Raw genomic sequence first — 110,757 nt, forward strand, 5'->3', positions numbered from 1 at the left:
TTATCGAAAGGATGGCGGCTGCAGCCATGGCGTAGGTCTTGGTATAAGCGAGTGGCGAGAAGAGCCTACCTTCCTGATTTTCCAAAACGAAGACAGGCAGAAAACTAACCGTGATGATCGCCAGAGAATAAAACAGGGCTGGTCCCACCTCAGAAGCGCACTCTTGCACAATCCGCCATCTGTTCTCTGCTGTGAGCTTTTCCTTTTCCAACCGCCTGTGCATCGCCTCGATCATCACAATCGATGCGTCGACCATCGCACCAATAGCGATGGCTATGCCGCCGAGCGACATGATGTTTGCGTTTACTCCTTGCGCCTTCATCAGAATAAATGCGGCAAAGATTCCCAGCGGGAGCGACAGAAGAATCACGAGGGATGACCGCAGATGAAGTAGAAAAGCCGCGCACACAAGAACAACGACGATGAATTCCTGCGTCAGTTTCTTCTGGAGGTTATCGATAGCGCGCTCGATCACACCAGATCGGTCGTAGGTCGTTATGATTTCGACCCCTTCCGGCAGGTTTGAGCGCAACTCTTCTATGCGCGCTTCCACCGCTTTGATCGTCGCCAACGCGTTCCCACCCCATCGCAGGATGACCACTCCGCCAACCGCGTCTCCTTGCCCGTCGAGCTCTCCGACACCACGGCGCATTTCAGGCCCCAGGCGGATTTCAGCGACGTCTCCAAGCGTCAGAGCGGCGCCGCGCTCGTTGACCATCAATGGCGCGCTTGCAAGGTCTGACAATTCATCGATGTAGCCCGATGACCTGACCATGAATTCGGCTTCACCCATCTCAATGACGCTGCCGCCCGTCTCGCGGTTGGCCGCCTGAATAGCCGTCCTCAATTGTGCAAGTGTTATGTCATAGGCACGTAGTTTGTTTGGGTCGACGACGACCTGGTACTGTTTGACCATTCCGCCGATGGTGGCGACTTCTGAGACGCCTTCCACGGCTTGTAATTCGTATTTCAGAAACCAATCCTGCAGAGTCCTGAGCTGAGCCAGATCATGATTTCCGGTTCTGTCAACCAGCGCATACTGATAAATCCACCCGACCCCAGTCGCATCTGGGCCAAGTTGTGGTGACACGCCTTCAGGCAAGCTGCCGGTAATCTGGCCCAAATATTCGAGCACACGCGACCGAGCCCAGTAGAGGTCCGTCCCGTCCTCAAAGACGACATATACAAAGCTGTCTCCAAAGAACGAGAACCCGCGAACGTCTTTTGCACCGGGTACGGCCAATAGGGCTGTCGCAAGTGGATATGTGATTTGGTTTTCGACAACTTGAGGCGCTTGCCCGGGATATGGCGTGCGAACAATTACCTGGACATCCGAAAGATCTGGGATTGCATCAACCGGCGTCTCACGAATGGCCCAAATACCCGCAACTCCTATCATGAATGCGAGGGCCAAGATGACGAACCTGTTGGCGAGCGAAGAACGAATGATGGCCGTGATCACTGCGTAACACTCCCATCAAGCGCGACCTCTAACAGCGTCATCGAAAAGTCGGGATTGCGGCGAAGGATCAAAGAAACATCAATCCCTACAGGCAAGTTAGAAACCTCAATCCCCTCCGCAACCGGGAAATCCATGGTCATGCCCGGCATGCCGATCTCAGTCATCGGACCGTGTGTTACGTTCGCAGTACGCGCGTTCGGGTCGATACTGTTAATCCGGCCAGAAACCTGAAGCGGCGGCGCAATAGGCGTTGCCGCGGCCAAGATCATTGTCATGCCATCTGCACGCGCGAAAGTCAGAGTCATTTCAGAACCGACTTCGAGCATGTTTGGGTCCAATGTTGGCTCTATTGGGAAATCCATTGTCATGCCCGGCATCCCAATCTCAGTCATCAGCCCGTGAGTGATGGTTGCAGTTCCTGCCTCAGCATTAACGAGGTTGATCGTGCCGGTGACTACAATCGGTGGAGCAGAAGGCGTGATGGTTTCTTCGGGTTCAACTGAATCCGTCGGCGGCGAGCCCTGTTCGCGAACTGCCACAATCGAGAACATCCCCCCTTCTCCCTCTGCCAGATCAAACTCAATTGGCATGTCGATTGGCACGGTAGTGAGATCTACTCCCACAACAGGCAAATCCATTGTCATGGCGGGCCAACCGAGCTCGGGGATCGGTCCGTGCTCAAGCGTCAATTTGCCGTCTGAAGTGACGGCGCGCGCGATTCCGGCTCCAGTTCCGGCAATACCATCGTCTGGTGCAAGCTCCATCAGGCTCAGAAGCCCATCCGCACCCCGCGCGATCACGAAAGCAACCGCGTCGCCAGCATTCAAACGGTCGAGCGAAACACCAGACCTCACCGGAAACTGCGAAGTCATTGCGGGCCAATCAAGGCTTTCGAGAACGTCGTGACGAACAGTAGCCATACGATTTTGGGCATCGAGTGAAACCAGGGTACCTGCCCCGCGTGCTGGTTCGGTGTCCGTTGGTGTCATACGCGTGAAGCCGGCGCTCAAAGCACTTTCACTGTCGATTAGAAACTGTGCGGATGCGACAACTTCCTCGCCGGGTTCAAGCCCTTGTAGAACTTCTGTTCGTCCCCCCTCGCCGAAACTGTCTCGAAGACCTGTAGTCACCAGTCTCGGGCGAAAGGTACCATCGCCTGTTTTCAAGATGACGCGTTCCGCCGAACCAGTACGAATTAGCGCCTCTGATGGAACAGTGAGAACATTCCGGCTTTCATCCGGTATAAGGCTAACACTGCCAAACATGCCCGGCCGCAGCACGCCGTCGGTGTTATCGAAACTCAGTCTGACGGGAAGAGTTCGGGTTTGCGGATCAAGCTCAGGGTAAACATAGTCGATTTCGCCTTCGAAGGTGCGACCGGGTAGGTGCTCGAACCTTGCTATTGCGCGCATGTCTTCCGACAAACGTGCAATATCTCGTTCGAAAACATCGACGATCAGCCATACTTCGGAAAGATCGGTGACCGAAAACGCAAGCGTGCCTGGCTGCAGGTACATTCCATCGGCGGCGTTCAGCGCTATGACAACACCGTTTTGAGGCGCCTCAATTTCCACATTTCGAACCAACTCACCGCCCGCCTCGATCTCTGCAACCTGACGTGCGGACATACCGTGGCTGATCAACTTGTTGCGCGCCGCGTCCAAAATACGCGGGTCACCAGCTTCGACTGCGCGTACAAGATCGCCGGTTGCAGCTGCGATCAGCGGTGAAAAGAGTTCGAATAGAACTTGCCCCTTCTCAACGCGATCACCGACCGCGCGAACTTTCAGTTGCTCAATCCAACCTTCAACGCGTGTATGAACGTGATTGGTCAGGTGCTCGTCAAAGCCGACGAAACCCACCGTCTCGATACGAGGCTCGATATCCGTCATGCGTGCAACCGCGGTTCGCACGCCAATTGCGTTGATTTCTGCAGCGCTCAGGGTGACTTCTTCAGGGTCGCCGGTAGGTTCCTGCCCAGAATAAACCGGGATCAAGTCCATACCCATCGGCGATTTTCCAGGTCCAGGCTGCCGAAAATTCGGATCCATCGGAGCTACCCAATAAAGGACCTCTGGTTCGTTCGACTGGCCCTGATCAATTGGATTCAGGTACAGTCTTTCAAGAATGACACCTCCACCCAGGCCAAACGCCAAGGCAAGTACTGATAGTGCCGCATATCTTCCACGCATAATAATCTCCTGACGGTCGCAGTGCACGCTCGAACCGAAACAACATGAAAACCCGCGCTTGCGGGCCTGTGGATGTTAGGAGATTTGTGGAGGGCGATCGGGCGTCAGGGGCTCCTGAGACAGGCGGGTGTCCGAATCCATGTTTCGGTTTTGCTGCCCAAAAGCTGTAGCCAACACAGCAACACTCACTTGGGTTGGATACTCACCAACGCAGCAGATGCCGGAATGACATTCTCCGCTGTGATTTACGTGGCTATCCGTGTGGATTTGGCCAGTCGTCGGATGCAAACCGCTATGGTCGTGTTTGAAGTCTGATGACTTTGCAGCCATTGAAACGCCGTGAGGCTCAGAGGTGCTACTGTTTTTGACGTCAGTGCTCGCGACCACAACAGTGCCGACGAATGTCATCGCCAAGCAGACGCATGTCAGAAACGTCATTCGCAACACTGAGAAAAACTTCCACTCCATCCCGTGCAGTTAGGACGAACGTAACGTGTGTTCAAGCCAGTCGGAGAAAAAAACAGGTGAGTTGGTGCGCTGCATCGAAATGAAGCTGATTCCCGCGAATACACGTAACAAACTGCCAAAATTGGAGGCAGTTCATACGATGAGCGCATCTAAGTTTGGCCGAGGTTCTTCAGGATCGGGCAGTCAGGGCGGTGGTCGCCAGCACATTCGTCGATCAGATGAGACAGTGTAGCATGCATGGCCTTCAGGTCCGCGATCTTGGCATCTATCTCTTTTAGGTTCTGTTTGGCGATATCCTTCACGTCCGCGCTTGCGCGTTCTTTGTCCTCGTACAACGCCAGTAGTGAACGGCAATCCTCAATGGTAAAGCCCAAGGAACGGGCCCGCCCGATGAAGGCCAGTTTGTGCAATTCCTTTTCATCGAAATGACGATACCCATTCAGGCTGCGCCTGGGTTTGATGAATCCGATATCCTCGTAATAGCGGATGGTTTTGGCAGGCAAACCCGAACGTTCTGCTACATCTCCGATATTCACAGCGGTTCTCCTATTCTATTCAGCAGGCGCTGAACGCAGCGTCTGCTCGGTGTTCTGCGAGATCTGTTCTCGCCCAACTTTGATCGGCTTAACCCAGCGCAACCGCAGCGCGTTGGTCAGTACAAATACACTGGACAGAGCCATGGCACCTGCAGCCAGAACCGGCGACAGCAACGGGCCGCCAAACGGATAGAGCACCCCCGCTGCAACCGGTATGAGCAGCGTGTTATAGCTGAATGCCCAGAACAGGTTTTGGCGGATGTTGCGCATGGTGCGCTGACTAATATCGAAGGCGTTGACCACGCCTGTCAGGTCGCCTGACATCAGAACGACGTCAGCCGCCTCGATGGCGATGTCAGTGCCTGTCCCGATCGCTATTCCTACGTCAGCCGCCGCCAGAGCGGGGGCATCATTGATGCCATCACCCACAAAGGCCAGTTTTCCGCCATTTGAGCGCAGATCTTGCAACGCGGATACTTTACCCTCGGGCAGAACCTCGGCCACGACATGATCGATGCCAAGCTGCGCCGCGATGGATTTGGCTGTAGCGGTATTGTCGCCGGTAATCATCGCTACTTTCAGCCCCAGTCCGTGCAAAGCTTCAATTGCGTCTGGCGTGGTGGTCTTGATTGGGTCCGCCACAGCGATTACGGCCGCGATAACCCCGTCTACGGCAGCATAAAGTGGAGTCTTTCCGTTGATTGCCAGTTCAGCGCCCCGATCAGACAGCGCGCCCATTTCAACCCCTTCGCGACTCATCAGGCGGTCGGCCCCGATCAAGATTGTATGGCCTTCGACTGAAGCGCTTACCCCGTAACCGGTGAGCGACGTGAAGTCTTCTGGCTTCGAAAGCTCCAGACCACGGGTTTCAGCCGCGCGCACGATGGCCGTGGCGATCGGATGTTCGGATGTGACCTCAACGGCAGCCACAAGGCGCAGAACCTCATCCTCGGCCAATCCTTCGGCCACAATAAGGTCGGTCAGCTCCGGGCGCCCTTCGGTCAAGGTCCCTGTCTTGTCTACCGCAACAACAGTGGTTTCCTGCAGCATTTGCAAGGCGTCGCCCTTTCGGAAAAGGACACCCATCTCGGCCGCGCGGCCGGTGCCGACCATGATTGAGGTGGGTGTGGCCAACCCCATGGCGCAGGGGCAAGCAATGATCAGTACCGCAACCCCGGCTACCAACGCCAGGCTGAGCGCGGGATCGGGTCCGAACAACATCCAAACCAGCACAGTCACAACGGCCACAGCGATCACTACCGGCACGAACCACAGCGTGATGCGATCGACCAGGCCTTGAATCGGAAGCTTGGCCCCTTGGGCTTGTTCGACCATTTGAATGATCTGGGCCAACATAGTGTCTGCGCCGATCTTTTCAGCCCGGTACGTCAATGCGCCCGCGCCATTGACTGTTCCGCCGACCACAGTTGCGCCCTCGGTCTTTTCGGCAGGAACCGGCTCGCCGGTGATCATGCTTTCATCGACATATGACGCGCCGGTCACTACGGCACCATCCACCGCGATTTTTTCGCCCGGTCGAACGTGCACAATATCCCCTACATCGATCTGCTCGATCGGTAGCTCGACAACCGATCCGTCGCGCTCAACTCGCGCTGTTTTTGCCTGCAGACCGACCAATTTTCGGATCGCTTCACCAGTTCGCCCCTTGGCGCGCGCCTCGAGGAACCGCCCCAGCAATATGAGAACCACGATCACCGCTGCGGCCTCGTAGTAGACGTTTGCGGTGCCGGCGGGAAGAACACCCGGCGCAAAGGTGGAAACAAGCGAGAACCCATAGGCCGCCGAAGTGCCCAGGGCCACCAGAGAGTTCATGTCCGGCGCGCCTTTGAACAAGGAAGGGAATCCCTTGGTGTAGAACTGCAAACCAGGGCCAAAAAGAACGATCGTGGTCAGAAGGAATTGCAGGTAATAGCTGTTCTGGATGCCGATCGTGCTCGCTATCAGGTGGTGCATGCCCGGAATTACATGCGAGCCCATTTCAAGGATAAAGACCGGCAAAGCGAGCAAGGCGGCAAAGCTTGTTCGCCGGGCCAATTGGCGAATCTCTTTGGCTTTGCGGTCTTGTGGTTCGGTCTGCGTCGCGGATCGCAGACTCGCCGGATAGCCAGCAGTTGCCGCAAGCGCCGCGATGGCTTCGGGTGTTGTGACTCCCTCAGCATAACGTACAGTTGCACTTTCGGTTGCCAGATTGACCGACGCGGACAAGACGCCATCATCTGCTTGCAATGCCCGTTCAACGCGCCCCACGCACGATGCGCAGGACATGTTCTGAATATCCAGCGTTACCTCTTCCGTCCGTGCCGGATATCCGGCGCTGTTTAACGCATCAGCAATGGCCGCTTTATCGGCTGGATCATGGAAATCGACCTGAACGCTTTCGCTGGCGAGATTAACCGAAGCGGCATCTACCCCTGGCACATCTTTCAACGCGCGCTCGACGCGCCCTACGCAAGAAGCACAGCTCATACCCTGAACTTGAAACCGTGCATGTGAAATTTCAGTCATATTGTCACCACAAATGTTCTGCTGACGGGCAACATAAGGGTTCCAGCAAGTGGAAGGTCAAGGGATGGGGTTGACTTTCTTTTCCACTAATTTTGGCGATCCAATTTTCACGACTTGACCTTCCTGTGCTGGAATACTTTAGCCGGGACAACGGAAAACAGGAGCAAACATCTATGACGACCCTAAATATCCCGGACATGAGCTGCGGGCACTGCAAGTCAGCTATCGAAAAAGCCGTTGCCACGGTGGATTCCTCCGCACAGTTGGACTTTGACATGGAAAACCGCAGGGTACGTGTCTTAAGCGCCAATCCACTTGATCATATCCTTGCTGCTCTGAAGTCCGAGGGATACGAAGCCACGGTCGCATGAGAAACTTAGGGGCGCACATTCTGTCGCCGCCTTGGTTTTATCTTGCGTCTCTGACTGCCTCGATTAGCCGGGTCATTTCATCTTCGGCGATCAGCCCCGGGGCAAGCGCATCTCCAATCACAAACGAGGGGGTGCCACTAAAGCCAAGCTGTCGGGCCAATTCCATGGACACCTGAATATGCGCGTCGACTTCCGGCGCCTCCATGTCTGCGCGCAATTGATCCTCGTCCAGGCCAAGTTCCCGAACAACTTTCAGGACACTGGCCTCAGTGGCACGACCGTTCAGAGCCATAAGTGCCCAATGAAATTCTTCATATTTTCCCTGATTACGTGAGGCAAGCGCGGCGCGTGCCGCGAAGTCGGAACCTTCTCCGAGTATGGGCCATTCTCGATAAACAACTCGTACATCGGAATCGCCTGCGATTACGTTTTTCACGACCGGGGCAGCGCGTTTGCAATATGGGCAGTTATAGTCAAAAAACTCGACCACGGTTACATCGCCTTCCGGGTTTCCGATGACAGGCGCATTCGGATCCTGTTCCAGCAATTCACGCTGATTTTCCAGGACGTTTCCAATGGCTTCGGCTTTTGCCTGATTCTCGCGCTGTTGAAGCAGTTGAATCGCCTGCATGATAATCTCAGGGTTTTCCAAAATGGCTTCCAGAGCCAGCCGTTTCACATCGGAGTCAGACAGCTCTTCGGCGCGTGCCATAGGAACGCCAATCGACATGGCGATGGCGATTAAGCCGGCAAGTATTCGTTTCACATCAGTTTCCTTCCGTTTGTTCTGCCTCGGTGCGCTGCATTTGCAGCTTGCGTTCCCGATCCGGCCAACTTCCCTTGATGAAGGCGAGGATGTCCCAGATTTCCTGATCCGACAGAGTGTCACCGAAACCCGGCATGCCGCTTTTGACGTCAGCGACACCCATCTGTTTTAGCGTTTGGTCCCCGCCAAGCTTTGTATAATCGAACAACAACTTGTCGCTGTGATGCCAAGTGTGCCCTGTTCGGTCATGCGGGGGTGCCAGTAGTACGCCATCTGCACCGGGTGTTTGCCAATCCGGCTGACCCTCCAAATCTGCCCCGTGGCATGACGCGCAGTTTTCGGCGTACAAAACTGCACCACGTGCCGAATCCGCCGATGAACTGTTCTGCGCACGCCCACCCAGGCCCCAGCCAGCGACCGCGACAATGATCACCACAGCAGCCAGTGACACCCATTTCGCCGCGCTCTTATTCATCACGCCACGCTCAGCCAGGTCTTCATACCAGCGGCCTGATGCGACAGCATGTGGCAATGAAACAGCCAGTCCCCCGGATTATCCGCAACGAACGCAATCTCCCGCGTTTCTATCCGGTCAACCAGGATTGTGTCCCGCAGCGGCCCCAGGCTGCCGTTCGGCAGAACTTCCTGGAAGTGCGTCCCGTGCAAGTGCATAGCGTGCGGAAAGACGGTGTCGTTCTGCATCTGAATCCGGACTATGTCGCCACGCGTAACGGCAGCAAGCGGGTTTTCAGGTAACCCGGCGACACCGTTGAATGTCCAGATCTGCCCTTCCTGAACCAATTCATTGGCGCTCATGACTTGGCCGTTAAAAGTGCCTTGACGCAGTCCGCCCATCGCCCCGCCTTCCATCACCAATGGAACTGTCAAAGCGTCAGAAACATCTTCGAGAAAAGAAGCAGGGTTGGGTGGCAGGGCTGCGATCACACCGCGGTTAGCAGATGTGCCGCTTCCCGAAACCGGGATCTCAGCGATGACAAACGATTCATCGCGTTCGTGAAGAGTTATTTGAACGGCTTCGTTCGATTCCGCTGTTACATCAACAATTAAGTCTGCTCGCTGTGCAGGCCCGAAAACAAGGGTTTCAAAATCCTCTGGCTGCGCTACCGGCATGCCATCATAAGCGACCAGTTTCCCGTTTGCGCCACCTACTGAGACATACATGATCCGATCAGTTGCCACGTTGACCATTCGAAGTCGCAAACGCTGGTTTGTCAGAACTTCTGTCATGGGCGATATGTTTGCGTGAACGTAGTTTCCCATTCGGCCTGCATGCGTCCAGTCATGCATCGCGCCGAAATCATCGACGATTTGGGCGTCCTGACCCAACCTCCAGTCATCCAGCAGGATCGTAAGGTCATGATCCGTGTCCGGCGGGTCCGTTTCGTCGACGATGAACGCGCCGTAAAGGCCCCTGGCCACTTGTTCCGTTGACTGGTTATGAGAGTGGTACCAGAAGGTTCCTGCATCCTTCAGAGGCAAGTCATACTGAAATTCGCCGCTTGTTGGTACAGCCTCCTGTGTAAGACCCGGCACCCCGTCCATATTGTTTGGAACCCGCAGTCCATGCCAATGGATTGCCGTAGGCTGAGGCAGTGAGTTCAGGAGCGTCCGGCGAACCGTTTCGCCCTGCCGGGCACGAATTTCGGGGCCCGGAACACCGCCATCATATCCCCATATCTCAGTTTCAGGATAGCTGTCGGGGGCAACACGTGCCAATCCTGAACGCGCCTCGATTATTCGGGGGGCGGTCGCCGCCCTCCCGATAGTCGGCATTGCGATTAGTGCCGACGTGCCTGCAACGAATTGCCTGCGATTAAGCTTCATGAAGACTTCCTTCCAAAGAATACTTGATCTCTCACTGGATTATCCCCCCTCGTGCACATCCAGCAGATAGGTCGCCATTGCCTTCCGGTCATCGTCTGTCAGAAAACTGGTGCCATAGTTTACAACCTCTCCCATGGCCCCGCCGAAGACATCGCCATCAGGCATGACGCCGGTGCGCAAGGCGTAAGCCAGATCATCAACCGTCCAACCACGCATTTGCAGGGTCTCAAAGTCGATAGCCGGTGCCTTGTCACCGCCCGGCAGAGAGTCACTTCCTTTGAAGTGTTCCGTGTCCGAATTTCTTGCGCCAGCCAGGTTCCTCCCGGTGTGGCAGGCCGCACAATGCGTGGCACCTTCGACCAGTAGCCGACCCCGGTTCCACACTTCGTCATTGCCCGGCACGGGATCAGTGCGGGGTGGTTCCAGAAAAGCCGCGCGCCACAGCTTCAGGCCCCATCTCTGATTGAAGGGGAACGCCATTTCCTGCTCTTTTGACGGTTCCGCTACCGGTGCAACCGTTTGCCAGGCGGCCCAGAGATCGGCGATATCCTGATCCGTGAAATTGGCATAGAACGGATAAGGAAAGGCCGGGTAGTAGGGTTGTCCGCCGGGTGACACGCCTTGACGCACAGCGCGAGCAAACTCCTCGATTGTCCAGTCACCGATCCCGTGGTCAGGATCTGTGGTCAGGTTCGGCGAAAAGAGCGTGCCGAACGGGGTATCCAACTCCACCCCACCGGCCAAGGGCGCGCCCCCTTTGGCAAAATCTGTGTGGCAAGCGATACAGCCACTTGCCCTTGCCAGATAAGCCCCGCGGTTAACGTCACCCTGAATGTCGAGAGCTTGTAAGGGCTGGCCAATTGGCCAAGCCATCACGGCAACAAGTCCCGCTGACGCCGTTACGGCGGCAGCAAGGCCCAATCGGAATATCGGTCTCATGACGCATTCCTATTCCGACCGAAATTGCGTGTGACATGCCGAGCATGTCTGGCTCAGCATCATGAACACACCATCTGCCGGCATTTCAGAAAGTTGTGCCTGGTTTGAACTGCCGCCCATCATTCCGGCACCCATCATGGATGCGCCGCCCATCATGCCCGAACCATGGCCCGACCCGGACATCATCAACCCGTTGTCCGCCGCAAGCGCAAGGCCTTCAGAGTAGGTTTCCAACTGTCTGGCTAACTCTGCAAATGAACCCCAATCCTGCCAGATCTCCGATTTGGCCTCCGAGGGTTTGCCATCAGATCCCTCTGGAAACAGCTTTGTCATGCTCTCGCCAGCGTGACGCCCGATTTTCTTGGCCTCGCTTCGTACCGTTTGCGCATTGTAGGGCGTTTTCCCCTGCATCATCGGCGTAAGGATCTTCATGCTGTCCTTCATCGCGGACATACCATCCATGCGTTCTTTGACGATGCCGGTTGCGCCACCATGCGCCAGGGCGGCGGCTGCGAACAGAGAAACCAGGGCAACGCCTGTGGTCATTTTTAGAATGTTCATTGTTTTGTCCTTGTCGTCTGCTTCGACGCGCCCAGGTTGAGCGCAATTCGACTGGTCAGATCAGGACACGCGGCGGCGGTGGGTCAAACGCCGCGATACCGAGAACCCGGTATTGGGCTCGAGGGATCGAGTATCTTTGTTCAGTATCTTGGGGGCCAGGCGGTGGTGGACCCATCGAAAATAGACCAACAGCGTTGCAAATCGTTCCGCCATGACAATGTCCGGGATGACCCTGCTTGACATGCTCAACGTCCGCAGAGTCCGATTGGTCAATCACGTGCTGTGAACCACTGCCATGTGCATGAGCAGAATCGGCCGTCACAAGCAGCCCGCCAATGGCCAGCACCATTGACAGTATGATGTAACGAATTGCACTGCCCATTCGGCTCGTCACCTTCAGAAAATCCCGTTTTCCTGCTGCAACTCTCTTATGTACGCCACGATGCCTTTCACATCCGCACGGGTCAAGCCATCGACCGGCGGCATATTGCCGAACTTCCAATGGTGTGCCCGAACTCCATTCTGGACTGCCACATAAAATGACTCGTCCGAATGGTGGCTTGGTTCATAGATTTTATGCACCAAAGGTGGTGCAAGGCCTTCCAGACCCGTTGCATTCGCGCCATGGCACGCCGAGCATTTGGCGTCGAATGCCACTTTGCCGACGGCCGCAAATTCGCTTAGCTGGTCCGGCAGATTGACGTTTTCAATTGGGTCTCCTGGCTCCAGTGCTGACGTATCGGGCGGCGTCATCGAGTGACCTGTTGGTTGCTGATTTAAGTTGTAGACGAACGCGGCGGCGCCTGCGACCACTACTCCGCCTATCAAGAGTGTAAGTTTATCCATCTCTGTTCTTCACATGATTGTCAGTTCTTAGGTTCAACGCGCGCAAAAAAAGTCGGCCTGACCAAGGTCAGATCAGTTTTACCTGAGTGCCCACAGTGGCCAGTTCGAACAATTCCGCAATCTGCTCGTTGTATAAACCAATGCAGCCGTTGGAGGATCTTCTCCCGATCTTGCGCGTGTCGTTGGTGCCGTGGATGCGGTAGTATTGCCAGCTCAAATAGAGCGCATGTGTCCCCAGAGGGTTCTCAGGACCCGGGCCTACATAGTCAGGCCATGCTGGATTGCGCTGTTTCATTGCCGGCGTTGGTCGCCAAGATGGCCCTTCGACCTTGCGAATAACTGTGGTGTAGCCCAGCCTTGTAAGGTCTTCCGTGAGCGGTACGCTGGTTGGATACATCCGATAGACGCTTTCGTCTTCTGACCAATATTGCAGGACCTTGGACTGTGTATCGGACAGGATTACCCCGTTTTTCAAGGTATCAAAGTGGTCCTGCCATTTAGCAACGCGGAATGAGGAAACATTGCGGCGCGTCCCCTCAGTTGCCGTTGATTGGGCCCAAACGGCCGGTGCTGGAAAAAGCGTCGTCGCAGCAAACGCGGCAATCACTCCACGTCGCGTAACAACCTTTCCTTCTTTGCTCCGTTTCATGCCTGCCATCCCAAAGTTTATTCTTTTTTTCCGACTCAAATAACTCGTATGCCCGGTTCCTGCGCTGGAAGGTCAACACGCAAATGACATTTCATATGGGATGCCTCGTCTGAATTGTTGTTGCCGTCGGCGCAGGAATATTTCCTTAGAAGGCGGACCCAAATCATCAAGTCATTGTGGAAAAGCAATTTTTCTTGGACGTAATTCCAGGCTGCTTTAAGCAAAACCTGACTTTCTTGAATCAACCGAGCACAAAAAAGCAACGCTAACAATTGCTTAGTTCTTGGTGAATTGATGTGATCACCCGTCGATGCGAGGGTATCAGGTACTACAAATGACAAACACAGTGGACTAAACACCATGTGCTTCAAGAAAGCTTTCCAAGCACTGGCCGCACTTATGCTCGTCGGCGCCTGCACCGAAACAACGTCGATATCTGCAGAAAGCGAGCCCGGAACGCTTTCCCGAGTTCCTGACGCCGTTGCCCAGATCGCTGCTCCGGGCCAGGACCTGAACGCCGTTAAAATCATGCCTGAGGACGGTTGCTATTGGTATCGCTACGTGGGGCCGGTTGAAACAACCTACCTGCCACTCAGGACTATTGAAGGGCGCCCAATCTGTACGCGCGCCTGACAAGCGCCTATCAGCTGGTCGCGGTCAGAAGGCGCTCGGGAGGGTAGAGATGAGCCGTGGACCCTGGCCTGACACGATCATAAAGCCCGATGATATGTGGCATCGCCATCCTTACGCAGCCAGAACTTGCGCGACCTCCGATAGATCTTGGATAAGGCGTTCCGTGAATTCGCAGGTATGTGTCGCGACCACCTTCGAACAGATAAAACGCCCTTGATCCCAATGGGTTTGTCGGCCCACCGGGCACACCATCTGCGAATTGCGCATATTCATCAGGGTCGCGTTCAATCATTTCGGCTGTAGGAGTCCAACGCGGCCATTTGGCCTTTCGCTTGATTGTGTAGACACCGGGCTCGTAAAGATTGCCTCGGGCAATGGCTACGCCGTAACGCATTGCTGTGCCACCGTCTTCGATGAAATACAGATATCGTGCCACCGCGTCGACATGAATGTCACCCGGAATAAGTGGTCGATTGGTTTGCACACGCTGAGGCAGGAAACGTGGGTGTAACCCCCAGGGATTGGATGTTGCGGGATCAAAATTGGCTGGCGTTACTTGCGCATCCCACTCCGACCATTGCGAGGCCGCCGCCGACGTCACTCCAAAAACCGGCTGAGAGAAAATGGCGAGCGAACTTGCAACAAAATGTCGTCTGGTCAGCATTTATAGCGCTCCTGTTGCCTGGTTGGTGTCTGGAGTTAGTACCCAGGGGATTAGACAATCCGCGACGGGGGAAGATTTGTCCATTCAATTATTCGTTCGATACCGCTTCGACCCACCCGCGAGTTTTCAAGGCATAAAGTAACCTAGGCAGCTTCGTGTTTAACCTGAAACTTCACCAAGCGTCGGGACGACAATGCCTGCTGTTCATACCCCTAAAATCTTCCCTGTTCCGGCCGTGTCTATGCACCAAGTAAGGCCCAAGCAAATGCTGGACTGGTTTGACAGCGTCAAATTCGCTTCGCGCCAAAACAGCTTGACCTTCCATCGTGGGAAGGCGTTAGCAGAGGTCTCCAATCCGAATTTTGGAGTTGAATGTGAAAGAAAATCAGATTGCAGACGCGCCGCAGGCGTCAACACCGGTTAGCGGCGGCAAGATCCTGAAATGGGGCATGATGGTATGTTGCATTGCCATGATAACGCCGATCGTTCTCTACTTCATCGCCGGCGGGACGGTTGGCGGGCTTTCTGAATCCTTGGGTCTTTTCGCACCGTTGATCCTGTGCCTCGGAGCCCATTTCTTTATGCACAAGGCGATGGGAAAATCCTGTCATTCGAACAAATCTGAATCGGAAAGACCAAAGGCAACAGACGCCGCGGTCGGACCGAACCCAGTACACCGGCAATAATCTTCAATCATGAAGCTTTGGTGCTCAAGGTTGGCCGCCATGTCGCTGGCCGCTCTTTCGCTGGCGGCTTGCGCACCACGCCCTAAACTATGCCCGCTGCAACCGCCGCAGCCTGAATACGCCCTGCCCCAAGGTTGCCGGGTTCAATGGGAGGGCGCGGATGGCGGGGCCTATTTCATCTGCGAAGACGGGCGCGAAGGTTTCGTGAGCTGATCGTGGGGATGTGACATTCCGGCTCGTTGACCCTCCAGCGCTGGAATCTGGCAGAGACGGGTGCAAAACAACCGATGGCAACGCGCAATGGCAAGAACACTCCTAAATTTATGTATTATGATCTTGGGGTTAATCTTTGGCCAGACTTCCGCCGGGACAAGCCTTGCAGCTACATCCCAAGCGTATGAATCAGAGCCCCTGATCGCACACATAATTACCGCGCAGGACGGGATCGCGCCTGACGTCAAGACGATCACTGCAGGACTGCATCTGAAACTGGGCGAAGATTGGAAAACCTACTGGAAATCGCCTGGTGAGGTGGGAATTCCGCCCAAGATCACTTGGAACGGCTCGCAAAACGTCAGCGACGTACAGTTTCACTGGCCCGCGCCGATCCGTTTTCGCGCCTTCGGGATCGAGAATTTCGGGTACAAGGACGAAGTGGTCTTTCCGCTGACCGTCACACTCGAGAACCCCGGAGCGCCAGTTGACTTGAAGGCCGCTGTGACAACGCTGATCTGTTCCGATATCTGTGTGCCGGTCGAGTTTTCGCTGGACTTGTCGCTGACTCAGGGAACGGGTCGGGATCAGGACTCGGCCCGGCTTATAAATGCCTTTCTGTCGCGGGTGCCAACCACGGGAAACACAAGCGGAATGAAGTCCGACGCTGCGACTCTGGATACCGAGTCCGAGATGCTGACGCTGAATTTCACCAGCGACCTGCCCTTTGATGCGCCTGATGTCTTTCCCGACATGGGACGTGATACCGCGTTTGGTGCACCCGACATCCGGCTCGCTGGCGACAGGCGTCAGCTATGGGTGCAATTCCCGGTCCTCGCTCTGGCACAGGCCCCCCCCTCCTTGTCCGTCACGGTTACCGACACCAACCGCGTGGCCGAGTTTTCGCCCCGTACCGACGCTCCCCCTACCCCGCCACCATATGAGATCGCGGCCGCCGAAACTTCAGCCAGCGCGCTGGTCTGGATCATTTTGCTGGCGGTGGGCGGCGGGTTGATTCTGAATGTCATGCCCTGCGTACTGCCAGTGCTTTCGATCAAGCTTTCCTCGGCGGTAAAGGCTCGCGACCGCTCTGCGGCTCAGATTCGCGCCGGGTTCCTGGCTTCGGCAGCCGGAATCCTGACATTCATGTGGCTGTTGGCGGCTATCACCATTGCGGCGCGGTCGCTGGGCTATTCCGTCGGCTGGGGCATCCAGTTCCAGAATCCGCTTTTCCTTGCGGTGATGATCGTGGTGCTGGCGGTTTTTGCAGCCAGCCTCGCGGGCCTGTTCGAGATCACGCTGCCGCAGTCGCTGAACACCCGGCTGGCCCATGTCGAAAAGGGCCGCGTGTCGCTGGTCGGGGATTTCCTGACCGGAACTTTTTCAGCAGTTCTGGCGACGCCCTGCTCGGCCCCCTTCCTCGGCACGGCGGTGGCCTTTGCCTTGACCGGCCGACCGGTGGATATCGTGGCGATCTTCACCGCAATGGGGGTTGGGCTGGCCATTCCTTACTTGCTGGTTGCAGTACACCCGAAACTCACCGCCGCTCTGCCTAAACCGGGGCGTTGGATGGTGGGATTAAAATGGGCCCTGTCGGCGGCACTGCTGACCACGATCGGCTGGTTGGTCTGGGTGATGGTCGGGGTGGCCGGAGACACTGCTGCAACTGCTACCGTGCTGGCTGCAACTGTGCTGGTCCTGTTGATCTGGAAAAGTACGATGATGCCACCCGTTCTGCGCTGGACAGCCCTGTTGCTGACGCTGACCGCAGCGTTTGCTGCACCGGTTGTGATTGCCGGCAAAGACCGGTCCAAGCTGCTTGAGCCAGCCGGAGAGATCCCATGGATTACCTTCAGCCGCTCCGAAATCGCCCGCCTTGTTTCGCGCGGCGAGGTGGTTTTCGTCGATGTCACAGCCGATTGGTGTTTGACCTGCAAGGCCAACAAAGCGCTGGTTCTGGAACGCGGCGAGGTTCTGGCAACACTGCAATCGGACAAAGCAATTCCGATGCAGGCCGACTGGACCCGCCCCGACGATGTGATCGCCCGGTTCCTTGAGGACAATGGCCGGTTCGGGATCCCCTTCAACATCGTCTACGGCCCGTCGGCCCCCGAAGGCATCGCCCTGCCAGAGATCTTGACCACGAACGCCATTCTCGGCGCGATGGAACAGGCCGCGCCGATTGCGGGCGGAGCTGTGGAAAGCGGATCCTGACCCCGGAGTTCACATATCCCGGATGCGATTGCTCTGCTGCGCCAAACGCATGGTCTCGTGCTCTTCCATATCCAGTAGTGCTTGAAGGAGTTCGCGTGCCTCGGGTATCTCGGCACGCCCTTGCAAATACCGATATAAATCGATCACCTGATTGTGAAGATCGAAGACCGCTTCGCAGATCTCATCGACGCTCATCTGTGCGAACGGTCTGTCGCAGGTGCGATGTGGGTCGATCGGCTCATGGCCCAAATAGTCATATACCCACGTGTTGAGCGCTTTGGGATCGGCTCGTTTCACGAAGCCATCGATGATTTTCTCCAAAGCAGCCTCATGGTCGGCGAGGTAGGTAAGCAACATCCTGACCAGTTCCTGCTCGGACTGTGTCGAACAGTGGGCCAAACATTCAGCGAGCCAATGATGCATTTCCCGCGTCCAGACAATTAGATCAGAAAACGTTTCAACTTTCATGGTCTCAACCTCCTAAAGATCGGCATGCGAAAGCCTAAACCGGCATTTTCCAGATGCTCACTGGGCATCGAAGCGCAAAGTCGGCGCCGGCCCGACCCACGCCAGGCTGCGGGATTCAACCCCCCAGTTCCAGCAATGCCCGGTCGATTGCCACCTTGCGCGGATCCTCCTGCGGCAGGTCATCCGCCAGATCCCTTGCCCTGCCATAGGCGTTCCGGGCGCCGTCGGTCTCGCCCAGCACCGAATAGGCGTTGCCCAGCCGCATCCAGCCGTCCAGATCGCCTGGGTTTTCCTGCATCCGGCTCGCCAGCCGTTCGACCATCGAGCGGATGAAGGCCTGCCGATCTTCGTCGGACATCTCCTCGGCCGTCGCCACTTGATCGGCAGTTGGGCCGGGCATGGAAGGGGCAAAAGCCGCCAGATCCACCGGCGCCCGTCCGATCGACGGGGCGATGCGGTTAAGCTGGGCCACAAAACTCTCCATCCATGGCCGGAACTCCTCTTCGGCGTCGATCCGTGTCTTCAGTAGATCATAGGCCTCATCAGGCGATCCAGCCTGCTCCAGACCAACGGCTTTGTAGAATGTCGCTGCTGGGTTCGATGGGTCCAGTTCCAAGGCTCGTTCAAACGCCCGATCGGCCTTGGGCGTAACGACACCGTCATCGGCATAGACCAACGCCTCGCCATATTGCGACACCAGCGCTGAATTCGCATTGGGTCGGTCCAGCAACCCCTCGAACGCGTCTGCGGCATCTCCAAAGCGTCCCATACGCATATAGGTCTGAGCCAACAACACCCATCCCTCGGTTGGTCCGCCGGTTTCATCCGCCTCGAGCCGCGACTTCAGGCGCACGGCAAGGTCGGCGATTTCACGGGCTTCCGCCTGCTCCCCCTCGCGTTGGGCAAATGGCTGGCTGGGGATGTCGGGATTACCCAGTTGCCAATAAAGACCGGCTCCGAGTGCTGGAACTGCCAGCGCGGCAAGTAGAATCAGTGCACGCCCGGAATGGCCCATCATCGCTTTGTCGTCCGATTGCCGGTCAATCGCCTTCAGGCGACGTTCTATCTCGGCTCTGGCGGCCTTGGCTTCTTCGGCCGAGATAATTCCTCGTTCAAGGTCCTTCTCAACTTCGCCGATCTGGTCGGAAAAGATGGCAGAGGCGCTTTCGCGTCTCGACAAGTCCGAGGTCTTGCGCCCCATACCGGAGAGGGCGAGCGTCAGAAACACCGCCGCGGCCATGAATGAAAAGATAATCCAGATCATGCGCGCGGCTCCGTGAGTGAATGGTTTTCGGGATTCCGTTCTTCGCTCGCGCCGCGTTCCGTCTCTTGTTTTCGCGACTTCCGATATCGGCGCGCATTTTGGGTCAATACCGCTGCAGTCGCGATACCACCCAGCCCCAGGATGACGATAGGCGCAACCCACAGAATGTAAGTTGATGGCTTCCATGGCGGGTTGAACAGAACATAGTCGCCATAACGCGCAACCAGAAAATCCATAACCTGCTGGTCCGAGTCACCTGCCACCAGCCGTTCGCGCACAAGCAGACGAAGGTCGCGCGCCACCCCGGCGTTGGAACTGTCGATGTCTTGGTTCTGGCACACCACGCAGCGCACCTGTTTTGAAATCGCCCGGGCCCGCTCTTCCAAAACCGGATCTACAAGTATCTCGTCGGGCTCAACCGCGAATGCCGGCTGCGACACCAGCGTCGCCAGAGTGACTGCGGTAATTACAATTCGACGTATCATGACGCCTCTCCTCCGACCGCCCGCGCCTGATCCAGCGCGGTGCGCATCTTTGAAATTGCCTCGTCGCCCAGCACCGGGCCGACAAAACGGAATACGACCTTGCCCGCGCCATCAATCACAAAGGTCTCCGGTACGCCGGAAATCCCCCATTCGATCCCGGCTCGGCCGTCCAGGTCGGAACCGATGCGCTCATAAGGGTTGCCCAGATCGTCGAGCCATTTCCGCGCGCCCTGCGGCTTGTCTTTGTAGTTAATGCCCATCAGGCGAATGCCCTCATCGCGCACCATACGCGTCAGCACCGCATGTTCGGCCCGGCAGGGCACGCACCAGGACGCAAACACGTTGACCACGATCGGAACTGACCCGTCATTTTCCACCAGATCGGTACTGGACAGCCCGTGGGTATCCAGCCCATCGACCGGCGGCAAGTCGAACTCAGGCACCGGCTGCGAGATCAAAACAGACGGGATTTCGTTTGGATCGCGATCGGGATTCAGTCCCCATAGCAGGAAGGCACCCAGGATGCCGGCAATCGTAATTGGGAACAGTGCAAATAGACGTTTCATTGCCCTACTCCGCCGCCACCGGAATGGAGCCCTGCCCAGTCCGTTTTCGTGGTGCACCGACGCGTAGACGCCGATCGGTGAGTGACAAGACCCCACCCAATGCCAACAATCCTGAACCTATCCAGATCCAGACCACCAATGGCTCATACAAGATACGCAGGGTCCATTTGCTCTGTTCTGATTCCGCCGCCGGTTCCGATATCGAGGCGTAAAGGTCCCCTGCCAACGTCGTTCGAATTGCCGACTCGGTCGTACTGGTACCCGCCACGAGATAGGCCCTGCGCTCGGGTTGAAGCGTGGTGACATAAGCGCCATCGCGAAATACCGTCAGTGTGGCCGTGCGAGACAGATAGTTCGGACCGCGAAGCTGTTCCACACCGTCAAAACGCACGTCGAACCCTGCTATCTCAATCTGTGTTCCGGGCTCGGCAAAAGTCACGACCTCGGATTTCCAAGCGCTGGACCCGATAAAGCCGATCATACAGACAGCCAACCCCGCATGGGCCACGACCATGCCGTAATGAGAACGCGGTAGGTTGCGGGCCCGACGCAGGGACTCGGCCAACGGCGCCTCACCCAATTTAATTCGGCTGGCCCACTCTGTCAGCACAGCGCCCAGCAACCAAACCGCAAGGCCGATCGACACTACCGCCAAGGCTGGGCCGCCGGTATCCAGATACCACACAAGCAACGCTACGAGCAGGCTAACCCCGGCCACCCATTTGAGCCGGCCCAGAACACCGCGCAAATCCGCCCGCTTCCATGACAACAGCGGCCCAATCCCCATTACAACGACCAGAACCAGCATGATCGGCACGAAACTGGCGTTGTAATAAGGTGGTCCAACCGAAATCTTTTCACCTGTCACAGCCTCAAGCAAAAGCGGATAAAGCGTACCGAATAGAACCGTCGCCGTTGCGGTGGCCAGCAGCAGGTTGTTAATAAGCAAACCGGCCTCGCGGCTGATCGGGGCAAAAAGACCGCCGCCCTCCATCTCCGGTGCGCGTATGGCAAACAGCGTCAATGAACCACCGATCGCGACAGCCAACAGCGCCAAGATGTAAATGCCGCGTTCGGGATCGACCGAAAACGCATGGACCGATGTAAGCAAGCCTGAGCGGACAATGAATGTCCCCAACAAGGACAACGAGAAGGTCAAAACGGCCAGTAGGATCGTCCAACTTTTGAAGCTGCCGCGCTTTTCGGTCACAATGGCCGAATGGAACAGCGCTGTGCCAGCAAGCCAGGGCATAAACGAGACATTCTCGACCGGATCCCAGAACCACCAGCCGCCCCAACCCAGTTCGTAATAGGCCCACCAGCTGCCCAGAACGATACCAAGTGTAAGAAACACCCAGGCCGCCAATGTCCAGGGTCGGACCCACCGCGCCCATGCCGGATCGACCCGCCCCTCAATCAGGGCAGCCACGGCGAAAGAAAATACGATCGAGAAGCCGACATAACCCAGGTATAGGAACGGCGGGTGCATAGCCAGGCCGACATCCTGCAACAGCGGATTTAAATCCTGACCATCCAGCGGTGCCGGAAACACCCGGTCGAACGGGTTCGAGGTGAACAGCATGAATGACAGGAACCCCGCACTGATCCAGGCCTGCACTGCCAGAGTGCGCGCCTTGAGTTTCAGCGGGATGTTCCGAGCCAACAGAGACACACCCAGCCCGAAAATCACCAATATCAGAATCCACAACAGCAGCGACCCTTCGTGGCTACCCCAGGTCGCAGCCACCTTGAAAAGCATCGGTTTCAGCGAATGAGAATTGCTGGCCACATTTAGCACAGTGAAATCGCTGACCACGAAGGACCACATTAGAGCGGCGAAGGCGATAGCAACCAGCGCTGTCAGCAGGACCGAGGTCGCAGATGCCGATCGCATCCACATGACATTGTTCCGGGCTGCTCCAATCAAGGGTAATACGCTTTGCACCAAGGACACGGCCAGGGCAAGCGCCAGGGCGAACTGCCCGATTTCCGGTATCATTCCAATCCCTCCGGATTTCCGGTTTTGCGGCCTTGTCCGACAATCCAGCGCTGGAGGGTCAAGCGCATTATTGCCGCACCCCCCTCCGGCTGATGCATTCTTGACGAGCGCAAGTCTGGCCGGTGGCCTTGACCTTCCAGCGCTGGAGACCCCCACCATTCCGGCTTCACCAATGGGCGTACCGAACATTTTGTTTTCAGGACACGGATTCAGGAAACAAACGAACACGAGGGCAAAATGACACGGAACAACAGCAAGATTTTGTGCGTCTGGCAACGCCTCCAGGCCGTAATGCTGGCTGGGGGGCTGAGCCTCGGGTCACCTGCCATGGCCCAACCTGAAAACCGTCCGGCTGACAACGTGGCGATGAACTCGCAAGCCTCCAGCAACATGTCAGGTATGGGAAGCATGTCCACGATGATGCGCCCCGACGCGGTACCGCCAACGGGTGTCGTTGGCGGTATGCATCCGCCTGAGGGTGTTTTGATGCCGGTGTTCTCTTACATGAACATGGAGATGAACGGAAATCGTACCGGAACGCAGTCGCTGTCTACCTCGGACGTGCTGTCGCAGTATCCGATCGCGCCGCTCAGCATGAGCATGAACATGGCGATGGTCGGCCTGATGTACGGTGTGACCGACGAAATCTCAGTGATGGCGATGCTGCCCTATACACGTAAGACGATGAAGCACCAGACCCGCATGGGCCAGACCTTTAAGACCAAGGCACAGGGGTTTGGCGATCTGAAGATCATCGGCGGATATGATATCTACAAATCCAACGGGCAGGTGCTGGAACTATCTCTTGGCCTCAGTCTGCCGACCGGCTCGATAGACGAGACCGACACCACACCGGCCGGGCCGGACCAGCTGTTGCCCTACCCCATGCAACTGGGTTCAGGCACTTACGACCTGCTGCCGGGCGTCACCTATACGGGCCAGAACGCGGATTGGTCGTGGGGCGCCCAGCTGGCCGCCATGATCCGGATGGGTGAGAATGATGCCGGTTACACCTTGGGCAACGTCTATTCAGCAACAGTTTGGGGTGCACGGCGCTGGAATGATCAGTTCAGCTCTTCGTTGCGGGTGGTCGGCGACATCGTCAAAAACATTGACGGGTCGGATGCACGCCTGAACCCAGGCATGGTGCCCACCGCCGATCCGACCCTGCGCGGCGGACAGTTTCTGAGCATCGGAATCGGAGTGAATTACCTTGTGTCGGGATCGGGCGTTTTGGCGGGCACGCGTCTGGGTATCGAGGGCGTGATCCCGGCGTATCAAGATCTGGATGGGCCCCAGCTTGAACGCGATTACACAGTCTCCTTCGCGATACGCAGGGCGTTCTGACCCTTCAGCCCCAAACCGACTGTAAACGGACAATCAGCGCCGCCGCGGTGGTCAGAACGACCACTGACACCGCCATCAGTAGAAGGGCCAATATCACAGGTCCGCCGCGCCCGGGTACGCGACGTGCCAGTTGGGCCGCAAATCCAGTACCGTGGGCGATCTGGCTCTGAACAACGGATAGGTACAGTGGCAGCGCTCCGACCAGCGTGGCGTACAGGTAAACGCCTGAGATGTTCTCGAAGTAGGCGGAGCGCACCAGCGTCGGACCGACTACCCGCAACGCCACTACGGGATCACCGCCGAAAGACCCGAACCAGTCCGCCGAAAGCGCGTAGATCAGCGCATGCAGCCCGATGAACAGGACGGCCCGAAGCAGCAGGTCAATCAGCAGATACCGGGCCGGGATGGCCCATTTGCCCCGCGCCCTTACCCCAACTGCGAAAAGAAAAAAGCTGAGATAATTTACGAGGAACACGACCGGCAACCCGTTCGTCACCACCTGGCGCAAAAACCGAACAAACGCGGGACCACTGTTCAGGAGGTGCGTCGCAAAGCCCGGCGTGCGCAAAACGAAGATGGCCAACAGCGGAAACAACGCGAGGCAACTGACGATCAGCGTGTTTCTGGCAAACTTCCAGAAAGGCAATTCAGTGGCAAAATATCTGTTCATTTCATTTAGTTTGCCAACGGTTCCAGCGCAATGTCGATGCCAAATGGGTCACAGACCTGCCACAGAACCTTCGATTATATTATTCCGCAAGCCCTCGACCCGCCTTACGCGCAAAAATAGACCGTTTTGATCGTTACTTTTGGCGCACTCATAAATCACAATCACATCTGATAAGTATCCCTTATCAAGTATAATTGATTTTGCGGGAAAATGGGCGCAGAGTGGGCCGTATGAGCACCCCTGAGCCCTATCTCCCCGCCCCCTCCCCTGCCCTGTCGCAGTCTGACCAGGACGCCCTGACCGATCTCTATGTCCGCGGCACACCCGCCAACACGCTCAGGGCCTATGAGCGCGATTTGCTCTATGTAACGGCCTGGAAGGCAGCACGGTTCGGAGTGCCGTTGGACTGGCCCGAGAGCGAGGCCACAGCGCTGGCCTTCATTCTCGATCACGCCCGCGATCTGGGAGATGCCGCGCCCGAGGATGTCGCGCGTCAGAGTGCCGAGATGTTGATCGCGCAAGGGCTACGCAAGTCCCTCGCCTGCCCGGCCCCTTCTACGCTGGACCGGCGCATCGCCTCCTGGCTGGCCTTTCATCGAATGAAGAACCTGACCAGCCCTTTTGATGCGCCGCAGGTGAAGCAGGCCCGTGCCAAGGCGCGCCGCGCCGCCGCCCGGCCCCCTGCCCCAAAATCGCAGCAACCGATTACCCGCGATGTGCTCGAGCAGTTGCTGTCCACTTGTCGGGGGTCCCGGCGGGATTGCCGCGACCGCGCCATCTTGATGCTGGGTTGGGCTTCGGGTGGTAGACGGCGCTCGGAGATCACCGGGTTGATGTTTGAAGACGTCTCGCTGAAGGAGTTCGACGAGAAAAGCCTGGTTTGGATTTCACTGCTGGAGACCAAGACGACAACCAAAGGTGAAACGCCGCGGCTGGTGTTGAAAGGCCGCGCAGCCCAAGCGCTGGCCCATTGGATCGAGGTGGGTGAGATTCAGGACGGCCCCTTGTTCCGGCCTGTTTCAAAAGCCGATCGGGTGTTAACCCGCCGCCTCAGCCCGGATGCCATCGCGCAGATCGTCAAGCGTCGGGCGAAACTGGCGGGCCTGCCGGACGGGTTCGCTTCCCCCCATGGGCTGCGCTCGGGCTTCCTGACCCAGGCCGCGCTGGACGGCGCCCCGATCCAGGCCGCGATGCGCCTCTCCCTGCATCGCTCCATGGCCCAGGCGCAGAAATACTACGACGATGTGGACATCGCGGATAACCCGGCGACTGATCTACTGGGGTGAGTAGTTACTGACTATTTAATAATCCCCGCTTGAGGGAAACTCCGGCTGCTGTGCCTATGTCTTGTTTCCTGTCGCATCTGTTAACGTGGCCAGCGCGGAAACATGTCGCGGCAGATCGCAACGGGAATGCAGGATATCAACAATGATCACCGCGTCCGGCTGATCCAGATAAACCAGGAAATGCTCTCCTGCGCGCACATATCTGAGATCCGCCGCCTCTTCGACCAATATAGAACAACTTCGGCTGGCCACCCTGCCCTCTGTGATGGCCTGACAGCGCGCTATTAGTTCTTGTTCATAAAGATCGGCTTGATGCGATCCAAACTTGTCGATGGTCCATCGGGCAATTTCCACCAGGCTGGATTCAGCGCGGCGTGTCAGTCGAAAGGGTCTGGTCACGCCTTGGCTCGTGCCCTTGCAAAGGCACGACGGATCGCATCCGAACCCCTGCCTTCTGCCAAATCTCCGGCCTGAGCCTGCGCTACACCCTCCTGCAAGCCTTGTTTGAGAGACTCCAGCCCCGCTTCTTCCCGCTCCAAAAGCCGAAGGCCGGCGCGCAACGCTTCACTGGCGTTCTGATATCGACCGGACGCAACCAGATTCTGCACCAGTTGATCCTGCGATTCTGTAAGTACAACATTGCGGGTTACCATGGCGTAAGCCTCCTTTTTGGCAATATATGCCAACGAGACCGTCTGTTCAACGATTGAGGAGCCCAAAATCACTAATTCGAGCAAGCTGGTTTTATGGACGCTAATGGGACGTGAACACACGGATCATGTCTGTGATCCCATATGAATCCAATGACGGTAGAGACTTGCGTCAAAAGCCGCGCCGCGCAAGCACAGCTGCACTGGATCGAGGACAGTTCCGTGTTCCGTCGCAACTTACAGGCGCACAATTCCCGAAACCCCGCCCTCACGGTATGCCATTTCTTGGGCAATTGGCGAGCGGCTGACTCTAGCCGGAATGTTCGCGTGTTTTCCTCTGCGCACGGGCTGAGCTCGGTGTATCTGACCCAGATCGCCATGCCATTCTCACCGCATCGTACTCCCGTACTGGCGCAGAAGTATTGTTACGAAGTTGGTATCGCAGAAAACTCGATAACGAAATTGTTGGTGAGAGAATTTGACCAATCAGCTCAACTAGCTCCCTGCCCTTCCCAATTGCGCAATTTGCGCCAAAAGCCGTTCGGCCTTCACTCCAACTCCATGCTAGAGGCGTTCTACTCAAAGCGGAGCATAGGGAGGAGTTTTACAGGAATGCCTTCGCATGCCTACGTTAGAACTTCATCGACTGAAAGAACCCATGATCCCGCTCAACCGAGTTTACAACTGTAAACCACCCTGCTCTGATGCAAAGCGTATGTAGTCCTCCGCGTTGGAAAACCTACAATATAGGCGAAAATCCTTGACTTAGTGCTATGAATCACGGCTGTTTATCTCAAGTGGCGCAAAAATGACCACATTCTTTAATTTGAGGCAACTACATGATTCCCGTGACACCACTTGCGGCAGAAAGACCATCGGCACTCGCCACGGAAATATCTGAGAGATTAAACTCGGCTATCCGGGAACATCTACTTGCTGCATTTGCCCCCGACAACACCAAATCACTGCGAAATTTTGCAGCGCCAGAAGCTGCTGAACTCTTAGGAGTCTCAGGTCAATTCATGCGCAAAGTCCACGCAGAGGGAACGATTCCTGAACCGAATGACGTACGCAGCGGTAGGCGTTACTATACTGCCCAAGAACTTTGGGAGGCTCGCGAAACGCTTGAGAAAACCTCACGCAAAAAAGGGCGCTATGTCCCTCGCCGGACTGAAGGAGAAAAGCTCCAAGTCTGGCAGTTGATGAACTTCAAAGGCGGCAGCAGTAAGAGCACCACAACAATTCACTTGGCTCACTATTTTGCGCTTCGCGGTTACCGTGTGCTGGCTGTTGATCTGGATCCTCAAGGCTCTCTTACATCCATGTGCGGCATAAGCCCCGAAATAGAGTTTGACGGGCTGACGATTTACGATGCTATTCGATATGAAGATCCGGTAGATATGGCGGACGTCGTGCTTCCGACGTACTTCCCCGGTCTCTCTGTGGCTCCGTCACGGCTTGTTCTTTCCGAATTTGAGACAGAATCTGCCGTTCACTCCAACCCAGACCATCCGTTCTTTACAAGAATACGGAATGCCCTGGCCCAGGTGGAAGGAGATTTTGACCTTGTTCTGATTGATAGCCCACCTCAGCTAGGATTCTTGACAATTGCTGGGATGGCGGCCGCCAGTTCATTGCTTGTGCCACTTACACCTTCGATGCTGGACGTGTCTTCGACGGCTCAATTTCTCGAACTCGCTGGTGCTTACATGGCAGTCATTGAAGATGCCGGCGCTACGCTCGAATACGACAACTTCAAATTCCTGATAACGCGTGACGAGCCAACAGACGTACCGTCTCAACAACTGGCTTCGTTCATGCGGGCACTGTTTCAGGATCGCGTTATGTCAGCCACAGCCCTCAAAAGCACCGCGGTCAGTGACGCCACAATGCTCAAACAATCAATTTACGAAGTCGTGCGGTCAGAAATGACACGCGCAACTTATGATCGGGCAAAGAACTCAATGGATGCGATCGGCTCTGAGGTAGAGCAAATGATCCATCAAGCATGGGGACGCAGCTAATGGCTAGAAAGTCGCTTCAGGAGATGTCGGGGATCGCAAACACCATCGCGCGCTCTGGCCCCAAGGCCATCGATAAAACTCCAAAACCCAATGCCCCTGCTCTTGGTGCGCTTCAGGGCTCTCTTGCCGCAATCAGGGAAATTGACCCTGCTCTGATCGACGACTGGGGGCCTGCCGATAGGCTCGGTGAGTTTACAGCTGTAAACATTGACGAAGAAGACGATAGTTTTGAAAGCTTGATGTCGAGTATACAAGACGGTGGCCAACAAGTTCCCATTCTTGTCAGAAGATCGAAATCCGACGGTCGATACGAGGCAATTTATGGACGGAGGAGGCTCAAAGCCTGTCGTGAACTTGGTATTAAAGTCCGCGCCAATGTTCAGGATATCGACGATGCTTCAGCGCTTCTCGCCAAAGGGCTTGAGAATGCTGCGAGGCGCAATCTTTCCTTCTACGAGAAAGCACGTTTCGCCGAGGCGATCCTGACTTCCGGGCATGACACGGCAACGGTGCGGCAAGTATTGAACGTTTCGAAATCAGGGCTGTCTCACCTGACAAAAATTACGCAACATGTTCCTGCAAAGATTGGTGACATGATCGGCGCAGCCCCAAAATCAGGCCGCCCAAAATGGACCGTGCTTGCAGAGCACTTCGTTGCAGGCAAGCTAGCGGAAGATGAAGCTGCAAATCTTCTTGCAACCATTGAGCCATCGATGTCGTCAGATGATCGGCTGGAAATGCTCCTAAAAGCAGCTGCCAAACGCGGTGCAAGACAAAGAGAAGGTGCAGCCGAACTCAACCCAATCGAAGGCGTTACAATCAAATCTACCAACGGATCACTAACTGTTTCGGTCAAAAGGACCGGAGCTAACGCTGGCTTCGCTAGCTGGTTGGACGAAAACATGGCTGAAATCATTAAGCGCTCACACGCTGAGTTTACAGCTGTAAACGCCAAGAAAAAGAACTGAGGACGAGCAGAAAGGAGGAAGGCAAACAAACAAAACCCCCGAAACCGGAGCTTCGAGGGCTGCTGCGCAAAGCGCAATTCTTAGATTAGACACCTAGAATCTAGCAGCACCCGAATCGCCACACAAGAAAAAACGCTCTTGAGCGAACGGGTAATTTTTGTCTGCCGATAGATAATCATGAAAACACTAACAGCATTGGCTCCAATTGGAGCGACCTTGTCGGGAACGGCAGGGCAGGGGAACAGTACGCCCAAAAAATGGATACTTCTTCGCGCCGTTGAAGAGGCCAGAGAACCTCTTGGGTTAAAATCCACAACTCTCAATGTCCTGAGAGCGATGGTTTCCTTTATGGGCGGTGATCAGATTGCTGCGGACCAGGATGATCATCACATCTGTTTCGCGTCCAACGCGGCGATAGCCAAACGAACTCATGTCAGCGTGCAGACAGTTGAGCGTCATATCTCGACGCTGGTGGACCTTGGACTTATCCGCCGCGTCATGAGCGCAAACGGTAAGCGATGGGCGCGCCGGGATCGCCAGGGCAGGGTGGTCACCGCAACTGGGCTCTCCTTGATGCCTTTGTCTGAACGGCACGCTGAGTTCATTCAGGAAGCCCAGAGGCATGCTGATCGCGTTCTCGAGTTCACTGTACTCCGTGACAAAGTTTCCGCCGCTCTGGCGCGCCTTAAGGAACTCGTAGCAAATGACACCGCGATCTCTGATTTGGTGACCACCGTACGCAATGCTCTGCGTCGCAAACCAGATGCGAATGTACTCAGCGAGCTGTTGGCAGAAATCTCTGTGGAAATCTCCGAGATAACACAGACTGATACAGAAAATTTGAGGGCCAGTGACAGTGAAATTGAGGGGCACAAAGAGGACTCTTTGAATCCGGAAGTTAAGAAAGAAAAGCTTTCTCAGATTCAGGTTTCTCCAGACCAAATGGAGCGCAGTTTTCCACGGCTATGCTCAGAACTACGCTTTGCAAAAGATCAGCACCACTGTGATCGGCTTATGGATGATATCGCCGAGTATCTACGGCTTGGCCAAACCTGGTATGCAATGAAATCAACTTTTGGCCCAGCTATTCGCTTCATTGTTCTCGGATACATCTTTCAACGTGCTGAGAACATACAATCTCCAGGGGCTTACCTGATTTCGTTGCTGGCCAAGATCGAAAAGGGCGAATTGTCTCCAAAGGCAATGCTCTCGCGGACATCCAATGCTACGTAAATTTGGGGAAACAGGATGAAATTTACCGTTTTCAGATTACACCTCCAAGTGATGACTGGATCGAAGGGTCTGAAAAAGGTGAGCTATAGGATTGACCTCTATAAATCACGCAACCATAAATAGTGAGTTATAGAAAGGAAGCTTATACCTCACGATGTGGAACTGGCAGAACCCTGACTGGCCTACCTTTCGTTACGACGCCGCAAGACTCGAACCATACGAGCAACAGTTCCTGTTGTCCTCAGGGGAAGTTCTTGGAGCGGTTCATCATGTGAACACATCGGATCGAGATCAATTGCGTATCGACCTGCTAAGCGAAGAAGCAATGAAGACCAGCGCGATCGAAGGTGAGATGCTGGATCGTCTCAGCGTGCAATCTTCCTTGCGCCGACATCTTGGACTGGCTCCCGACAGCTATCCATCCAAACCGCGCGAGCAGGGCGTTTCTGAAATGATGGTGGATGTTTATTCCAACTATTCGGAACCACTGTCACACGACACCCTGTTTCGGTGGCATGACATGCTTCTGTCCCATGACAGGCATCTGGAAACGATTGGATCATACCGGAGCCATGAGGATGCGATGCAAATCGTCTCAGGCAGGCTCGACCGCCCAACGGTGCATTTCGAAGCTCCACCTTCACATCAGGTTCCGGCTGAAATGGACCAGTTCGTAGCCTGGTTCAACCGGACCGCACCGGATGGTCCCGAACCATTGCGCGCACTGATCCGGGCCGGTTTGAGCCATCTGTATTTCGAGAGCATTCATCCCTTTGAGGACGGCAATGGCCGGTTGGGTAGGGCGCTGGCTGAAAAGTCCTTGGCCCAGAATATCGGTCAGCCAAGTCTGATTGCCCTTGCTTTCACGATCGAGCGAGAGCGGAAGGCTTACTACGACCAACTCGAACGCCATCAAAAGACGCTGGAAGTCACACCGTGGCTCGTCTGGTTTGCCGAAACTGTCCTTACAGCACAGCAGGTGACGCTTGAGCGGGTTGGTTTCTTTATTTCCAAGACGCACTTCTATGATCGGTACCGTGATCAGTTCAACACTCGCCAAAGCAAGGTAATCGCCCGTTTGTTCAAGGCTGGGCCGGATGGGTTCACAGGGGGATTGAGCGCTGAGAACTATATCTCGATCACGGGAACATCGCGCGCCACAGCAACGCGGGATCTCCAGAACCTGGTAGAGAAGGGCGCTTTGATCCGAACGGGTGAACTCCGGTACACGCGATATTGGTTAAAGCTAGATCGGGACGGGTAGGGGGCTGAAGTACGGCACGAAGCGCGGGAAGTGGAAGTTCGCTGCAGTCGCTACGCATGCTCGCAGGAAATGCGGAAGCTGACGTTTAGATAGCTTCCCAAGCGAGCATCTTTCTGTCCCGCCGCAAGGCGGCTCCGAGTTCGTACTTCATATGAATGGTCCATGCCGAAACTGGCGCAATGGGCGGGAAACGAACCTTCGTCGTGTCAATCCCGAACTCCGCTATGCGGCCTAAGCCGAGCTAGAGCTTGTCCACGCCGGTCATATTGATTGAATTCCGAAAGTGTGGAAACGTTCATATGGTAGACGCGTTAACGGCGATATTTCACATGAAGCGTATCCTGTTCTCAGTTGTGTTTTGTTTTCTGCCTGCGATGGTGCTGGCGGACAAAGTTGCCTTGGTAATTGGCAATGCGAACTACCAACATGTCAGCAATCTCAAAAACCCGTCGAATGATGCGATCGACATTGCAGAGGCATTGCGCAGGATCGGGTTTGAGGTCACAACAGGTCTTGATCTGGATTACCGCGACATGCGCCTTGCCATACGTGACTTTGGAGAAAAGGCAAAAAACGCCGAGTCGGTCATCGTATACTTCGCCGGCCACGGCATCGAGTTGGACAACACGAACTTCCTGATCCCTGTCAGTGCGGAACTGCGGAGCGACCGTGACATCGAACTCGAGGCAATCCGCCTCAACACATTGATTAGCTCCATCGCGGGCGCACCCGGCTTGAAGATCGTGTTGGTTGACGCCTGCCGCAACAATCCATTCCTCGCGACTATGGAGCGCACAAACAGCACCCGCTCAATTGGACGCGGACTTGCACGTATCGATCCGGGAGGTGTGTTGGTTGGATATGCTGCAAGGAGCGGAACGCTGGCGCTTGACGGCGATGGCCGCAACAGCCCCTATGCTCAGGCTCTGCTCAACCACATCGAGGAACCCGGACTTGAGATTGGCAAGTTGTTTCGGCGAGTCCGCGACAGGGTTTACACTCTGACAGAAGGCTATCAGGAGCCATTTACTTATGGCTCGCTTCCCGCCAGAGACATTTTTCTTGTTCCAGATGCGGCTGCAGGCTCGACGCCAGAGGAAGAAATTGAGCGTGTCGAAGACCAGATTTATGCGGACTTTGAACTTGCGCGTTCGCTCGGAAGGCTTGATGCGATCGAGATGTTTCTGGAGCGATACGAAGGCGAAAGGGATCATTTTGCAGTCGCGCTCGCCCTTTCGTTGCGGGACGACTTGCTTGCTGAGCACCAGAAGGACGAAGTGCCGGGCAACAGTAGTACTGCGCGAGACAAAGTAGCAGCTCTTGTGCCGACATCGCCTCAAAGCGCGAAGGATGATACAGAGACGCGCAGCCTGATCCGTGATATACAAACTGAGCTAAATCGCGTTGGCTGCAGCGCTGGCACAGCGGACGGTGTTGCGGGCCCACGCACGAGATCTGCTTTCTCTCGGTATATCAGCGCTAGAGAGAATCTTGGACTGACGCCTGAGAGCCTCGAGACCAGTGAAACTCTTGCCGCACTTCGAGGAGAGCAAGGAAGAGTCTGTAATCAGTTGGTCGCGCCGTCTTTCGCGACTTTTGATGGTGACTACATTGTCTTAATCAGACGCAGATGGGACGATGATTATTGGCAAACAACCAGTCGGCCCGACAAGGCCTATTTCCCCGGAAAAATCGAGCCACTTGCAGCCTTGCGCATCAATCGCAATGGAGACAAGCTGACCTTGCTATCTGCCCAAGGCTTTGCGGCCGAAGGGCCTTGGTTTAGGGACTTCACTGGCAAATTCGATGACTCCGGTCAGTTGAAATTGCGCTTCACATTGAGTTCGCATTTCGGGCAGGCGACACCCTATAAGGTCAATATAAGCGTCAAACTGCCCGAAGGACTTTCGCCAGGAAGAAGGCTTGTCTACGAGCCGCGCAGGATTGACGGGCAGTTTTTTCTGAATTTTCTAATACGCCGTGTCAGTTGAAACTTTAAAGCGATGTCCTTGCCTGCTCCGCAAGAAGACCGTCGCTCTGGGCTCCTCGTCGCTGTTCGCCGCAGATTTCGCCAAGGTCTTGTTTGGGCCGTCCGCGAAGACGGCCCAAGTTGTTAGATTTCAATGGCCTCTGCGATCGCAAGCGCATCTTCCAGCTCAACACCGAGATACCGGACGGTGCTGTCCATCTTGGTGTGCCCAAGTAGCAGCTGGACCGCCCGCAGGTTGCCGGTCTTCTTGTAGATCTGTGTGACTTTTGTCCTCCGCATCGAATGCGTTCCGTATGCACTGGCCTCCAGACCGATCGACGTGACCCAATCCCGGACGATCCGGGCGTACTGGCGTGTCGAGATGTGCAAGCGTTCATGGAAACGACCCGGCCATAGGTACTCCGAGCCGACCATGAGCTCATCTTCCATCCACTTTTCAACCGAGGCGCGTGTGCCTTCGGAGATTTCAAAACGAACCGGCTTCTGCGTTTTGCTTTGCAACACCGAAGCTCGTTCCTTGATCTGGCCGGACGCCATCACGTCGACGACTTTCATCTTCACGAGATCGCAGCCACGCAGTTTGCTGTCGATTGCCATATTGAACAGCGCCAGGTCCCGATGGTTCTCGGCGAGTTCAAGTCGAACACGGATTGCCCAGACGTGTTTTGGTTTCAGTGGCCGTTTTTGCCCAACGATGCGCCCTTTGTTCCAAGCCGGGCGAAGCGCACGAATGGCCGGTAAGTTTGGTGTTTCCATGACTGATCCTCCGATCCGCCATGCCCTCCCACAACGACAACCTGACGTTGACGATGCCTCCATATCACGGGATGCTGCGTCGCATCCGAGGTCGGGGCTGAGCCCAAATTGACCAATTCTGTCGTCAGGATCAATTGGCGCATACTGTCAAGAAGCTGCCACTCAAATTCGCGGATCAACGCAAAGCGAGTGAGAGTTTGCGGTCCGCACGTTCCACCAAATGCTTCAATCGGTGGCAGTTAACTTCGGGTCAGACGAAGATCGCTTCAGACGCCATATGTGCAAGATCGAACCCAGATGAATGCTGCACCAATGCGCGAATTGCGAGATTTTCCAGGCTCTGATGCTCAGGAAACGGGAGTGTGAATCCTACGGGGCAAAAGAATCCTTGACCAATTCCAACATCAGCTCTAGTAAAACTGAAATGACGTTTTGCTAGATGAAACGATTGCGAATGATTATGTGGAGCCGCGCATGTCGCGAAGCCACAAACCAACCAACAGTTCGGGAGGAGCCTGACATGATGAAAGATAACCAAAAACTGAAGCTCACCACGGCGCTAGTGGCAGGTGGCCTGGCCATTGCTTCGCCTGCCTTTGCCGAGGGAGAGGTCGTGTTTGCGTCCTGGGGAGGCTCGTTTCAGGATGCCTTGCGCTCAGCCATGCTGGAACCTGCCGCTGGTGCGCTGAATATCACTGTCAAGGAAGATACGACAAACGGCATTCAGGACGTGCGCGCGCAGATCACGGCGGGTGCCGTTGCATGGGACGTTACAGAACAGGATTTGCCTTCGTGTGAAACCCTGAGCCGGGAAGGCAGCCTTGAGCCGATCGACTATTCGATTGTTGACACCACAGGCATTCCGAAAGAGCTGATCCATGACAATTACATCGGCTTCATCAACTTCACCAAGGTGATTGCCTATCGCAAGGATGCATTTGGCGACAATGGCCCGTCCAATTGGGCAGAGTTCTGGGATCTGGAAAACTTCCCCGGCAAGCGCGGTATGCACGGCAAGGTGAACTATAACCTCGAAGCCGCGCTCATGGCGGATGGTGTGCCGATGGCCGAGATCTATGACACGTTGGCCACGAATGAGGGCAAGGCGCGCGCATGGGACAAGCTGGGTGAGATTGCCCCCGAAGTTACCGTTTGGTATCGCGGCGGGTCGCAATCGGCGCAGTTGCTGCGTGACGGCGAAGTGGACGTGATCCATATGGGCCATAACCGCGTAGAAAGCGTGATCGCGTCGGGCATTGATGTGGCCTATGCCTTTGATGGCGGCACGATGGACGTGGACTGCTTGTTGGTTCCCAAGGGGGCTCCGAATAAAGACAACGCGATGCGCCTTATCAACGAATTGCTGAGCGCCGAAGCACAGGCGAGGCTGGCGGTGACCATGCCGTTGGGTCCGGTGAATTCGGGTGCCTTCGGCACCGGGATAATCTCGGATGAGATGGCAGTGAAGGTCAACACACATCCCGACAACTATGGCAAGCAGCTTCTGGTCGATCCGAACTTTTACATCGGCCAGCTGGGCGAGTTGACCGAAGAGTTTGACACGCTGATCCAACAGTAAAAAATATCTGGGCGCGGCACATCTTGTGCTGCGCCCATTTTTGTCAGGTTAGGAGCCCCCATGTCACCTGCAGCCCACTCCCTTCCCATCGATATATCCAACCTGTGCAAGGCCTACGGATCGGTCAAAGCGCTGAATGACGTGTCTTTGAACATCGCCGCGGGCGAGTTCCTGACATTGCTGGGGCCATCAGGCTCCGGCAAGACGACGCTTTTGATGGCGCTGGCCGGATTTGTGCGTCCTGATGGCGGGTCGATCCGGTTTGGCGAACAGGAAATGATTGCAACGCCGCCCCACAAGCGCGGCCTTGGCATGGTGTTCCAAAGCTATGCGTTGTTTCCGTTCATGACGGTCGCAGAAAACGTGGCTTATCCGTTGAAAATTCGCGGGGTGTCCAAAAGCGATCAGAAGGCCCGCGCCGAGCGCGCGCTGGAGACCGTGCAGCTGGGCGGTTATGGCGACCGGCGCATCACGCAATTATCCGGGGGACAAAGACAGCGCGTGGCCCTTGCCCGCGCCATGGTTTTTGAGCCGCAGATCATTCTGATGGATGAGCCGTTGTCAGCGCTCGACAAGAAGTTGCGCGAACATATGCAAATCGAATTGAAGGCGCTGCATGAAAAGCTGGATGCAACTGTCGTTTACGTGACCCATGACCAGCGCGAAGCCCTGACGATGTCGGACCGGATTGCAGTGGTCAATCATGGGCGGATCGAACAGATCGCGACGCCTGAGCGGCTCTATCGCCAGCCGCATAGTTTCTTTGTGGCGGATTTTATCGGGGAATCCATTTCCCTGCCGGTTAGTGTAGCGAATGACACGGCGCAGCTTGGCGAGCGCGTTCTGAAATCCAATACGCCTATTGCGCTGGGCAGCGGAGGCCATCGTCTGATCATCCGGCCCGAGTTGCTGGAAGTCACAGCAGGCGCGGTGCCAGACGCCGCCAATGACCTGTCCGGCCAAGTGCATGACATCATTTATCAGGGCGACAGCGTTCTAGTGATCGTTCAGCACGACAGCGCTGGTCAGATCAATGTGCGTGTGCCTGCCAATCGCGCGGGCCAAACCGGGTTGCCGTCGAAGGGAGAGCAAATCGGCCTTGCCCTGCATCCCGAAGATACGATCATCGTACCGGAACATGTGGCATGAGTATCGCCGAGACGTATGAAGGTGCTGGGACTCTTCAGAATGCCAGCACGCTCAAATCCGAAGAACGCCGCGAAAAACTGACGTTTCTTGGGCTTTCGATGCCTGCGGTTTTGACGATCTTGATCGTCGTCTTCCTGCCGATTTTCTGGCTGTCTTCGCTGTCGTTTTTCAATGCGGCAGGCGAACTGAGCACGGAAAATTACACGCGCATCTTTAGTAGTGCTCTCTATCGGCGAACCTTTGTCGTCACGTTTCAGATCAGCATTGCCGTGACGGTGATTTGCGTCCTTCTCGGCTACCCGCTGTGCTACTGGCTGACAAAGATGCCGAACAAAACAGCGGCCATTCTGATGGTGTTTGTGCTGGTCCCCTTCTGGACCTCGGTTCTGGTGCGGACCTATGCGTGGCTGGTGCTTTTGCAGCGCAATGGGATCATCAATTCGTCGCTGATGTCACTTGGCATTATCGAAGAACCGCTGCAACTGGCGCACAATCTGACCGGCTCCATCATTGGCATGGTGCATATCATGCTGCCTTTTTTGGTTCTGCCGCTCTACGCCACTATGCGCAATATTGACGGCGACCTGGTCCGAGCCGCCGTGGGCCTTGGTTCCAGCCCGCGCGGGGCCTTTTGGCGGGTATTTTTCCCAATGTCCCTGCCGGGCCTTTTTGCCGGCATCGTGCTGGTTTTCATCCTGTCGCTTGGGTTCTTTGTCACACCGGCTTTGCTGGGCGGTGGCCGGGTTCAGATGCTGGCGCAGCGTATCGAAAGCACCATCACAGTCTATTCGAACTGGGGGGCCGCATCAGCCCTGGGCGTGGTCCTGCTGTTGCTGGCGCTGGCGATGATCTGGCTGATGAACCGTGTCTTCGGGCTCGACAAACTGTTTATGCGCTGAGGATCTGAAAATGGAACAAGTCGGACAACGTAAAATCGACGGCCTGTGGCTGACAGTGGTCGGCATTGCTGTGCTGTTCTTTCTCATCCTGCCCACGCTGATCGTTATCCCGATGTCGTTTTCGGGGGCATCCTATCTGGAATTCCCGCCGACATCGCTCTCGTTTCGCTGGTACGTGGCCTATGTCACGTCGCCGGAATGGATGAGCGCAACAAAGACCTCGCTGATCGCGGCGGCGCTGACCACGGCAATCGCGACGCCCCTGGGCTCACTTTGTGCCTATGGTCTGCATTGCTCTGCGCCTCGTATCAGGAGCGCGGCTCAAATCCTTGTGATCATGCCGATTGTCGTGCCAGTGATCCTGATCGCTGTTGGAGTGTTCAGCCTCTATGCCAAGCTGGGGCTCAATTACACACTGACCGGGATCGTGATCGCCCATACTGCGCTGGCGCTGCCATTCGTGATCGTGACGGTGATGTCGGGATTGCAGAATTATGATTTCGATCAGGAGCTTGCAGCGCGCAGCTTAGGGGCGTCCCGTGCATACGCATTGTGGACAATCACCGTACCGCAGGTGAAATTCTCGATCCAGACAGGGGCTTTTCTGGCATTTATCACGTCGCTGGACGAGGTTGTGATCTCGATGCTGGTCTCGGGCGGGGAAAACGCCACAATCACCCGGCGCATGTTCAATTCACTGCGTGATCAGCTTGATCCGACAATCGCGGCGATCTCGACCTGTCTGATTGTCGTGTCCATCACGGCGCTTATCGGTGTGCAGATGATCGGGCGTCGGAAAGACAAGGCACAATGATGCGGGTCTTATTTTTCGCCAAACTCCACCCGAATCTGGCGGGCGGCATCAAGGACCGCCGCGCGATACTTTTCGACGGCTGTGTCATTGAAGCGGACGCGCAGGCCGGACAAGCTGATCGCGCCCAGCAATTCATCTTCGAACCCAAGAACAGGAACCGACAGTCCGGCGACGTCAGGATCGCGTTCACCAAGGCTGAGATAATACCCGGCCTTTCGGATGCTGGCCGCCTGTTTTCCCTGCCGGATGGAATAAGCATCCAGCACCTGACCCGAAGAGCCCATGCTCAGCGGAATGATCTCGCCCTCCTGAACGTGATCCCGCGCAAGCCTTGGCGAATTGACCCGGTAGAGGCACACGCCAGAGTTGCCGCGTTGCACATAAAACGACGCACTTTCGCCGGTCGCATTCACCAAATTCGCAAGCACCGGTCGCACAATTGGCCCCATCCGCAGGTTTTGGCGAAACACGGATCCAAGACGCCACAAAGACGGCCCGAGGTGAAACAGACCCTCGGCGTCTCGCGTAATATGACCAAACTTTTCAAGCGACACGCTCAGACGCAGAATTGTCGCCTTGTTGACCCCGCTGCGGTCCGCAACCTCCTTCAAAGAGAGGCCTGCATCGCCCGGCTCAAAGATGTCCAGCACACGCAATGCGCGCTCTACCGCTTCGACACCACCATTGGCGTCAGGGGATCGGGGCTTGTCGGGCATAGGCAGACCTTTCGACGCAAATCCGTCGCTTTTTATAGCCGGTTTGAGCGCAATTGGAAATCGCAAATAACGAAGGCGTCTGGCAATGAATAGCGCGCGGAAACAAATGATAACAGCTGGTTATGCGGACCTTCCTTTTGGCATTCATTCGCAATGTAAGGCTGATTGTGTTGGGGTTATGGGCGTTCCGAGCGAAGTTAACACCGGGCCCCGATCCGGCACCTCTCTGGCACCCGATGCGCTGCGCAAAATGACTGCCCAACTTGGGATCGGACTGCCTGTAGATGGTCGGGATCTTGGCAATCTGGACCTGTCAGGGGATTGGCCTGCCGCGTTGGAACAACTTGTGACGCAAATGGTGGATCACGGTGTTGTACCCGTTGTCTTGGGTGGCGCGTCTGATGTCGCCTCGGGTGTGCTGGGGGCCTTGCCTGATCTGCCAGTTGTCGCGGCCATGCCGTTGGCCCGGCGTGATATCGCGACGCGAACAGCCAACACGATCTGGGTGGGATTGAACGGCGATCAACCTGCTGGTGTCTGGGATCTGATCAGCCAGCGCAAGATGGATTGGCGCACCGCGCGGCAGTTGGATGAAGGGCACGGCGACTATTCTGACACGCCCGAGCGCGCTGTCTTGTGGATCGACATATCGGTCATTGATCTGGGGCATGCAGCTGGCAGCGTCGGCCTAAATCCCGGCGGGATGAAACCTGAAACGCTGGTTTCCGTCATTGGTGCCATGTCCTGTAAATGGCAGGCGATTGTGATCACCGGCCTTGCGCCTGCGCGCGACACCAGGGGAATGTCGGAACTGGCGGCGATCGAAACCCTGAACGCGGCGTTGCACAATGAGTGAAGCGGCGCAAATACAGTTTGACGCGATCCCCAGTTTTCTGGGCGCATCCATTGGCGATCTGGAAGATCTCGTGCCCGGTCAGGTCGCGATTGCAGGCTATTTTTGTGACAATCTCGCCCGGCCATCGGCAGGGCAACGCTATCTCGCGCGCCAGCTTCGGTATGCGTCCTGCCCCACAGTAACACCCGCGAATGCAATTGACCTTGGGGACGTGAACGTCTTTCCGCTAGAACCTGACAAGCATTTTCTCGCAGTTGCCTCGCAATGTGAATCGGTTCTTGAAACCGGTGCCCGCATGGTGTTGGTAGGCGGCGATTCCAGCGGTTTGGAAGCGCTTGACGTCGCCGCAAGACAGGTCACAGGTGCGGATGTTCCCATCATTGGGGTCAATGGCGGCGCAGTGAGCCATTTGCCCCGCACCCAACCGGTCATCCTGTCTGTGGATTTACAAGAGCTTGCGGGCAAATGGGTATCGCACCCGCATCGCCTGACGGGAATGTCACCAGCACAAATGATCGCGCAAATTGACGCCACCCCGGGCGATACCATCGCGGCTGCGGTTTTTGGGCTTGCCCCGGAACTGGACAACCGTGGCAAGGCTGAAACCCGCGCTGCACTGGCGATCCTGCAAGCGGTCACAGCTCGTCTTGAGAAAGGAGCAGGCTGATGCCTCTACGTTCGGCCCCGTTGCCGCGCATGGCAGGGCATCTGTCGTTCATGCGCTCTCAGACCAAAGCAATCGGCGACGTCCGGTCTGGAGATCTGGCCGTACTGGGCATCCCGTTTGAAGATACAAACGCACCTCATGCAGGGCAATCTCTGGCGCCGCGTGCATTACGCGAAACCTCGGTCTATTTCGGTTGGCACGCAAATCCACAATTCAGTCACCCCGTAGATATCGATGCGCGTCAGGATATCAGTACCGATGGCCTGCACGAGCGGCTTTGTGATCTCGGAGATATTGCACCGGGGTCCGAAGATGCGATCCACGCGGCCTTGAAGGCGGCCATGCGTCAGATCAGCGACAATGGCGCCTGTGCAATCTTTTTGGGCGGATCAGATCGCATGTCCGAGACGGCGCGGAGCGCGCTCCCTCATTGTCAGACAGTGCAGCTTGGCGGTACACCAGCCGATGCGCGCGATTTTCATATTGCGCCCTTGCCGAACGGAACGACCACGCCGGTAAATAGAGATACTGCCGCGCAGCGTGCCGCGTTTTCAGAGTGGCGGGATCCATCAAAGCCGTTGTTTGTTCGGTTTGATCTCTCGGTGTTTGAAACATCGCTCAGTGCGCTTTGTGATCGGCCCCGTTTGGGGGGCTGCGATCTTGCGACGGTGGTGCAATGGCTTGAGCTTTTGGGACGGCACGAGGTCAGCGCCATTATGTTGACCGGTCTGAATCCGAACCGTCCCGGAATGGGTGTCGTGAAGGTTGGCCAACGCCTGATGGTCACGGCTCTTCTGGCGTTTATCTATGCGCGCCTCGGCTTTGGGATTGATTTTCCGCGCCGCCAAACTTCCAAGGAAAAAGTACTGACATGACTGCAGCGATAACGACATTTCTCCCGCCTCTGGCACAACCGGGGTATCGGCTGTTTGATGGGCCTCTGCTCGATGCCGCCGACGTCCGTCCGGGCCAAATCGGTGTGGTGGGTATGCCCAGCGATTGGACACATTCAAGCCGGCTCGGAACCAGGTTTGGTCCCGAGGCGCTGCGTAAGGCAACGACGGTATTGCAATCCATGCGACCGCAGGGGGTCAGTTTTGATCCAGATACGGGCCAAAGAAGCGCAACGGCCAGCGACTGGCTCGTGGATTGCGGGGATGCAGTGATCACCCCTGAGGATGTAGACGCAACCACCGAGGCCATTGCCGCAATGACCGAGGCGCTGAGCGTTGGAGGGGCGATCCCTCTGGCACTGGGCGGTGATCACTATAATAGCTTCCCGGCCTGCCTTGGCTATTCCCGTGGGTTGGCCAAACGCGCACCAAATGCACGTTTTGGGTATATCCAGATCGACGGTCATCTGGATTTCTCTGACCGGCTTGGCGCGTGGGGCAGCCATAACCACGCAACCAATGCCCGTCGGATTTCCGAACTGCCCAATGTCGACGTGTCCAATATGGTTTGGGTCGGGATCACCGGTTGGGTCGACAGCGGTGAACTCGCCTTGATCGAAGAGCAGGGCGGTCGGGTGTTTTCGGCTGGCGACGTACATAAATTGGGGACGGCAGAGGCAATTCGTCAGGCGTTGGAGCATGCCATGAAGGGATGTGACGAACTGTATCTGTCAATCGACATCGATGCGATGGACGCTGGCTACCTCCCCGGCACCGGCTCAATCGTTCATAGCGGTATTACACCGCGTCAGTATTACGATCTGCTGGATGGGCTGGCCGAGGCCCCGTTGGGTGGACTGGATATTGTTGAGGTGTCCCCTCCTCTTGATCCGTCGGAGCGTACCGAATTTCTGGCTGCAGAAATGTTGTTCCGGATCCTGCGTCGCTTCCGCACACAACCTGTGACCGGGGCGGTGACAGAGCAATGATGGACTACAAAGGAACAGAGCAGCTGGGTGGGTTTTCCCATGCAGGAAAAACACTTGCGCCCGCGACACGGCCCTGGATCACAGACCTGTCAGCGCTTTGCCCTTACGAGGGCCTGCAACCCGGGAACCTACCGGAATTTGAACGCGACCCGAATTGGGACAACTGGGCGCTCACCGACAGTCCCAAAGACCCGAACCTGCGCCTGAACTGGCATCTATTTGAGGACGGTGGAAGAAGATTGATGGTCGCCGACCGGATGCTTATGAGCCGCGTCAGCTGGCAGGATCTGGATGATGCGGGGTATGTCCATGGCACAGAGCTGTCGATTGATGGACGCCTGTTTCGCTGCCGGTTGCTTACGGGGGGGGATACGCCCTGTAGTGACCCTTTTCAGGGGGCGACGCGCCCCAATGAATGGGATGCGCTGGTGGGGGGCAGCGGGGCGTTGAACGCTCCGCAACCGGACCCGGCCAATAGTACAGCACCGCTTTGCCCGGATCATCTGACCTCGCCTCATAACCGTTTGTGGAACTGGTTCGGCGCGGTCAGCTGGACCGCCGAACCGGTTGCCAGACGGGCCGATGGGCGGGTGTGCAGGGGCTATCATGGCCCGACCTATTTTTACGTGAATACTGTGGACCACCGGCATGAAGATATCGGGTGGCGACCAGTTCTTGAGGAAGCGCTATGACTGCAAACCCCTTTGCCAACTTTATCGCCGGATCATGGGTTGCTAGCAGCGACGCGGCCCCCAATGTCAACCCGTCCGACCTGAACGACACGATCGGCGAGTATGCCCGGGCAAGCGCCGATCAAACGGTTGACGCAATCGAGGCCGCGGCCGCGGCCCTGCCGAATTGGCGCAAGACATCGCCTCTGGTCCGGTTCGAAGCGCTCGACCGGATCGGGTCGGAAATCCTCGCCCGTGTAGACGAGCTGGGCGATATGCTGGCCCGCGAAGAGGGCAAAACCTTGCCCGAAGCCAAGGCCGAAGCGCATCGCGCCGGGCATTTGTTCAAATATTTCGCGGCTGAGGCGTATCGTGCGACCGGCGACACCTACCAATCTCTGCGCGAAGGTGTGTCGCTAAATGTTGTACGCGAGCCAATCGGCGTTGTGGGCGTAATCACGCCCTGGAATTTCCCACTGGCGATCCCCGCATGGAAAATCGCACCCGCTCTGGCCTATGGCAATACGGTTGTGTTCAAACCTGCCGAACTGGTGCCCGGATCGGCATGGATGTTGTCCGATATTATTGCCCGTGCGGGCGTGCCTGAGGGGGTGTTCAACCTTGTGATGGGAAAAGGCCGTGAGGTTGGGGAGGCAATCGTTACGCACCCCAAGGTGTCCGGGGTCACATTCACCGGTTCCACACCCGTCGGTCGCCATATGGGGGCGGCGCTGTTTGCGCGAGGAGCGAAAATGCAGCTGGAGATGGGGGGGAAGAACCCCTTGATCGTGCTGGATGACGCCGATCTGGATCTGGCGGTGCACTGCGCCGTTCAGGGCAGCTTTTTCTCAACCGGACAACGCTGCACAGCGTCTTCCCGCCTGATTGTGACCGAGGGCATTCACGACGCATTTGTTGACCGTCTTTGCGCGGCAATGAAAGACCTTCGGATCGGTGATGCGCGCGCTCCGGAAACCCAGATTGGTCCGGTCGCCAGTGAAGCGCAGCTCGCCATCGACAAACGATACGTGTCTCAGGCTGTGGATGACGGTGCAACGCTTGCCGCAGGTGGTGGCGAGGTCAAATCCAAAACAACCGGCCATTACTTTGCGCCTGCGTTGTTTACGGATGTGTCACCCGACGCAGCCGTGGCACGAGACGAAATCTTTGGGCCCATCGCCGCCGTGTTACGCGTGCCGGATTACGACGCCGCCCTGGCCACGTCCAACGACTGCGAATTTGGATTGTCCGCAGGAATTGTCACGCGGGATCCCGCCAAAATCGATCACTTCTCGCAGAACGCCGAAGCAGGCATGATACAAGTCAATCTGCCCACCGCCGGCATGGATTTCCACGCACCCTTTACGGGCCGAAAGGGATCCTCTTATGGTGCACCGGAAAAAGGCAGCTATTGCCGCGAGTTTTTCACGGCGGCCAAGGTTGTACACGCGGGGCGCGGATAATGTCGCAGACACCTTTGAAGGGCATTCGTGTTCTTGATCTGACCAATGTCCTTGCCGGTCCGTTCTGTTGTCATCATCTGGCGCATCTGGGCGGCGAGGTTATCAAGGTCGAAGCCGTCGGTCGGGGCGATCTCGCCCGCCAACTGGGGGCCGACCCAGAGCTGAACAAAGTCAACATGGGCGTGTCCTTTCTCGCCCAGAACGCGGGCAAGAAATCGGTCACGGTCAACCTCAAGAACCCACGGGGTCGAGAGATTTTTCTGAAACTGGTCGAAACTGCAGATGTCGTGGTTGAAAACTTCCGGCCCGGCGTCATGACGCGCCTCGGCGTGGGCTACCAGACCCTGAAAGAGGCCAATCCGACCCTCATCTATTGTGCTATCTCCGGCTTTGGCCAAGAGGGCCCGTGGATACGCCGCCCGGCTTATGACCAGATCATACAGGGAACCTCGGGTGTGATGTCGATCACCGGGGATAGCGACAGCGCGCCGCTGCGCGTTGGATATCCGGTGGCAGACACTGTGGGGGGCATCACCGCAGCCTTTGCGATTTCATCTGCTCTGAACGCCAATCCGCGCGGCACCTTTATTGATGTGTCGATGCTGGAATCGGTGCTGGCGACAATGGGCTGGGTGGTGTCGAACTATCTGATCGCCGGCGTCAATCCGACTGCCAATGGCAATGAAAACCCCACTTCGGCGCCTTCCGGTGCGTTTGAAGCGAAGGGCGGGTTGATCAACATTGCCGCAAACAAAGACCAGCAATGGGAGCTACTGACGGACCACCTGGGATTGGCCGCGCTGCGCGAGCGGCCTGAATATGCCACGCGCGAGGATCGCAAACGCAATAGGCTGGCTCTGAAAACTGAGCTGGAGACCGTGTTGAAGACCCGGTCACCGCGCGACTGGGCCAAGGAACTCAATAGCATTGGTGTGCCATCAGGAGCGGTTTTGACAGTGCCGGAAGTATTGGAAATGCCGCAGGTTGCAGACCGCGGTTTCCTCGACCAGTTTGAAAACGTCCCCGGCGTCGGACGCGACATTCAGGTTGCCACGACCGGGATCAAATTGGACGGCAGCGCGCCCACCGTCGATGCACCACCGCCCACATTGGGGCAGCACAACTCTCAAATCTGGAGCGAGTTAGGTCTTTCACCGGAAGACATTGAAAAACTGGCAAAGGATGGCGCGATATGACGGACCCCGCAGGACGCAATGACGCCGATGCCATTTGCCACTGGTGGCGCACCGAAATTATCGACATGGCTCCGGGGCGGATCGCCTTTCGCGGCCACCCGATCCAGGACCTGATCGGAAACGTCAGCTTTGCTCAGATGATCTGGCTCATGGTGCGCGGCAATTTGCCCACGCCAGAACAGGCGGCGCTTTTTGAATGCGCGCTGGTGGCGGGCGTGGATCATGGTCCGCAGGCGCCATCGATAGCCGCAGCGCGTATGGCCGCGACCTGTGGGCTGGGGCTCAACAACGTCATGGCCACCGGGGTCAACATGTTGGGTGACGTGCATGGCGGCGCCGGTGAACAATGCGCCGAGCTTTATTTCGACGTCGCCAAACGGATGGATGACGGCGCTGAACAGGAAGTTGCCGTCCGCGACGGTATCGCCGCCTGGTGTGAGGAAAATGGCAAGATCGTCTCGGGTTTTGGCCACCGTTTCCACAAGCCCGTCGATCCCCGCGCACCGCGATTGATGGCGTTGGTACGCGAGGCCGCGATGTCAGGCACTGTAGAAGGGCGATTTGCCGATATCGGTGAAGCTATACAGACGGAAATCGGACGTAAGCGCGGTGCCGATATCGCGATGAATATCGATGGGGCCACGGCTGTTATCTTTTGCGAATTGGGGTTCCCGGCACCGCTTTCCCGGGGATTGTTCTGTCTTTCCCGCTCGGTTGGCGTCTTGTCTCATGGCTGGGAACAGATTCAACAGGGCGGGCGGAACAAGGGGCCAATGCCGCCGCGTTATCTGCCGGAATATATTGGTGTCAAATCGGAGCGCTAACCCGATGACCATTGATGGTGCGAACGCCTAAATTCACACCGAACTTGGCATTGAAGCGCCACTGGCGTGTGGACTGTTTTGCCGGTCTCGGTCATTGGGCATCCCCCCCTAGAAGCAGACCCAACATGTTAGTCTGAACAAAGATTCACTTCTTTGGTGTTGTCTTTGAAGGTATTTCAATCCAGGCGAGAATCGATACATTTTCACGCTTGTTCTGACGTCAGCGAAGCGCACCGAGCTGCCATCGCGACAAGCGCGGCGAATTCACACTTGGTCCGCGATGCGTGAGTTTGTCGATCGCTGGATTTCGCAGTCGCAGCTAAAGTCCGGTCTGGTGGGCCGCACCGCAGCGATGCGCGCCCTCGGTCAACGGCAGGAATGGGCCGATCTCCTAACAAGTTGTGGAAAGAAATTACGGGATCACCTTAGATCTCAGCGTTATCGCTCAGATTGAACCAAGTTGGCTATGCTAGTTCGCTGATCATCGATTTCAGATGGCGCATGTCGGTACCGCAGCATCCTCCAAATACTTGGATCGACGGATTCTGCCTCGCAATCGCGGCAATCTGTTTACCAAGTTCAGCTGGATCGCCTTCGTCCAGCTCATCTGCTTCGTCAAGTTCCGCATGCGAGCAACTCGAAGCGTTCGCCACAAGGCCTCTCAGCCGGGGGTGGTTGCCAAGCGCTCCGGCGAAATGGGTAGGGTGAGCGCAGTTGACCATAAAAAACAGCGCCGCCGAGTCGGTTGCTGCGTCGATCTGGTCAATTCCGTCCACAAGTTTGGTCCCGTCTGCCAGGCACCCGTCTGTCTCAACAACCAGAGACATGATGATCGGCAGTTCAGCGTCCCGGGCGGCGAGGATGCATCCCGCTGCCTCGCTTGGGCGGTTGAATGTATAAGCGGTGACCAGATCGAGGCTTGTGTCTTTCAGGCTGTGCATTTGAGCGGCGTGGTATTGACGTGCATCTTCGACGGGTACCGGCGGGATGTCGGCGTAAGGATCATGGCGCGGGCCGATGCAGGCCGACACCAGTACATCATCGCGAGCGGCAGCTTGGCGCACGTCTTCCATTAGACTGACCGCATCTTTGTTTACTTCGGCGAGCCGCTCTGCATCGTACCCCAAGGGCGCTGCCCGGTCGGCGTTCGCCATCCATGTGGGCGCATCAAGGATGCATCCGACATTCATTTCACGGGCCAGATCGACAAGAGCCTGCATTTGACCGGCCAGTATCACCCTGGTGCCAGGTTCTTCCAGCAATGGAAACGACGCGAAACCGGGAAGCTCAATTCCATGATTGAAAATCAGGTCGGTGCCAGTGCCGGCGTAAACCAGAAAGGGCTTGTTACCTTCGAGTGGGAGCTGTCGCGCCATTCTGATCCACGCCTATTGCCGTTACCTCTGCACAAGAAACCTACTTTGTCTCGGGCCTCCTGTGAACCTTAGGACTGCGACAGGGTGTATTCCGTCACTCTGATCCCCACGCCAGGCCAAACACCAGGTCATGTCTCGGTCGAAATCACCAGTGGCGACCGGCGCGCTCTGATTACAGGTGATGCAATCCATACAACCGCCCAGTGCTGGCATCCCGAGTGGCATTTTATGTTTGATTCCGATGCTGAGATGGCCGTGACATCCCGTCGGAAACTGTTGGAAAGCGCCTCGGAAACGGGATGTATTGTGCTGGGAAACCACTTCGCTTTGCCGTCTATTGGTCGGGTGAAGGCGGACAACGACGCGTTTCGCTGGGAGGACTAGCCCAGGTTGTATTTTGATGTGCGCGGGTCTGTTGTGGGATGGCGGCTGACGTGAAAGTTCGACGCGCCGCGCAGCTTACAGGCAATGATCGGCGAAACTAAATCTCGAACCCATTGGGCTATGTCACATTCCCTTGAATTCTTGTTTCACAAGCTTTCTCTCTTCACCATTTTGTGAAAGCCTGAAGCAGTTATGAGTGACAGAGTGTGCAATTTTCAGAAAACAGTGGTTCTTTCTGAACTCCAATCAGCTCTCTTGGACGGAATTTGTGATCACTGCGAGGTGACAAGTTCGGAACTGGCCAAGAGTGGAGAGGTGCTGGAAATATGTGGACAAGAGTACTGTTTCGATTATGAAACCGGTGTGTCCACGGAGACTGAAATTTTGTTGTGCCCCAGCTGTCACGAGGCAAACCATCTGGACGCGCAGCGACAGCATAACCCTTGCCACATCTCTGCAAGACGCAGCCGGGAAAACATGGGTTAGTCGATGGGTTCAGGAGGCGAAGCTTTGGAACGGTTTTTGCAAGAACCATCGCTGGTCCAATTTCGGTAGTCTGACAGACCAAGCTCGTCCCACATCCAGCCGAAATCATACTCAGCCACCGGAGAGCCGGTCTGGCGCGCGCTGCGGTTTTCGATTGTCTTCAGCCAGTCTATGACTTTCTTCCTGCCCGCCGTGCTGCGAACGGCCTGGCGCGGGGTCTTGCCATCCAGGGCAGGAATCGGCTGGTCAAGCGTATCGCGGTAATGCTGTTCGAGATATTCGTGGGCCATCTGACGGGCAAGGGCACGGGGGATGTCCTCTTCTTCTGCCACTCCGTTACTCGTGCTGTCATCCGCCATCATCTGTTCGGCGGTCTGGATTGATGTCAGCGGAGATTTCACCAGGTCGCCCAGGAGGTCCCGGACCAGGGCTTCGCCGCGTTCAGCGCGCGCTGTAGAGCTCACAGAAAGTGTGAGTGTCCGACCTTTCAGATCTAGGGACCCAAGCACGGAGGCCCCTGACATTGATTTGTCCAACACGAGGCCGGTGCCGTGCTTGGTGCCGGACGGGGTGTCGAGGTCAAGCCAGGTCCAATCCTTCTGGCCTGAGATCACGAGTTCTGCGGACTGTGTTAGCTTTTCAGATACCTGGCTTTGCGTCACTTTGCTGGCGAGGGGGAAGCGCATGTCGTGAAAGAGCAGGTTGTCGCCATCGCTGTTGCTGATTTGTGGTGGTTCCGGATCCAGTAGGTTCGGCAGATGTGCGAAGAGCCAGGCATTGGTGAAGAGGGGTGCGGAACGGTGTAGCTGATCCTGTGTCAGCCTCAGTTCAACGTCGGGGTTCAATTTCAACACGGAGCGGAGCCCGTCTTCAAAAAACGCGACGGTGTCGGGGTCGAATGGGAGCAGCGCCCCCGAGATCACGTTATAATCCCCCTGTGCGACAACCCGAGCTGCGATGCGATCCCATCGCTGCAGCATCTGCGTCGCGCTGTGTTCCCGGACGGTAACCGGCTCTGCGTCCGAAAGCATGTTGCGCAAGACCATGGATCTGCCGGGGTCTACCTCGCTCACCTCATAAAGGCTGACCGACGCGTCCCGCAATCCTTTGATATAGGCGCGGGTCTGCGCACTCTCCTTGGAACCGCTCCCTTTCAGATAAGCATCCGCAGCGTTTTCGGCGTCCGCTCCGAATGTCCTGCCCAGCAAATCTTCCAGGCCACCACCCCACAGGACCATCGGCCAATCCTCGCCCAGCAAGTCGCCCAGATCCTCGAACTCAAGATCGAAGGCCTCGAGCGCTGGCAGAAAATGCTCGTCCAACACATCAGCGAGCCGCTCATGCCAAATCTCGTCACGGGTGATAAACCCGATGAGCCCACCAAGATCGTTCCCCGTTGTCATCTTCAGCTTCTCCCTGTTTGCCGGACAGGGGCGATTTAGCGCAGATTGCAACCGCCAGCCAGCCCACACGCGTATGCAGACCTGCGTTACATGGAGGGACTTGTCATGGCGAATGCTATGTCTTTGGCTCCCGCCCAAAAAGCTCTGTGAAAAGCTTTTCGGAGCGGCGCAGGCCTTCATCGGTCAGTACCACCGATTTTGCCTTTCCAACCGGGTCCAGGATCAATCCGTTACGGTGCAGGCGATCAAGCGCTCCCCAGTCAAAGCCTTAGGGCCGTCCTGAACCCAGCGAATTCGGGGATGTTGCGAGCCGCTTCGACGACGGGTGTGAGCCCAACTAGTGGATTCGTCAGGGCGTTTCCGCCGGTATTCTATGATTGCTAAAAGATGGTGGTGCTGATCGCTGTCGTATTAGATTTTCCGCAAATATGCCCAAGAGACGTATCCCTTAAGCTTGCGCGCGCGCTCCAAAGAGACGCGGCACCAACGGGTGCCACCGGTCTGCTCACAGCCGTGAACTCGTAGTGCGGTTCCATTTGGAAGACCAACGATCACATTGAACCCTGTTCCAGGCCCACTGCGCATTTTTAGCATGTCACCGTCTTCGACGCCAAAAACCTCATATGTTCCGAGTGACGCGGCCGCCGCCGGTTTAACGTCCATGACGACCCCCAGGAACAAAGCCATTAGGGGTAAAAAGATTGCATTGCGCATCGCGATGTCCTGCTTATTGCCTCAACGACAATCGTAGCAACTCGGGTCACCAAGAGGAACAACTCCAAGACAGAAATGTAGGTGATACCAAAGCTTCAAACGCTACATTTCTTCCAAATGGTGGGGAACCCTGGCCCAGTTGGGGGCATCTTTCACAAAAACCTTGCTCGTTGGCTTGAAGTTGTTTGGCTCATCCAATGTCCCAGCCGCAATGCTCGTCAATCCGAAGGCTGTCACGCCCCACAGGCCTGATCCGCAGGTGCCACAAAAATGCTTGATGACAGGTCGACCTTCCTTTGAGGTCTTCTCAAAGGTCCGTGGTTTGCCTTTCAGCAGCTGCAGGTCTTCCGACTTTATCATGTACCCGGCATAACCGTCCGTTCCGGTCATCGATAGGCAATCACTGCAAAAACACATGAGTTGCATTACTGCGCTGCCAGTGACCTGGTATCGAACCTCACCGCAAAAACATCCGCCTTCCAAGATTTCAGCCACGTTGCCTTCATCCTTCTATTTCGTTTTGCAAGATATGAGAAAACCGTACCTACTCTGGCCAGTGGTCACAACGGTTCCAGCAGCGGAATGTGGAATGGTGCCAATATGAGCTCCTGTACCTGGATGGGTACGAGGCAAGCATCAGACAGATTGAGTTGTCGAATGTTTTCATCACGGTTCTGAATCCTTGCCAATTGACTGTTCCAGCAAAGTCATTGGACAGACGAGCTTTATTGATCGACAATCGCGTCATGGAGCTGACAGACACCACACCTGTGCACCTGATCCATGTGGACCCTGAGATCAACATGGCGCGGTTCTATGGCATCGAGTTGCAGCCGACGTTGTTTGGGGAGGTTTCAGTGCTTCGTACCTGGGGGCGTATTGGCACGAACGGGCAAGCCATGATGGTGACGTATGATGACGAAGCCCTGGCTAGTGAAGCGCTCCACAATCTCGAAAAGCAAAAGCTCCGTCGAGGGTATGTTCCGGTCGGTGAGTGACTTCGGGCTGCAGTCTGTTTCTGTGGCAAATCCCGAGCCTTTCGGCTCGTGAGCAGGCTCTAGGTTTCAGCCGACGTATCGGCTTCCACCCAGAACACCCCAGAATGATCTCCCTGTCCCAGTAGCCCCTGACCCGTCTCTTGCGAGCCGGGGCAGGGGCTTTGGGTCATGGTCGGTCCATGCCGTGGTGATCTGCCCATTCGGGTGACGGTCCCTTTTGCGCTCACGCAGGATCAGAGATCCTTTGTCCTTTCCTTGTGGGTCAGGCGGGATTTGGACAAGCCAAACGCTACCTTCCGTAAGGGGGAAGGCGCGGCCTCCCCCCTCGGACAAGACAAATAGACAATACCGTGTCCTCGCGCGCCTGCGCTGCGGGCCGCACCACTCTTGTCGATTGGTCCTGTCTCGCCCCTCTCCGCGTTCGCCACGGGGCAGGTTTTAGAGACGACGCCCTTTCAGGGCTCGGCTCAAAACCAGCACCAAAGGGGATCAACCCCAGAGGTCGCACCACAAAAGGAGAGACGGTTTTGGACATTGAAAAGACAAAAGACATCGACACTGACACCAGCCTGCAGGCGGCAGAGATTGCGACCCAGAATGACCTATTTCGGAAAGCGCTGATCGATCCGACTGCGGCAATCGAGATGCATTCTAAGGGAATTCAGGGTCAGGTATTTGTCACGCCCGGCGTGTCAGGTGAAGGGATGGAGTTCCAGACTGCAGCTTTGGCAGCGGTGGCGTCGGATGACCAGTTTGACGAGGGCAATGACCCCTATGGCGATCACACCTTTGGGGCGGTGACAGTCCGTGACCAGAAGCTGTTCTGGAAGATCGATCTTTACGACACGGACTACACGTATGGGTCCGACCGGCCGTTTGACACGTCAGTGACGCGCCGCGTTCTGACCATCATGTGCCCCAGCGAATACTGATCTCAATCCCAAACCGGAAAGGAGGTGAACACCATGAGCAATGAAATCTTGCAGCAACGTATCGCAGAAGCGTGGGCGCTAATCAGGAAGGGCGACAATTTCCACATCGCGCGCCGCTTCCTGATCCAACACGCAGCCATCTAAACGGCTCCGCTCTACCCCGGAAGGGGTAGGGCACCCTTAACACGATCTCAAACACTCAAACAAGGATTTGCCCCATGAGCAAAGTCGAAACATTCACCGCACCGGAAACCATCGAAACCGTATCCCTGTCCGATCTCTACCTGTCTGACATCAACCCACGACAGGAGGTTGGTGAGGAAGGTATTGCACTTCTGGCCGACAGTTTGGTTATGTGTGGCTTGATCCAGAACCTCAGCGGGTTGCGCGATACCGATGGCAAAGTCGCAATCGTTGCCGGTGGTCGCCGCCTACGGGCTCTGAACATCGCCGTGACTGAGCGCGCTGATCTGGCACAGGTTCCCGTTAAGGTCACGGACAATCCCTTCGTGGCTGAGCAATGGGCCAATGCGGAGAACACCGCCCGTGAAGAACTGGACCCTGTGGACGAGGTCCGTGCTTATGGCAAAATGGCCGAGAAATCTCTGTCTATTGCCAAGATCAGCAATGCGTTTGGCGTGACCGAATCCCATGTGCGCCGCCGCCTCGCGCTTGCCAGTCTGCCCGCCGCCGTTCTGGATGCGCTCAAAGCCGGTGAGATCAGCATGGGGCTGGCCAAGGCCATGACCGTCAGCACCGAAGAAGAGAAAATTCTGGAGGTTCTGGAACGGGCCAAAGAATGTCGGTGGTTCAGTGAGCATGATGTCAAACAGGCACTGACGTCGGAGGCTGTTAGCAGCACTAGCCGCAAGGCCGTATTTGTCGGGCAGAAGGCTTATGTTGAGGCGGGCGGCACCGTCACCGCTGATCTGTTTGCCGATGAAACCCTATTCAATGAAGGCGCGTTACTGGATCGTCTGTTTGCCGAGAAACTGGCGGTAGAAGCGGAAAAACTGCGCGACGCGGAAGGCTGGGACTGGGTGGACACCCATGAGGAAAGCTACATTCCCTATGGGTTCTCGGGTACGAAAGACATGCACCGTTTGGACATGGTGAGCCGGGACTTCACCGAAGGACAGGCCGAACGGTATGACGAACTTGCCGAACTCTATGAGGGTGAGGCTCTGGACGCGGATGGTGAAAAGGAGCTGGCCGCGCTTGAGGACTATACGGCGCCGTTCTATTCTGACGCGCAGCGCAAGCTGTCCGGCGTGTTTGTCTATGTCACCAACAATGGCGAGATCAAAACATCCCCGGCCTATGTCGCGGCGGAACATGTTCAGGCTGCCATTGAGGCTGGTGTTCTGGCCCCGGTCAAAGAACCGGAGATCAAGGAAGAACCAAAACCAGTTTATTCGCAGAAGTTCATCGACGACATGGTGGCGATCCGGCTGGCAGCGGTTCAAACGGCCCTGCTGGACAAGCCTGATTATGTGTTGAGCCTGTTTGCTTTCTTTGCCACCCCGGCCTCCGGTCTGAGCAGCAATCTGTTTGGGTTTGGCTATGGTGGTGCCGAGCGGAACACACCCGAGATCGATGACCAGTTCATCCTCGACCCGCGTCTTGGCGGAGAACGGGATGAAGCGGCACAGGCAGCCTATGACCAGTTCCACGAGATTGCCGCACAAGGCAGCGTGGAAGCGTTCAAAGCGTTTCGCGATCTGGGCAAGAAGACCCGCAATGGTGAGATCACGGGTTTTCTGGCCCGGCGGTTTCTGACCCAACGCCCGGAGTTCATGGCGGAGATCGAGGCTGAGATCGAGGCTGACATGCGCGCGATCTGGACCCCTTCGGCTGAAAACTGCTTCAAGCGTCTGAAAGGCTGGCAGCTGGATGATCTCTACAAAGACCTGCTGGACCTGCACATCGACGCCGACATGTTCAAAGCCTTCGCGAAATCCAAAAAGGGTGCCAAGAACGAGGCGCTGCACAAGCTCTTCAATGATCCAGAGCATCAAAAGGCACTGGGCGTGACCGAGGCACAGAAAGCCCGGATCGATGCATGGGTGCCGGATTGCTTCTGAAACTGGCAGGGCAGGGCGCAACGCGCCCTGCTTTTCAGCAATGATTTTTGATTTTAGTTCAATGGTATAGGTTGTTTTGACTTGAAAGGTTGTAGCCTGTAGGCTACATATAGGTATGATAGAAATTCGTAAGACGGACCTGTTCGACAAGTGGCTCAAGGGCCTGAAGGACCAAAGGGCGAGAGCCAGGATCTTGGTTCGCATCACGCGGTTGAGCCTGGGCAATCCCGGTGATGTGAAACCGGTTGGTGAAGGTGTGAGTGAACTGCGTATCTCCGAAGGGAAGGGGTATCGCGTTTACTATGTGTCGCGCGGTGACGTTTTGATCGTTTTGCTGTGCGGGGGAGACAAGTCATCCCAGCAAGCCGACATCAAAACCGCCAAGGCGATGGCAAGAGAGTTGGAGTGAAAAACATGGGTGTCAAAACAACGAAGTTTGAAGCGGCTGACTATCTGGACAGCCCGGAAGCCATTCAAGCCTATCTTGAAGCGGCTTTTGAAACCAGCGACACGGCGCTGATCGCGTCGGCACTTGGCGATGTTGCCAAGGCCAAAGGTATGTCGAGTGTGGCCGACAAATCTGGTCTGTCTCGGGAAAGCCTCTACCGCGCACTTAGCGAAAATGGCAATCCCGAGTTTGGCACGGTGCTGAAAGTGCTGAGCGCTGTGGGTGTGACGCTCACCCCGAAAATGCACGTGAATTAACCCACTTTAAAGGCTATCCACCATGTCCACCGATGCAGCTCCGTCTACGGTTGAAAAAGCCGCCCGCCGCGTCTGGAAATCCGCGCAGATGTTCGTCGGGTTTCATACAGACCAGAAGGGCAAGCCGCGCACACAGCCGAAGCTCTGGCCGCCAAAAAACGGGAGCGCGTCGATCCATGGTGATCCCAGCGCGCAGGAGGCCATCGTGGTCGTCAAAGCCGCTGATCCGGACGAGGTACAGGACGTGCAGATCAAGCTGCACCCAAACCGCATTGTTGTGCGCCGCGATGCAGATGCCTGGTGGCAGGGTGTCGCTGTAGATGAGCATACCGTGACGGTCCGAATGGCCGACAACACGATCATCGAAATCCGCCATGACGGATCGGTGAAGCGGCGCTCGGCAGAGGACGAAACCCATGTTGAAGCAGATGGCAGCATCTTCAAGTTCACGGAATTTGCCGAGGCGCATATGACGGGTGACGGGGTGGAAATGACCCGCCGCACAGAGGATCGCATTGCCACGATCACAGCTGACGGTGTTGTCGATCGCGCGCGCAAGCGTTAGCCTGTAAAGAATACCTCCAGATTTTCCTTTGGTTAAACTCGTGGCCCGCTTCGGTGGGCCTTTTTCTTGGCGTACTCATCACTGTATCTGCCCGTGCGCCGGTCTCGCCCCGCGACAGCGCTTGAGAGAGTTCTTGCGGATTACCGGGGCGTCCTACCGAACCCGCCAATCCAAATTGAGTCCGGCTGTTTACCTGATCCGCACAAGCACGGACCAGGGCCGGACCGTCCGGTCTTTGGCCTCCGCCAGTTGGATAGGGCGGTTTGCACCGTCCGTCATTCTTCATCCTTTGCGACGACGGTCATACCGACCCAGAAGGGCAACCCCCAACTTAGAACTGAGCGCCGCGCCTGTGTCGGATCGAGGTGATGTTGCCGCCATCAAAGACATCGTTTTGTTCAGATGTTCCGCGCGCAGCGATCCCAGAAAGCCTTGCCTTTCACCAGGTCTGACAGTTTCAAGTACGTTGCCGGAGAAGATCCTCGGCTGCGGTGTTTCTGAAGGGATGAACATAAGCGGGCAGTCGGGGAAGACGCGCGGCGCCCGGGCCGGGCGCCGCGCTTCAACAAGGAATGTCCCCTGCGCCTGCGGCGCATTCCGCGCGGATCAAATTCCCTGCTGACATCCCCTTGATGCCCGCTTTTCCCTTGTTCATCGAAACACGCCATAGCGAGGATCAAACAATGGCAACTCAAACTCTGAAACTGAGCGTCAAGACCGGTGAAAAAGAAGGCAAGACATTCTGGGATCGATGCGGGGTGCTCTTCGTCAATACCGATGAGACCGGCACCATCACCTCGATCCAGGTCAAGCACAGCATGTTCCCTGGCGTTGAGATGGTGGCCTTCCCGAAGCGCACCGATGACGATCCCGTCACCGAATGACGGGAGGGCAGGGCGGCGCAAGCCGCCCTTTCTTCTGCTCCGGCCGCAGGCCGGACCACATATGCGCCACAGGTGGCGCGCGGTCCTAAGACCGGGCAGGGGTGCCGACCTGCCCCAATGCGGCAGCAGACAACCCTGCCACACCCGCCGCGAAAGCGGCGGGACATTGAGCGCGCTGAGGCGCGCGGAAAATGCCATACTGACCTTGAACGTGCCGGTATGTGACGGGCGCTGTTCGGGCAGCTCCCGCTTTGCGTGATTGCCCTGCGCCGGTCCACCGGCACCCACGCCTGCTGGCTGGAAAAGGGGCAGGACCCTTTTCCCGGCGTGGAGATTGCCTCCAAGAGCAAAACTGTTCCGGGGGCAATTTGAGAAAATACGGATTTCTAAAATCACCCCCGGTTTCCTCTTGGAGAGTATGACAGGATAAGGTAGTTGTGTTACAAGTCATAAAAACAACCAGAGGTATACATTGAGCAAGCCCGGCGACACCACTGTCTTTTCCGTTCGATTGCCGTCAGATGCGTTGGTGCGTTTGGAGGAGGCCGTGCAGTCGCTTGGGGCCAAGAGCCGCAACCAGATCATCCAACGACTGATCTATCGTCTGATCGGGTATCTCGATCCTGACCCGGCCGTTGTCGATCTCTGGCAGACGCACTTGCGGCAGGTTCAGGGTGGATACACCAACCTCAATCAGCTCGCAAAATCGGCCAAACGCGGTTCGGTGATCTGGACCGATGACGACCGGCGCGATGTCGAAAACCTCCATCGTGCGATCATCCAGCACCGGCAAGACCTGAAGGCGCTGATCACCGCGGCCCGCCGAAACCGAGAGCCAGACTCCGCCATTCGCCGAATCTTGCGCGACGATGAGAGGACATCTGAAGCATGAACGTCGCGGCTCACAATTTGACGGCAGGGGACTTTCTGGAGCTAGCCTTCCGGGAAGCGCAGAAGGGTATCGATCGGTCCAAGCAGATCAGCCAGCAGCTGCAAACCGCCAAGCGCATGAAGTTCATGATCTCGCGGGCCTCATCCATCAAGGCGCGGCTTGGTGCTGTGGTTGGAAAGCCCGAGGCGGTTGTGAAACACGTCCGCAAAGGTGGGGTGAAAAAAGCGCATGAGCTGCGCCGCCAGATCAATTACCTGACCGTCAGGGCAGAGGGCGTGTTGGACATCCGCGACAATGGTGTGACCCCGCTCGATGCCGATCAGGTGAGTGATCTGATCGAGACCTGGGCCGAGGATTTCAACGGGAAAACCAACTATGGTTATACCCGTCACATGATCGTTTCTTTTCCCGAAGGCACCTATCCGGATGCCGCGCATGAGGCCGGTTTGGACTTCGCGGATCGCCTGTTTGGGAGCGGTGATTTTGGCGATACCTGGGACTATCTGACCGTGTTCCACAACGACACTGACAACCCCCATGTCCACATCGTTGTGAATAACCGAGGCGTGGAACATGGGCAGTGGTTGGCTATGGGTATGAGCAGCGACATGAACATCGACGTTCAGCGCTCTATCCAGGTTGAGGTTGCCGAAGGATACGGAATTGAGCTGACCGCAACGACCCGCCTTGAGCGCGGTTTGCGGCAGGAAGTTGAGACCGACACGTGGAAGGTTCAGGCCGGACTGTCTGTTGTTGAAAGCACTCCGGAGGTTGAAGTTACGGCCCGCGACATGGCCGGTGATGTGATGACACTCTCCATCGCAAGAATGTCGGATCTGTTTGATGAGCGCGCCAACGCTGTCAAAGACCGGATCGAAGAGTTTGCCATCCAACTCGTTGAAAGTGAGGAACCTATGGTATCGAGAATGGAACATCTGCTGGATCAAGCCCATCATTTTGATGATTACGGCGAGCCAGGAGACCCGTCTTATGTGTCGCCCGAAGTCATGAGCAACTTGCGGCGACACATCGAATTAGGCGGTTCTGAGGAAACAATCGCACCCGAGCTGAAGGCTCAGGTTGTTGCCCATATCAGCGACGTTCGGGACAACGAACAGAGCCATCCGTATCTGTCTGCCCTTGCTGATATTGTCGATGACAAGGCGTTCCAGTCGTCCGCTGATTATGCCCCGGCAGCACGCCGGTACGAGGTCTATATACAGGACACCTTGGGCAAGGGGGCCTATGAGGACTTCCAGACTCAGACCAAAGAATTGCTGCAATCCATCGACAAGATGGAAGGGCTGGCCCGTGAGGTTGACGACCCTCATCTGCGTGTCGCTATGGATATTCAAATTGGCGAGTTGAAGGGCGACGTTGCGGACCTGCGCACCAACGATCCGGACCTTCAAGCCTTCATCATCGAGGACCGCCGCTATTCAACGATGATGGGAATGGGCACTGCCGAAATGGATGTCTTGGATTATTCAGAGGCCGGCAAGTGGGCAGCGATCCGCAAAGAAGTCACCGACACGGCCAGCAGCTACGGCCTCGATGGCGAGGCGTTCGTTGCCCGCTTTGGCGATCATCAGAACGTCACCCTGGGTACAACAATGGGATGGCGCAGCGACGACATTTCGACCGCCGCGGCCCACTTCCAGGCGCAAGGATTACCCGACAGCCACGACCGCGCTGAGGCCGTTGTTGACGAGCTGCACCAGCTTGCGTCTTCCAGGATCATCGCAATCTCAGAAGAACTTTCAGACGTTCACGCCCACGCAACGCACCCGCTCTTGCAGGGGCGCGGTGACGATGACGGGCACAGCTTGTAAGGACTTTAACCGGTCTGCCTGATGCGCGCGCCAACGCCCCAGGCAGACCCATCACAGAGTTTTCCATCAACTCGCAAAGGAAAAACTATGGTTTCGCGTACAGACTATCTTTTGAACGAAGTCGAACACTTCGCACCCTATTCCAGATTTGATCAATCCGCCCCGCGTGAAGATCGCGTTTCAGAGCAGATCGACATCATCAGGAAAGAACAGCAGGCGATGGGCTTTGATCGTGCAGCCATCGCCTCAAACAGCTTCGACATCGAGGACCAGGCCAACCGCCGTGTTGACGAACATACTGCGCAACAAGATCTGGTCGAAGAATTCAAAATCGAATTTGAAGCTGCGGAGCGGTCAGGGGAGCCGGTTGATCTGAACGATATGCAGGCTTTGGTTTCTCAGCACATGAGTGATGCTCAGGAATACGATCTGTATCACCCTTACTATTCGTCCCTTGCGGATCTGAGTGGTGACAAGGATTTTCAGGAGTCCGACGACTACCAGTCGCCCGGTGATCGCTATGTTCAGTATATGCAATCCGCTTTGGGGGAGGCCATCTTTGAGAACTACGAGCAGCAGACCAAGGACATCGTGAACTCCATCGAGAACATGGAGGCTCTTGCACGAGAGGTCGAAGATCCACACTTGCGTGCCGCAATGGACGTTCAGATCGGGGAGTTGAAAGGCGATGTTGCCGAACTGCGCCCATATGACACCGACCTGCAGGCATACACTTTGGCTGATGACAGCTACACCACATCCATGAATGCGGCCGAGTTGGACAACCTGGACCCCACGGAAGCCGAAAAATGGCTGGCTGTGCGTGATGACATTGTGGCGACCGCGCACAGCTTCGGTCTCGACGGAAGCAAGTTCCTGGCCCGCTACAACGATCATGACAGCGTTTCAATCGGCACAACGGCGACTTGGAAAGACGCGGACATTTCCACCGCTGCCGCCCATTTCAACAGCCAAGGCGTTCCGGACAGCTACGAGCGCGCGGAGGCCGTTGTTGGTGAGCTGCACCAAGTTTCATCCAGCAAGATTGCCGCCGTGGTGCAAGAGATTGCCCATACCCGCGAACAGGCTACCCACGTCCATGAGTATGATGGACACAGTCTTTAACCACGGAGGACATGATAGATGATTGTTCGCGCCGGTGAATGTGTTGCCGGGAACAGCGAGACCACCGGGTTGGAGTAATGTGGGGTCTGTTCCGATTGGGACGGACTCTTGTCCTTGGACATTCCGGGCATTCGCTGCACCACGTTTGAATAGGCAAGAAGCGGACTTTGAGGACATCCGCAACATTACTCCAAAGGACCGCAGTTCAGCCCGAAGCGGACATTCGTAAAAAGATTTTGCAATTCCGAGACTGGGTGTAGGTGCGTTTAAACTTCTACATGTATAAGATTGATTTTATAAATTAATATGCTGAAACTTCGCCCAAAGTTTGCATGCTACAAAGAACCCATCGAACAAACAGGCTCTCAGGCTTCTATACGGTGCCCAATTGCAGTTTACTCCCAATCACCAGCAGACGAGCGCCACGTTTTAGCGTCCGCGTCCCAAACACTGGCCGTAACGCAAGGCGTTGGGTTTATTCCGTCGCAATCGGATCCATGAATACCTGCCACAACAACGCGTTGGCGCCCAAAATCAACGACTGTCCAGCCTTGATTGAGCAAGGATTGCACCTCTTCACCAACCCAAAAATGCGACATGCATCCGCCAGTTCCGCAATAAAGAGATGCGGCGCTTGAACACGCGAAACCAGACTCATTCAGAACCCAGTCGCGTCGTAGATCTCCGTCGAGATCGACCCTCTCAACCGCACCCCAGTCTAAGTCAAACTGACCGTCGTTGAACTCCGCGCAGGCCTGTGCCGCCAGATCAACCTTCGCCTGCAAACCGGGCGGAAGTTGCGATACATCAGCCGCGACAGCTGGTGAGTTCCATACTAGACCAGAGACCAGCACAAACCTGGAAACTAAACCTTTCAATTGACGCACTATTTGGGAAGCTGTTTGGAAGGTGGCATCAATTGCACTGATCATATCTGTAGTCCCCGTATTCCAGCCAGTTTACCGAGCCTTCGCTAAAAATCAGAAACTCGGACCTGTCTTCCCCAAGCAGGGCGACGACAAATCCGGCGGGCGGCTCATAGTTTCCGAAGTAACTGTAGGCCGTCATGGCTCTGATCGACTCGCCGTTGACCGTTACTCGCGCGTCCCACTCCCCCTCTGGATTGTCCAGAATTACATATTCGATTTGGCGTTTTTTCGCTCCGCCACCACAATAGACGATGCCTTCGGGTGCTTCGTAGGAGGTCCCTTGGCTAGCATCTGAGTCGCAGGCGGAACGAAGGGACCGAATTGCTGCGCTGGAACCCTTCAAGTCAAAGATTCCGTAGCTGACATCTTGATCAATCATCGACAGATTAACCGATGCATTGGCCGCAAGCTGGTCCAGTACAAAACCATAGTCCTCTTGACTATTGAAACTGACCTCGACGGGATAGTTGTCGACGATCTGCACGGCAGCGTTTTCTGCGCCAACCTGAAATGCCCCAACCTCGGTAGTGCCGTTCTTCAAAAAACGAATGGAAAGCCCTTGCTTCTCCACAATGTCCTGGCTGTCCTCATATCCAGCTGGAGCGAAGCGGATACGGTTACACTGAAGTTCCAGGGTCATGTTTCCGGTTTGATTAAATGCATTGGGATTAGGCCCGGAGTTGAACGACCACTCCGCTGATGCTGTGGTCGCTCCTGCCATCAGTAGCATTCCAATGGAAATGGTTTTGAAGCTCATTTTTTCTCTCCATTGAGTTACGGTTCGCACTGTCATTCAGCAGAAATTCCGGCCCGTTGCCCGGACAACCAAGTCAGGAAACAGGCTCGCCGTATTCGTTTGCGCCTTCTTCCGAAGGGCGCGTCAACCACCAGATCATCAGAATGGACAGAACCAATTGAAGAATTGAGACAACAACAATACCGGTCACGCCCAGGACGGCCGCAGGTCCTCGCAATGCATCGGGGTTGTCCGTCCCTTGCTCCAATACCGAAAAGAACGCCACCCCACCCAGCATAACAAAGAGCGTTGTAATGCTGAGCGCCATCGGCAGCAGCAAATACCAGCCAGGTCGTCCTGTATCATGCAGCCTTCGCCAACCGGCGGCCAGCATAGGTATGAGAACAGCCAGTTGGAAAACAGAGGACAGGACCCGAGATCCCTGGCCTGTTTCGGGGTTGGTCCCGAATATGATCGTATCCAGCACAGCTAAAGCGGCACTCACGAGAACCACAAACAAGAAGAACCACCAGTATTCTGAGCGTATAGCCCGACCGGAGAACTGGAAGTATTTCGAGAAACACGTCTTAACGGCTTCACCAAATCCCATCTTTCAATCCCTTCATTGTTTTTGTGCGGCCTCAAATCGCTTCGCCGCTCAGGGGAACACACTCTTAGCTCCCAGTTACTTTTTTGTTTGAACGCAGAGGCCTATCGTACGAGAGCGTAGAGAAATTTACGCGCGGAAAAAATATTGATTTATTAAAAATTAGATTCAAACATGCGAATTCGACACAACTATATTTTACCTCCGTTGTTGTCGGCCCCGGCAATCAACTCGATATCGTTCCCCCGACCAATCCGTTGGCGACAAATCTTTGAGATAGGTAAGCACCGGATCGAGCTGTGCTCAATTGGCTGAGTAGAAGCGGACGCTTCAAAAAGGAGCATCCAATTTCACTAGATTCGATGGACCCTGATGGAGAAGAAAATGACCAAAAAGACAGTGATGATTGCAGGCACAACTTTGTTTGCATTGCTAGCGGCATGTGACGAAACGAGTACGTCTAGCGCGTCCGCCGAACTCACACCCGCTCAGCAGGCGTGTTTGCGAGATGTAGCCAAAACAACGAACAATTCGCAAGTCGTTGTGCTCTCATCCGCGTTTAGCGAAGCTGGAACACAAGTCACTGTCGGTGTTGGTGAGGACCGTGCTCCTTGGAATTGCATTGCTTACAGTGATGGCGCGACAGCTGGTATCGAGTTCCTGGGCGACGAAGGCGCACTGTAATCTGGTCGCTGTGTATCTCGAAAGCACCAGTCGTGATCAAATTTGAGTACCGGTAAGCTCAGACATTCAAACCTCGTAATAGGATTGGGTTTTAACATGCTCAATCATGCTAAGGTTGTAGAAAATGCCCGTAACCAACTCGGTTGTAATTGCGATCATTTGCACTTTTTTGGCTATTGTATCAGTCCCAAAATACAGCATGGCCCAAACTTGGGACATCGCATCCCAGCACTCTGTCAGTGGCGTAACGGTGTATGATACCGATGAGCTGTTAACGTTTGCCGGTCAGTTAGCCTTTGACCGGTCGGGGCGCATCACAGCGGCGGATGTCGCATCAACGATTACGCAGATCTACCGAGAAGACGGTTACTTCTTGGCTGAGGCCTGGCCTGGACCCGATGGGCAGAGCATAGTTGTGGATGAAGGACGCATTCAAACCATCGAAATTGAAGGGGTAGATACGCGCACGTTCCAAACCTTGGAAAAGATCTTTCGCCCACTCACCACCGCATACCCGATAACTCTCAAACAATTTGAGCGGGCAGTTATGCTCGCCGAGGACATACCCGACTTGGACGTGTCGACCGAACTTGATTACCCGGATCAGGCTGGTGCTCGGCTGAGAGTATTGGGAGAGCCACTGCGAAAACAAGCCGGTAGTGCGACACTCGACAACCCTCCGCGTGAGCTGGGAGAAGCGCTCAGCTTCTATGTCGTGCAAGAGTTTTATTCGACGCTGACTGTCGGGGATTTGCTGCGATTTGAGGGGTCTGGCAACTACAATTGGGACAAAGACGACGAACACTCTTTGTGGGGCGCCGTTACCTATCGCACGCCGCTAAACAGCGATGGTCTATACGGTGAGGTTTTCTACGGAAACATAAATGCAAAACGTGACCTCTCGGGGGAGTTTGCAAGAACAGATGTTGATGGCGAGAACTTCACCGTCGCGTTGGGCTACCCCGTGATCCGCGATGTGGCCCGTTATGGATATCTTCTGCTGGATTATCGCCTTTCCGAGGCGGACTCAGTCAGTGGCGGCGTGCCATTATCCAGTGACGCAGGTGTCGTCGGCCTAACGTATCTCTATGGGCAAAACTATCCAAAAGGGCAAACTCTGGAGGCTGGGTTAACTTTATCGTTTGGCAACAATAATACGACGGACGCGAATTTTGACGACGGCGACTCCTCGTTCTGGCATCTACGGGGCGGCATTGGATACGAAAGCCCGCTAACGAGCTTGTCGCCCAACACAGCTTGGCGCACTGAGATCTGGGGCCAATTCACAACCGACCGGCTGCCCTCGGTAGAGGAGTACTTCCTTGGTGATCGTTATGCTTTGCGCGGATATCGTTTTGACGAGGTTGACGGTGATTCTGGGATCTCCGCGGTTTTCGAAGTCTCTCATTCCTACTTCCCCAGGTCCCAGAGCATACATCGCTTGACGCCCTTTGCCTTTTTCGACGTGGGTTACATCTCGAACAATGACCCTGCGAGTTTTGAAGTTGAAAGTGCTACACTGGCATCGACTGGTCTGGGTTTGGACATTGAGTTTAAGCGGAACCTATTCTTGTCCGGATATGTCGGTGTTCCTTTGAGGGACGGTCCTTTGACCGACTCTGGCGATCCTGGCGCGTATCTTGCTCTGACAACAAGTTGGTGAGGATGTTATGAAACGGAACCGCATTGCTTTACTTTCCGCAGCTTGTTTGATTGCTGGACTGGCCGCCACGCAGGTCTTTGCCCGCGGAAACCAATACGGTTGGTGCCGAGGCGTAGGGAACCCACACCAGTCGAGCCAAGGATGCGGGCAGACCGGTGGGCAAGGGCCAGGCAATCAAATTACCGGCCCAACGCAGCCGGTGGCAAATCAATTGCCACCTCGAGGAACGCCGCAAACGCCCACGTCCGTTACAGTGCCGGTCCTTGCACCGGGCGCGGTACCGAACGCAATTCCCGGTCGGGTTCCTATCGCGACGCCAATAGCGGTTCCCGGTCAGGTTCCAACGCCGATCGTAGCGCCGACACTAGCTCCGCCATTGGTGCCAAACCCGACACCAAACCGGGTTCCGACAGCCGTTCCCAATCAGGTTCCGCCGTTGGCTACCGGACCGACTGCTGTGCCGCCGCAAGTTCCGACTGCGACTCCCAATCAAGTTCCGATAGCTGTCCCTGGCCAGGTTCCGCCTCAACCCAATGTGCCGCCCTTGGTGCCGACAGCAACACCTAACCAAATACCAGTCGCTGTCCCTGGCCAGGTTCCGCCTCAACCCAATGTGCCGCCCCTGGTGCCGACAGCAACACCTAACCAAATACCAGTCGCTGTTCCTGGTCAGGTTCCGCCTCAACCCAGCGGTCAAACTGCTGTGCCACCGCTCGTTCCAACCGCGACTCCCAATCAGGTTCCCACAGCGGTCCCTGGTCAAGTTCCACAGTTGACACCAAAACCTACGGCAACTCACGTGGCCGTCCCAGGACATCCAAAACCACAAGGCGTCGTGACAGTTATGCGCCCAAAGCCAAGGCCGACGACCGGTACTGTCCAGCCAACTGGCACAACACAGGTGACCCACCATTTGACCCACCAAAGCAATTCAAAGAAACACGATCATGTTGCAGCAACACCTGGACGGCATGACCCGCACGACTTACCCAGGTTCCGCAGCGCAGCGACCAAGGAAAACTGGGAATGCGTTGCCAGCGGATTTGGACAGCGCCGTTACGATGCAGGGCGCGGTGTGTTGCTGAACAACGGAGCGTTGCGGCACCTCGGAAACGTGGACGCTATGGCACGAGATGTCCCTGCACGGCATCCAAAACACTCTGGATGCATTATTTCGGTTAAACGAAAGCAGCGCTGAAGCTCACTTGGTGGGTTTTGCTCGGACAATGAGATTAATCGACCAAAAGTTCCTCAATTGTCATCTGGATAATTGGATTTCGTATTGCCTTATTCCCTGGCGATTACGTTGGCCGACGTAGCCCGACAATGCTCCACACCTAAATTTACTTCAAATAGGCCAACAATCTATACTGCCGCACTTCTACGAAGAGCCTCCGACCATCTGGGCCGGTCAGGTTAGGCACGCGAAACTTTGCAAAGTCAGCTTTCTGTGCATTGCTGTCATTGGGACATCGCGCAGCATCGGTCAAAATGGGCTCTCTCCTGCCGTTCTCTGCATATTGAAGTAAGGTCCGGTTCGGCCGCGTCCTGTTACCCCCGTCAAGTGAAGGCGCTACTTTCAGCCCGTTTGGCTTTCATTTTCTCCATCGCCATATCTTTCGCTGACCGACTTTTCCGCTTTGCGACCGTGCGCTGCGCATCAAATGCCGCCTGAAGTTCCTGGTCTTTTTCAGAAACCTCTCTGTCCGGGGCAGGGGCCGGTTTCGCATCAGCCACTGCCTTTGCCGTGTCCCTGGCTTGCTCTACAGCCAGATCGAGGTGTGTGCCTTTGATCTTCGGACTTTCGCCACCCAAGAACTGCATGAAATACGGATCTTCGAAGTATCGGATCTTGTTTGCAATCACCGGCATCTTGCCTTCGCGGATCAGCACAACCTCGTTTTCCGGCAGACGACCAACGTGCTCTGGCCGGAGCAGCCGAATGCCTTCTTCACGCTCTGATATGCTGCCCATTTCCATCTTGCCGAGTGCTCGAGACTTCGACTTGCTTATGACCGTTTTGTCCCCGATGGACCTGGACACATGTTCGCGTACTTCGGAATCCTCTGAGGCGGCAAACATCTGGGTTCCAGCGTTTGCCAGCATCGCCCGCACACCCTCGTGCCCATAAATGTCCTGTAGGCGCGACAGTGTTTGCGAAATCACCACGAGCCTGCCCCCGAACGATCGCATGGTGTCATAGGCTTCAACAACGCGCTCAAGATGGCCGAGGCGTTGGAACTCATCGAGCAGCATCAAAACCTTGAACGGCTCATCTTCGCCCGGCTCAACAGTTTCGATGGTGTTCACCAGATCGAGGAAGAACAGGCGAATGAGCGTCCGGAACTCTTTGACCTTTTTCCCTGGCACGGAAAAGTAGATCGAGCTGGGGCGCCGACGCAGATCTTCAAAGTTGATGTCATTGCCCTGCGTGGCTCTTGCTACCGACGGGTTGCGCCAGAGCTGCAGGCCGGAGTTCAACATAACCGAAATCGTTGACCGCAGGATTTTGGATTCTTCGGCTGCAAGATTCAGAAACTCATCTGCAGCTCGCGCATATCCAACTTCTTCAGCCATTTTCTCATAGTCCTTTTGCTTGGTCGTTTTGACCAGGCGCAGGACTTCGGAAATGTATGGCCGCTTTCTTTTGATCGCCAGCATCGCCATTGCGCAGAACATGCCTTCAACACCACCCATAAAGCCCTGCGCGGACGAGCTGGGCGTGTCGAACATCTGAGTTGCAACCTGAATCACTTCTTCCCATCGCCGGTCCAGATTGTCGGCACGTGCTGCGCGGCGCAGAGGGTTGTAGCTGTGGCTTTTGTCGGGGTTCTCGGGGTCGAACATAAAAACCTCATCGCCCATTGCTGCCCGACGCGCGCCGGTTGTCTGGAAAATCTCGCCCTTGATGTCCAGGACGACGCAAGACCCATTGAAACGCAGGACATTCGGGATCACAAAGCCGCTGGTTTTGCCCGAACCAGACGGGGCAATGAACATCGCGTGCGGCTTTTGGACACCGGGGCCGGGCTTATAGTAGATCGCGTTTTTGTCCTTTGGCTCACCAAATTTGGCAAACACGATTTCACTATCCAATTTGTCTTTGAGCTTCAGAACCGACGCATAGCCTTCCTGGACGAGCTGAGGGGCCTTTGCAAAGGTCGCATCACCGTATTTCGTTGAGGGACCACGCAGCGCAGCCGCCACAAATGCAAAGGTCAAAACACCCACTGCGACCACCGCCACCAGACCCATGATCTGCTGCGTCTCTGCAGGCTGTGCCATGAACTTCTCTGGGATCGCCCAGATGTCCAGCCCGCGAAAGCCTCTGGTGTTGATGTATTCGAGAGCCAGCCCGACCACCAACACCGCGCAAGCCGAGGTAGCGATAAAGCCCATAGTACCGGCTATCGCGACCTTCTTGCCTTTGGGTAGATCCTGAAACTCAGCCATCGGTCAGCTCGCGTTTGAAGAAGCACACGATGCCAAACTCGGCAGGTACGACGCCGACCATTTCCCAACCGTCTTGCCCGAGCTTCGCAAACTTCTCGCCTGCATTTTCCTCTACCCGCATCAAGACATTACGATACTCAAATTTTTTCATTCTATTTCTCCTTCAGATAAGTTGATCAGCGGTCATCAGGGGTGGGAAGATCACTCCGTTGACCTTCCGTTCGTCACCGATTTTCTTCATGTGAACGATCATGTGAATGGTGGCCCGGATGTCATCGACCACTTCTGACTTTTGAACGGTCGGAGATCCGCGACGCACCATCTTGCTCATACGTCCAATGGCATCTACTGGTGAGTTGGCGTGCATGGTACAAACAGAACCATCGTGGCCGGTGTTCACCAGTTCCAGGAACATATTTGCGTCGTCGCCCCGAATTTCACCGCAGACGAGGCGGTCAGGCCGTAACCTCAGCGCCGATTCCAGCAGCTTTGTTGGTGATCGAGGGCCATCTTCTTCGGAACGGTCAGCAAGTAGATCGACAGAATTGGGTTGCTCGATGTCCAGCTCGGCCACTTCTTCAATCGTCACGATCCGTTCGCCAGGATCGACGCGCTTCAGCATTGCATTGAGAACAGTGGTTTTGCCAGACGAGGTGCCCCCGGCAATGATCACGTTCCATTTGCTTAGCATCGCAAGGTCGGCCAGCTCGTCAAAGTTCATTGTTCCGGCAGCGAGAGCAGCCCGAGCCTTTTCAAGCGCGCTGTGATCATTGTTTTCTGCCAACGCCGCCTCTTTGCTGGCGAAGCTGAACGCGCCCAGATCGACGGTTTTCACGCGGAGCAGGCGGATCGCCACGGACCCCACGCCGGTTGTTGCTGGCGGAATCACAACCTGCACCCGCGCTTTACCCTGCTGTGTCGGCACGTTGGCCGTCGCAATCGGCTTCTTTTCTCCGAATGTCACATCGCTGAATCCGGCCACGCAGCGCCCGATGTTTTCCACATCATCTCTGTTCAGAGTAATGTCTGTCCTGGTCATGTGTGTTGTGCCCATTTCTTCGACCCAGACCGATCCGTCAGGATTCACAGAAATTTCGCTCAGGCTTTCATCGTGCAACAGATGCTCGATCTTGCCTGTATAGTATTCCAGAAGGCTATTGCCGTTCCGCCCGCTCATGTTCTTGTCCTTGGTAGAGCACTTTTTTGAACACTGGAGGTTGCCTTCGCTGCATCTCGGCTTTGCCTCGAACACGAAGGCATCCACATAAGATTCATTGCTTCCAAAAAGTGCTGAATTTGCTTCAAAAAAGGCCGCTACCGCACTCGATCATGCTGGCAGCGGCCGGAAAGACTGCTGAGGCGGTCGGCTCATTGGCTCGCGCTCAGAAGCTATCGAACACAACGTCGCGCTGCAGGATGGCGTTGATGCGACTGCCCTGATCGACAAAGACTGTCGGAGTAATGCGCAGGTATTCATCAAGCGCCGCTGCCGTAGCGTTCTGCAGGTTAGACCCCACTTGCGTTGCCAGATCAGTGCGAACCGAGTTGTTGCTATCGTTGTCAGAGACCAGTGCCACCGGCGCAATGCCGATGATGGACAACAGCGCTGCAGTTCCGAACCGTTTCCCAAAGTGTGTGTTCACCCTGCCGGTCGCACCAGTCCGGCCTTGACCGTCCGTACCAGCCGATCCGACCTGAGTTGACAGGCCGTCAGGCGTGATGACACGGCTCCAAACGATCATGATGCGCGTTTGCGCCAATGTCGTGTCCGCTCGATACTCGCCAAAGAGCTTCGATCCGCGCGGCAGAAGCAAACGCGTGCCGTCCATCGAGTAGACGCCACGTGTAATCGTCGCCACGACACTGCCGGGCAACTCCGAGCTGACCGCGCCACCGAACACAGCCGACAAAACCGTGCCTTGCGTCAGGGTGCGCGACGGATCGTCAATGATCGAGGCCCCGACGATGGGGGGATATTCTTCGACCAGATTGTTTTGCCATGTCGTGTTTTGGTTTTCCTGATAGCCGCGTTGATCTTCAGGCAGGCGGGTGTCGTCTGGCTGGACTTGAACCGGCTGCGGCGCTGCAGGGAAGGGTTGGAAAATGACCGGCTGCGATCCACCATTGATCGGCTGGTAGTTTTGACCGGGTGCGTCCTGTGCCATCGCGCTTGAGGCCAACGTGACCAGGGCGAGGGTGAGTGCTGTTCTGTTCATCGTCAGCTCCATCAGTTTCTGCCGTATGGGTTTTCATCGAACACAATGCCGTCCGACTGGTTCTGCCGCTGGCGCATCTTCTTCAGTTCTTCGAGTCTGCGCCGCTCGTCATCGGTCAGACCTTGCGCCTGAAGGTGGCTTACGCTGGCAAGTGCCCGGGCCTCCGCATCTGCGATGGCCTGGGCAAGTTCCGTCTGGAACTTCTTCTCTCGCTCATCATATCTGACCTGAAGGCGTTCATTGGTCAGGTTCAGCGTTGCGATTTCACCGTCTTTTTCGGACAGCGAAACTTTGGCGTCCGTCAGCTCGTCTTGCAGATCGGAAATCCGACCGTTCTGTTGCTCGATAGTTTTCAAGGCTTGTTTCAGCCCTTCGGACTCGACCCGCACAGACGCTGTCGCCGGTGTCGCGACAGCAATTGTCTCTGGCAGAGCTTGGGGTTTCGGTTCATCGACCTCTGGCCCACGTGCCGTCAAAAGCCCGTATCGCTCACCACCACTCTGTTGCAGAGCGTCGACACGAACTCCGGCGCGAGAGGTCTTGCTGTCTTCGCCCAACACAAACAGCGCGAAGCCCACGAATACTGTTCCGGCGACAGTAACCGTAATGAGCTTCTTGGGCTCAAACCTCTTCCTTACTCGTTGAGGCGGTTGCTCCGCTGCAATCCGCGCCGCAATTGTCTGCTCGCGGTTCATTATTTGCTGCCCCCCGGTTTAACTGTCTGTGAAGTGACGGGCCGACCGCTCACGCTTGCCTGCTGAAACGCGTCGCCATCGTTTCGAACACAGATCGAAGTGTCCTCGATGCGCAGTGTCCAAAGATCGGAAAGACCCTGCACCTGGATAATGCCGCGCTCTTTGACTGTGGTGTTCACCATCAGCTCGCGGCCATCAGGCAGGACACGGAAGATCCCCGGCAACTCTGCATCCTGCGGGATCTGCAAATAGGTGTGAACGCCATCATCCCACACGGCGGTGGGCGCGAAGTCAGCTTTGCCCGAGCGCGAGTAGTTTTGGTTCACAAACCGGCCTGTCGGTTTCGGTTCACTCCGAGCAACTGTGCCACGGCGCTTTGTAGTCCCGCCGCTGTTGTTTTTGTTATAGAACGTGACCCGAAACGGTACTCGTTTACGTTCGGCGGCACTCTCGGCCGGAACCAGATAGAAGTTGTATGTCCCGCGATTGGTCAGAACGGTCAGGTTTGAATCCGAGTTCAGGATTTCCGGTTTGAACGCAATAACGCGACCTTCCTGCAGGCGAGTGATCTGAAAACTCTCGGTGTCGCCCGCACCAATGCTGCGGACGGTTTCGCCCTGCGGAAAGTGAACATAGGTAATCAGGCGTTCACCTACAGGGATGCGGTACACTTGGTTCTCGACGTAATGGAAATGCGTGATGCGGTGATCCGCATTCTTTCCGTCTGGCGTCGGTGTGATTTCAGCGAGCAGTGGCGTAGAGAATGCCAGAACTGCTGCGGCGGTGGTCGCGAGTGTTTTTGACGTACGCAGCATCAGATGTTTCCCATGGCGTCTACGCGGTAGTTGGTGACGACGAAGCCGAAAGGATTTTCCAGAAGCTCATCCATCGACGTCACGATTTTTTCCTCAAACCCGTAGGTCACTGTGACCACGTAGCGGGCTGAGGCCGTTTCTTGGTTTGGCACGATCAGGGACTTGCGGATCTCGACCTGCACCGTCTCATCGTTGACCGGCGAGACGCCCAGAATTTCCGTCTGCACCTTTGTCTTGGGCGTATAGATTTCATCCGGATGGCTGTCGTTCGACCCATCCCACAGTTCGCGGTAAGACGTTTCGGCCAGCTCATTAGAACGACGCAGTACCGATTTCAGGCGCTCGTTGTTGTCCTGGACATCATAGGTTTCCCGGTCGCGCACATAATTTGCGACTTCACGGAAGGCCATCGCTTCAGATGGTTCCAGTTCTTCGACCTTTTCAGTCAGCAGCACCGGCAGCTTTGTGTCCGGATCAATGGAGAATGGCACCGCCCGGATTTCCTTCAAGGGAAGGAGCATCGCCCAGCCAATAATAGAGGCCACGCCCATTGCCATACCGACCATGCCGAATACTTGCCATTTGAAGGCATCGCGGCGTGCGCCCAGAAAGAGTTCTTTTTCGTGATCTGTCACGTGTGACATTTGCTCTGTACCTCGATTTATGAAGATTTATTGGCGCGAGCTTGTCGAATGCTCTGCCGGTAACGGTCAGCGGCGTAGCTCTGACGAGCTGCCCCATCCTGATTGCGGGCTCTGTGCGCTATGTCCCGACGCGCTTGCATTGCGCGAGACGCGCTGTCACGAACGCCAGTCCCGTCACGAGCTGCGGAAGCCATAGCGGCGGCAGTTTTCCCACCGGCAACAGCACCGCGCGCGCCATCGCTGGCAGTGCCCAATGCACTTCTTGCGGCTGCTACCGCGCCGGTTGCCACGGCAAGACCGGAGGATGCCGAAACTATCGCGCCAGACATGCCGCCAGCCAGTGACGGGATTTGCGTGAGCATGACGATAGCCACGATGCAGATTGCTAGAAAACGCCCGCTCGCTTCCATGTCATTAACATCAGACAAGGAACCAAGCTCCGAAGCGAAAAGCGCCTGAATAAGAGAAACGATGCCTGTCAGAACGACGATGACCATGATCAGGCCAACGGTCGTTTTCGCCCAGGCTGCGAAGATATTGGCTGTTGCCGAGCTGAGTAGCGTTGCGATGAAAACTGGCGCTAGACCCAGCAACACCGCCAGACCGCCTTTTGCGATGAGTGCCATGCCAGTGCCAAAGGCAACGATGACGGCCCCAACAACCCAGAGAATAGCCCCGGTGATGCTCAAGCCCCAAGTCGCGTTTTCAATGGCCTGCTGGCCCATCAAGAAACACTGAAGCGCAATCTCATCCAACGCTTGCCATACATTAGTGGTTCCAGTGAGTGCCCCGGCAATACTGTCCGGCAAGGTTTGGACGCCTTGATAGATTGGTTGGAAAAAGGACCAGCTCGACGCCATTCCGATGATTATCGTCGCCCGAATGATCCAGCCTACATAACCACCAAACCCAATTTCTCTGATCTGAAGTACGCCGTTGATCAGCATCGCTACAAAGATCAGCGCAGCAATAGCCCAGAGGGCGGATGCGAGATCCGCCGCAAGGCTGGTGTATGCTTGCTGAGAAAAGTTGCTGATTGCTGATTCAATCGAGCTGACGAAATCCTGAATCACGGCCCACAAGCCTCCTCAATTACAGGGCGCAGCGCTTCCAAGCGTTCTTGCTGCGTTGCTTTGAGCGATTTGAGTTCGCTGGATGGCTTTGACCAGAAATCGCCCTGGTCAGCGCCCACCAACTCGATTGCAGCTTCGCGGCTGAGGTTGCCGAGCGGGCATTCAGTGCTGAAAGCTTCATCGGATTTGCGCAGTCGGCATTGCTCAATGGCAAACTCATGAGCAGCGATCACTTGCTCATTCAGAATGGCATCGGTCCAGTTGCCGACGACATACTGTTGATCCGCGCCCTGACCAGCGTTAGCGAGCTGTTCAACTCCGTATTCCTTCAGGGGTTTTTTGAACGCTCGCACGCCCGAATAACCAAGACAGGTCCGATATTCCCCAAATGTCCAATCAACATTGGGGGGAAACGGCAGTCTGGCCTCAGCACTGGCCGACGACCCTAAAAGCGTCGCCGTCAGTGTGATCAGGGCGAAAGTGGTGCGGCTTTTCATTGGGTTTCTCCTCTTGCGTAATTGCTAAGCGTCTTTAGGTCCGCTGCGTTTGCAGCCAGATCTGTGCCCGACGCCAGAGCATTAGCAGAGGTTGTGCGCAAGATTTCAATTTCAACTTGCAAGAGTTTCAGGAGAACCGCCGTGTTGTAGTCGATGGCGTCCTTCAGATCTTCTTGCTGGCCGATTTCATCGCGCAGCTTTTCGGCATCTTCAGCGAGCTGACCGGCCATGTCATAGCCCTGTTCGCCCAGAGCGGACGCCATCAAGCCAGCGCCACCGCGCTCCGAGATAATGCGCCGGGCTGGCACGTCTGACGTGCTGAACTCTTTGAGGATGCCATTATTCAGACCCAGGCTGATCGATCGGCGCTCCATCGCGAGCCCGGCCACGCCCGGAAGATCACCAATCGTATCTTCGGTCGCGTCCAACGCGTATCCGAGCGTGTCAGCAGCGGTCGCCAGCTTCAAAAAGCTGCGGCTGTTGAACTCGTCCAAATCTGTTAGACCAGAAATGGCCTTGAAGGAGTTCTCCAGCATCGCGCGCTGCTGCTCGAGCTTCTCATATTGTTGTATCAGCTGTTCGTATTGGCGGACCATTTCTGCGACTTCGCGGGCCGAATTGGCGGCGTCCTGTGCAATGGCTGTGGCGTCGACGGTCGGAACACCTTGGGCTGCTGTAACGACGGGCAGGGCGGCCAGAACCGAAACAGCAATGGTTGTCCGCAATTTCTTTGCAATACTCATTAGACAAGCTCCAAGTTTTCAGGGGGGGTCATGCGCTCAAAGTCGCAGGCGCATTTGCTGCGATAGCCCGAATAGGTGCTGGTGCAGGCCGAGACGGCGGCCAGAACTACAAGGGCGATTACAAGGCGAGTTTTCATGTGATTTCCTTCCAGAAGATGGGGTTTTTTCGCCAGTCAGGATCAGGGAACGATTTTCCGTCTGATCCGCTCAGAACACGGAGAAGCGGGCCGAGAGCGCCGACATCGACATCGAGCCAAACACTCTCATCACCTTTCTTCATGAGCATTACGCGGTCGCCAAAATGCGCCCTCAGCGCGCCCAGCTCTGAATCGTTCAAGCCGATTGCCCTGTAATCCGCTTCATTGCCGGATCGAGAGGGGAACAAGAGCTGCGTGCTGGTGTTTTCCAGGATCGACTTACTTGCTGCCGACGACAGGAGGTGATCGGGGATCTGCGTCATCATCATCATCATGACGTTCAGCTTCCGATACGTGGTGTAGGCATTTATGAGGATGCCAGCGCCATAAGGGTTGCCAGCAATTACCCATGCTTCATCAATCACAAAGACAGTGGGTATCTTGGTGGCGCAGCGGCGTTCAATCTGGCGCATGACGTAGCTGATCCATGCCAGCCGCACCAATTCGTCATCCAGAACCTCAGAAATATCGAACACAAGATGACGGTCGCCAGCAGCAAACGGATCTGAGCCACCCTCGCCAAACATCCAGGACAAGCGGCCTTCGCCCGCCCATTCACTTGCACGCTTGTACAGGTTCTTGTCATCGTCAAAGGCTCTGAACCGTTCCACCAGTGAATCGAAGTTCTGAAGCGCAGGCGGCAAAGTGGCATTGGCTTGGCAAGCCCTTGTGATTTCATCCTTCTGATCGGTGGTCAGTGGTTCGTCATAGCTCAATAGGGCAATGACCCAATTGGCGAGCCAGCTTTGCCCAGCCTCATCCGTTTCCGTTTGAAACGGGTTCATGCCAGTGGGTTCGCCCACCCGGACGCGGGTGTACTGCGCACCGAGCGCCCGCATTGGAGCCTCCATTGCCCGGTCTTTGTCAAAAGCGATGATCCGCGCGCCCTGTGCAACCGCCATTGTTGCCAGCAGCATCGCGATCACAGTTTTACCCGAGCCGTTCGGTCCAAGAACGATCGTATGCCCGGAGGGCAGGTTTTCAGGGTCGTTACTGGTCTTGGGAAGGTGCAGCGAAACATCGTAGCTGTCCCCGTGCGTTGTCGGGAACGTCGCCAATGGCCCCGGCCAGGGTAGCTTTTCCGCATCCAACCCTTTGGGGCGCATGTGGAACGCAACCATATCCGCAAAGTTCTGGTCCGTGATCAGTTCTTCACGGGCGCGGAACGCGAAATTGCCGGGGTGCTGCGCGAAGTACACCGACCGCGCCGACATCGCTTCGCGTTTGACCGTGCCGCCCGAAATCTGGATTTCACCGATGATGTGTTTTTCGGCGGTTTTCAGATCTTCCTCGTTCCCAAACACGCAGATCGACAGGTGGTGCTTGCCGAGTGACATGGTGCCGGAGGCAATGCCGTCCGCCAGAATGGACAAGTCCTCTTCAAGCGACTTCGCTTTGTCGCCCGCCGAGCGCATTTGTCCCGACTTGCGGCGTTCCATTTCCTGCGCTTGGGCGCGGCTGATCGGCAGGAAGGATTGCGAAATCACGACATCAACCGGCAGGTCCAGCCCGTCGAAAATGCCGGGGAACGAAACCATCGGGTAATTCTTCAGGGAATACACACGGATGGAGCGTTCCTGATCGTCGCCTGTGACCAGTTTGCCGGTCTTGCCCTGAAACAGCACATCCTCTTGCGGCATGTTGAAGGCGATGGGTTCTGCAATGTTTGTGTGAATGATCGGCTGATACCGACCGTTCAACAGCATTCCATAATAACCGAGCCAATGCCCCTCGCTGAGCTTCAGCCGGCGCACACGGGCCTCGCCCAGCGTGCCCGCCAGTGTTGTGAACACACCGTCGAGCTGTTCCATCATTTCTCGGCGTTCCTCGTCTATCGTTCCAGACGACATGCCGAACATCTGTTTTGCCCGCTCATCCTGCCGCTTTTGGAGAATGGCGCTGATGATGATCTTGCGTTCTTTCAGCTCTGCATCGACGGACGCTGAGCGCATGGCCTGCGCCACTGCACCGGCAAAACCGGTTGGATCTGTGATGACATGACCAGTCTCAGCCGGGACGGTCAGTCGATGGATATAAAAAGCCACCTCATTAGGTGTTGTGCGCAACACACGCTCAAACCGTTCGGCCAGGAACTCGAACTCGTTTTCGTCCAGCGTGTTTGCGTTGACACCGGTGATTTCCGCAGCGGCGATAAGACCACCGTTGCGTGTGGAAATGACCTCATCATCCACGACATAGCCATACGGCAACATCTGAAAGAGGCTCATTTCATCCTTGCGCCAGCTCGGCTCGATCAACGAGCGGGCAAGGGTCCACATGCCTCGGGCAGCAGGCTTAGGCACTATAGTAATCTCCCCCATGATGCTGGCGGTTTTTGGTGCGCGGAGTTTTGGAAAGGGTTACAGACAGGACGCGGAAGAAAGCCGGTTCCCATTCGTAAAAGAGGCGAAGCACGGTGTAGAAAGCAAAACCCGCAATGATTGCTGGCGCTATTCCGAACATGAAGAACGAAAGCATGGTCATCCCGAGGATCACCAGCAGATAGATCACGGGTAGGCCGCCCCATTCTGCGGGACGGCTTAGGCCGCGAAAGACGGTATTTCGGCGCGGCATCGATCAGGCTCCGATGAATGTATCGGCAAGGCCAATGACGGCACCCACAACAATCGCGACCACTGGACCCTTCAGCGAGCCCCAACCGAACACATAGGCAAGACAGCCCCAGATGAAGCCGACAGCGGCAAGGCTGACGCCAACAACCTTGGAGTCGGCCAGCGTTTCGTTGATAAAATCGCCAATGGCATCTTGCAGCCAGCCAGCGGAGGCGGGAGCTGCACTGACGATAATCATTGCCAGCGCGAAGAACGCGGTCTGTTGGATGAAGTGGGTTCTTTTCATGAGGAAGTGCTCACTTTGCTTAGGATGATCCGCACGTAGTTGCGGGTTTCGGTGAAGGGGGGGACGCCGCCGTATTCGACGACGCGGTGAGGCCCGGCGTTGTAGGCGGCAAGCGCCAGCTTCCAGGTTCCGAACTCGCGGTACTGCGCCGCCAAATAGCGGGCACCACCGTCGAGGTTTTCTGCAGGGTTCTTTGGGTTCACGCCCAGGTCTTTCGCCGTTCCGGGCATGAGCTGTGCGAAGCCATAGGCACCCTTGGGCGACAGAGCATCAGCCTGATACCGGCTTTCCTGCCAGACCAGCGCCATGAACAACTCTGCCGGAATGTCATGGCGTTCCGCCGCTGCGTGGATTTCTTTAACGATCCGCTCCTGCGACCAGCCGCCCGAGGATCTGCGAGGCCGCGGTGCCTTGCCCGCAATCTCGATCTTTTTCTGTGGCTTGGCCTTCGGAGCTTCCGGTTTTTCATCGAGAGTGTACTCGCGCATCCGGATTGGACAGACGATGCCATTAACGATTTCTGCCCGCGCACCGTTCAGATACACGCTGCCGTCCGGTTCGTATTCGATGACCTGTGCACTGGCATCCGTTCCCAAAGTCGCCGTCAAGAATGCCAACAACGGCCAAACGGCGTTGATCCGACATCTGTTTTCGGTGAAGCTTTTGATGGAGCTGGTCACTAATTTGTCCTCCAAATTAGGTCAGTAGTTTTTACATAATTACTATTATGGGGTTCGACATCAGGTCATCTGGGCCGTGGGAAAAGGGTGCCGGGACACAACACGGAACCTTCAGAGGCGCCGCAAAAAACCAATGTCTGGTTCGGATCTCTTAGTCGGATGGCCTAGCTGAAACGTTCGGATGTCCCGCTCGCCCAAATCGTCAGACAGCGCTAAGCGGTCGGAGGTGCAGGCACGTTGTCCAGGGTCGCACCCATTGACTCTGGCGCGGTGCTGTCCGATCTAAGATCGGCATCTAGGGTTACTGTTTTTACCATAGTACAGTTCTCTCTTGATGTTTGAGGAATGCCCGGATGGATTTGGGGCGTTTCTTGTCCTGTCGGTTGTTGGCGCAATCGACAGGACCGCTCACTGCTCGGTGGTTTTGTTCCATTTTCTGCAAGTCGTCGCTCAGTCCTTTCGTCTAGCCGCACCAGGACCCGCGTTTGCCGCCCGAATAGGGTCGCGCGAGACCTTCGGATATCAGAGTTTTCCCTATCTCCTGACCACCTGAACGTCCGACCGCGAGGAAACGGTCATGCACGTCCAGGTCTGGTTGGATAACCAATTCTATCTGCCCACTGGTCTGAATGATCTCCGTCAGGCGGTCTTTGGCTTTCAGACCCAAAGCTCTCTCGGCCTCACATTGTGCGCGGAAGGTCTCAGGAGTGTCGAAACCGATGAGGCGGTAGCGGTCATCACCGTGGTCGATGGTGTCACCATCAACGGCAATCACCTCGGATGCGCTCAGGGTTATTGTTTGTTTTGATGGTTCAATCCAGACCGCAACAAAAAACAAAGACGCGAGTGTAGCGCTGAGAAACAAGAGCCGTTTCATGCGCCCTGCCCCAGCATTTTGATGAGCCGGGTTCTCGAACGTGACCGATCAGGTTTTGGATTTCGCGTCCAGGGCCTGAGCTGCTTCGAGACCCTCTGGGGTAATCGACTCGATCGTATAGTCTGATTTGACGCAGAGAATGCGCCCATCACCAAATTCCTGATGATGCTTGAAGAGGCCCGGCCAAAGATCGAACTCTCTGGGCTCAGCGCCCGCTCGAGAGATCTTCGACTTGCACAAGGCCCCGACATAGTTCGGCGAGCTGTAAATGCAGTGGTACTTAGGTCGTCCAAGGGAAGCGAGTCCGATAAATTCGTAGCGGCATGTAAAGGGAACCTGATCCTCTTTCAGGCCCCGGACCATCTCGATGGTTACCACAGTGTATTGTCTCTTGTTGTCCGCCATGACGACCCCCTATGGGCCGTCTTCTACATCCAAAAGTTGTGGACTAAAACACAATCTACGTCAATATAAGAAAACCCGCCAATATACGATATTGGATTGTCAGAAATATATTGGCCGGATATTGCTTAGGCGATTCGCAAGCAGGAGAGACCATCTTGAAACACTCAAAATCCGGAAATCGAACTCGCGCGAAGGCCCTTGCAGTTGCACTCGCTGCACTGCCAGCCACGCAGGCTCGTGCCTATCCAATTGACTGTGCCATATTCCTTTGCCTCGCCGGGGGTTGGCCAAGTTCGGCTGATTGCGTCGCAGCCAAGGCGGAGTTCATTCGGCGCATCACACCCTACCCGGTCGAACCGCCGCTTCAACTCTGGCGCTGTCCGATGAATACGTCACACAGCCCCTCGGACTTGGGTCCTATGGAACGGTTGGAAGCCATCAAGCGCACCAGTGCTAGCCCAGTTCCAGAGCTTCCATCGGATGACACCGCTAAGCCAATACTGGTAGACGCAGCGATCTCGATAGGAAGGATCGATGCACATCACGGCCAATACGGTGACGGTTTCCAAGCCACCCCGATCAGCGTCGATCTTTCTTCTTCCGATTTCGACGTTGTGAGATCCATCAGGGTTTGGGATGTGCGCCACTACAGCTATCGCCGTCGTTCAAGGGAGGGAGATTGCGAGCGTTCGCTTGATCTTGTGGTTGGCACCTACGACGATAATACGAATTTTCGCTGGTCCGAGCGCGCTCCTGCCCCAATCCCTTACTGGCTGCCACTGGGCAATCGCTGTGAACCTCCCAGCTACTTCCGCGGCGTTGGCGTCGAGTGGACCGACACATTCGGGTTCAGCGACTACGAACTCATCCGATATTGAGGTGCTGACCTGCGGTACAACGCGTTGCTCCTGGCTATGCCACCAAAAATCGCCAGCTGCATTTTTAAACCAGGCCGATTGGCCCGGAGGAAAAACTTAATCCCAGAAACAAAAACCCCCGCAAGGCGGGGCCTCAGCGGGGATCTTCTTAAGTCACGTTTGATCACCTGATTTATAGGAAACTCCAAAATTACTGACAAGGACAAACGCATCTGTGCGAACGGTTTTTCTGTGTTTATTTGCTGAGGTTCAACCTGCCTTGCTTCCCCAAAGAGAAGCAGACTATGAGACCCCTTAACCATACCGAACACCCTGCCCCGCTAAGCTGCGATGCCAATACTGACCTTTGCCAAGGGAAGCCAATACGATGAGCTTTCGGCAGATCGCATCCGTCCATCACCACGAAAATATACGCTTCCACAACGGCCTTCCCGAGGGTTGGAATCGAGACAGGTTTCGGCAGCTCTGCGTGGGATATGCGCAGATCAGAGGCGCATCAGCCCATTGTATTCGCACCTTAGAGATCATCATCGATATGATTACGCCATGTGCTTTTCGAGACCCGTCTCAGGAACCCTTTTGCTACGCGCGCCAGGAAACCCTCATTGCCGGTCGAGGCGTGACAGATCGGACAATCCACAATCACGAACGAGAACTGGAAATGATTGGCCTGCTCGAACGCAGGCTTGGTGCAAATGGGGCGCGTTGTAAGCGCAAGGGGCTCGGCCTCTTTCTGACCCCTGCCCTAAACCTCATTTCAGAGATGCGCGACGCAGACGAGCAAAGCAAAGCCGAGAAGAAAGAACATGACGAGCTGCGCGGGGATCGATCACGGCTTTACCGACATGTGAAACACAGCTTGGCAGTGTTTGCCTCGCTCCCCTGCAGTCCTGAAGGCCTGGAAGACATGATGGGGGAACTTCGATCCTGGCCGCGTGCCGACAAGCTGAAATACATGTCGCTGGATGGGCTCAGATCACATGTTCAGGCAGCTCACGATCTTTGGAAGCGGATCGAAATATATGTTAAAAAACCCGGTGAATTTTCGGGTGAACCCGAAGCCTGTTTCGGGTGCCATATACAAGACCAAATTGAAGAAGAAATTCTGTCTTGTAACGCCGATGGCGAAGTTACAATGCCCTCGGCTGAAGCCTCGGAACCAGATTGTTCTGGCTCCGGGCCTTACGGCCCTCCGCATTGCTTAGAAAGCAATCATCCGACAGATACGGCATCAAGCAAGGCCCAAAAACTACCGCAGGTGAATAACCGCATCCTATATGAACTGGCCTCACCCGAGCTGCGTATGCATATCGATATCGCCGGTGGCGGAGATCAGAATTCCAGCCCGTCGCTCTACGCGATTGAGACCGGCGTTTCGGCGCGATTGTCGGAGATCGGCGCCAATGCCTCCGCATGGCATACGGCGATTGACCGTTTGACCGTGATGGGTGCAATCCTGGCCGGGTTGATCATAGACGCGAGGCTGAGTGATCCGCGCCTGCCGCCCGTGGTTAATCCGGGCGGATACCTTCGCGGTATGGTGCGCGCAGATGAGCGCGGGGAGTTGAACCTGATTTCCAGTTTCATGGGTTTGTTGGCACGAAGAGCCCGGGAGGAGGAAGACGGGTTTCCGCAAGACCCCAAGAAGCGGATTTAACCGTGTCGGGTTGCGCGCTGCCAGCTTCTCCAATTCATGTGTCTCATCGGCAGGTTTTTGCTCTGTTTCCGCCTCCAGAACAGAAGCGTATTCAAATCTGTGATTGGCTACGGGAAATCCCGAGTGGTTTGTTCAGCTTTAGGTTGCTAATCGGCCTCGACGGCAACGCGGAACAGGAAGACGGTCTATGAAAATCGCGGACATTGGCAATTCTGAACTGGATTTCAGACAGACCGGGGAGGCGCGCCTTCAGGAAATTTGTTCCAGGTTTGAGCTGGAGAATGCGTCCTACGCCCATATCGACAAGCATCACAACGTTGTCCACGGTTGCACCACGTTCCCGGCCGAATGGGTCAGGCATTACGTCGACAACGACCTGGTTCTGATTGATCCCCTTATTCGATTTGGCGCCGCAATGATTGCCCCGATTGATTGGGCTGTGTTTGATGATCAGCGTGAACACGCACCGCTATTCGATGCAGCGAGAAAATTTGGTGTGGGTCAGCACGGACTATCCATTCCGGTTATCAATCCGTTTGGGGAGCGTGGCGTCTTTACGGTTACCTCCAACCTGCGCCGTTCCGACTGGGACGCCTTGGTCGGGAGTATGCTCCCTGCCCTTCGCCACGAAGCGCAGGTCCTGCATCTACTCGCGCTCGATGTGATTGATACGGTTTTCAACTTTCCTACGGATGCGTTGTCCGATCAGGAGATGGATGTTCTGAAGATGCTCGCATCAGGATTGATCCCATCCGTAGTTGCTGGCCAGACGGGGCTCTCCTCCAGAATGGTGCATGCTTTGACGTCTTCGATCGTCACAAAACTCAAGTGCCGGACAACGGAACAAGCAGTGGCGAGAGCTGTCAGCACAGGTATTCTTAAATGGACCGATTTCTTTGCCGACCCGGTCGCCGAACTTGCGGATGTTGAAGGACAGACCCTTTGCGGCGGGATCGTGCGTTGGTCTGGAAGATCACACGAGTTGATCACCTTTGAAGATGGTCGAACGGTGCGGAACTTGGATAGCTTTCAGGCGGTTCAGGTCCAGGAAATTGCCAAAGACTTCAATCTGGATGCTGAAAGGATCCTCGAAGAACTTGGGCCCAACCGGGATCAATGCGTGTGGATCAGGCATCTCTGAGTTCGGCCCACGTGCACCGCTTGATTTGCAAAATTGTGAGCAGGGGCAAGTTTCACATAATTTCGCTTCTGCGTTTTTGGTTTGAAGCAGGGGGTGTGTGCTATTTCCAAGTGCGACTTCTGTTAGAAACCAATGGGTTATCTAATGAGGAGAAAATGGCACAGGCGCAGTGTATTCGCAACTCGGCATTTAGAAACGGCGTAGGATTGAGCGCTGGAGGCATGCGAAGGTCCCTGTTCGAGAGATGGCACATGTGTTGAAACGCTCGAAGGCAACTATCCATCGCGAGATCAAATAAACGTCTTCTCAGAACCCTGTCATCTGAACGCGATGGTTACTACGGCGCGTCTGCGCACCGGAAAGCTGCAGATCGGTGATGGGACACCTCATGTCCTACTTCTCACCTGTTGGAGCATGAGACTTGCGGTCTGGCGACGGCAGAATTACGCGAGTTGATGTCGGAAAAGGATACAAATAACGTCCTTTATTGGACTCGTCGGCGGTGTTCATTCGTCCTGTCATCAATTTGCTTGCCCATAAGCATGTCATCCCACCGATGCTCGGCGCTGGTGGGATTGGGTTCTCAATCCAGACCTATATCCGTTTATCCGTTCGTCGAAACAGCGAGTGTGGCGTTGGCCGTGAAAGCTCTAGTAATAGCTTCTGCCCCCATCAACGTAGCGCTAAGGCAAATCCGCAATCGTTGTCTATTCGGAACCTGTCCCTCTATGAGTAGATTTCGATTGGCGTCCCGTCTTTGACCATAGCGTAGATCTCTTCAATCTCCTGATCTGTGACAGCGACGCACCCTGCAGTCCAGTCACGCTTGTTCGTGGGATCAATTCCAGGGCGAGGGCCGCCATGGATAAAAATATCACCGCCCGGAGAACGACCCCGAGCTCGGGCAAACGCAGAATCCGCCTCGTTCGGATAAGAGATTCCGATTGAAAGATGGAAAAGGCTCTCGGGATTGCGACGGTCAATTACATAGGAGCCTTCAGGTGTTCGCCCGTCTCCTTCGAATTGCTTGTGACCTTCGGGGGCAAATCCGAGTCCAATTGGAAAAGCCCGCAAGACACGCTCACTACCATCGAGGATAAGTAGGCGCTGCGCTTTGTATAGCCGAAGCCGAGTCACAACCGGCCCATTGTAAGTACGGAACTTGCTTGCACAGCCGGACAAAAAGGCGGCTATGAAGCCAGAGAGAAACAGACGTCTTTTCATTGGAACTGCTCGGCTCATTTTGATTTTTTCAAAAAAATATCACTAAAGGCCAGTTGAACAAAGGTATATTGGATCTCGCTAGGACAGGAACCGAAAACAAAGTGATCAGTTGTGGCCACCTCGTCAGAAGTGCAATGAGTAACTCTATGATTTCGACATATGTTATTCTTAAGCAATCTTTCAGTTTTCGCCTATTCAGTACGGAGATCGCTGCTGTAGTCAGGTTTTTTGCCGCTGGAAATCTTGACGCCGATTACTAAGTGAGCCAGATCATCTACCGAATTGGATTCTTGTTCTAAGGACTCGTTCACTACGTCTGCACCTGTATCGATTTTCAGGTACCCACGTAGTTTCGCGCCGGGCCACCCACCCTCAGATAGCGTCACTGTCTAGCTGCAACTTAGGACAATCTCTGTCTATGTGAAATTAGATCTACCAAATTTCGCAACCATATTTGAGGCTCTTTTTGTTTCTACTTTGCTTCATCGGCCCGCCCAACGAACCGTTCAAACACTGCAAGAGTTTCTTCGCTTACATGATGCTCAATACCTTCAGCGTCATGCTCTGCCACTTCTGGTGAAACGCCCAAGGCGATCAGGAACTCCACGACAATCCGGTGACGCCTTCTACAAGCTTCCGCCAATTGACGCCCGGCATCGGTCAGCTGAAGTGAGCGGTAGGGTATTTGCTCAATGAAACCCTCTCGTTTCAAACGAGCCAAATTCTTGGAAACCGTAGGTTGGGTCACGCCCAATCGCTCGGCTATTTCGACCGGGCGCGCCGTGCCATTCTGATGGATCAGCTCCGCGATAAGTTCAACGTAGTCTTCAACCATTTCGCTTTGGTGGGCCTGTCGCACAGCCTCAAACCCACTCGCCTGGGTATCAATGCTACGATCTGAATTTACCGGTTTTGTTTCGGTCATCGGCTCACGATTACGTCGCTGGTCTAGTCTCCAGTGTATGCACCTGAAAGCCGAGCTTGACAATGAGCATGCCTTCATCATTAAATTAGACAAGGCTAACTTTGATAGACAGTGCTATGAAACACCTGATAGCGTCCACACTACTTTGCGCATTGCCCGTGATCGCGGATGCCACGGCGATTGAAGAATCTCCTTGGGCTCCGCGCGCTGCCGCGTATCGACTGACCTTGTTCATGGGAAATCTAACCCCGGTTCCCTGGGATGAAATTGAGAGGAGTTGGACTTCGCCCGCACCTGGCAGTGACATTCAGGTCGCTCCCTTGTCACGCGTCTCCGGCAACGAAGCGATTGCGATCAACCAAGCTATGAAAGCCGAAGATCGGCAGGCGCTGTTTGAAGCAAGCACAACTGCCATTGCTGAGGGAATTCTGCGCCATTTGGATGTCGCAAAGACCGCGCTGGGTCAGCCTGAAGCGGCACGCGAGGTCGCGCAAGCGGCTGCTCTGTTCCGCGCATTCGAGGATGGTATCAAGGCTGCAGACACGTCGGCGTCTCGCGATCTGGGCCGGGCATGGTTGGTTCTGAACTCCACCCTTGGCAGCGCAGGAGTACTGGGCAATGGCGCACAAACAGTGGATGTCGACCAATTTGCAGAAGCTCAGGCCACTATTGTTGCCTATATTCGTGCCAACTATCTGCCATCCGAGTATGCCCAACGCGACAAGTTAACACCGCTGCCTGAAACAGTAGTTCTTTCAGGCGAACAAATCACAATGCCCGCCACGCTGCCGCCAGGGTCGAACATCGGAGATCAGGCGCAGCTGCCGCGGCTGGTTCTTCAGTTTGAAGAGGCGGGTGAGGATGAGGCCAATCTACCGCTGGTGGCCTATGGAGATATGCTGTTCGACAGCCCTGAAATCTTCGGCGGCCCGGCGCGCGAGTTGGGCATCGCCTGCTCGACCTGCCACAACCGCTCCGACGTGAACCGGGATTTCTTCATTCCGGGCCTTTCATCCCATCCAGGTGGGATGGATGTGGACGGTTCGTTCTTCAATCCAATGTTCAATGACCGGACCGATGATCACTTGGACACGCCTTCCATGCGTGGCATCCGCTTTACCGCACCTTATGGCCGCGACGGGCGCGAACCAAGCCTGCGCCGGTTCATCCGAAATGTGATTGTGACCGAGTTCGCGGGAAAGGAACCAACGCCGTTCCAGCTGGATGCGCTGGAAGCCTATGTCAAACAGTTCGACTTCCTTCCCAACCCAAAGATCGACCGGTACGGCAAGCTGACCGATCTGGCTTCGGACGACGCCAAGCGCGGAGAGGTGCTGTTCAACACCAAATTTGCCGGACTTGGTGACAAATCCTGCGCTTCGTGTCACACGCCTGACCGTCAGTTCCGCGATGGTCTGACCTACGACATGGGCAGCGCTGAACCACCATTCCCCGGGGGCACGGCTACGGCGTTCGAAACCCCGACACTGCTCAACGTCAATTTCACTGCACCTTACATGCATGACGGATCGCTGCCGACGCTGGCCAGCGTTGTTGACTGGTTCAATGACACCAAGAATTTGGGGTTGGACGAAGCACAGCGCGCAGACCTGACTGCCTATGTCGAAGCCGTTGGCGACGGTGAAGACCCCTATCAAGTATTCGAAGGCCGTGACAGCGTATTCCGCTTGTCCTGGGAAGAACTGACAACATTCGCCAGCACGCTCGATACCCTGCTGCCTATGCAGGATGCTGAAAACATAGCGGTTCTGATCGACACGGTAGCTCCTGATCTGGCGACGGATGCCAGTGTCATGGTCAATCAGAACGCCAAGCCCGAAATCTACGAATTCGCTGCCATCCTGCGAGCGGTTGGCGATGCCAGCGCCGAAGGAAACTGGACCGAAGCCACCCGCCAATGGGAGCTGTTCAAGGCCATGCAGGCCGAAATTGACGAGAGGATGTTCTGATGCTGTCGCGCCGCAATTTTCTGGTCGCTGCAGCCGCATCTGTAGCCCTGCCCGTAATGGCCGCAACTGATCAGGGGCTGAAGCTGGCCTTCATCCCGCAGGAGAACCCCGAAAAGCTGTTGGGTGATATCAACATCATCACAGGCTGGCTTTCCGAGCAGATGGGTGTTCCGGTCACGGGGTTTGTGACGTTTGACCACGCAGCCGCCGTCGAGGCGCTGCGCAACGGTGATGCCGATATCTCGTTCATGGGAGCGTTGCCCTTTGTGTTGGCCGAGGACCAGATCGGTGCCGTACCGCTCTTGTCCGAGGTTTATCGCGGGCAACCCAGCTATTCGGGCCGCGTCTTCGTGCGACGTGACAGCGGTATCGAAACGCTGGCCGATCTCCGGGGACGTGACATTGCCTTTTCCGATCCGGTCTCGGAATCCGGTTACATCTATCCGCTTGATCTGTTTGTGCGCGCCGGGCTGTTCTCGGGCACAGGCGATGCTGACAGTTTTTTCGGGCAGAAGTTCTTTGCCGGTGGTTATCAGCAAGCGATGCAGGCCATGGCCAACGGACTGGTCGATGCGGCAGGCGCAAGCCAGTATGCCGATCTCTATCTGACACCGGATCAGCAGGCCGAGGTCAAGGTGCTGGCGGAATCAGAACAAATTCCCAGCCACGCAATCATCGCCCGCCCTGACCTGGACGCTGGGCTGCAGGCGAAGTTCATTGAAACCATGCTGCGCCTCAACGAGAGTGAGAACCGTCACCTGCTCACCTACCTCTATGGCCCGGACGGCTATCTCCCTGCTGATCCATCGGTTTACGAAGGCGTACGCGAGACTGCGCGGCGGTATGGGTTTCTGAAATGAACCCTGTGATTTCACTCAACGCGGTATCGCAGCACTTTGCCAGTGCGGCAGCTCTTGCAGATGTTTCACTGTCGGTGCAGCCGGGTGAAAGTGTCGCGCTACTCGGTCCTTCGGGTGCGGGCAAATCAACGTTGCTGGCGTTGTTGGATGGTCGTTCGAGCGGTTGGCAGGGCGAGGCCCAGGTGCTGGGCAAGTCACTTTTGGCAACAGGAATTCCATCCCGCGAGGACCGTGCCAATATCGGCTTTGTCTTCCAGGAATTCGCATTGGTTGATCGGCAGAGTGTCTATCAGAATGTGATGAACGGTCGGATGGGCCGGATGAATATCTGGTCCTCACTCTGGGGGCGGTTCCGGGAAGAGGACCATATGTGCGTGACACGGGCGCTTCAGGATACGGGGCTGTCCGATCTGGCAAGCCGCCGTGCCGATCAGTTGTCGGGTGGACAACGGCAGCGCGTTGCGATTGCCAGATGTCTGGCACAAGAACCCGAGTTGATCCTTGCGGATGAGCCCGTCAGCAATTTGGACCCTGCTCACGCAGAACGCATTCTGAGCCTGATCACCAGCTCTGCACGTAGCCGCGAAATCGGCGTCATTTTCAGCTCGCATCAGCCCGACCTGTCACGCCGCTTTGCTGAGCGCATCATAGGCCTGCGAGATGGCGTGGTATTGTTCGACAAACCGTCGGCTCAGTTGACCAGCGGGGACATCGATGAACTGTATCACGGTGCCGGTGTCACATCGGGGCTGCGTGTAGTCAGTTGATGGGTCGATCCGTCATTTGGGTCATGCTGGTGCTGGCGATCCTGTGGTCGCTGACCAGCGGAGATATGGGATTGGGCAAGCTGCCAGGCGCGGGACCCCGTCTGGCAGAGTTTTTGGGGCGTATGATCCCACCTGACCTGTCCGTTTGGCGCGAGGTTCTGACCGGGCTGGCGGAGACTCTGAGGATCGCCATTCTGGGAACATTGTTCGCCGTGATCCTGTCGGTGGGACTGGCCGTTTTGGCCTCTGAAACTATGGTACCACCAGCGATCTGGCGTCCCGTCCGTGCCTTGCTTGCGGTTATCCGGTCGATCCCGCTGATCCTGGTCGCTATGCTAATGGTGGGCGCTGTTGGGTTGGGTCCGCTTCCCGGTATACTGGCAATCACATTTCACGCGACCGGCATGTTGGCAAAGTTCTATGCAGAAGCCATCGACAATGTTGCCACCGCTCCTGTGGCGGCGCTTGAAAGCGCAGGGGCCAACAGAATTCAACAGTTGCGTTGGGCAATCTGGCCGCAGATGGCGCCTGTGATCATGCGCGATACCGTATTTCGGTTTGAGCTAAATCTGCGCGAAAGCCTGATACTGGGCATTGTCGGTGCAGGTGGCATTGGGTTGTATGTGCAAACCTATGTACGGTCGTTTCAGTATGAAAAGGCTGCGACCGTGACGTTGGCAATCATTGTTCTGGTTTTATTGTCAGAGGCGCTGAATATGGCCTTGCAAAAACGGTTCAACTAAGCCGGAATTTCCCAATTCTCTAAAGAAAAGGCTCGTGTCTTTCCTTTTCTTCCATCGCGGTTGAAGGTTGGATGCTTCGCTTGAAACCGGGCCGGTGTAGCCTGCTACACACGCCCTCGCGCTGGTTTGTTAAGGCCTCAAGCTTGCTAGATTGAAAATCGCCTGCGTTGAGGAAAATTCTTGGTGCCAATCTAGCGTTCAAACGGATTCACCGGAGTTGCCATGGGAATGTGTTGCCGAAACATTTGCCACCAGCCTGCCAGTGCGTAGTGCTCTTACACGTGCGTTCATCCAATGCCTCACGACGACTCGGTACATCAGTTCACGAAAAAAGCCAAAGTTCTGCCTGTGACGGACATAAAAGGAGTCAGGTGAGTCAAAGTCCCCAAAATCCTGCACGATGCCGTTTCTTTGAATGTATGTGTCACGGCCTTCCCATTCGACCTGGGGATCGCTCAGGCAATCCGTCCCCACACCATACCCACACAGGCTTTCTGTTTTGGGAAATGTCTGCTGCAACACGCGTAAGAAAAGCTCATCCAGAATAAAGCCTTCCAGCTTTAGCCACGTACCCTCTGCTTCGACTTCAACCCATGAATGCACAATCTCCGTCGGCGCCATCGGATAGAAAAGCTCGGGAACCACACCCCTCTGCAACTCTTTGTGGATCGTAAAGCCATGCAAACGGCATCGGATACCGCTGCCGCGAAACAGTGCCATCAGAAGAGTGCCCTTGGTATTGCATTGCCCATAGCCATTGGCGAGTACCTCTGATGCCGGGATATCGTCTGCACGGTTGTAACCAAAGGCAATCTCGTTACGCACGAAATCATAAATAGCGCCAATTCGATCCAAGACAGGCAGATCGGGCCAGCGCCGTTCCGTTATGAGTCCCAAAATTGCGGGTGTTTCAAAATCAAGCAGAGGTGTGGCGGTTAGCAACGGGTCTCGGTTCAGCATTTGGTCTCTCGTCGAATCAACTCAGAAAGACTTGTAATTGCTACAGTGACTATAGCTTCAAGGGGCTAATTCCAGTTCGCAACGACGCTGCCCAGGGTTACGCGCCGATTTCTTCGTGATCAGTAAGACATTCGGAATGATCGCGCAGAACTTCGAGTACACGACAATCCGAGGTGTTGCCGCCACTGCATTCATGCACCATGCGCTCCAGCTCGGTCCGCAACGCTTCCAGCCGCGCCATTCTTTGCTCAATCTGTTTGAGTTGCCGGCGCGCGATACTGTCGGCTTCATGACAGGGGCGATCCGGATCGTCGGACAAATCAAGCAGTTCGCGTATCGCCTCAAGCGAAAACCCCAGTTGGCGGGCGTGACGGATAAAAGCCAGGCGATCCAATTCGGTATGGCCATAACGCCGCTGGCCACCTTCGGTGCGCCCCGGTTCCGGCATAAGTCCGATCTGCTCGTAGTAGCGGATCGTCTGAACCTTGGTTCCGGTCTTTTTTCCAAGCGTTCCGATCGTCAGCATCTGGGTCTCCTTGCAAAGTTACAGCTTATGTAGGTTCAGGTCAGCACCGCACAATAGCACCTTCCAGCCGGTGGACCTGTGACACCCAGCCGCAGGCTCGAAATCACCTTTGAACCTCTAGCAGGTAGAGGGTGTACACGCCGTTCTGAACCAAGAATCGCAGGCGGACGGCTAACTTTGAAACTGACTGTATTTCAGAAAATCTTATGGGTGCTGGCTGGTGTCGCAACGGCGGCATTTGCCTATCTGATGTTGTGGTCAGATAACAGATCCGTGCGGACCGAAGAAGGTTCTGTCCCGTTCGAGGCCAGGTTCGAACTGACAGATCACTCTGGTGTTGTCCGTACTCAGAACGACTTTGCGGGCAAGTGGATGTTGGTGTTTTTTGGGTTCACCAACTGCCCGGACGTTTGCCCTACAACACTGTCCGAGGTGGCAGCAGTGCAGGAAGGCCTGGGAACCCAATCAAACCAAGTGCAACCCATCTTCATTTCAATTGACCCCGAACGCGACACTCCGGCCGTCTTGGCCGAGTATGTACCACTTTTCGATGCGGGGATCATTGGACTTACAGGCACGTCAGAACAGATAGCGCAAACGTCCAAGACTTTTCCGATATTCTACGAACGGATCGAACAAGCCGCTGCACCGGACGGATACACGATGGGGCATACCTCTCATCTGTTTCTGTTCAATGAGGACGCTGGATTCGTTCAGTCCTGGTCATATGGCACGCCTCCCGAAGAAATTCTTGCGGATCTGAAACAGAGACTCTGAGCACCATGTCCTGGTTTTCCAAAGATACACTTCTCGGCCTGGCCTGGGCGATTGCCCTGGTTGCTTCTCTTTCTGTTCTGTTCATTGGAGAGATCCTGGGGCAGACGCCCTGTGTGCTGTGCTGGTTCCAGCGCGCGTTCATGTTCCCATTGGCGATCGTACTGGGGCTTGGCCTGTGGTGGCAGGACCAGAACGTGGGCCGTTACGGGATAGCACTGGCATTGGGGGGCGCTGCTGTCGCCTTGTGGCACATGGGCCTGTATGCCGGTCTGATCCCCGAAAAAATCCAACCATGCTCAGCTAGCGGTCCGTCCTGCACGGACGCAAATCAAACTGTTTTGGGCGTCCCGATTCCGCTGATGGCGCTCGTTTCATTCGCGCTAATCGGCGTTCTGTGCGCCCTTTCACTCAAGGAGAAACAAGTATGAACAGACGAGGCCTGATTTTGTCCGTTCTCGCATTTGGTGGCGCTGGTTTTGGAGCCGCCTCCTGGTACGTGAACCGCCCGGCTGCTTCAGGCAACACCGAGCCTGTCGCACCCGAAATCGCTGAAACACTTATCCGTTCTTACTCGCCTGTTCTCGGCCCTAAAGACGCACCGGTTACAATTGTCGAATTTTTCGATCCGGCTTGTGAAGCCTGCCGTGCCTTTCATCCGGTCGTGAAGGACATCATGGCACAGCATGGAGACGCCGTGCGCGTTGTGATCCGGTACACCCCTTTCCATGGCGAAGGCTCAGAGGAGGCGATCCGCGTGCTTGAAGCGGCACGCATGCAGGGGGTCTTTGAACCGGTCCTGGAAGCCGTGCTGCGAGAGCAGCCCAAATGGGCCGCGCATGGTGCGCCTGAGCCTGGTCTTATTATTCGAATTGCAGCAGCGGCGGGACTGGATGCCGATGCAGCGCAGGCACAAATGCTCGCGCCCCAGACAGTCGGTGTTCTTAATCAGGATCGCGCTGATGTCGAAGCAGTCGGTATACGGCAAACTCCGACATTCTTCGTCAATGGCAAATCTCTGGATCCGTTTGGTGAGGCTGAATTGAGACGTCTGGTCGCTGCAGAAGTTGCAGCACTGCAAAGCTGAGCAGTAGCGAGAGGTACTATGAGACTCACTACAAAAAATACACTTCTGGCAGGTGTGCTTGCCGCATTCGGCACCACTGCCATTCTATCGGCACCGGTACTGGCAGGGGGCGACGATGTTGTCGTTGAAGATGCCTGGTCGCGGGCCTCTATCGGCACCAACCGGCCGGGTGCCGCGTACATGACGATCCGCAACACCAGTGATGAGGTCGTCACACTGACCTCTATCCGCACCGATCTTGCGATGATGCCCGAGATCCACCAGACATCGACCAATGCAGAGGGCGTTAGTTCCATGGCACCAGCTGGCGAGCTGGAAATTGCGCCCGGTGGTTCCGTCGCGCTTGAGCCCGGCGGGCTGCATGCAATGCTTATGCGGCTGCAACGCCCGATGACTGAAGGCGAGAGTTTTGCGCTGACCCTGATCTTTGCCGATGGAGCAGAAAAGACCGTCAACATACCGATATTCGGTATTGCTGCACGAGGCCCAGAGAACTGATGCAGCGGCGACGTGTTCTCACATTTGGGGCTGCTGGAATTGGCGCAATCGGCCTGACACTCTTTGTCGGATGGTGGCAAGTGGATGGGCCGGGAGCGGCTCAATCAGATCGCCTTCGTCCCCTTGCGTTGTCGGGCATGAACTTTCGCATGGTTGATCACGAAGGGACCCCCGTCACCCCGCAATCGCTGGTCGGACGTGCAACAATGGTGTTCTTCGGCTTTACCTACTGCCCGGATGTTTGCCCGACGACTCTTTCGGATATTTCCCTCTGGCTGGATGATCTGGGCAATGACGCGGACGAATTGAACGTCGTGTTCATAACCGTAGACCCTGAAAGGGACACGGTCGATGCCATGACCGATTATGTCAGCTACTTTCATCCAGCTATTCGCGGTTGGGTCGGCGTTTCGGACCAAATCGCGCAAGCCGCAGACGACTTTCGCGCCACTTATGAAAAAGTTCCTATGGAAGATGGCGACTACACAATGAACCACACCGCAAGTGTTTTTCTGTTTAACCCCACAGGCGAATTTGTCAGCACCATCGACTATCATGAGCAGAGAGAGTTTGCTGTACCCAAGATCCGCCGCGCTTTGAAAAGTGGAGCGGATACAACATCATGAGCGCACGGTTTCTAGCAACCTCGGCGATCGCGATCAGCAGCGTCTCGATTGCTGCGATCATGTTCATTGCCTCGAACAGGTCTGAAATGACGGTGCCTGCGCCCACGGTCTTTCAGGTGCCCAAACTTCCTGCGGAACCGCAGATCACATCGGCTCCGTTGCTGAACGTACCATCAACAGAACTCGCTCCAAGCCCCGTTTCGTTTCGACCTGTTCAGCCGGAACCCATTCAGGCAGAGGAACCTTTGCCTCCTGTTGAACCACCTTCACGAACATGGACGCGCGAGCTTGCGGTGGGTGACACACTCGACAGTATGCTGTCTGACGCGGGGATTGACGCAACCGATCGCGCTGAAATCGCACTTGCACTTGGCGCTGAATACGACTTGCGGCGCTTGCGGCCGGGTCACTCGATAACAGTCGTTGCAACGGCAGCGGATCAACTGCGGAGTGTGGAGCTCGCCGTGGAAGATGGCGTGAGAATTGAAGTGACACTTAGCGAGACATTGTCCACGCGCGTGGTCTCGCCAGAACCCGACACTGTCATTCTGGCCCGCAAAACAGAGATCGAAACTTCGATCTCAAATGCTCTGAGCAGCGCAAAGATCCCGGTTCGTTTTGCGGTGGATCTCGCTCAGATGCTGAGCGGCACAGTGGATTTTCGACGCGATCTGACCGGTGGCGAAACGCTTCGGCTTCTCTGGCGCGAAAAGAGCATCGATGGCGAGAGGGTGGGCCAGTCCGAGCTCATTTTTGCGGCGCTGGAAGTTGATGATCGGCTTTACGAAATAGCATGGCCAGACGACGACAACGGTCGCGCCACGATCTATGTTGATGGTGAACTTCTTCGCGTCTTTGCCCAACCCGTCGAAGGCGCGCGCCTGAGTTCAGTCTTTGGTCGGCGGAAACATCCGGTCTACGGCAATGTGCGGATGCACACCGGTGTCGATTTTGCTGCCGCACGTGGTACTCCGGTACATGCGACGGCCCCGGGTCGCGTGTCTTATGTAGGTTGGCGCGGGGGGTATGGGCGTGTGGTGGAAATCGCTCATGGATCGGACACGGTCACGCGATATACGCATCTTAGCGCAACCGCCGATGGTCTGGCCAAAGGTCAGCGCGTGGAGGCTGGCGAGATGGTTGGCCGTGTCGGGTCGAGCGGCACCGCGACCGGCCCCAATCTTCATTATGAAGTATTGGTTGACGGGCGCCCAACGGACCCGCTTTCTGACAACCGACTTGCTGCCGCTGCGAACAACGAGGTTGAAAGCGAAGCAGCGCGAAAACGCTTAAGAAATGCTCGAGCACAGCTTGAGAAACAGCTGGGCAATCCCGTCGCCAAAAAAAGCGAATCTAGTTCGTGAGAGTTTCCTAAACGGCTTCAAGTGCGCGGCTATCAGTTTGCGGGTATGCGCGCCTGAAGCGGACTGCACTGCAGAAGAACCAAATCAGAGGATGTAAGATGATTGCAATCGCGGGGGCCTTGGTTGGCGCGGTTTGGGGTGGGGTCCTGGCAAAGCGCCGGAATGGCAACAGCCTTGATATTCTTCAATACGCTACAGGATATGGCATCGCTTTTGGCCTGGTGGCGTTATTTCTTTCAATCGCAGTTGTGCGCCTGATGTAACGCGCCAGTAAGCAAGGCGAAAGCCGGACACCTGGAGTCCGGCTTTCGCTCTTATGTGGTCGCAGCGCCTATTCCCTGCGAGCCAAGGGTATTTGCCTTAGTCTGGGCGGTATGATCTTCCGGAGCTTTCAGAAGCCGTAAGGCATTGGCCACGACCAGCAAGGACACTCCGACATCAGCAGCGATTGCACCCCACATGGATGCCAAACCAAAACCCGTGAGAGTGACAAACAATGCTTTGGTCGCAAGTGAGAAGCCGATGTTCTGACGGATGATCGACATGGTTCGACGTGAATGGTCGATCAGCCAGGGTACTTTACCGATGTCGTCGGTCATCAGAGCAATGTCTGCGGTCTCAATCGCAGCATCGGACCCAACTGCACCCATCGCAACTGCATAATGTGCCCGAGCCATCGCAGGCGCGTCGTTGACGCCATCGCCGATCATCGCAACCATCTCGTGCTGTTCTGCCAGTTCCTCAATCGCAGCGACTTTGTCCTCCGGCAGAAGTTGGGCCCGGACTTCGTCGATACCGACTTCGGCTGCTACCGCTCTCGCGGTTTGTTCGTTGTCACCAGTCAGCATGATGATTGACTTCACGCCCTGCGCGTGAAGCCGGGCAACGATGCTTCGGGCTTCGGGGCGAATGCGGTCCCGCAGCTCAAGCAAACCGGTGACTCCGTTCTCATCCCCGACAACCACAAGTGTGCTTCCCGCGCTCTCGATTTGGTTGCGCAATTCGGCAGGGATGGACGCGCCAAAGCCTTTCTCTACAGCGAAGCGGTCAGAGCCAAGCCAGATATCTCCGCGCTCGGTGCGGCCTTCAAGACCCCGACCGGGAACGGTTCGGATGTCTTCAGCCGCAGATATCGAAATGTCGGTCTGTTCTGCCTTGGTCAAAATGGCGCGGGCCAGCGGGTGTGAAGACCGAACCTCGAGGCTGGCACCGCTCGCCAACAGCTCCTGCTCGGATGCGTCGCCCAGCGGATACACATTGGCAACTTCAGGCTCTCCCATGGTGATCGTGCCGGTCTTGTCCATGGCCAGTGCGGTGGTACGCCCGGGGGCCTCGATATATGCGCCGCCCTTAATCAGAACCCCAGCCCGGGCCGAAGCGGTCAAAGCCGCAACGATGGAAACCGGTGTGGAAATGACGAGCGCACAGGGGCAGGCGATAACCAGAAGAACAAGTGCATTGTAAAACCAGAAGCCCCACGATGCGCCAAATGCAAGCGGTGGGATCAGGGCGATGGCCACTGCAACGACCATAACGATGGGCGTATAGATCCGCGCAAATTTTGTAACCCACTGCTCAACCGGCGCACGGCGAGCATGAGCATCACCGACCATCCGGATGATCTTGGCAAGCACGGTATCGGACGCTGTTTTCGTCGCACGAATTTTGAGGGTGCCTTCACCATTGATTGTGCCGGCATAGACCTCATCACCCAGCTCTTTGGGAACCAGCGCGCTTTCACCTGTGATTGGAGCCTGGTCAACGGCACCGGCCCCTTCGATGACTTCGCCGTCAAGTGGAATGCGATCCCCACCCCGAACGATGAAGCTGTCACCGACAAAGACATCCGCCGCCGGGACCGTTGCCTCGGAACCGTCAGCACGAACCAGCCGAACCGTCGGGGGGGCCAGATCAAGCAGCGCGGATACTGCGTTGCGAGCCCGTCCGACACTCCAGCTTTCCAGATAAAGAGAAAGCGAAAAGAAAAATGCTACAGTTGCCGCTTCAAAAAACTCGCCCAGAGCGATGGCACCAGCGACGGCAACAACCATCAGAAGGTTCATATCCGGCGAAAGTCGACGCGCCGAATACCAGGCCTTAGGGGCCACCAGCCAGACGCCAAACAAGATCGCGACTGCGAACAAAGCTGCCTCGGCTAATGGCATCGGAACCTCACCATGTCCCGAGAACAGCCCAAGCGCACCGCCCATGCCGGTTTCGAAAATGTGCCAGCCAAAACCCGCTGCCCAAAACCCTCCGCTGAGCGCGGTGAACCGCCGCTGACGTGCAATATGCGCCGCCTGATCCTGCGCGGCATTTCCGTCATCCCAAGAATTGGCGGTCATACCGGTGCTGGCAACCAGCAGCATGACATCTTCGTCAGAAAGCTTGGCAGCACTTTCAAGAAGCGTCATTCGACCGTTGATGACATCAAAAGCGAGATGCTCTTCACCACCAACTTTCGGGCCGATAACCCGGTTCAGGATCGCAACCTCTTCGGCGCAATCGAGGCCAGAGACCTGAAAGCTTCTGCCACCTTCGGGAATCGGACCGGCGGGCGCGATGTCACCACACCCGCTACTGCCGCACGCGTTGTGACCTTGTCTATTTTCGTGGTCATGGTCGTGGTTGTGGGTATCGGATGACATAGTTAGACCTCAAGAATCTCTGCGGTCCTTTGCAAATAGTTCCTACAGCAACTAGAGCTTCAATACCTTTTTCAATTTTTTTCAATCCGGTTCGTTGCCCGCGATATTGATGCTTCATTCCTTCTTGCGGGCCGGTCGCGTGGATGCAATTTAGTCGCAGAAGACGTAATAAATTTTGGAACAAGTCAATGCAGAAACGGATCGCAATTACCATCACGTTAGTCTCGATTACTGCCGGTTGCTCAGCCCAGTTCACAGGGGGCAAAAGCAAAGCATTCGAACCAGGTAACCTGCCGGATTCAGTTGTTGCGCTGGCAGAACCGGGGCAAGATCTGGCCACAGCGCGCCTTATGCCAGAAGATAACTGCTTTTGGTATGAGCACAGCGGACCTGTCGAGACGACGCTGGTTCCACTGCGCGCAACGAATGGCGCCCCGATCTGCGCTGCGCGTGACGCCTGATAAAAAAGAGGGCAGCGACATCCACCTGCGCTGCCCAAAATTTATGAGCGGGCTGTGACGCTATCTTCGGCCGAGTATAAGTATGCGGTCGAGCCGATTTTTACATGTGGGTAGAGATCATTGATATGGGCCATGATCATTCTAACACATCCAGAACTTGCGCGACCACCGATGCTTCTGGGCTGAGGTGTACCGTGGATTCTGAGATAAGTATCTCGATCCCCAACGTATAGATAAAGGGCTCGAGAGCCGAGAGCATTACTTGGCCCGGGTTCCATGCCATCCCGGAATTCCGCGTATTCGGGGTTGAGCTCGATCATTGAAGCCGTTGGCGTCCAATGTGGCCATTCGACCTTGCGCCGGATAGCATAGGTACCGGGCTCGTAAAGGTTCCCACGCGCGATCGCTACGCCATAGCGCATTGCTGTGCCGCCTTCCTCGATATGGTAAAGATAGCGCGCGACGGCATCGACATGGATGTCACCGGGAACCAAACCATCATTTGCTACGACACGTCGTGGTAAAAAACGGTCATGAACGCCCCATGGATTTGAGGTCGCTGGATCGTAGTCAAATGGCGTGACCTGGCTGTCCCAATAGGTCTTTTGCGACGAGGTTGGCCATGTTTTGGCGATCAATGGACTGGCCGCAGACGCCGAGAATAGCGCTGTGGTTGATTGAATGAAATGGCGCCGTGTCAGCATAAGTCTCGTCCTGGTTCACAAGTGTAATGTGGTTGCATCGCATTTTTGCGATCAAATTCGAGTCTTAAAGCCTCTAGCAGCTAGAGCTTCAAGAGGTTTCAGGTAACGCTTGGTTTACCTAATGGACCATGTCGCCGGTTGCGTGAATCCTGCATCGGTCGAGTCTACTTCGGACTAGGTCGCAAAGACATTTGACAGAAACGAAGCCGCCATTGTAGCGGTGAATTGTTTTCGGTTCCTGATGGCGGAAGCCAAAAGGATTAAAAGGGAATACGGTTCGGTGTTTTCAATGGCGCCAATTCCGTAACTGCCCCCGCAACTGTGAGCGGAGAGCGATGCCAAGACACCACTGGTTCGTAATGGAACCGGGAAGGTTGGCGGAGCGAGCACCCGCGAGTCAGGAGACCTGCCGTAAAGCGCCGGGCTATGCCCAGACTGAACCTGTCGGCCTTACGGTCGATTCAACCTGACAAGCCGCCGGGTGAGGCGGTAGGGAGAAAGAACATGCATATCGAACCGGGCATCGTGAATGGTGCCAAAATCGCGCTTTCCTATGTTACCGCCGCAGGTGCGGCTACTTACGCAGCGAAAGAAACGTTTTCCACATTGCGTGCGAATGGACCTGCATCTTTTGCTATGCGCTCGGTGCTCGCCACCGTTGGGGTTTTCCTTTTCTTCGAAGTCCTGCCGCATTTCCCGGTTGGTGTCTCTGAAGTCCACTTCATCCTGGGGTCGACGCTGTTTCTGCTTCTCGGTGCTGCACCCGCGGCTTTTGGATTGGCAGCTGGTCTCCTGATTCAGGGTGTTTTTTTTGCCCCGTTCGATCTTCCGCAGTACTTCATCAACCTGACCACTCTGCTGGTGCCGCTATTTGCGCTACAAGCACTGGCCAGCCGCATCATCGCTCCCGGCACAGCATATGTTGACCTCAAATATGGCCAAGCTCTTGCGCTGAGTGCGACGTATCAGGGAGGAGTAGTCGCATGGGTTGGGTTCTGGGCCTTCTACGGCCAGGGTTTCGGCGCAGAAACCATGGCTTCGGTTCTATCCTTTGGCGGTGCTTATATGCTGGTAATCGTCATTGAGCCGATTGCTGATCTGGCAGTGCTTGCGGCAGCCAAGGCGATGCGCGGTTTGAACAGTACAGGTCTGGTGACTCCGCGTTTGTACAACGCTGCGAAAGCTTGACCAAAGTTTGAAGCGGTGTCCTAAAATTGGGTTGCCGCGAAAAAACCGGTAGTCGCAGCTCCAAAGATTATTGTGGCGCGTCTCGAGGGCGCGCCACATTGTTTTTAGCCACTAAAAACCTGTACCCAACGATCAGGGTGAATCGGGTCCTGTATTCGTAGGAAAAGATACCTCGTTTCCTTCCACGTTTTGATCCTGTTGGTAACATTGTCCAGAACCAAATCGCCTTCACTCGAGCGATAGACTAGAACAGCATGGCCATTGCGATTGGTGTCCAAGACAGTCGCAATTAGTAGCTTCGTAGGATCCAAACCATTCTGCACAAGTTCAAACTTCTTTTGCAAAGCGAAGTCTTCGCAATCTCCTGACCCTTGCGTCGGCAGTGTCCAGTATTCTTTTGTCCCATATTGGCTTTGATCCGAAACTGCTCGGATTCTCCGATTGACGCGCGTGTTGATCGTTTTAACGATCTGATTTTCTTTTGCCACGGACAGACCAGAGCTACGAGCGCTCGCGCACGCCCACGAGTAGTCTTTGCACAGTGATTTGGCACCGGATGGCGCTCCAATCTTTTTGTCAAGACCGATCGAGGGAAGCTCAGAGGCTTGCAATGTAGCGGCAGACACAAAAAAGCTGCATATAAAACAGACCATTGGGAGATAACCCAGCAGGTTTTTCGATAACACTCCCTGAACTAAAGTGGGATTTGTCATATCTGCCTTCTCCATGCTCGTTCCTCTAAAGTATCCAAACTTCCCCGGCCAATGTGTTTTATTCCAAGCCTTCATGTGCTTGGGGAATTGCAACAGCTTCTTAGCCTCTAGGGGTAAAGCGGCAAAAATTTGCAGATTCTTTGGTATTTCTTCCTTAGTTGACAGCATCAGAGCATCCACGCCATCACCAGCCCGGCATAGCTAACAGAGCGAATTAGAGGGTAAGCTGATCGCAATTCTCTCATTCAACAATAATACAACAGAGATCGGCCGTCATCGCTGAGGGTTACGGAATACCGGGACAATGAAGCCGCTCCTCCGCAAGCTGAGATAGCCAGTTTCGGTTTTCCAGGCGCTGCAATTAGTGGCCGCTAATGACATCTTTGACGAAAGGCTCGTTGAGCAACGCCGTTAGCAGGGGGCATGAGGCCGCACCCTCGGTGCAGGTCTGCACAAGTTCTGCCAGTGCTTGCTCCAACCGTTGGAGGGCGGCGATTTTTGACCTGACGTTGTCGAGATGTCTTGTTGCAACGTATTCGACGTCACGACAAGCTTGCTCGGGCGCTTTGGACAATTCGCGAAGTGCGCATGCATCCTGAATGGTAAAGCCAAGATCGCGGCAGCGTTTGATGAATCTGAGCTCGGAGATTTCCCGTTCCGTGTATGCGCGGCGTCCCGAGGCGGTTCGACCGGCTTTCTCGACTATGCCTTCCCGTTCGTAATAGCGGATCGTCTCGACCGACAGACCGATCAATCTCGCCGCTTCGCCAATCGCAATCATGTGATGACCTTTCCCTTGAACCTGTAGCTACTACAGGATGCATGTTGTCGGTCATGATGTCGAATTTCACAAACCGCGCGAAGCAAGAATCGAGGAAGTCGAACCGGCTTCCGTTCGAGTTCGTCAAAGCCGGAGAAAGCTGACCATGAGCAAGTTTGTTGGCGCGAGTTTTATTGGATCGTTTACCGCACTTGGCGTTGCGACCTGCTGCATCTTGCCGATGGCCTTGATTTTACTTGGCTTGGGAGGGAGCTGGCTGGCCGTATTCGGCAAGATCGCCGCCGCGAGTTATTACGTGCTCGGCGGTTCGACGGCCCTGCTGTTTCTCTCTGGCATCGTCGCGTATCGCCGTGGTTCGCTCGACCGCCTCAAATGGTGGCTGACAGGCAGTTTTGCGTTGACGGCCATCGCTTGGGTTATCGTGCTCAACGAAATCCGAATAAATGATTTCCTGATAACCTTGATGTGACGCCATGAGTGAAAAGCGCCCGAACCTTGTCAGCACGATCATCTGCCCGGAATGTGGACATTCAAGGCCTGAAACGATGCCAACAGACGCGTGCCAGTGGTTCTACGAATGCACATCTTGCGGAAAAGTCCTGAAGCCACTTCCCGGCGATTGCTGCGTCTACTGTTCCTACGGATCGGCTCCATGCCCGCCAATTCAGGCGGGCTACAAATGCTGCGGTTGATACGGCGGCCGGGATGTCGGTTTTGTCCGCAAAGCCGGTCATCAGGCTTTGCGGACGCGGGTATTTTTTCACCGTAAGCTGGAACTTGCCCGGTAGGACAAGGCAGGCGTGAAGTCACGGATCAACTGGTTTGCCGTGAAGAATGTCACGTAAACCGGGCAGAAGAAGCGAGCGCCGCGTTTTTCAGGATCTTGCCAGCGCCATCGGAACTTCATGCGGCCGGGTATCTGGCGAACACCTCTGTGGTTCCATCCTTGCGGATCAGGAAGACGTCAAAAGCTTCGCGTTCGCTTTCCGGCCCCATGCCTGGCGAGCCGAAAGGCATTCCCGGAACCGACAGTCCGACGGCATCCGGGTGTTCGCCCAGCAGGCGCCGAATGTCAGCGGGCGGGACGTGTCCTTCGATCATGTAGCCCTCCACGCGGCCCGTGTGGCATGACATCATGCCCTCCGGAATCCCATTGGCAGTTTTGTAAGCGTTCAAGGCCTCCCAAGCACTGTTTTCCACGCCTACTTCAAAACCTTCCGCCCGCATGATTTTGATCCACGATCCGCAGCACCCGCAATTCGGATCCTTCAGGACATGGATTGAGGGACCGATTTTCGCTAAGGCGGGAAGCGCCGCGCTGCACGCAATTGCCGCGGCTCCTTGCATCAAGCGGCGGCGGCTCAGGTTATTCATTGTCATGTTCCCTCTTGGGTAAACTTGTTTTAAACCGATATAAAATCGCACCGGTAGGATTAAAGCTGGACCGCATTACAGGGCCGACTTGTCCGTCACCCTCCGATACTCATCAGATATGGCTTTCTGGGCGACGCAGGGATTTCTCACAATGATCTGACGCAAACTCTGCTCGGAAACGGAACCCTCGCTCTCCTTTTTTCGCTGCACCTGCCGCTCTGGGTCCTGCTTGGCAATAACCCGGTTCGCAAGCAACTCCGCTACCCTCCGTTCAAGGCCGGAATTGCGCCTATTTCTCACTGCTGCGTTCTATGGCACCCACGATCGAACAGTTCTGAATTCCACCACGCCCCGGACACGCCGCGATCAGCTCGTCCAGATTGTTCCTCAACCGTGCAAGCCCGTCGATCCGTTCCTGAATTTCGTCCCGCTTTTTGCGCGCTCTGGCCTGCATCGCGACGCACTCGGTATTTGGTGCCGTGCGCAACTCCAGAATTTCCGCGATTTCTGCCAGCGAAAATCCGAGCTTCTTAGCGCCGGATATGAATTTCAGCCGCCAAAGCGTGTCACCACCATAGTCCCGCGCGCCGCCGTCAATTGGGCGCGGCGGCTGAGTGACAAGGCCCTTCCTTTCATAAAATCGGATCGTCTCGACGCCTATCCCGGTCTCGCGCGCGGCCTGGCCGATCTTGAGTGGTTGCATCGCGGTCTCCCTCCGTCACCGTCATCTTGACACCGTATCATGATACGGAGGTTAAAACATTGGGGTCTTGGTGGTTGCGAGGATGTCAAATGCGGACCTTCCTGAAACGGTGGCTGCTGCCGATATTCGGCTCCGCCCTGGCGCTCTATCTGGTGTTTGCGCTCTACGGCAGCCTCGATTTTGCGCTGTTTCTGCAGGGCCTGCGCGGAGCCAACATGTTCTGGATCGCGATTCTTGCCGCCACCATCCTGCTGGAGCAGCTGATGAGCGGCTGGAAGTGGAGGCAGATCCTGTTCGACGTGAAACCGGTCGGCACCCTGCGGCTGACGGGGGCGCTACTGGCAGGTTATGGCGCAAATGTCCTTGTCCCGCTCGGCATCAGCCCGCTGGTCCGGGCCTGGCTGGTTGCCCGGCTCGACCGCCTGAAGATGGCGACCGTGCTTGCAACCGCGATCATCGCCCGGTTCCTCGACGGCGTCGTTTTCGCCCTTTTTGCCGGAGCGGTGGCCGCCGCCGGCCAGATTCCACAGATCGAGGGTGACCTGCGGCTGGGATTGAGCGTTGCGGGCCTGTTGAACCTGATGCTTTTCGGCAGCCTGCTTTGGGTTCTGTTCCGGTTCCGCGCGTCACTTCTCAGCGAGGACCCTCTGGTCTGCCGACTCTTCGACTGGGCTGCCGCCCGCATCGGGGCCGATGGCGCGTATCTGCGCACCGCGCTCGGTGAAGGGATCGTCTGGCCACAGGCACGGGCCCGCCGCATCGCCGCCATTGCCGCAGCCATTGCGGGTAAGCTGGTGGCGACAACCCATTTCCTGTGGGCCGGGCTGGCGGTTGGCGTGGTGCTGAGCGCGTGGGATTACCTGTTCTTGATGGTGTTTGCCGGGTTCGCCATGGTTCTGGGTCGTTTCGTGCGCATCCCGGCGAGCTTTGTCTTTGGGGCGGGGTTCGCGCTCAAGGTGCTTGGCGTTCCGGACGAAACCGCCCTTCTGATGATCCTGTTCAACTATGTGCTGACGATCCTTCTGGTGGTCGGGATCGGCCTGACGGTGTTGTGGCAGAGCGGCATCGACATCCGCCGCGCCCGGGCGGAGGCAGAGGCGGCGAATGGCAAGGCGTAATCCCGAAGACACGAGATTTTGGCGCATCGCCGGTGCTGGTGCGGTGTTTCAGGGCGGGTCGGCGGCGGTGGACAGCGCGACGGTGGTGGCCAGTCTGGTGCATATGCTGACCGGTAGCGCGCTGGCCGTGGGCTATGCCAGCACGGTCCTGCGTCTTGGCTGGCTGCTGCCCCAGTTCGCGGTGGGCTACCTCGCCGAGCGCACCGATCGGCGCATGCCGTTCTACGCCCTTGGTGCCTATGGGCGGGCGATCACGGTCGCGATGATCGGTATGCTTCTGTGGTGGGGGGCCGACTGGCCGCAGGTCGATTGGCCTCCGGTTCCGCTGGCGCTCGGGATGCTGGGGCTGTGGACAATCTACGCCTTTGTCAGCGGCGTGGTCGCGGTGCCCTACAACGACATCGTCGGCCGGGCGATCCCGTCCGAGCGCCGCAGCCGTATGTTGGCCTGGCGCTTTTTCGGCGGCGGTGTTCTGGCGGTTCTGGTGGCGGGCGTTCTGCGACTTGCGCTCGACGTGATGCTGCCGCTCAGGGCCTATGCGCTGATCTTCTGGCTCGGCGCGGTGCTGATGATCGTCTCTGCGACGCTTTTTGTCGCCGCGGGTGAGCCCGCTACCGCTGCAAGGGCGCCACGGGACCGCCCGGCCAATCTGTCTGGATTTCTGCGCGAAGGGGTCTCGACACTACAACAGGATCGCCGGTTCCGGCTGTTCCTGATCTTCCAATGGCTTGGCGCAGCGACGCTGATGGCGTTGCCGTTCTATGTCGTTGCCGCCAGCCGCAGCGGCCTCGGGGCGGCGGATGTCGGAACGCTGTTGGCGGCGCAGACCGTCGGCGCGCTGGCCTCGAATCCGGTCTGGGGCCGTATCGGCGACCGGATGGGCAAATTGCGCCTGCTGGGGATAGTGGCACTGGTGCGTCTCGGACCTCCGGTGCTGGTGTTGCTGCTTGTGGTCTCGAGTTCGGGGCTGACCGGTTTCGCGGCGCTGTTCTTCCTGATCGGCGTGATGATGAACGGGGTGACCATCGGCTATCTCGGCTACCTGCTGGAGATCTCGCCCGACGACCGCCGTCCGGCCTATTCCGCGTGGTTTAACAGCTTTGCGGCCCCGGCGGCGCTGGCGCCACTTGTGGGCGGCGTGGTGGTCAGCATAATCGCCATCGAAGCCGTGTTCATCGCTGCGATCCTGGCCGCGCTGGGTCAGGTCGTGATCGCGGCGCGGCTGTCCCAAGTTTGATATAGCACTTTGTTTCACCACGGTCGCACAATTCGCTGTTCCTCTGTGGGGAACTTAAGATGGGTCAAGGCGAACTTTCTGTTTCTGGCCTAATATTTTGGCATCGTGAATGGAGGCAATAATGGCCAATGCAGAATCAACAGCGCGCGTGAAAACCAAGATTTCTGGTAGGGCCATGGCTGTGTTCGGTGTGACCTTTTCCTTTTTGGCCATGCTGGTCAGCGGAGGCATTTTGTTTTTCGCTCCAATAGGTAAAATCTCCAATGCCACCGACTGGCAGGTGTTGGGCCTTGACCGGCAAGGGTGGGATGACGTCCACATCGCCTTGGCGTTGCTGTTTGTCGGATTCTCCCTGTGGCACGCGGCGCTGCATTTTCGAACCTTCAAAACGCTGATCCTCGACAACAGGATGTGTCCACAGGGGCATCGGATCGAAGCGATGATCGGAGCCGCTTTCGTGATCGCTTTGGTCACATTGACGGTGTTTGGGCTTCCGCCCGCGAATTGGCTGCTCGATCTCAATGAGTTCTTCAAGCACGAGTTCTGGGCAGGCTGACCCAGAATGAACGCCCCCACAGCGAGGCTTCGCCGTGGGGGTCAAATCATCACAAGAAGTTTCGATTAGTCGTCGCCTTTCTCGCTGTAGTCGTCATTCGTATCGGACATGTGGGGAACCGGTTCGCCAGTCGCTGCGTCCAGGTAGGCTTCGACTTCGTATCCATATACGTCGCGCATTTCGACTTCGTAGTAGCGGTCGTCATCGCGCTCAATTTCCAGAATTTGGTAGCCCTGCGCTTCAAGCTTGGCGGCAACCTCGCCAACGGGCATCCAAGTGACGGTCTCAGGTGACGCCGACGTGACCGTATCGGTGGCGGCGTTGACAGCAAAGGCCGCAGCGGCGGCGGTAAGCAGGGTGGCGGCAAAGAGGATTACTTTCATGTAGGTCTCCAAGATGAATTGGGCGGGATTGCCCTGTCGGTATTCCTTTTTCTCAAATGTCGCCTGATGCCGGTCTGACAGCCCGTGTCAGTGAACTGTCAGTGGAAAGACGGTAGTTTGCCTACATGAAACACGCTTTGATCGTTCTGATATGCACACTTGCCAGCACTGTCCTCGCATCCGAGGACCACGATGCGGCACGTGATGCAGTGCGCCAACATAAGGTCATTCCGCTCTCGAAGATTGTTCCGGACGTTTTAGAGAGATTCGATGCGTCGCTGCTCGAAGCAGAGTTCGAACGCGAGCATGGCGCGTATGTCTATGAACTGGAGTTGATCACGGGCTCGGGCCGAATGATCGAAGTCATGGTGGATGCCACCACGGGTGCGATACTCGAAGTTGAGCAGGAAGGCTGGCAGGAAAGGGACGAATAATGCGGCTTCTCGCGGTCGAAGACGACCCGATCATTCGCAAGGACGTGCAATCTGCTTTGGAAGCCTCTGGATTCCGCGTGGAAATCGCCGAGGACGGCGAGGACGCATGGTTTCTGGGGGATACCGAAGATTATGACCTCGTCGTTCTTGATCTCGGATTGCCGCACATGGACGGATTGAGCGTGTTGAAACGCTGGCGCGCCAACGGCCGGCAGATGCCCGTTCTGGTCCTGACAGCGCGCGGGGCTTGGCACGAACGGGTCGAAGGGATCGAAGCTGGGGCCGACGACTATCTGCCCAAACCGTTCCGGATGGAAGAACTTGTGGCCAGGGCTCGGGCGCTGGTGCGCCGGTCTGCCGGGCATAGTGCTCCTGTGCAGACGTTGGGCGATTTGACCATCGACACGAACAGGATGTCCGTAGCTGTTCGAGGAGTGCCGATAACGGTGACCTCCCTGGAATACCGGCTTTTGTCCTACCTCATGCTGCACCGAGACCGCGTGGTGCCGCCAACCGAGCTCTTGGAGCATCTATATGGTGATGACGACGCCCGTGAGGCCAATGCGGTGGAGGCCATTCTCACCCGACTTCGCAAGAAGCTTGGGGCCGGCATTATCGGCACCAGACGCGGGTTTGGATACTTTCTGGAGGCAGTGGAGGGCGATGGGTGAAAACGGGCTCTCTCCGCTTTCGGTTGTTCGTAGCCACTGCGCTGTCGGTTTCCATCGCGCTGATGCTGGCGTTCTGGGGGCTGGGGCTGCTCTTTGCCTCGCATGTGGAACGGCGTGCAATTGATGACCTCTCCGTCCAGCTCGACCAGATACTCGCAGGAGTGGAGCGGGATGAAAAAGGGAAAATTCGGATTGGATCGGCTCCGGCAGATGCCCGTTTCTCAAAGCCTTTTGGGGGCCTCTACTGGCAGATCGAAGTTGAGGGGCTTCAGTTACGCTCAAGATCGCTATGGGATTTCGCTCTCGATCTTCCTCCGGATCATCTGAAGAGCGGGACCGTCCATGTGCACTATCTCTCCGGGCCCGGGGAAAACCA

The 110,757-nt window shown here is 56.0% G+C and carries 121 protein-coding genes, 1 pseudogene and 1 riboswitch (1 of these 123 only partly in view); of the genes and pseudogenes, 61 read left to right on the top strand and 61 right to left on the bottom strand.

Features of this window, described 5'->3' with window-relative positions; translation table 11 throughout:
• The 4 genes from ACR0A2_RS18475 to ACR0A2_RS18490 all read right to left on the bottom strand — a co-directional run.
• Positions 1-1,462: efflux RND transporter permease subunit (locus tag ACR0A2_RS18475; protein WP_480836641.1), on the bottom strand; the 1,462-nt coding region annotated here is incomplete at its 3' end.
• Positions 1,459-3,654: an efflux RND transporter periplasmic adaptor subunit gene (locus ACR0A2_RS18480; protein WP_152460771.1), complete on the bottom strand. Its 2,196-nt coding sequence runs from the start codon at positions 3,652-3,654 to the stop codon at positions 1,459-1,461. The genes ACR0A2_RS18480 and ACR0A2_RS18475, both read right to left, overlap by 4 nt.
• A 617-nt stretch (positions 3,655-4,271) precedes the next feature.
• The gene (gene cueR / locus ACR0A2_RS18485) at positions 4,272-4,658 is read right to left on the bottom strand and encodes a Cu(I)-responsive transcriptional regulator (RefSeq protein ID WP_152460772.1); all 387 of its coding nucleotides are present in this window, start codon (positions 4,656-4,658) and stop codon (positions 4,272-4,274) included.
• A gap of 15 nt (positions 4,659-4,673) precedes the next feature.
• Positions 4,674-7,184 (bottom strand): heavy metal translocating P-type ATPase, encoded by a 2,511-nt coding sequence (locus ACR0A2_RS18490; RefSeq protein WP_152460773.1) that lies wholly within the window; start codon positions 7,182-7,184, stop codon positions 4,674-4,676.
• Positions 7,185-7,357: 173 nt separating this feature from the next.
• Between ACR0A2_RS18490 and ACR0A2_RS18495 the strand changes: the two genes are divergently transcribed.
• On the top strand, positions 7,358-7,555 hold the full coding sequence (locus ACR0A2_RS18495; protein ID WP_152460774.1) for a heavy-metal-associated domain-containing protein: 198 nt from the start codon (positions 7,358-7,360) through the stop codon (positions 7,553-7,555).
• A 37-nt stretch (positions 7,556-7,592) separates the two neighbouring features.
• On the opposite strand, the gene ACR0A2_RS18500 is transcribed toward ACR0A2_RS18495, so the two are convergent.
• From ACR0A2_RS18500 to ACR0A2_RS18545, 10 genes are all read right to left on the bottom strand, one after another.
• Entirely contained in the window at positions 7,593-8,321 is a 729-nt protein-coding gene (locus ACR0A2_RS18500) for a DsbA family protein (RefSeq protein WP_437181726.1), read from the bottom strand.
• Position 8,322: 1 nt separating this feature from the next.
• Positions 8,323-8,796: a c-type cytochrome gene (locus ACR0A2_RS18505; protein ID WP_152460775.1), complete on the bottom strand. Its 474-nt coding sequence runs from the start codon at positions 8,794-8,796 to the stop codon at positions 8,323-8,325.
• Complete coding sequence (locus tag ACR0A2_RS18510; protein ID WP_152460776.1) at positions 8,796-10,166, bottom strand: multicopper oxidase family protein; 1,371 nt, start codon at positions 10,164-10,166, stop codon at positions 8,796-8,798. Before ACR0A2_RS18510 ends, ACR0A2_RS18505 begins: the two co-directional genes overlap by 1 nt.
• Positions 10,167-10,205: 39 nt before the next feature.
• Positions 10,206-11,105, bottom strand: a complete 900-nt coding sequence (locus ACR0A2_RS18515; protein WP_152460777.1) for a c-type cytochrome — start codon at positions 11,103-11,105, stop codon at positions 10,206-10,208.
• 9 nt (positions 11,106-11,114) lie between these two features.
• Entirely contained in the window at positions 11,115-11,666 is a 552-nt protein-coding gene (locus ACR0A2_RS18520) for a c-type cytochrome (protein WP_152460778.1), read from the bottom strand.
• Positions 11,667-11,726: 60 nt separating this feature from the next.
• On the bottom strand, positions 11,727-11,909 hold the full coding sequence (locus tag ACR0A2_RS18525; RefSeq protein WP_152460779.1) for a hypothetical protein: 183 nt from the start codon (positions 11,907-11,909) through the stop codon (positions 11,727-11,729).
• Between the two features lie 153 nt (positions 11,910-12,062).
• Entirely contained in the window at positions 12,063-12,512 is a 450-nt protein-coding gene (locus ACR0A2_RS18530) for a c-type cytochrome (protein ID WP_152460780.1), read from the bottom strand.
• Positions 12,513-12,579: 67 nt separating this feature from the next.
• Complete coding sequence (locus ACR0A2_RS18535; protein WP_152460781.1) at positions 12,580-13,170, bottom strand: L,D-transpeptidase; 591 nt, start codon at positions 13,168-13,170, stop codon at positions 12,580-12,582.
• 26 nt (positions 13,171-13,196) lie between these two features.
• Positions 13,197-13,580: a hypothetical protein gene (locus ACR0A2_RS18540; RefSeq protein ID WP_480836646.1), complete on the bottom strand. Its 384-nt coding sequence runs from the start codon at positions 13,578-13,580 to the stop codon at positions 13,197-13,199.
• Positions 13,581-13,804: 224 nt separating this feature from the next.
• On the bottom strand, positions 13,805-14,458 hold the full coding sequence (locus ACR0A2_RS18545) for a L,D-transpeptidase (RefSeq protein ID WP_152460783.1): 654 nt from the start codon (positions 14,456-14,458) through the stop codon (positions 13,805-13,807).
• Positions 14,459-14,820: 362 nt separating this feature from the next.
• On the opposite strand from ACR0A2_RS18545, the gene ACR0A2_RS18550 reads away from it, so the two are divergent.
• From ACR0A2_RS18550 to ACR0A2_RS18560, 3 genes are all read left to right on the top strand, one after another.
• Positions 14,821-15,144 (top strand): DUF2933 domain-containing protein, encoded by a 324-nt coding sequence (locus ACR0A2_RS18550; RefSeq protein ID WP_172978565.1) that lies wholly within the window; start codon positions 14,821-14,823, stop codon positions 15,142-15,144.
• Positions 15,145-15,153: 9 nt separating this feature from the next.
• Entirely contained in the window at positions 15,154-15,357 is a 204-nt protein-coding gene (locus ACR0A2_RS18555; RefSeq protein ID WP_170602093.1) for a hypothetical protein, read from the top strand.
• 117 nt (positions 15,358-15,474) lie between these two features.
• A complete protein-coding gene (locus ACR0A2_RS18560; RefSeq protein ID WP_152460785.1) occupies positions 15,475-17,571 on the top strand; it encodes a protein-disulfide reductase DsbD family protein in 2,097 nt (698 codons plus the stop codon).
• Between the two features lie 9 nt (positions 17,572-17,580).
• Here ACR0A2_RS18560 and ACR0A2_RS18565 read toward each other — a convergent pair whose 3' ends face one another.
• The 5 genes from ACR0A2_RS18565 to ACR0A2_RS18585 form a co-directional block, all read right to left on the bottom strand.
• On the bottom strand, positions 17,581-18,039 hold the full coding sequence (locus ACR0A2_RS18565) for an ATPase (RefSeq protein WP_152460786.1): 459 nt from the start codon (positions 18,037-18,039) through the stop codon (positions 17,581-17,583).
• Positions 18,040-18,154: 115 nt separating this feature from the next.
• The gene (gene ccmI / locus ACR0A2_RS18570; RefSeq protein ID WP_152460787.1) at positions 18,155-19,303 is read right to left on the bottom strand and encodes a c-type cytochrome biogenesis protein CcmI; all 1,149 of its coding nucleotides are present in this window, start codon (positions 19,301-19,303) and stop codon (positions 18,155-18,157) included.
• A complete protein-coding gene (locus ACR0A2_RS18575; RefSeq protein WP_170602091.1) occupies positions 19,300-19,788 on the bottom strand; it encodes a cytochrome c-type biogenesis protein in 489 nt (162 codons plus the stop codon). Before ACR0A2_RS18575 ends, ccmI begins: the two co-directional genes overlap by 4 nt.
• Positions 19,785-20,354: a DsbE family thiol:disulfide interchange protein gene (locus ACR0A2_RS18580; RefSeq protein WP_152460789.1), complete on the bottom strand. Its 570-nt coding sequence runs from the start codon at positions 20,352-20,354 to the stop codon at positions 19,785-19,787. Before ACR0A2_RS18580 ends, ACR0A2_RS18575 begins: the two co-directional genes overlap by 4 nt.
• A 4-nt stretch (positions 20,355-20,358) precedes the next feature.
• The gene (locus tag ACR0A2_RS18585) at positions 20,359-22,353 is read right to left on the bottom strand and encodes a heme lyase CcmF/NrfE family subunit (protein WP_152460790.1); all 1,995 of its coding nucleotides are present in this window, start codon (positions 22,351-22,353) and stop codon (positions 20,359-20,361) included.
• Positions 22,354-22,590: 237 nt separating this feature from the next.
• Between ACR0A2_RS18585 and ACR0A2_RS18590 the strand changes: the two genes are divergently transcribed.
• Positions 22,591-23,700: a transporter gene (locus ACR0A2_RS18590; protein WP_152460791.1), complete on the top strand. Its 1,110-nt coding sequence runs from the start codon at positions 22,591-22,593 to the stop codon at positions 23,698-23,700.
• 4 nt (positions 23,701-23,704) lie between these two features.
• On the opposite strand, the gene ACR0A2_RS18595 is transcribed toward ACR0A2_RS18590, so the two are convergent.
• Positions 23,705-24,370, bottom strand: a complete 666-nt coding sequence (locus tag ACR0A2_RS18595; RefSeq protein ID WP_152460792.1) for a hypothetical protein — start codon at positions 24,368-24,370, stop codon at positions 23,705-23,707.
• A gap of 230 nt (positions 24,371-24,600) precedes the next feature.
• On the opposite strand from ACR0A2_RS18595, the gene ACR0A2_RS18600 reads away from it, so the two are divergent.
• Positions 24,601-25,656 (top strand): tyrosine-type recombinase/integrase, encoded by a 1,056-nt coding sequence (locus tag ACR0A2_RS18600; RefSeq protein ID WP_170417862.1) that lies wholly within the window; start codon positions 24,601-24,603, stop codon positions 25,654-25,656.
• Positions 25,657-25,710: 54 nt separating this feature from the next.
• On the opposite strand, the gene ACR0A2_RS18605 is transcribed toward ACR0A2_RS18600, so the two are convergent.
• Entirely contained in the window at positions 25,711-26,055 is a 345-nt protein-coding gene (locus ACR0A2_RS18605) for a type II toxin-antitoxin system RelE/ParE family toxin (protein WP_170417859.1), read from the bottom strand.
• Complete coding sequence (locus ACR0A2_RS18610; RefSeq protein WP_170417856.1) at positions 26,052-26,309, bottom strand: type II toxin-antitoxin system ParD family antitoxin; 258 nt, start codon at positions 26,307-26,309, stop codon at positions 26,052-26,054. Before ACR0A2_RS18610 ends, ACR0A2_RS18605 begins: the two co-directional genes overlap by 4 nt.
• Before the next feature lie 836 nt (positions 26,310-27,145).
• On the opposite strand from ACR0A2_RS18610, the gene repA reads away from it, so the two are divergent.
• The 5 genes from repA to ACR0A2_RS18635 all read left to right on the top strand — a co-directional run bounded on the left by repA (position 27,146) and on the right by ACR0A2_RS18635 (position 33,786).
• Positions 27,146-28,330 carry a plasmid partitioning protein RepA gene (gene repA / locus ACR0A2_RS18615; protein ID WP_170417853.1) on the top strand — a complete coding sequence of 395 codons (1,185 nt, stop codon included), beginning with the start codon at positions 27,146-27,148 and terminating at the stop codon, positions 28,328-28,330.
• Positions 28,330-29,298 carry a plasmid partitioning protein RepB gene (repB, locus tag ACR0A2_RS18620; protein ID WP_170417850.1) on the top strand — a complete coding sequence of 323 codons (969 nt, stop codon included), beginning with the start codon at positions 28,330-28,332 and terminating at the stop codon, positions 29,296-29,298. The genes repA and repB overlap by 1 nt, the downstream gene beginning before the upstream one ends.
• A 177-nt stretch (positions 29,299-29,475) precedes the next feature.
• A complete protein-coding gene (locus tag ACR0A2_RS18625; RefSeq protein ID WP_170417847.1) occupies positions 29,476-30,531 on the top strand; it encodes a helix-turn-helix domain-containing protein in 1,056 nt (351 codons plus the stop codon).
• A 154-nt stretch (positions 30,532-30,685) separates the two neighbouring features.
• Positions 30,686-31,795: a Fic family protein gene (locus tag ACR0A2_RS18630; RefSeq protein ID WP_170417844.1), complete on the top strand. Its 1,110-nt coding sequence runs from the start codon at positions 30,686-30,688 to the stop codon at positions 31,793-31,795.
• A gap of 329 nt (positions 31,796-32,124) precedes the next feature.
• A complete protein-coding gene (locus tag ACR0A2_RS18635) occupies positions 32,125-33,786 on the top strand; it encodes a caspase family protein (protein ID WP_170417841.1) in 1,662 nt (553 codons plus the stop codon).
• Positions 33,787-33,908: 122 nt separating this feature from the next.
• On the opposite strand, the gene ACR0A2_RS18640 is transcribed toward ACR0A2_RS18635, so the two are convergent.
• A complete protein-coding gene (locus ACR0A2_RS18640) occupies positions 33,909-34,541 on the bottom strand; it encodes a tyrosine-type recombinase/integrase (protein ID WP_093037018.1) in 633 nt (210 codons plus the stop codon).
• 523 nt (positions 34,542-35,064) lie between these two features.
• Between ACR0A2_RS18640 and ACR0A2_RS18645 the strand changes: the two genes are divergently transcribed.
• The 4 genes from ACR0A2_RS18645 to ACR0A2_RS18660 are packed head-to-tail and all read left to right on the top strand — an operon-like array spanning position 35,065 to position 38,982.
• Positions 35,065-36,120, top strand: a complete 1,056-nt coding sequence (locus tag ACR0A2_RS18645) for an ABC transporter substrate-binding protein (RefSeq protein WP_170602122.1) — start codon at positions 35,065-35,067, stop codon at positions 36,118-36,120.
• Positions 36,121-36,180: 60 nt separating this feature from the next.
• Entirely contained in the window at positions 36,181-37,269 is a 1,089-nt protein-coding gene (locus ACR0A2_RS18650) for an ABC transporter ATP-binding protein (RefSeq protein ID WP_170417835.1), read from the top strand.
• Positions 37,266-38,168 carry an ABC transporter permease gene (locus tag ACR0A2_RS18655; RefSeq protein ID WP_170417832.1) on the top strand — a complete coding sequence of 301 codons (903 nt, stop codon included), beginning with the start codon at positions 37,266-37,268 and terminating at the stop codon, positions 38,166-38,168. The genes ACR0A2_RS18650 and ACR0A2_RS18655 overlap by 4 nt, the downstream gene beginning before the upstream one ends.
• Positions 38,169-38,178: 10 nt before the next feature.
• On the top strand, positions 38,179-38,982 hold the full coding sequence (locus ACR0A2_RS18660) for an ABC transporter permease (RefSeq protein WP_170417829.1): 804 nt from the start codon (positions 38,179-38,181) through the stop codon (positions 38,980-38,982).
• A gap of 8 nt (positions 38,983-38,990) precedes the next feature.
• Here ACR0A2_RS18660 and ACR0A2_RS18665 read toward each other — a convergent pair whose 3' ends face one another.
• Positions 38,991-39,698 carry an IclR family transcriptional regulator gene (locus ACR0A2_RS18665; RefSeq protein WP_170417827.1) on the bottom strand — a complete coding sequence of 236 codons (708 nt, stop codon included), beginning with the start codon at positions 39,696-39,698 and terminating at the stop codon, positions 38,991-38,993.
• Between the two features lie 178 nt (positions 39,699-39,876).
• Between ACR0A2_RS18665 and ACR0A2_RS18670 the strand changes: the two genes are divergently transcribed.
• From ACR0A2_RS18670 to ACR0A2_RS18705, 8 genes are read left to right on the top strand one after another with little or no spacing between them, the layout of a single operon-like run.
• Positions 39,877-40,554 (top strand): arginase family protein, encoded by a 678-nt coding sequence (locus tag ACR0A2_RS18670; protein ID WP_170474326.1) that lies wholly within the window; start codon positions 39,877-39,879, stop codon positions 40,552-40,554.
• Entirely contained in the window at positions 40,547-41,221 is a 675-nt protein-coding gene (locus ACR0A2_RS18675) for a hypothetical protein (RefSeq protein ID WP_170417821.1), read from the top strand. Before ACR0A2_RS18670 ends, ACR0A2_RS18675 begins: the two co-directional genes overlap by 8 nt.
• Positions 41,221-42,096 carry an arginase family protein gene (locus tag ACR0A2_RS18680; protein ID WP_170417818.1) on the top strand — a complete coding sequence of 292 codons (876 nt, stop codon included), beginning with the start codon at positions 41,221-41,223 and terminating at the stop codon, positions 42,094-42,096. Before ACR0A2_RS18675 ends, ACR0A2_RS18680 begins: the two co-directional genes overlap by 1 nt.
• Positions 42,093-43,103: an agmatinase family protein gene (locus ACR0A2_RS18685; RefSeq protein ID WP_170417815.1), complete on the top strand. Its 1,011-nt coding sequence runs from the start codon at positions 42,093-42,095 to the stop codon at positions 43,101-43,103. The genes ACR0A2_RS18680 and ACR0A2_RS18685 overlap by 4 nt, the downstream gene beginning before the upstream one ends.
• Positions 43,100-43,795 carry a hypothetical protein gene (locus ACR0A2_RS18690; protein WP_170417812.1) on the top strand — a complete coding sequence of 232 codons (696 nt, stop codon included), beginning with the start codon at positions 43,100-43,102 and terminating at the stop codon, positions 43,793-43,795. The genes ACR0A2_RS18685 and ACR0A2_RS18690 overlap by 4 nt, the downstream gene beginning before the upstream one ends.
• Positions 43,792-45,237, top strand: coding sequence for an aldehyde dehydrogenase family protein (locus ACR0A2_RS18695; protein WP_170417809.1), 1,446 nt, complete (start codon positions 43,792-43,794; stop codon positions 45,235-45,237). Before ACR0A2_RS18690 ends, ACR0A2_RS18695 begins: the two co-directional genes overlap by 4 nt.
• Positions 45,237-46,433 carry a CaiB/BaiF CoA transferase family protein gene (locus ACR0A2_RS18700; protein WP_170417806.1) on the top strand — a complete coding sequence of 399 codons (1,197 nt, stop codon included), beginning with the start codon at positions 45,237-45,239 and terminating at the stop codon, positions 46,431-46,433. The genes ACR0A2_RS18695 and ACR0A2_RS18700 overlap by 1 nt, the downstream gene beginning before the upstream one ends.
• Entirely contained in the window at positions 46,430-47,257 is an 828-nt protein-coding gene (locus tag ACR0A2_RS18705; RefSeq protein WP_170417803.1) for a citryl-CoA lyase, read from the top strand. The genes ACR0A2_RS18700 and ACR0A2_RS18705 overlap by 4 nt, the downstream gene beginning before the upstream one ends.
• Before the next feature lie 464 nt (positions 47,258-47,721).
• Here the strand turns inward: ACR0A2_RS18705 and ACR0A2_RS18710 are convergent, their stop codons facing one another.
• Entirely contained in the window at positions 47,722-48,633 is a 912-nt protein-coding gene (locus ACR0A2_RS18710) for a homocysteine S-methyltransferase family protein (RefSeq protein ID WP_170417800.1), read from the bottom strand.
• An 84-nt stretch (positions 48,634-48,717) separates the two neighbouring features.
• Between ACR0A2_RS18710 and ACR0A2_RS18715 the strand changes: the two genes are divergently transcribed.
• Complete coding sequence (locus ACR0A2_RS18715) at positions 48,718-49,017, top strand: MBL fold metallo-hydrolase (RefSeq protein ID WP_170417797.1); 300 nt, start codon at positions 48,718-48,720, stop codon at positions 49,015-49,017.
• A 482-nt stretch (positions 49,018-49,499) separates the two neighbouring features.
• Here the strand turns inward: ACR0A2_RS18715 and ACR0A2_RS18720 are convergent, their stop codons facing one another.
• The 4 genes from ACR0A2_RS18720 to ACR0A2_RS18735 all read right to left on the bottom strand — a co-directional run bounded on the left by ACR0A2_RS18720 (position 49,500) and on the right by ACR0A2_RS18735 (position 52,115).
• On the bottom strand, positions 49,500-50,906 hold the full coding sequence (locus tag ACR0A2_RS18720) for a DUF7986 domain-containing protein (protein ID WP_174819503.1): 1,407 nt from the start codon (positions 50,904-50,906) through the stop codon (positions 49,500-49,502).
• Positions 50,907-51,021: 115 nt separating this feature from the next.
• On the bottom strand, positions 51,022-51,132 hold the full coding sequence (locus tag ACR0A2_RS18725; RefSeq protein WP_371732129.1) for a DUF6429 family protein: 111 nt from the start codon (positions 51,130-51,132) through the stop codon (positions 51,022-51,024).
• 185 nt (positions 51,133-51,317) lie between these two features.
• A complete protein-coding gene (locus ACR0A2_RS18730; protein ID WP_152460662.1) occupies positions 51,318-51,620 on the bottom strand; it encodes an SH3 domain-containing protein in 303 nt (100 codons plus the stop codon).
• Between the two features lie 102 nt (positions 51,621-51,722).
• Positions 51,723-52,115 carry a GFA family protein gene (locus tag ACR0A2_RS18735; protein ID WP_152460663.1) on the bottom strand — a complete coding sequence of 131 codons (393 nt, stop codon included), beginning with the start codon at positions 52,113-52,115 and terminating at the stop codon, positions 51,723-51,725.
• A 251-nt stretch (positions 52,116-52,366) separates the two neighbouring features.
• Between ACR0A2_RS18735 and ACR0A2_RS18740 the strand changes: the two genes are divergently transcribed.
• The 10 genes from ACR0A2_RS18740 to ACR0A2_RS18785 all read left to right on the top strand — a co-directional run bounded on the left by ACR0A2_RS18740 (position 52,367) and on the right by ACR0A2_RS18785 (position 61,637).
• Entirely contained in the window at positions 52,367-52,618 is a 252-nt protein-coding gene (locus ACR0A2_RS18740; protein ID WP_170418006.1) for a WGR domain-containing protein, read from the top strand.
• Positions 52,619-53,145: 527 nt separating this feature from the next.
• A complete protein-coding gene (locus ACR0A2_RS18745; RefSeq protein WP_152460664.1) occupies positions 53,146-53,550 on the top strand; it encodes a DUF3768 domain-containing protein in 405 nt (134 codons plus the stop codon).
• Positions 53,551-53,768: 218 nt separating this feature from the next.
• Complete coding sequence (locus tag ACR0A2_RS18750) at positions 53,769-55,634, top strand: ParB/RepB/Spo0J family partition protein (RefSeq protein ID WP_170417794.1); 1,866 nt, start codon at positions 53,769-53,771, stop codon at positions 55,632-55,634.
• Between the two features lie 115 nt (positions 55,635-55,749).
• Positions 55,750-56,043 carry a type II toxin-antitoxin system RelE/ParE family toxin gene (locus ACR0A2_RS18755; protein ID WP_170417791.1) on the top strand — a complete coding sequence of 98 codons (294 nt, stop codon included), beginning with the start codon at positions 55,750-55,752 and terminating at the stop codon, positions 56,041-56,043.
• A gap of 5 nt (positions 56,044-56,048) precedes the next feature.
• Positions 56,049-56,339 carry an addiction module antidote protein gene (locus tag ACR0A2_RS18760; protein WP_152460667.1) on the top strand — a complete coding sequence of 97 codons (291 nt, stop codon included), beginning with the start codon at positions 56,049-56,051 and terminating at the stop codon, positions 56,337-56,339.
• A 22-nt stretch (positions 56,340-56,361) separates the two neighbouring features.
• Positions 56,362-56,904 (top strand): hypothetical protein, encoded by a 543-nt coding sequence (locus ACR0A2_RS18765; RefSeq protein ID WP_170417788.1) that lies wholly within the window; start codon positions 56,362-56,364, stop codon positions 56,902-56,904.
• Between the two features lie 683 nt (positions 56,905-57,587).
• Positions 57,588-57,788: a hypothetical protein gene (locus tag ACR0A2_RS18770; RefSeq protein ID WP_170417785.1), complete on the top strand. Its 201-nt coding sequence runs from the start codon at positions 57,588-57,590 to the stop codon at positions 57,786-57,788.
• 472 nt (positions 57,789-58,260) lie between these two features.
• A complete protein-coding gene (locus ACR0A2_RS18775; protein WP_170417782.1) occupies positions 58,261-58,680 on the top strand; it encodes a hypothetical protein in 420 nt (139 codons plus the stop codon).
• Positions 58,677-60,512: a relaxase/mobilization nuclease domain-containing protein gene (locus ACR0A2_RS18780; protein ID WP_170417779.1), complete on the top strand. Its 1,836-nt coding sequence runs from the start codon at positions 58,677-58,679 to the stop codon at positions 60,510-60,512. Before ACR0A2_RS18775 ends, ACR0A2_RS18780 begins: the two co-directional genes overlap by 4 nt.
• 87 nt (positions 60,513-60,599) lie before the next feature.
• The gene (locus tag ACR0A2_RS18785; protein ID WP_170417776.1) at positions 60,600-61,637 is read left to right on the top strand and encodes a hypothetical protein; all 1,038 of its coding nucleotides are present in this window, start codon (positions 60,600-60,602) and stop codon (positions 61,635-61,637) included.
• A gap of 395 nt (positions 61,638-62,032) precedes the next feature.
• Here ACR0A2_RS18785 and ACR0A2_RS18790 read toward each other — a convergent pair whose 3' ends face one another.
• The 3 genes from ACR0A2_RS18790 to ACR0A2_RS18800 form a co-directional block, all read right to left on the bottom strand.
• Entirely contained in the window at positions 62,033-62,569 is a 537-nt protein-coding gene (locus ACR0A2_RS18790; protein ID WP_170343553.1) for a hypothetical protein, read from the bottom strand.
• Positions 62,553-63,323, bottom strand: a complete 771-nt coding sequence (locus tag ACR0A2_RS18795; RefSeq protein WP_170343554.1) for a hypothetical protein — start codon at positions 63,321-63,323, stop codon at positions 62,553-62,555. Before ACR0A2_RS18795 ends, ACR0A2_RS18790 begins: the two co-directional genes overlap by 17 nt.
• 73 nt (positions 63,324-63,396) lie before the next feature.
• Positions 63,397-63,912, bottom strand: a complete 516-nt coding sequence (locus ACR0A2_RS18800; RefSeq protein ID WP_170363834.1) for a DUF805 domain-containing protein — start codon at positions 63,910-63,912, stop codon at positions 63,397-63,399.
• A gap of 381 nt (positions 63,913-64,293) precedes the next feature.
• Here ACR0A2_RS18800 and ACR0A2_RS18805 point away from each other — a divergent pair, with 381 nt between their 5' ends.
• Together ACR0A2_RS18805 and ACR0A2_RS18810 are read left to right on the top strand one after the other, a co-directional pair.
• On the top strand, positions 64,294-64,593 hold the full coding sequence (locus ACR0A2_RS18805; protein ID WP_170343556.1) for a hypothetical protein: 300 nt from the start codon (positions 64,294-64,296) through the stop codon (positions 64,591-64,593).
• 124 nt (positions 64,594-64,717) lie between these two features.
• Positions 64,718-66,256 carry a ShlB/FhaC/HecB family hemolysin secretion/activation protein gene (locus ACR0A2_RS18810; RefSeq protein ID WP_480836661.1) on the top strand — a complete coding sequence of 513 codons (1,539 nt, stop codon included), beginning with the start codon at positions 64,718-64,720 and terminating at the stop codon, positions 66,254-66,256.
• Between the two features lie 1,560 nt (positions 66,257-67,816).
• Here the strand turns inward: ACR0A2_RS18810 and ACR0A2_RS18815 are convergent.
• The 17 genes from ACR0A2_RS18815 to ACR0A2_RS18895 form a co-directional block, all read right to left on the bottom strand.
• A complete protein-coding gene (locus ACR0A2_RS18815; RefSeq protein ID WP_170474331.1) occupies positions 67,817-69,709 on the bottom strand; it encodes a type IV secretory system conjugative DNA transfer family protein in 1,893 nt (630 codons plus the stop codon).
• Positions 69,702-69,860 carry a DUF4177 domain-containing protein gene (locus tag ACR0A2_RS18820; protein WP_152460674.1) on the bottom strand — a complete coding sequence of 53 codons (159 nt, stop codon included), beginning with the start codon at positions 69,858-69,860 and terminating at the stop codon, positions 69,702-69,704. The genes ACR0A2_RS18815 and ACR0A2_RS18820 overlap by 8 nt, the downstream gene beginning before the upstream one ends.
• 12 nt (positions 69,861-69,872) lie before the next feature.
• Complete coding sequence (locus ACR0A2_RS18825) at positions 69,873-70,886, bottom strand: ATPase, T2SS/T4P/T4SS family (protein WP_152460675.1); 1,014 nt, start codon at positions 70,884-70,886, stop codon at positions 69,873-69,875.
• Positions 70,887-71,091: 205 nt separating this feature from the next.
• The gene (locus ACR0A2_RS18830) at positions 71,092-71,925 is read right to left on the bottom strand and encodes a TraB/TrbI/VirB10 family type IV secretion system protein (RefSeq protein ID WP_170575215.1); all 834 of its coding nucleotides are present in this window, start codon (positions 71,923-71,925) and stop codon (positions 71,092-71,094) included.
• Positions 71,926-71,936: 11 nt separating this feature from the next.
• Positions 71,937-72,503, bottom strand: a complete 567-nt coding sequence (locus ACR0A2_RS18835) for a hypothetical protein (protein WP_170575217.1) — start codon at positions 72,501-72,503, stop codon at positions 71,937-71,939.
• A 116-nt stretch (positions 72,504-72,619) separates the two neighbouring features.
• The gene (locus ACR0A2_RS18840) at positions 72,620-73,435 is read right to left on the bottom strand and encodes a TrbG/VirB9 family P-type conjugative transfer protein (RefSeq protein WP_170474346.1); all 816 of its coding nucleotides are present in this window, start codon (positions 73,433-73,435) and stop codon (positions 72,620-72,622) included.
• Positions 73,435-74,070 carry a VirB8 family type IV secretion system protein gene (locus ACR0A2_RS18845; RefSeq protein WP_170474350.1) on the bottom strand — a complete coding sequence of 212 codons (636 nt, stop codon included), beginning with the start codon at positions 74,068-74,070 and terminating at the stop codon, positions 73,435-73,437. Before ACR0A2_RS18845 ends, ACR0A2_RS18840 begins: the two co-directional genes overlap by 1 nt.
• A gap of 26 nt (positions 74,071-74,096) precedes the next feature.
• Positions 74,097-75,152 (bottom strand): TrbL/VirB6 family protein, encoded by a 1,056-nt coding sequence (locus ACR0A2_RS18850; RefSeq protein ID WP_170474353.1) that lies wholly within the window; start codon positions 75,150-75,152, stop codon positions 74,097-74,099.
• Positions 75,149-75,649, bottom strand: a complete 501-nt coding sequence (locus tag ACR0A2_RS18855) for a hypothetical protein (RefSeq protein WP_170474356.1) — start codon at positions 75,647-75,649, stop codon at positions 75,149-75,151. The genes ACR0A2_RS18850 and ACR0A2_RS18855 overlap by 4 nt, the downstream gene beginning before the upstream one ends.
• Positions 75,646-76,392 carry a type IV secretion system protein gene (locus ACR0A2_RS18860; protein ID WP_170474359.1) on the bottom strand — a complete coding sequence of 249 codons (747 nt, stop codon included), beginning with the start codon at positions 76,390-76,392 and terminating at the stop codon, positions 75,646-75,648. The genes ACR0A2_RS18855 and ACR0A2_RS18860 overlap by 4 nt, the downstream gene beginning before the upstream one ends.
• A complete protein-coding gene (locus tag ACR0A2_RS18865; protein ID WP_170417970.1) occupies positions 76,392-76,529 on the bottom strand; it encodes a hypothetical protein in 138 nt (45 codons plus the stop codon). Before ACR0A2_RS18865 ends, ACR0A2_RS18860 begins: the two co-directional genes overlap by 1 nt.
• Positions 76,526-78,892, bottom strand: a complete 2,367-nt coding sequence (locus tag ACR0A2_RS18870; protein WP_170474362.1) for a VirB4 family type IV secretion/conjugal transfer ATPase — start codon at positions 78,890-78,892, stop codon at positions 76,526-76,528. The genes ACR0A2_RS18865 and ACR0A2_RS18870 overlap by 4 nt, the downstream gene beginning before the upstream one ends.
• Entirely contained in the window at positions 78,885-79,163 is a 279-nt protein-coding gene (locus ACR0A2_RS18875) for a VirB3 family type IV secretion system protein (RefSeq protein ID WP_170474365.1), read from the bottom strand. Before ACR0A2_RS18875 ends, ACR0A2_RS18870 begins: the two co-directional genes overlap by 8 nt.
• 3 nt (positions 79,164-79,166) lie before the next feature.
• Positions 79,167-79,448, bottom strand: a complete 282-nt coding sequence (locus ACR0A2_RS18880; protein WP_170474368.1) for a hypothetical protein — start codon at positions 79,446-79,448, stop codon at positions 79,167-79,169.
• Positions 79,445-80,128 carry a lytic transglycosylase domain-containing protein gene (locus ACR0A2_RS18885; protein ID WP_367396996.1) on the bottom strand — a complete coding sequence of 228 codons (684 nt, stop codon included), beginning with the start codon at positions 80,126-80,128 and terminating at the stop codon, positions 79,445-79,447. The genes ACR0A2_RS18880 and ACR0A2_RS18885 overlap by 4 nt, the downstream gene beginning before the upstream one ends.
• 463 nt (positions 80,129-80,591) lie before the next feature.
• Positions 80,592-81,005: a thermonuclease family protein gene (locus tag ACR0A2_RS18890; protein ID WP_170602109.1), complete on the bottom strand. Its 414-nt coding sequence runs from the start codon at positions 81,003-81,005 to the stop codon at positions 80,592-80,594.
• Between the two features lie 48 nt (positions 81,006-81,053).
• Positions 81,054-81,410, bottom strand: coding sequence for a hypothetical protein (locus tag ACR0A2_RS18895; protein ID WP_142638830.1), 357 nt, complete (start codon positions 81,408-81,410; stop codon positions 81,054-81,056).
• Positions 81,411-81,565: 155 nt separating this feature from the next.
• On the opposite strand from ACR0A2_RS18895, the gene ACR0A2_RS18900 reads away from it, so the two are divergent.
• The 4 genes and pseudogenes from ACR0A2_RS18900 to ACR0A2_RS18915 all read left to right on the top strand — a co-directional run.
• The gene (locus ACR0A2_RS18900; protein ID WP_170602107.1) at positions 81,566-82,288 is read left to right on the top strand and encodes a hypothetical protein; all 723 of its coding nucleotides are present in this window, start codon (positions 81,566-81,568) and stop codon (positions 82,286-82,288) included.
• A 367-nt stretch (positions 82,289-82,655) separates the two neighbouring features.
• Positions 82,656-83,945: a helix-turn-helix domain-containing protein gene (locus tag ACR0A2_RS18905; RefSeq protein ID WP_152460690.1), complete on the top strand. Its 1,290-nt coding sequence runs from the start codon at positions 82,656-82,658 to the stop codon at positions 83,943-83,945.
• Between the two features lie 187 nt (positions 83,946-84,132).
• Complete coding sequence (locus tag ACR0A2_RS18910) at positions 84,133-85,086, top strand: helix-turn-helix transcriptional regulator (protein ID WP_152460691.1); 954 nt, start codon at positions 84,133-84,135, stop codon at positions 85,084-85,086.
• Between the two features lie 205 nt (positions 85,087-85,291).
• Positions 85,292-85,460, top strand: a pseudogene (locus tag ACR0A2_RS18915) (helix-turn-helix domain-containing protein); the annotation flags it as partial.
• Positions 85,461-85,812: 352 nt separating this feature from the next.
• Here ACR0A2_RS18915 and ACR0A2_RS18920 read toward each other — a convergent pair.
• Both ACR0A2_RS18920 and mntR read right to left on the bottom strand, forming a co-directional pair.
• A complete protein-coding gene (locus tag ACR0A2_RS18920; RefSeq protein ID WP_152460735.1) occupies positions 85,813-86,310 on the bottom strand; it encodes a L,D-transpeptidase family protein in 498 nt (165 codons plus the stop codon).
• A gap of 472 nt (positions 86,311-86,782) precedes the next feature.
• Entirely contained in the window at positions 86,783-87,235 is a 453-nt protein-coding gene (gene mntR / locus ACR0A2_RS18925; RefSeq protein WP_152460736.1) for a manganese-binding transcriptional regulator MntR, read from the bottom strand.
• Positions 87,236-87,351: 116 nt separating this feature from the next.
• On the opposite strand from mntR, the gene ACR0A2_RS18930 reads away from it, so the two are divergent.
• Genes ACR0A2_RS18930 through phnE form a run of 4 tightly spaced genes read left to right on the top strand, consistent with a single transcriptional unit; the run spans position 87,352 to position 91,575 of the window.
• A complete protein-coding gene (locus ACR0A2_RS18930) occupies positions 87,352-89,205 on the top strand; it encodes a cytochrome c peroxidase (protein ID WP_152460737.1) in 1,854 nt (617 codons plus the stop codon).
• Positions 89,205-90,065 (top strand): phosphate/phosphite/phosphonate ABC transporter substrate-binding protein, encoded by an 861-nt coding sequence (locus ACR0A2_RS18935; RefSeq protein WP_152460738.1) that lies wholly within the window; start codon positions 89,205-89,207, stop codon positions 90,063-90,065. Before ACR0A2_RS18930 ends, ACR0A2_RS18935 begins: the two co-directional genes overlap by 1 nt.
• Positions 90,062-90,832 carry a phosphonate ABC transporter ATP-binding protein gene (locus ACR0A2_RS18940; protein WP_152460739.1) on the top strand — a complete coding sequence of 257 codons (771 nt, stop codon included), beginning with the start codon at positions 90,062-90,064 and terminating at the stop codon, positions 90,830-90,832. Before ACR0A2_RS18935 ends, ACR0A2_RS18940 begins: the two co-directional genes overlap by 4 nt.
• Positions 90,832-91,575, top strand: a complete 744-nt coding sequence (gene phnE, locus ACR0A2_RS18945) for a phosphonate ABC transporter, permease protein PhnE (RefSeq protein ID WP_152460740.1) — start codon at positions 90,832-90,834, stop codon at positions 91,573-91,575. Before ACR0A2_RS18940 ends, phnE begins: the two co-directional genes overlap by 1 nt.
• 198 nt (positions 91,576-91,773) lie before the next feature.
• Here phnE and ACR0A2_RS18950 read toward each other — a convergent pair whose 3' ends face one another.
• Positions 91,774-92,535 carry a transglutaminase-like domain-containing protein gene (locus ACR0A2_RS18950; protein WP_152460741.1) on the bottom strand — a complete coding sequence of 254 codons (762 nt, stop codon included), beginning with the start codon at positions 92,533-92,535 and terminating at the stop codon, positions 91,774-91,776.
• Between the two features lie 97 nt (positions 92,536-92,632).
• A complete protein-coding gene (locus ACR0A2_RS18955) occupies positions 92,633-93,061 on the bottom strand; it encodes a MerR family transcriptional regulator (RefSeq protein ID WP_152460742.1) in 429 nt (142 codons plus the stop codon).
• Between the two features lie 213 nt (positions 93,062-93,274).
• On the opposite strand from ACR0A2_RS18955, the gene ACR0A2_RS18960 reads away from it, so the two are divergent.
• From ACR0A2_RS18960 to ACR0A2_RS18990, 7 genes are all read left to right on the top strand, one after another.
• Complete coding sequence (locus tag ACR0A2_RS18960) at positions 93,275-93,838, top strand: SCO family protein (protein WP_152460846.1); 564 nt, start codon at positions 93,275-93,277, stop codon at positions 93,836-93,838.
• Between the two features lie 5 nt (positions 93,839-93,843).
• The gene (locus tag ACR0A2_RS18965) at positions 93,844-94,266 is read left to right on the top strand and encodes a disulfide bond formation protein B (protein ID WP_152460743.1); all 423 of its coding nucleotides are present in this window, start codon (positions 93,844-93,846) and stop codon (positions 94,264-94,266) included.
• Positions 94,263-94,922 carry a DsbA family protein gene (locus ACR0A2_RS18970; protein WP_050605686.1) on the top strand — a complete coding sequence of 220 codons (660 nt, stop codon included), beginning with the start codon at positions 94,263-94,265 and terminating at the stop codon, positions 94,920-94,922. The genes ACR0A2_RS18965 and ACR0A2_RS18970 overlap by 4 nt, the downstream gene beginning before the upstream one ends.
• A gap of 18 nt (positions 94,923-94,940) precedes the next feature.
• Positions 94,941-95,420, top strand: coding sequence for a copper chaperone PCu(A)C (locus ACR0A2_RS18975; RefSeq protein ID WP_152460744.1), 480 nt, complete (start codon positions 94,941-94,943; stop codon positions 95,418-95,420).
• The gene (locus ACR0A2_RS18980) at positions 95,420-96,046 is read left to right on the top strand and encodes an SCO family protein (protein WP_050605688.1); all 627 of its coding nucleotides are present in this window, start codon (positions 95,420-95,422) and stop codon (positions 96,044-96,046) included. The genes ACR0A2_RS18975 and ACR0A2_RS18980 overlap by 1 nt, the downstream gene beginning before the upstream one ends.
• Positions 96,043-97,410 carry a M23 family metallopeptidase gene (locus tag ACR0A2_RS18985; protein WP_152460745.1) on the top strand — a complete coding sequence of 456 codons (1,368 nt, stop codon included), beginning with the start codon at positions 96,043-96,045 and terminating at the stop codon, positions 97,408-97,410. Before ACR0A2_RS18980 ends, ACR0A2_RS18985 begins: the two co-directional genes overlap by 4 nt.
• A gap of 98 nt (positions 97,411-97,508) precedes the next feature.
• Positions 97,509-97,673: a hypothetical protein gene (locus ACR0A2_RS18990; protein ID WP_170602105.1), complete on the top strand. Its 165-nt coding sequence runs from the start codon at positions 97,509-97,511 to the stop codon at positions 97,671-97,673.
• A gap of 51 nt (positions 97,674-97,724) precedes the next feature.
• Here the strand turns inward: ACR0A2_RS18990 and ACR0A2_RS18995 are convergent, their stop codons facing one another.
• Positions 97,725-100,058, bottom strand: a complete 2,334-nt coding sequence (locus tag ACR0A2_RS18995; RefSeq protein WP_083445369.1) for a heavy metal translocating P-type ATPase — start codon at positions 100,056-100,058, stop codon at positions 97,725-97,727.
• A gap of 188 nt (positions 100,059-100,246) precedes the next feature.
• Between ACR0A2_RS18995 and ACR0A2_RS19000 the strand changes: the two genes are divergently transcribed.
• A complete protein-coding gene (locus ACR0A2_RS19000) occupies positions 100,247-100,519 on the top strand; it encodes a hypothetical protein (RefSeq protein WP_050605691.1) in 273 nt (90 codons plus the stop codon).
• A gap of 41 nt (positions 100,520-100,560) precedes the next feature.
• Here the strand turns inward: ACR0A2_RS19000 and ACR0A2_RS19005 are convergent, their stop codons facing one another.
• The gene (locus ACR0A2_RS19005) at positions 100,561-101,223 is read right to left on the bottom strand and encodes a L,D-transpeptidase (protein WP_170602103.1); all 663 of its coding nucleotides are present in this window, start codon (positions 101,221-101,223) and stop codon (positions 100,561-100,563) included.
• 215 nt (positions 101,224-101,438) lie between these two features.
• Positions 101,439-101,651, top strand: a riboswitch (cobalamin riboswitch).
• 76 nt (positions 101,652-101,727) lie between these two features.
• On the opposite strand from ACR0A2_RS19005, the gene ACR0A2_RS19010 reads away from it, so the two are divergent.
• The gene (locus ACR0A2_RS19010; protein WP_050605693.1) at positions 101,728-102,411 is read left to right on the top strand and encodes an energy-coupling factor ABC transporter permease; all 684 of its coding nucleotides are present in this window, start codon (positions 101,728-101,730) and stop codon (positions 102,409-102,411) included.
• Between the two features lie 104 nt (positions 102,412-102,515).
• On the opposite strand, the gene ACR0A2_RS19015 is transcribed toward ACR0A2_RS19010, so the two are convergent.
• Together ACR0A2_RS19015 and ACR0A2_RS19020 are read right to left on the bottom strand one after the other, a co-directional pair.
• Positions 102,516-103,304 (bottom strand): transglutaminase-like cysteine peptidase, encoded by a 789-nt coding sequence (locus tag ACR0A2_RS19015; protein WP_254705416.1) that lies wholly within the window; start codon positions 103,302-103,304, stop codon positions 102,516-102,518.
• Positions 103,305-103,485: 181 nt separating this feature from the next.
• Positions 103,486-103,905 carry a MerR family transcriptional regulator gene (locus ACR0A2_RS19020; RefSeq protein ID WP_152460747.1) on the bottom strand — a complete coding sequence of 140 codons (420 nt, stop codon included), beginning with the start codon at positions 103,903-103,905 and terminating at the stop codon, positions 103,486-103,488.
• Positions 103,906-104,050: 145 nt separating this feature from the next.
• Between ACR0A2_RS19020 and ACR0A2_RS19025 the strand changes: the two genes are divergently transcribed.
• A complete protein-coding gene (locus ACR0A2_RS19025) occupies positions 104,051-104,374 on the top strand; it encodes a hypothetical protein (RefSeq protein WP_152460748.1) in 324 nt (107 codons plus the stop codon).
• A gap of 4 nt (positions 104,375-104,378) precedes the next feature.
• Entirely contained in the window at positions 104,379-104,597 is a 219-nt protein-coding gene (locus tag ACR0A2_RS19030) for a GDCCVxC domain-containing (seleno)protein (RefSeq protein ID WP_152460749.1), read from the top strand.
• A gap of 211 nt (positions 104,598-104,808) precedes the next feature.
• Here ACR0A2_RS19030 and ACR0A2_RS19035 read toward each other — a convergent pair whose 3' ends face one another.
• Both ACR0A2_RS19035 and ACR0A2_RS19040 read right to left on the bottom strand, forming a co-directional pair.
• Positions 104,809-105,285, bottom strand: coding sequence for a DUF411 domain-containing protein (locus ACR0A2_RS19035; protein ID WP_152460750.1), 477 nt, complete (start codon positions 105,283-105,285; stop codon positions 104,809-104,811).
• Positions 105,286-105,568: 283 nt separating this feature from the next.
• A complete protein-coding gene (locus ACR0A2_RS19040) occupies positions 105,569-105,982 on the bottom strand; it encodes a heavy metal-responsive transcriptional regulator (protein WP_152460751.1) in 414 nt (137 codons plus the stop codon).
• A gap of 89 nt (positions 105,983-106,071) precedes the next feature.
• Between ACR0A2_RS19040 and ACR0A2_RS19045 the strand changes: the two genes are divergently transcribed.
• Positions 106,072-107,100 carry a lysylphosphatidylglycerol synthase domain-containing protein gene (locus tag ACR0A2_RS19045; protein ID WP_152460752.1) on the top strand — a complete coding sequence of 343 codons (1,029 nt, stop codon included), beginning with the start codon at positions 106,072-106,074 and terminating at the stop codon, positions 107,098-107,100.
• The gene (locus ACR0A2_RS19050) at positions 107,087-108,337 is read left to right on the top strand and encodes an MFS transporter (RefSeq protein WP_152460753.1); all 1,251 of its coding nucleotides are present in this window, start codon (positions 107,087-107,089) and stop codon (positions 108,335-108,337) included. Before ACR0A2_RS19045 ends, ACR0A2_RS19050 begins: the two co-directional genes overlap by 14 nt.
• 54 nt (positions 108,338-108,391) lie before the next feature.
• Here ACR0A2_RS19050 and ACR0A2_RS19055 read toward each other — a convergent pair whose 3' ends face one another.
• A complete protein-coding gene (locus ACR0A2_RS19055; protein ID WP_172978560.1) occupies positions 108,392-108,550 on the bottom strand; it encodes a hypothetical protein in 159 nt (52 codons plus the stop codon).
• Between ACR0A2_RS19055 and ACR0A2_RS19060 the strand changes: the two genes are divergently transcribed.
• Positions 108,549-108,893: a DUF4405 domain-containing protein gene (locus ACR0A2_RS19060; RefSeq protein WP_480836680.1), complete on the top strand. Its 345-nt coding sequence runs from the start codon at positions 108,549-108,551 to the stop codon at positions 108,891-108,893. The two genes, ACR0A2_RS19055 and ACR0A2_RS19060, sit on opposite strands and share 2 nt — an antisense overlap.
• Positions 108,894-108,958: 65 nt before the next feature.
• Here the strand turns inward: ACR0A2_RS19060 and ACR0A2_RS19065 are convergent, their stop codons facing one another.
• A complete protein-coding gene (locus tag ACR0A2_RS19065) occupies positions 108,959-109,276 on the bottom strand; it encodes a PepSY domain-containing protein (protein ID WP_152460755.1) in 318 nt (105 codons plus the stop codon).
• A 125-nt stretch (positions 109,277-109,401) separates the two neighbouring features.
• On the opposite strand from ACR0A2_RS19065, the gene ACR0A2_RS19070 reads away from it, so the two are divergent.
• The 3 genes in view from ACR0A2_RS19070 to ACR0A2_RS19080 are tightly spaced (each overlapping or abutting the next) and all read left to right on the top strand, a layout consistent with a single transcriptional unit that may run on beyond the window.
• A complete protein-coding gene (locus tag ACR0A2_RS19070) occupies positions 109,402-109,710 on the top strand; it encodes a PepSY domain-containing protein (protein WP_152460756.1) in 309 nt (102 codons plus the stop codon).
• Entirely contained in the window at positions 109,710-110,381 is a 672-nt protein-coding gene (locus ACR0A2_RS19075; RefSeq protein WP_152460757.1) for a response regulator transcription factor, read from the top strand. The genes ACR0A2_RS19070 and ACR0A2_RS19075 overlap by 1 nt, the downstream gene beginning before the upstream one ends.
• Positions 110,378-110,757: the beginning of a sensor histidine kinase gene (locus ACR0A2_RS19080; RefSeq protein WP_152460758.1), read on the top strand. Its footprint extends 964 nt past the window's final position; the window shows 380 of its 1,344 coding nt (coding positions 1-380); it begins with the start codon at positions 110,378-110,380; its stop codon lies beyond the right edge, outside the window. The genes ACR0A2_RS19075 and ACR0A2_RS19080 overlap by 4 nt, the downstream gene beginning before the upstream one ends.

It is taken from the genome of Ruegeria sp. H8 (genome assembly GCF_056532905.1).

Excerpts from the sequence above, each read along its gene's own strand:
- ACR0A2_RS18480 (WP_152460771.1), bottom strand. The coding sequence starts at position 3,654 with ATGCGTGGAAGATATGCGGCACTATCAGTACTTGCCTTGGCGTTTGGC.
- ACR0A2_RS18490 (WP_152460773.1), bottom strand. The coding sequence starts at position 7,184 with ATGACTGAAATTTCACATGCACGGTTTCAAGTTCAGGGTATGAGCTGT.
- ACR0A2_RS18495 (WP_152460774.1), top strand. The coding sequence starts at position 7,358 with ATGACGACCCTAAATATCCCGGACATGAGCTGCGGGCACTGCAAGTCA.
- ACR0A2_RS18505 (WP_152460775.1), bottom strand. The coding sequence starts at position 8,796 with ATGAATAAGAGCGCGGCGAAATGGGTGTCACTGGCTGCTGTGGTGATC.
- ACR0A2_RS18510 (WP_152460776.1), bottom strand. The coding sequence starts at position 10,166 with ATGAAGCTTAATCGCAGGCAATTCGTTGCAGGCACGTCGGCACTAATC.
- ACR0A2_RS18515 (WP_152460777.1), bottom strand. The coding sequence starts at position 11,105 with ATGAGACCGATATTCCGATTGGGCCTTGCTGCCGCCGTAACGGCGTCA.
- ACR0A2_RS18520 (WP_152460778.1), bottom strand. The coding sequence starts at position 11,666 with ATGAACATTCTAAAAATGACCACAGGCGTTGCCCTGGTTTCTCTGTTC.
- ACR0A2_RS18525 (WP_152460779.1), bottom strand. The coding sequence starts at position 11,909 with ATGTCAAGCAGGGTCATCCCGGACATTGTCATGGCGGAACGATTTGCA.
- ACR0A2_RS18530 (WP_152460780.1), bottom strand. The coding sequence starts at position 12,512 with ATGGATAAACTTACACTCTTGATAGGCGGAGTAGTGGTCGCAGGCGCC.
- ACR0A2_RS18535 (WP_152460781.1), bottom strand. The coding sequence starts at position 13,170 with ATGGCAGGCATGAAACGGAGCAAAGAAGGAAAGGTTGTTACGCGACGT.
- ACR0A2_RS18545 (WP_152460783.1), bottom strand. The coding sequence starts at position 14,458 with ATGCTGACCAGACGACATTTTGTTGCAAGTTCGCTCGCCATTTTCTCT.
- ACR0A2_RS18555 (WP_170602093.1), top strand. The coding sequence starts at position 15,154 with ATGAAGCTTTGGTGCTCAAGGTTGGCCGCCATGTCGCTGGCCGCTCTT.
- ACR0A2_RS18560 (WP_152460785.1), top strand. The coding sequence starts at position 15,475 with ATGATCTTGGGGTTAATCTTTGGCCAGACTTCCGCCGGGACAAGCCTT.
- ACR0A2_RS18565 (WP_152460786.1), bottom strand. The coding sequence starts at position 18,039 with ATGAAAGTTGAAACGTTTTCTGATCTAATTGTCTGGACGCGGGAAATG.
- ccmI (WP_152460787.1), bottom strand. The coding sequence starts at position 19,303 with ATGATCTGGATTATCTTTTCATTCATGGCCGCGGCGGTGTTTCTGACG.
- ACR0A2_RS18575 (WP_170602091.1), bottom strand. The coding sequence starts at position 19,788 with ATGATACGTCGAATTGTAATTACCGCAGTCACTCTGGCGACGCTGGTG.
- ACR0A2_RS18580 (WP_152460789.1), bottom strand. The coding sequence starts at position 20,354 with ATGAAACGTCTATTTGCACTGTTCCCAATTACGATTGCCGGCATCCTG.
- ACR0A2_RS18585 (WP_152460790.1), bottom strand. The coding sequence starts at position 22,353 with ATGATACCGGAAATCGGGCAGTTCGCCCTGGCGCTTGCCCTGGCCGTG.
- ACR0A2_RS18590 (WP_152460791.1), top strand. The coding sequence starts at position 22,591 with ATGACACGGAACAACAGCAAGATTTTGTGCGTCTGGCAACGCCTCCAG.
- ACR0A2_RS18595 (WP_152460792.1), bottom strand. The coding sequence starts at position 24,370 with ATGAACAGATATTTTGCCACTGAATTGCCTTTCTGGAAGTTTGCCAGA.
- ACR0A2_RS18600 (WP_170417862.1), top strand. The coding sequence starts at position 24,601 with ATGAGCACCCCTGAGCCCTATCTCCCCGCCCCCTCCCCTGCCCTGTCG.
- ACR0A2_RS18610 (WP_170417856.1), bottom strand. The coding sequence starts at position 26,309 with ATGGTAACCCGCAATGTTGTACTTACAGAATCGCAGGATCAACTGGTG.
- repA (WP_170417853.1), top strand. The coding sequence starts at position 27,146 with ATGATTCCCGTGACACCACTTGCGGCAGAAAGACCATCGGCACTCGCC.
- repB (WP_170417850.1), top strand. The coding sequence starts at position 28,330 with ATGGCTAGAAAGTCGCTTCAGGAGATGTCGGGGATCGCAAACACCATC.
- ACR0A2_RS18625 (WP_170417847.1), top strand. The coding sequence starts at position 29,476 with ATGAAAACACTAACAGCATTGGCTCCAATTGGAGCGACCTTGTCGGGA.
- ACR0A2_RS18630 (WP_170417844.1), top strand. The coding sequence starts at position 30,686 with ATGTGGAACTGGCAGAACCCTGACTGGCCTACCTTTCGTTACGACGCC.
- ACR0A2_RS18635 (WP_170417841.1), top strand. The coding sequence starts at position 32,125 with ATGAAGCGTATCCTGTTCTCAGTTGTGTTTTGTTTTCTGCCTGCGATG.
- ACR0A2_RS18640 (WP_093037018.1), bottom strand. The coding sequence starts at position 34,541 with ATGGAAACACCAAACTTACCGGCCATTCGTGCGCTTCGCCCGGCTTGG.
- ACR0A2_RS18645 (WP_170602122.1), top strand. The coding sequence starts at position 35,065 with ATGAAAGATAACCAAAAACTGAAGCTCACCACGGCGCTAGTGGCAGGT.
- ACR0A2_RS18650 (WP_170417835.1), top strand. The coding sequence starts at position 36,181 with ATGTCACCTGCAGCCCACTCCCTTCCCATCGATATATCCAACCTGTGC.
- ACR0A2_RS18655 (WP_170417832.1), top strand. The coding sequence starts at position 37,266 with ATGAGTATCGCCGAGACGTATGAAGGTGCTGGGACTCTTCAGAATGCC.
- ACR0A2_RS18660 (WP_170417829.1), top strand. The coding sequence starts at position 38,179 with ATGGAACAAGTCGGACAACGTAAAATCGACGGCCTGTGGCTGACAGTG.
- ACR0A2_RS18665 (WP_170417827.1), bottom strand. The coding sequence starts at position 39,698 with ATGCCCGACAAGCCCCGATCCCCTGACGCCAATGGTGGTGTCGAAGCG.
- ACR0A2_RS18670 (WP_170474326.1), top strand. The coding sequence starts at position 39,877 with ATGGGCGTTCCGAGCGAAGTTAACACCGGGCCCCGATCCGGCACCTCT.
- ACR0A2_RS18675 (WP_170417821.1), top strand. The coding sequence starts at position 40,547 with ATGAGTGAAGCGGCGCAAATACAGTTTGACGCGATCCCCAGTTTTCTG.
- ACR0A2_RS18680 (WP_170417818.1), top strand. The coding sequence starts at position 41,221 with ATGCCTCTACGTTCGGCCCCGTTGCCGCGCATGGCAGGGCATCTGTCG.
- ACR0A2_RS18685 (WP_170417815.1), top strand. The coding sequence starts at position 42,093 with ATGACTGCAGCGATAACGACATTTCTCCCGCCTCTGGCACAACCGGGG.
- ACR0A2_RS18690 (WP_170417812.1), top strand. The coding sequence starts at position 43,100 with ATGATGGACTACAAAGGAACAGAGCAGCTGGGTGGGTTTTCCCATGCA.
- ACR0A2_RS18695 (WP_170417809.1), top strand. The coding sequence starts at position 43,792 with ATGACTGCAAACCCCTTTGCCAACTTTATCGCCGGATCATGGGTTGCT.
- ACR0A2_RS18700 (WP_170417806.1), top strand. The coding sequence starts at position 45,237 with ATGTCGCAGACACCTTTGAAGGGCATTCGTGTTCTTGATCTGACCAAT.
- ACR0A2_RS18705 (WP_170417803.1), top strand. The coding sequence starts at position 46,430 with ATGACGGACCCCGCAGGACGCAATGACGCCGATGCCATTTGCCACTGG.
- ACR0A2_RS18710 (WP_170417800.1), bottom strand. The coding sequence starts at position 48,633 with ATGGCGCGACAGCTCCCACTCGAAGGTAACAAGCCCTTTCTGGTTTAC.
- ACR0A2_RS18720 (WP_174819503.1), bottom strand. The coding sequence starts at position 50,906 with ATGACAACGGGGAACGATCTTGGTGGGCTCATCGGGTTTATCACCCGT.
- ACR0A2_RS18730 (WP_152460662.1), bottom strand. The coding sequence starts at position 51,620 with ATGCGCAATGCAATCTTTTTACCCCTAATGGCTTTGTTCCTGGGGGTC.
- ACR0A2_RS18740 (WP_170418006.1), top strand. The coding sequence starts at position 52,367 with ATGGAGCTGACAGACACCACACCTGTGCACCTGATCCATGTGGACCCT.
- ACR0A2_RS18750 (WP_170417794.1), top strand. The coding sequence starts at position 53,769 with ATGAGCAAAGTCGAAACATTCACCGCACCGGAAACCATCGAAACCGTA.
- ACR0A2_RS18755 (WP_170417791.1), top strand. The coding sequence starts at position 55,750 with ATGATAGAAATTCGTAAGACGGACCTGTTCGACAAGTGGCTCAAGGGC.
- ACR0A2_RS18760 (WP_152460667.1), top strand. The coding sequence starts at position 56,049 with ATGGGTGTCAAAACAACGAAGTTTGAAGCGGCTGACTATCTGGACAGC.
- ACR0A2_RS18765 (WP_170417788.1), top strand. The coding sequence starts at position 56,362 with ATGTCCACCGATGCAGCTCCGTCTACGGTTGAAAAAGCCGCCCGCCGC.
- ACR0A2_RS18770 (WP_170417785.1), top strand. The coding sequence starts at position 57,588 with ATGGCAACTCAAACTCTGAAACTGAGCGTCAAGACCGGTGAAAAAGAA.
- ACR0A2_RS18780 (WP_170417779.1), top strand. The coding sequence starts at position 58,677 with ATGAACGTCGCGGCTCACAATTTGACGGCAGGGGACTTTCTGGAGCTA.
- ACR0A2_RS18785 (WP_170417776.1), top strand. The coding sequence starts at position 60,600 with ATGGTTTCGCGTACAGACTATCTTTTGAACGAAGTCGAACACTTCGCA.
- ACR0A2_RS18790 (WP_170343553.1), bottom strand. The coding sequence starts at position 62,569 with ATGATCAGTGCAATTGATGCCACCTTCCAAACAGCTTCCCAAATAGTG.
- ACR0A2_RS18795 (WP_170343554.1), bottom strand. The coding sequence starts at position 63,323 with ATGAGCTTCAAAACCATTTCCATTGGAATGCTACTGATGGCAGGAGCG.
- ACR0A2_RS18800 (WP_170363834.1), bottom strand. The coding sequence starts at position 63,912 with ATGGGATTTGGTGAAGCCGTTAAGACGTGTTTCTCGAAATACTTCCAG.
- ACR0A2_RS18805 (WP_170343556.1), top strand. The coding sequence starts at position 64,294 with ATGACCAAAAAGACAGTGATGATTGCAGGCACAACTTTGTTTGCATTG.
- ACR0A2_RS18810 (WP_480836661.1), top strand. The coding sequence starts at position 64,718 with ATGCCCGTAACCAACTCGGTTGTAATTGCGATCATTTGCACTTTTTTG.
- ACR0A2_RS18815 (WP_170474331.1), bottom strand. The coding sequence starts at position 69,709 with ATGGCTGAGTTTCAGGATCTACCCAAAGGCAAGAAGGTCGCGATAGCC.
- ACR0A2_RS18820 (WP_152460674.1), bottom strand. The coding sequence starts at position 69,860 with ATGAAAAAATTTGAGTATCGTAATGTCTTGATGCGGGTAGAGGAAAAT.
- ACR0A2_RS18825 (WP_152460675.1), bottom strand. The coding sequence starts at position 70,886 with ATGAGCGGGCGGAACGGCAATAGCCTTCTGGAATACTATACAGGCAAG.
- ACR0A2_RS18830 (WP_170575215.1), bottom strand. The coding sequence starts at position 71,925 with ATGAACAGAACAGCACTCACCCTCGCCCTGGTCACGTTGGCCTCAAGC.
- ACR0A2_RS18840 (WP_170474346.1), bottom strand. The coding sequence starts at position 73,435 with ATGCTGCGTACGTCAAAAACACTCGCGACCACCGCCGCAGCAGTTCTG.
- ACR0A2_RS18855 (WP_170474356.1), bottom strand. The coding sequence starts at position 75,649 with ATGAAAAGCCGCACCACTTTCGCCCTGATCACACTGACGGCGACGCTT.
- ACR0A2_RS18860 (WP_170474359.1), bottom strand. The coding sequence starts at position 76,392 with ATGAGTATTGCAAAGAAATTGCGGACAACCATTGCTGTTTCGGTTCTG.
- ACR0A2_RS18865 (WP_170417970.1), bottom strand. The coding sequence starts at position 76,529 with ATGAAAACTCGCCTTGTAATCGCCCTTGTAGTTCTGGCCGCCGTCTCG.
- ACR0A2_RS18875 (WP_170474365.1), bottom strand. The coding sequence starts at position 79,163 with ATGCCGCGCCGAAATACCGTCTTTCGCGGCCTAAGCCGTCCCGCAGAA.
- ACR0A2_RS18880 (WP_170474368.1), bottom strand. The coding sequence starts at position 79,448 with ATGAAAAGAACCCACTTCATCCAACAGACCGCGTTCTTCGCGCTGGCA.
- ACR0A2_RS18890 (WP_170602109.1), bottom strand. The coding sequence starts at position 81,005 with ATGAAACGGCTCTTGTTTCTCAGCGCTACACTCGCGTCTTTGTTTTTT.
- ACR0A2_RS18895 (WP_142638830.1), bottom strand. The coding sequence starts at position 81,410 with ATGGCGGACAACAAGAGACAATACACTGTGGTAACCATCGAGATGGTC.
- ACR0A2_RS18905 (WP_152460690.1), top strand. The coding sequence starts at position 82,656 with ATGAGCTTTCGGCAGATCGCATCCGTCCATCACCACGAAAATATACGC.
- ACR0A2_RS18910 (WP_152460691.1), top strand. The coding sequence starts at position 84,133 with ATGAAAATCGCGGACATTGGCAATTCTGAACTGGATTTCAGACAGACC.
- ACR0A2_RS18920 (WP_152460735.1), bottom strand. The coding sequence starts at position 86,310 with ATGAAAAGACGTCTGTTTCTCTCTGGCTTCATAGCCGCCTTTTTGTCC.
- mntR (WP_152460736.1), bottom strand. The coding sequence starts at position 87,235 with ATGACCGAAACAAAACCGGTAAATTCAGATCGTAGCATTGATACCCAG.
- ACR0A2_RS18930 (WP_152460737.1), top strand. The coding sequence starts at position 87,352 with ATGAAACACCTGATAGCGTCCACACTACTTTGCGCATTGCCCGTGATC.
- ACR0A2_RS18935 (WP_152460738.1), top strand. The coding sequence starts at position 89,205 with ATGCTGTCGCGCCGCAATTTTCTGGTCGCTGCAGCCGCATCTGTAGCC.
- ACR0A2_RS18940 (WP_152460739.1), top strand. The coding sequence starts at position 90,062 with ATGAACCCTGTGATTTCACTCAACGCGGTATCGCAGCACTTTGCCAGT.
- phnE (WP_152460740.1), top strand. The coding sequence starts at position 90,832 with ATGGGTCGATCCGTCATTTGGGTCATGCTGGTGCTGGCGATCCTGTGG.
- ACR0A2_RS18950 (WP_152460741.1), bottom strand. The coding sequence starts at position 92,535 with ATGCTGAACCGAGACCCGTTGCTAACCGCCACACCTCTGCTTGATTTT.
- ACR0A2_RS18955 (WP_152460742.1), bottom strand. The coding sequence starts at position 93,061 with ATGCTGACGATCGGAACGCTTGGAAAAAAGACCGGAACCAAGGTTCAG.
- ACR0A2_RS18965 (WP_152460743.1), top strand. The coding sequence starts at position 93,844 with ATGTCCTGGTTTTCCAAAGATACACTTCTCGGCCTGGCCTGGGCGATT.
- ACR0A2_RS18970 (WP_050605686.1), top strand. The coding sequence starts at position 94,263 with ATGAACAGACGAGGCCTGATTTTGTCCGTTCTCGCATTTGGTGGCGCT.
- ACR0A2_RS18975 (WP_152460744.1), top strand. The coding sequence starts at position 94,941 with ATGAGACTCACTACAAAAAATACACTTCTGGCAGGTGTGCTTGCCGCA.
- ACR0A2_RS18980 (WP_050605688.1), top strand. The coding sequence starts at position 95,420 with ATGCAGCGGCGACGTGTTCTCACATTTGGGGCTGCTGGAATTGGCGCA.
- ACR0A2_RS18985 (WP_152460745.1), top strand. The coding sequence starts at position 96,043 with ATGAGCGCACGGTTTCTAGCAACCTCGGCGATCGCGATCAGCAGCGTC.
- ACR0A2_RS18990 (WP_170602105.1), top strand. The coding sequence starts at position 97,509 with ATGATTGCAATCGCGGGGGCCTTGGTTGGCGCGGTTTGGGGTGGGGTC.
- ACR0A2_RS18995 (WP_083445369.1), bottom strand. The coding sequence starts at position 100,058 with ATGTCATCCGATACCCACAACCACGACCATGACCACGAAAATAGACAA.
- ACR0A2_RS19000 (WP_050605691.1), top strand. The coding sequence starts at position 100,247 with ATGCAGAAACGGATCGCAATTACCATCACGTTAGTCTCGATTACTGCC.
- ACR0A2_RS19005 (WP_170602103.1), bottom strand. The coding sequence starts at position 101,223 with ATGCTGACACGGCGCCATTTCATTCAATCAACCACAGCGCTATTCTCG.
- ACR0A2_RS19010 (WP_050605693.1), top strand. The coding sequence starts at position 101,728 with ATGCATATCGAACCGGGCATCGTGAATGGTGCCAAAATCGCGCTTTCC.
- ACR0A2_RS19020 (WP_152460747.1), bottom strand. The coding sequence starts at position 103,905 with ATGATTGCGATTGGCGAAGCGGCGAGATTGATCGGTCTGTCGGTCGAG.
- ACR0A2_RS19025 (WP_152460748.1), top strand. The coding sequence starts at position 104,051 with ATGAGCAAGTTTGTTGGCGCGAGTTTTATTGGATCGTTTACCGCACTT.
- ACR0A2_RS19030 (WP_152460749.1), top strand. The coding sequence starts at position 104,379 with ATGAGTGAAAAGCGCCCGAACCTTGTCAGCACGATCATCTGCCCGGAA.
- ACR0A2_RS19035 (WP_152460750.1), bottom strand. The coding sequence starts at position 105,285 with ATGACAATGAATAACCTGAGCCGCCGCCGCTTGATGCAAGGAGCCGCG.
- ACR0A2_RS19040 (WP_152460751.1), bottom strand. The coding sequence starts at position 105,982 with ATGCAACCACTCAAGATCGGCCAGGCCGCGCGCGAGACCGGGATAGGC.
- ACR0A2_RS19045 (WP_152460752.1), top strand. The coding sequence starts at position 106,072 with ATGCGGACCTTCCTGAAACGGTGGCTGCTGCCGATATTCGGCTCCGCC.
- ACR0A2_RS19050 (WP_152460753.1), top strand. The coding sequence starts at position 107,087 with ATGGCAAGGCGTAATCCCGAAGACACGAGATTTTGGCGCATCGCCGGT.
- ACR0A2_RS19060 (WP_480836680.1), top strand. The coding sequence starts at position 108,549 with ATGCTGGTCAGCGGAGGCATTTTGTTTTTCGCTCCAATAGGTAAAATC.
- ACR0A2_RS19055 (WP_172978560.1), bottom strand. The coding sequence starts at position 108,550 with ATGGCCAAAAAGGAAAAGGTCACACCGAACACAGCCATGGCCCTACCA.
- ACR0A2_RS19065 (WP_152460755.1), bottom strand. The coding sequence starts at position 109,276 with ATGAAAGTAATCCTCTTTGCCGCCACCCTGCTTACCGCCGCCGCTGCG.
- ACR0A2_RS19070 (WP_152460756.1), top strand. The coding sequence starts at position 109,402 with ATGAAACACGCTTTGATCGTTCTGATATGCACACTTGCCAGCACTGTC.
- ACR0A2_RS19075 (WP_152460757.1), top strand. The coding sequence starts at position 109,710 with ATGCGGCTTCTCGCGGTCGAAGACGACCCGATCATTCGCAAGGACGTG.